Source organism: Rhodanobacter spathiphylli B39, assembly GCF_000264295.1.
GTDB lineage: Bacteria > Pseudomonadota > Gammaproteobacteria > Xanthomonadales > Rhodanobacteraceae > Rhodanobacter > Rhodanobacter spathiphylli.
Genome location: NZ_AJXT01000004.1, coordinates 1 through 113,264 on the forward strand (window position 1 = coordinate 1; position 113,264 = coordinate 113,264).

Sequence of the window (113,264 nt, forward strand, 5' to 3'; positions counted from 1 at the left end):
TTTTTCGCCACCCTGCGCAACCCCCTCCCTGCCTCCCCCTGCACGCAGGGGGAGGAGCAGAGCGCGGCTCGTCTTCCTCTCCTGCACGCAGTGGGGAAGGAGCAAAGCGCCGCTTGTCTCCCTCCCCTGCATGCAGGGGAGGGTCGGGGTGGGGTCGCTCTGCCGGTCTTTCGCAGATTCCTGCGGCAAAGCGCCTCCAGCCTTGCTAGCATCGGTGCAACCGGCAAGCGGCCGGCGAACTTTTGACGTAGAAGGAGATGCGCATGAGCGTTCCACCCGAATCCGTGATTCCGCCCCCGCCGAGCGAACCGCCGATGGCCGGTGCCCCTTCCGCCGAAGAGCGCCAGTGGGCGATGTTCGCGCACCTGTCCGCGCTGATCGGTCTGATCATTCCGTTCGGCAGCATCGTCGGGCCGCTGGTGATCTGGCTGATCAAGAAGGACACCATGCCGTTCGTCAACGACCAGGGCAAGGAAGCGCTGAACTTCAACATCACCGTGGCGATCGCCGCCATCGTGGGCTGGATCCTCTGCTTCATCCTGATCGGCTTCCTGGTGCTGGCCGTGGTGTTCGTGGCCTGGCTGGTGCTGGCAATCATCGGCACGATCAAGGCCAATGAAGGCACGGCGTACCGTTATCCGTTCACGCTGCGGCTGGTGAGTTGAGCCTGCGGCAGGCATGAGGAAAGGGCGGCGCAAGCCGCCCTTTTTTTGTGGCCGTCATTTCCAGCCGTTGATGAAGCCGGTGATGACCAGGGCGTTGGTGAAGTCGATCAGGAACGCGCCCACGATCGGCGCGACCAGGAAGGCGCGTGTCGCCGGGCCGTAACGCTCGGTCAGCGAACTCATCACCGCCATCGCGTTGGCGGTGGTGCCCAGCATGAAGCCGATGAAGCCGCTGGCCATCACCGCCGCGTCGTAGTCGCGCCCCATCAGTTGCAGCAGCGGCCAGCAGCAGAACGCCACCACGATCAGCGACTGCACGCCGAGGTTGACCAGCAGCGGCAGCGCCAGCCCGCTGAGTTCCCACAGGTGCAGGTCCATCAGCGCCATCACCAGGAACAGCGACAGGCAGGTGTTGCCGATGATGTCGATGGTCGGCATCGACAGGCCGAACCAGCCATGGCGGTCGTCGATGTTGCGGATCAGCGCGCCGACCAGCATGGCGCCGATGTAGGCCGGCAGGGTCAGCCCGAGCTGGCCCAGTCCGCCGCTGATCCAGGCGCCCAGTCCCATCGCGAGCAGCAGCCAGACGAAGTTGCGCAGTCCCGCATAGGCGGCCTCCTCGACCCGCGGCGCGCTGGCGGGAGGCTCGTCGGCCAGCGCCACGGCGACCGCGCTGGCCGTGCGGGGGGAGCCGATCGGCGTGCGCAGCTTCATCCGCTCGATCAGCATCGTCGCCACCGGCGCGCCGATCACCGAACCCAGCACGATGCCGGCCATGGCATTGGCCAGGGCCACGCTGGCCGCGCCATGGACGCCGGCCTCGGCGAACACGGGAGCAAACGCCATGCCGGTGGCCGGGCCGCCGGTGAGCGTCACCGAGCCGGTGATCACGCCGAACAGCGGCGGCAGGCCGAAGGCGGTCGCCAGGCCGATGCCGACCAGGTTCTGCATCACCGCCAGGCCGCTGGCCAGGCCCAGGAACAGCAGCAGCTGGCGACCGCCGATCCTGAGCAGGGACGTGCTGGCGTTGAAGCCGATCGCGGTGAAGAACGCGATCATCAGCGGCTGCTTGAAGGTGGTGTCGAAGCGCACCGGGGTCACCTCCCACTGGCGGCAGGCCAGCAGGGCCAGCGCCACCAGCAGGCCGCCGATCACCGGCGCCGGGATGCTTAAGCGCGCCAGCAGCGGCACGCGCTTGCGGATCGCATAGCCGACCAGCAGGAACAGGCCGCCGCAGGCCAGGCTCTGGATCGCGTCGAGGTTCAGCATGGCGTGCTGCCCGGCCGCGGCATCGTCAGCCGCCCCAGAAGGCGGGCGCGGGCGGCAGCAGGAAGCCGTCGTGCAGGCTCACCCCGTCGGCGTAGTCGTGCTGCAGCCAGAGCGGGCCATCCAGGTCGATGAACTCCGCCTCGCGGGCGATTTCCAGTGCCGGGGTGATGCCCAGCGACGAACACACCATGCAACCCACCATGATCTTGAATCCGTCGGCACGCGCGGCGCGCAGCAGTCGCCAAGCCTCGGTGAGTCCGCCGGTCTTGTCCAGCTTGATGTTGACCGCCTGGTAGCGGCCGCGCAGTCGCGGCAGGTCGGCGGTGACGTGGCAGGCTTCGTCGGCGCAGATCGGGATGCGGCTGTGGAAACCCAGCAGGGCCTCGTCGGCATCGGCGGGCAGCGGCTGTTCCAGCAGTTCCACGCCGGCGCGTTCCAGCAGCGGCTGCAGGTCGCGCAGGATCTCGATGGTCCAGCTTTCGTTGGGATCGACGATGAGGTGCGCGCGGGGTGCGGCCTGCCGCACGGCCTCGATCCGCGCGGCCGGGTCGTCGGCGTCCACCTTGATCTTGATCAGCCCGGCGTCGGCGATGCGCGCGGCCGCCTCGCCCATGCGCGCGGGCGTGTCGATGCTGAGGGTGATCGCGCTGCGCAGGGTGGCGCGTGGCGGTCGTCCCAGTTGCACCCACACCGGCACCGAGCTCAGCTGCGAATCGAGGTCCCACATCGCCGCGTCCAGCGCGTTGCGCGCCGCGCCGGGCGGCAGCCGCAGCTGCAGTTCGTCGCGGCCCATGCCGGCGGCCAGCTCGGCCCGCAGCGACTCGATCTCGTCGAGCACCGAGGCCATCGATTCGCCGTAGCGCGCATACGGCACCGATTCGCCGCGCCCGGTCCGTCCTGCCTGGTGCAGTTCCACCGTGACCACGTCGGCGGCGTACTTCACGCCGCGCGCGATGCGGAAGGGTGCCACCAGCGGGAAGCTGCGCTCGCTGATGTTCAGTTCGCGAAGCATGCGAGCAACTGGTCCACGATCGCTTCGACACCCATGGTCACCGGGTCCTGGCAGGGCAGCTGGAGCAGGTCGCTGATGCGCTTGCAGGCGTCGGCGGCTTCGCCCGCCGCCATGCCGGAGGTATTCAGCGCGACGCCCACCGGCTTCACCGCCGGATTGGTGAGGCGCGCGGCGACCAGGTTCGCCTCCAGGCACGGCTTCAGCTCGGGCAGCGGGTAGTCGGGCAGGCCGCGCATGTGGCGCCGGGTGGGTTCGTGGCACAGCACCAGGGCGTCGGGCTGCGAGCCGTGCAGCAGGCCCAGCGACACGCCCGCGTAGGAGGGATGGAACAGCGAGCCCTGGCCTTCGATGAGGTCCCAGCCGCCATCGTGGCGCGCCGGCGAGATCCACTCCGCGCCCCCGGAGATGAAGTCCGCGACCACCGCATCGATCGGCACGCCGGCGCCGGCGACGAAGATGCCGGTCTGGCCGGTGGCGCGGAAGTCCGCCAGCAGGCCGCGCTGGCGCATCGCGCGTTCCAGCGCCAGCGTGGTGTACATCTTGCCCACCGAACAGTCCGTGCCCACGGTGAGCAGGCGCCGGCCTGCCCGCGGCCGGCCGTTGCCGACCGGGATGCCGGGCGCGGGATCGCGGGCGTCGAACAGCACCCGGCCGTTGCGCTGCGCCGCGGCCACGATGTCGGGGTTCTCGCGCAGCTTGTGGTGCAGGCCGGCGACCACGTTGAGGCCGGTGTCGAGCGCCTCGATGGCGGCGGCCACGATCTCCGGCGCCATCGTGCCGCCCGCGTTCGCGGTGCCGATCAGCATGGTGTTCGCGCCGAGGTCCTTCGCCTCGGCCATGCTCATGTCGGGCAGGTCCAGCGTGGGCTTGCAGTCGGGATGGCGCAGCTGGCCCACGCACCATTCCGGGCGCCAGTAGGCCACGCCTCTGGCCGTCTTGATGGCCAGGTCATCGGCCGCGTTGCCCAGGTACAGCAGGTACGGCGGACGCCATTGCGCGGAAGGCTTCGCATCGCCTTGGGTGGACATGAAAGAGGACTCCAGGTGGCGGCGGCGCCGTCGATCAGGGGGAAGTGGAAGGAGGCGGAAGATCGGGCACGTGAACCCTGGCTGGGCAACCGCCAGCAGCTCGCGGTGTCGCAACCGGCCTTGCGGCCGGCTGCCTCAATGGGCGGTTTCGACCTTGCCCAGGCCGTTGGGATTGCGCGGGTCGCTGGCGGCGGTCTTGGTGTTGCTGGTCTTGTCCCACACCACCACGTTCATGTTGCCCCAGGTCTCGGTGTCGTTGATCTCGTAGCCCATCGCCTTGAGCCTGGCCAGCACGTCGGCGGGGATGTCGCTGCCCTTTTCGATGTCGATGCGATCGGGCAGGAACTGGTGGTGAATGCGTTTCTGCGCGGTGATCTGGCCCGCGTCCTTGCCGTCGACGAAGGCGAGGATCGCCTCGAACACCTGGGTGATGATGGTGGAGCCGCCGGGCGAGCCGATCACCGCGAGGCGATCCTTGCCGACCACGATGCTGGGCGACATCGACGACAGCATGCGCTTGCCGCCGACCGGCGCGTTGGCGCTGCCGCCGATCAGGCCGAACGCGTTGGGCTGGCCCGAGACCAGGGCGAAGTCGTCCATCTCGTTGTTGAGCAGGATGCCGGTCTTGCCCGCCACGAAGCTGGAACCCAGGGTCGTGTTCACCGTGGCGGTCATCGAGACCATGTTGCCGTCCTTATCGATGATCGAGTAGTGCGTGGTGTGCATGCCGGGGCTCTTCGCATGCACCGACGGCAGCCACGCCGACTTGGTCGCCTGCTCGGGCAGGATGCTCTGGCGCAGGCCGTCCGCGTAGTAGGGCGACAGCAGCATGTCCAGCGGCATCTTCACGAAGTCGGGATCGCCGAGGTATTCGTTGTGGTCGCGGAACGCGCGGCGCATCGCCTCCACCAGGTAATGGATGCGGTGTGCTTCATCCATGCTCTTGAGGTCGAGCGGGGCGAGGATGTTGAGCATCTCGGCGATCGCCACGCCGCCGGAGGAGGGCGGCGGCGCGGTGATCACCTTGTAGCCGGCGTACTGCAGCTCGATCGGCTGGCGTTCTTTCGCGCGATAGTTCGCCAGGTCGACGAGTGTCCAGGTGCCGCCGGCGGCGCGCACCGACTTCACCAGTTCCTTCGCCACCGCGCCCTTGTAGAAACCGTCCGCGCCGTTGGCGGCCAGCGCCTTCAGCGTGCGTGCCTGGTTCGGATCGCGGAACAGGTCCGCTTCGACCGGCGCCTTGCCGCCCGGCATGAACTTGCCCGACGAGGCGGGGTAGCGGCGCAGCACTTCGGCCTTGTAGCCGATCGAACGAACCAGTGCACCACTGGGATGGAAACCCTGCTCGGCGATCCGGATCGCCGGACTCAGCGACGCCGCCAGCGGCAGCTTGCCGTACTTGCCCGACATGTAGGCGACGCCGGCGGGGAAACCGGGGATGCCGGCAGCCAGCGGGCCGTTGAGCGAGGTGTCGCGGTTCGGCGTGCCGTCCGCCTTCAGGTAATCCTTCTCGCTGACCGCCTGCGGCGCCATCTCGCGCGCGTCGATGAAGGTGTCCTTGCCGGTGGCCGCGTCGTGGATCACGGCGAGGAAGCCGCCGCCCATGCCGGACGCTTCCGGCTGCACCACCGACAGCGTGCTGCCCACCGCAATCGCTGCATCCACCGCGTTGCCGCCGCGCGCCAGCACTTCGAAGCCGGCCTCGGTGGCCAGTGCGTTGGCGCTGGCGATGGCGGCGGTCTTCGACGCGGTGGTCGTCGATGTCGCGGCGTCCTGCGCGTGGGCCAGGGCGCCCAGCGCCGGCAGCAGCGCCAGCGCCAGCAGGGTGCGGCGCCAGCGCGACCGGCTGCGCGTCGTGGTGCGGCGGGCGATTCCGGCATCGCTGCGCAGCGTGTGTTGTTCGGTCATTCGTTCACTCTCCACGATGAGGTTCGAGCATAGTCACGGGCGGTCGCGTGCCACCAATGAAAAGACGCTTGCCTTGCATAACTGATGGTTGGGGCATGCCGGCGATGGCCGTCTGCATGGAGCGTCGGCGAAGGTCCCGGCGTGCAGCGGGACCTTCGCCGCAGCGGGCTTGCCTACCAGTGGTACTGCACCTTGCCGTACACGTAGGCACCCATGAAGCCGAACGGCGAGCTGGACGAATACGGGAAGGCACCGTTCTGGTCGTCGCTCTGCGGCACCTTCTTCGGATAGGTGTCGAGCACGTTGTCGCCGCCCACGGTGAAGGTCCAGCGGTCGCGGTTGTAGCTGACCGCCAGATCGAGCAGCCATTTGTGCGGGTAGACGATGTCATTCAGATAGCTGGTCGAGCCGTACGTCGTGATGCGGCCGTAGCGCGTCAGCGTGCCGTTGAAGGCCCAGTGGCCGAGGCTGTAGGTCTCGTTGAGGATCAGCTTGCTGCGCGGCGCGGTGTCGGCCAGCAGGCCCTTGATCGCGCTGCGGTTGAGGCGCTGGAAGATCACGCCCAGCGAGTCCAGTACCGGAGGGTTCGGCTTGACGTCGGTGACCTTGTTCTTGTGGTAGCCGTAGCTGAGCGTCGACATCAGGCTGCCGTTGTCGCCGAAGTCGCTGCGGTAGCTGGTCACCACATCGGCACCCTGGGTGCGCACCGTGCCGGCGTTGGTGAAGTAGGACAGGCCGCTGTACTGCAGGTTGGTGACGCCGTTGGCGGCCAGGTAGGCGACCACCGAAGGCGTCGACAGCGAAAGCGAGCTGGACAGCGCGATGCGGTTGGTGACGGTGATCTGGTAGGCATCGAACGACATGTTCAGCGCGTTGGTCGGGTTCCACACCACGCCGGCGGTGAAGTTGCGCGACTTCTCCGCCTTCAGCGGCTCGCTGCCCAGCAGCTTTGCCAGCGGGTTGTCCACCGGCACCAGGCCGCGCAGGTAGATGCCCGGCGGCAGACCCAGCGAGTTGCCGGCGCCGTAGGCGGCGGAGGTGGTTTCCGAATAGTGCTGCTGGCCCAGCCCCGGCGCGCGGAAGCCGGTCGAGGCGCTGCCGCGCAGGGCGAACGAGTCGGTGAAGTCGAAGCGGCCGGACAGCGCAGCCGAGGTGGTGGTGCCGAAGTCCGAATAGTCCTCGTGGCGCAGCGCGGCGGAGAAGCCGAAGCGGTCGGTGAGGTTGCCTTCCAACTGCAGGTATTCGGCAACGTCGTGACGCGCCACCGAGATGGCGTCCTGCGGGCCCCAGCCGGCAAAACCCTGGGCGCCGCCGCGCACGCCGGAGGTGCCCACGTAGTACGAGCCGAAGTCGCCGGCCTCCACGTCGTAGCTCTGCCGCAGGTACTGCGTGCCGAAGGACAGGGTCAGCGGATTGGGCAGCCAGCCGAACGCGACCTCCTTCGAGATATCGATGTCGAAGGTCTGCTGCTTGGCGGTGAGGATGCCGTCGTGGAAGCTGGTCGGGCTGCTGCCGAAGTCGTTGAGCATCGCGTAATTGGTGCTGTTGCGCGTGCTGTAGGAGACGCGGTTGCCGCCGTAGTTGCCGCTGACGTCCCAGCGCCAGCCGTTCCAGGTGCCGCGCAGGCCGGCCACCAGCGAGGTATCCGCCGAGTCGCCGTGCTCGCGCGGCAGGAAGCCGTCCGGATAGACCAGGCCGATCAGCGGGTTGTTCGGGTAGGCGGTGTTGCTGCCGTAACGATAGAAGCCGCGCGGTTCGCCCACGCGGCGGCCGTAGTGACCGAATGCGTAGAACTGCACGCCGGGCGTGATGTCGTACTGCGTGTTGAGGAACAGGTTCTTGTTCTTGAACGAGACGGTGCCGAAGTGGAACTTCACGCCGAGCTGGGCCAGGCCGGGGCGGCGGTCGACACCGGCGCGGTTGCTGGGGCTCTGGTTGCTGTCTTCGGCGGTGATGCGCAGCCAGCCGCTGTCGCCGCCCAGCGGAATGCCGAAGTTCGCCGCACCCTGCCACTGGCGACCATCGCCGGCGGAGAACTGGCCGCCGCTGACCTGCACGTCGCCGCCCTTGGCGCCCTTCTTCAGGATGATGTTGACCACGCCGGACAGCGCGTCGGAACCGTACTGGGCGGAGGCGCCGTCACGCAGCACCTCGATGTGATCGATGGCCGACAGCGGGATCGTGTTGAGGTCGATGCCCTGCGAGCCCTGGCCGATCTGGCCCAGGCTCAGCACCAGCGCGCCGGGATGCCAGCGCTTGCCGTCCACCAGCACCAGCACCTGGTCCGGCGACAGGCCGCGCAGTTCGAACGGGCGCTGGAACGCGAAGGTGTCGGAGGCGGGCGCGAACGGGAAATTCAGCGAGGGGATGGCGCGCTCGAGCGCCTGGGTCAGGTCGATCGTGCCGGTCTGCTTCAGCACGTCGGCGGAGATCACGTCGATCGGCGTCAGCGACGAGCTTTCCGTGCGGTTGCCGGCGCGGGTGCCGGTGACCACCACCGGCCCGAGGTCCTTCGCCTTGGTCGGCGTGGCCGCGGGCGCCCCGCCTTGCGGATCGGCCTCCTGTGCCGTGGCGGCGCTGGCCAGTACCAGCAGGATCGCGGCAGACAGCAAGGTCGGAACGAACCGACCGGAACGCTTGTTCATGAACATTCTCCCCGGATGTTTTGCAACAGGATGCTGTCGGCCCGGGCGGTGACACCGTCCGGTCGGCGGGCGACGACTTCGCAGCGGATCGTTGACGTACTGCATCGGGAATCGAGGCGGCCCCTTCCGCCCCGTGGGTGCTGCCGCCGGCTCGGGTGCATGCCGCGTCGGCGTGTCGCCACCGCGCGGACTGGCCCTGCATCTGATCGAGGCGTGCTCCGGTCGGACATCCACTCTCCCCCTCACGACACGGATCGAGGATAGTCACAGCCCCGCGCCGGCCTCCAATGAAAAGACCGGCACCAGGCATAACCAAAGGTTGTGGGTGTGGCTGAGGCCGGAGCGCCGCGCCGGGCGCCTCAGGCCTGGCCCAGCATCTGCTGGGCCAGCTGGCGGACGAGGCCGAGGAAGCGCTTCTGCAGCGGATTCAGCGGGCTGTCCAGCCGATAGAGCGCGTGGAGCACCACGTCCAGCTGCAGTTTCAGCGGGCGCGTCTGCACGGTTTTCCCGCCGCCCCACGATGCAGTGAACGGATCGACCAGGGCCAGGCCCTCGCCTTGCGCGACGAGCGAATACGCCAGCTGGTAGGTCTGCACCCAGACTGCGGTGCGCGGTGCCGGCACCACCTGGCTCAGGTGACCTTGCAGCATGCGGCCCAGCGCATCGTGCACCGCGATGCCGACCATCGGCTGGTCGGCCAGCGCGGTGACCGGCAGGGGCTGCGCCAGTTCCTCCGGCGACCACCAGCCGGGCGGGGCGATGACCATGATGTGCCCGCGGCACAGCGGCTCCTGGTGCAGGCCCTGGTGGCCGGCGTTCTGCAGGGTGAGCCCGATGTCCGCTTCGTGGAGCATCAGCGATTCGCACATCTCCGCCGAGTGCTGGGTGAACAGTTCGGCGGTGGTGTTGGGAAAGGACTTGCGCAGCAGGGTGGTCGCGTCGGGTACCAGCGCATGCGCCAGGGTCGGCGTGCAGGTCACCCGCAGCGGCGAGCTTTCAGGGTCGCCGATGTTCGCCGTGAGGCGCTGCAGGTCGTGCAGATCCTGGATGATCTTGTCGACGCGATGACGCAGCAGCAGTGCTTCCTGGGTCGGCTGCAGGCGTCCGCGCACCCGGCTGAACAGGGCGAAGCCCAGTTGCTGTTCGGCATGCTGCAACGCCTTGCTGGCGGCAGGCTGCGAGATGTTCAGCAGGTCCGCCGCCCCGGTCAGGCTGCCGGTGGTCAGCACCGCATGGAACACTTCGATGTGGCGCAGACGCATCGGTTGACGACCCCTTGCCGCGATGGCGACAGTGTCCGAGTGCAGCACAGGAACCGTTGTGCAGCAAGTCGCCGCGCGGGGCGAACGGCTCAGCGCACCCGCAGCGCGGAATACAGGGCCAGCTCGCGCAACAGCTCGCCGCGCGTGCCCAGCGGCGCGATCGCGGCCAGGGCCTGCTCGGTCAGTTCGGCCAGCCGGGCGCGCGAGGCGTCGAGGCCGATGATCGACGGGAAGGTGGGCTTGTCGGCGGCGGCGTCCTTGCCGGCGGTCTTGCCGATCACCGCCGACTCGCCTTCCACGTCGAGGATGTCGTCGCGCACCTGGAAGGCCAGGCCGACCGCGTGGGCGTAGCGGTCGAGCGACTGCAACATGCCGTCGTCGGCGCCGGCGGCCAGCGCGCCCAGCTGCACCGATGCGCGGATCAGCGCACCGGTCTTGCAGGCGTGCATGTGTTCCAGTTGGTCCAGGCCCAAATGCCGGCCGACCGCGGCGAGGTCGAGCGCCTGGCCGCCGGCCATGCCCTCGGCGCCGCAGGCCCGGCCCAGTGCACGCAGCATGGCGATGCCGGTGGCGGCCTCGACCTGGCGCGCGGCGTCGTCGGCGAGGATCTCGAACGCCAGCGCCTGCAGCGCGTCGCCGGCGAGGATCGCCATCGCCTCGCCGAACACGATGTGGCAGGTGGGCCGGCCGCGGCGCAGGGCGTCGTCGTCCATCGCAGGCAGGTCGTCGTGCACCAGCGAATAGGCGTGGATCAGCTCCACCGCGCAGGCTGGCGCATCCAGCGTGGCGCTGTCATGGCCCAGCGCCTGCGCGGCAGCGTAGACCAGCAGCGGACGCAGCCGCTTGCCGCCGCTCAGCACGGCGTAACGCATCGCGCGGTGGAGTTCGGCGGGGGAATGTCCGGCGGACGGCAGATGCCGATCAAGCGCCTGTTCGGCGCGCTGGATCAGGGACTGCAGGGCAGGGCCGAGCTCGGCGTGATCAGAGTTCGGGTTCAAACGGCTGGGCGCTGTCGGGGGCATCGGGATCAAGCAGCAGGCGCACGCGCAATTCGGCTTGTTCCAGCGACTGCTGGCAATGACGGAACAGACCGATGCCGCGCTCGAACGAGGCCAGCGAATCGTCCAGGCTCATGTCGCCACCTTCCATCTTCGCGACCAGTTGCTCCAGCTCGTCGAGCGAGTGTTCGAAGTCGGCGACGGGCGGGGTCTTGCTGGTTGCGGGAACGGTCTTGGCCATGGCCCGCAACGCTAACGCAGCAAGCCCCCCGAATCAATCCGGAAAGCCAATCCACCACCGAAACCCGACCCACCGAGCCAAGCCGAAGCACGAAGCCCGACTCCCGCTCGGCACGTCAGCCTCCTCTCCCGCCCGCGGGAGAGGATTGAGGCGAGGGCCGCCCCGCCCCGACTCACCGCCCCGCCCGCCAACGCGGCCACGCCCCCACCTTCCGAAACAGCTCCGCCCCCTGGCCACTGAGCCAACAATCCGCCACTGCCACCAGCTCATCGCCGGCAAGGATCAGCGGACAACACGCTCTCCGCCACGGCGGCATCCGCGCCTGCTGGAACAGGTCGCGCAATTCCCGGGTATGCGCGTCGCCCTCCGGCTTGATGCGCTCTCCGCCGCGCCGCAGCCGCACGCGCAAGGGTTCGGCGAGGCGGACGGCAGGATCGTCCAGGGTCAGTTCGCCCCCATCGGGCAGGGCCAGAGGCTCGCCATGCCAGTCAGCCTGCCACCGGTCATCGATGTCGACGGCGGCCGGCAGCGCCCACAGCCGGCCCTTCCAGATATGCAGCTCGGTATCGTCCCAGCGAATGCAGGGCAGCCGGCCGGCACGTGCCGCGCATTGACGCTCGATCTGCCGGCGTTGCGCCGCGGTGGGCGCCCTGCGACCACGCGCGTGCAGCCAGTGGTCGAGCAGCGGTTCGCGCAGCGCCGGCGCCAATGCCAGCCAGCCAGGGGCGTCCAGGCTGCCGCTGGATGCGTCGTGCAGTTCGTCGAACGCGGCCAGCCATTGCGTGCGCAATGTGTCCGCCGCCGCGCGGCTCAATGCGGCGCTGTGCAGGATCGAATCCGGCGCCTGCGGCCAGAAGCGCAGCAGCCGTGGCAGGATCTCGTGGCGCAGGCGATTGCGCGCCAGGTGGATGTCGGCATTGGACGGATCGTCGATGCAGGCCAGCCCCTGTGCCGCCACGTAGTCGTGCAGCTGCTGGCGGGACAGTTCCAGCAACGGGCGCCACAGCTGCCCACGACCGAAGCGGCGCAAGACACGCATGCCGCCCAGCCCCTCGGGCCCGGCGCCGCGCAGCAGTTTCAGCAGGACCGTTTCGACCTGGTCGTCGCGGTGATGGGCGAACAGCAGCAGCTCGCCTTCGCGCAGCCCGGCCGCCAGCGCGGCGTGGCGCGCCTCGCGTGCGGCCGCTTCCAGGCCGCTGCCGCTGCCGCGTCGCACCTGCACCGGCAAGACCTCGCAGGGGATGTCGAGCGTGGCGCAGAACGCCCGGCAATGTTCCGCCCAGAGCCGGCTGTCCCCATGCAGGCTGTGATCGACATGCAATGCCCGCAGCCCGCGTTGGCGCGCCGGCGGCAGTTGCGCCAGCGCATGCAGCAGGGCAGTGGAGTCGGGGCCGCCACTGAAGGCCACGCACAGCGGCGCGGTCGGCAGGGTTTCGAGCGCGCGGCGCAGGTGCCGGTGCAGCGTGTCGCTCACTTCCGGTTGCTCATTTTTTTGCGATGCGCTGGCGCACGTAGATGTGCTTGCCGTTGCCGATGTGGCGTTCCTCGGCGTCGAACAGGCCGATGCCCTTGATCAGTCCGCTGAGCTTGGCGTAGCCGTAGTTGCGCGAATCGAAATCGGGCGACTGCTTGTTGATGATGCTGCCGATCGCGCCCAGGCCGGCCCAGCCGGTGTCGTCCGAGGCCGCCTCGATGGCGCCGCGCAGCAGGTTCATCAGGTGGGTGTCGCCGCGCAGTTCCTTGGCCGAGCGCTGCTTCGGTGCCGCCTCGGCTTCGGCGGTCGCCGCGGTGCCGGCCAGCACTTCGGTGTAGATGAACTTGTCGCAGGCGGTGCGGAACGGTTCGGGCGTCTTGCGCTCGCCGAAGCCGTACACGGTCAGCCCCGATTCGCGGATGCGCGAGGCCAGCCGGGTGAAATCGCTGTCGCTGGACACGATGCAGAAACCGTCGAAGCGCTCGGCGTAGAGCAGGTCCATCGCATCGATGATCATCGCCGAGTCGGTGGCGTTCTTGCCGACGGTGTAGCGGAACTGCTGGATCGGCTGGATCGAGTGGCGCAGCAGCACTTCCTTCCAGCCGTTCAAATCGGGCTTGGTCCAGTCGCCGTAGATGCGCTTGACGTGGGCGGTGCCGTATTTCGCGATTTCAGCGAGCAACCCTTCGACGATGGCCGGGCGGGCATTGTCGGCGTCGATCAGTACGGCGAGCTTGTCGTGGGCCATGGCGGGAATCCGTCGAGAGGAATGCGCCGATGGTAGCGCCACGAACGCCTGCCAAGGGTGCGCGGGCTTATCCCTGGTATGCGCCGTAGCTGCGCAGGCGCTGGTAGCGCTGTTCGAGCAGGTCGGGTACGGGCATCGCCTGGAGTTCGTCGAGCTGCTTCAGCAGCACGGCCTTCAGGCGGATCGCCATCGAGCGCGGGTTGCGGTGGGCACCGCCCAGCGGTTCGCGCACGACCTTGTCGACCAGGCCCAGTTCGAACAGGCGCGGGGCGGTCATGCCCAGGGCCTCGGCGGCGTCCTTCACCTTGTCGGCGCTCTTCCACAGGATCGAGGCACAACCTTCGGGCGAGATCACCGAATAGGTCGAATACTGCAGCATGTTGGTGCGGTCGCCCACGCCGATCGCCAGCGCGCCGCCGGAGCCGCCTTCGCCGATCACGGTGCAGATGATCGGCACCTTGAGTTCGGCCATTTCCAGCAGGTTGCGGGCGATCGCCTCGCTCTGGCCGCGCTCCTCGGCACCGACGCCGGGGTAGGCTCCGGGAGTGTCGATCAGGGTCAGCAGCGGCAGGCCGAAACGCTCGGCCATCTTCATCAGGCGCAGCGCCTTGCGATAGCCTTCCGGGCGCGGCATGCCGAAATTGCGGCGTACCTTGTCCCTGGTGTTGCGGCCCTTCTGGTGGCCGATGATCACCATCGGCCGACCGTTGACGCGGCCCAGGCCGCCCACGATGGCGGCGTCCTCGGCGTACATGCGGTCGCCGGCCAGCTCGTGGAATTCCTCGCAGATCACGCCGATGTAGTCGAGCGTGTAGGGACGCGCCGGGTGGCGCGACAGCTGGGTGGTCTGCCACGAGTTGAGGTTGCGGAAGATCTCGGCGGTCTTGATCTTCAGCTTCTCGCGCAGGCGGCCGACCTCGTCCTCGATATTGAACGCCTGGCCATCGCTGGCGTGGCGAAGCTCTTCGATCTTCGCGTCCAGTTCGGCAATGGGTTGTTCGAAATCGAGGAAGTTGGGGTTCATTCGCTGCAATTCACGGTACTGAAGCGCTCCAGTATAGCGTCCCGCGGCAAAACGCGAGAACGCCGCCGTATGGCTGTGACGGGGTCGACACCCGGCCTGCCACGGGCAGCGCGATTGCGCTATCGTCCGCCCCGTCACGCCCCCGCACCCGCCACCGGATCATCTGCATGTCAAGCAAGCCCATCGACAACGCGAAACTCGACCGCATCGTGGCCGAGGCCCGGCACGCCGCCGAGCAGCGCGAGCTGGGCTATCGCGAGCGCGCCCTGAAGATGTATCCGTGGGTGTGCGGCCGCTGCGCCCGCGAGTTCACCCGCACGAACCTGTCCGAGCTGACCGTGCACCACCGCAACCACGATCACGACTTCAACCCGCCCGACGGCAGCAACTGGGAACTGCTGTGCGTGTATTGCCACGACAACGAGCACTCGCGGCACATCGACCACGTGCGCGGCGGGGTGATGGCGGTGGAGGAAGCGCCGCCGGCGACGGGCAACCCGTTTGCCGATCTGAAGGCGATGATGGAGCGGGGCGGCAAGTAATCCCGCGAAGGCCTACCGGCGTCGATAGATGCCGTCGAAGCGGACGTTGAGTCCGCCGCATTGGTGATTGTCGCTGACCACCAGAAACTTCCCGACCAGGAAGGCGCTCACCTCGCACGCATCGTCGACAAAGGTTGCGTGATGGCCGCTGAGCCGTGCCTCCCCGCCCATGGCGCCCAGGTTGGGACCGCCGGGGAACTGGTCCGGCGGTGGGTCGGCCATCGGGTAATAGGCTTCGCCGTCGGCATGCAAGATGCCGTTGTGATGGCGGATCGTGATGCGGTTGTCCCCCTGCACCCAGTCGCCCTCCCATGCCGACGGTGATGGCTGTGCCTGCACCGGCCGCAGGCGGTCGCGCGGCAGCCAGCCGGCGTGTCCATCCTGGTTGTCGGGAAACATGACGCAGGCGTAGTCGCCGCGCTCGGCGCCCGCCAGTACCTGGTCACCCGGGATCAGGTAGGCCTTTTCCCGGCAGCGATCCGCCGTGGGAGGGCAGTCGTCGGTGCCCGCGACGAAGTGGGCGCGCCCGTCGCCGACGACTTCGGCGAGTGTCGTCCGATCGGTGCTGCCGTCGCCTCCCCCGCACAGAAACGGCGCGTCGGGATGTGCCTGCTGCGCATGGACGCCGCCGAAAGCGACCAGGCCGAACAGCGCGAAAGTCCATTTGTGGGCAACGGTCATCGGTCTCTCCATGCGTGCTCGCAGACAGTGGTTACATGCGCCCCGGCGGTATCTCAATCCTGCTGCTTGACGATGCGCAGGCGGGCGGCTTGCACGCCGGGCAGGGCGCGGACGGCGCGCAGCAGGTCGGGGATGGCGTCGACGCGCCAGGCTTCGCCCAGTTCCAGGTCGGCCTGGGCGCTGCGGTTGCGGTAGCCATGCAGGGTGACGCTGGCGCGACCGCCGCGGTAGCCGGCCAGGGTGCGCTGCAACTGGGCGGCAAAGTCGGGGCCGATGCCGTTCAATTTCAGCTGCAGCAGGCGTGCATGCTTGCGACAGGCGTCTTCCAGCGACAACGCGCTGCGTGCACGCAGCTGGAAGCCGCCGCCGGAGAAGTCATCGATGCGCAGGCCGCCATCGACCACCAGCATCTGGTCGCGGGTGAGCAGCGGCGCCATCTGCTGGTACAGCTCGCCGAAGAAGCTGACCTCGATGATGCCGGTGCCGTCTTCCAGCCGCACGAAGGCGTCGCTGTCGCCGCGCTTGCGCACGGCGGTGACCATGCCGGCGACGGTCCATGGCGTGTCGGGGCCGCGGCGGAAACGGTTGTTGTCGCCGTCGTCGTTCTTGCGCGGTTTCGGCGGCTGGTAGCGATCGACGATCTCGCCCAGCGGACAGGTCGACAGCTGCGCCAGCTCTTCCTTCCACGGGTCGGTGGGGTGGCCGGAAAGGTAATGGCCCAGGGTGTCGCGCTCGCCTTGCAGCTTCTGTTCCAGCGGCCATTCGGGCACGGTCGGCAGGTCAATTTTCACTACTGGCGTGGTATTGCCCATCGCCGCGCCGAACATGTCGTTCTGGCCGGACTGCCTGTCGCGCAGGTGCTGTTCGGCGGCCTTGATCGCGTCGGGCAGTTGCAGCATCAGGCTGGCGCGATTGGCCGCCAGCGCGTCCAGCGCGCCGGCCATGATCAGCGCTTCCAGCACGCGCCGGTTGAGCCGGGTCGGATCGACGCGGCGACAGAAGTCGGCCAGGTCGGTGTATTTGCCGTGCGCGCGCTCGGCCACGATGGCCTCGCACGCGCCCTGGCCGACGCCCTTGATCGCGCCGAGGCCGTACTGGATCACCTTCGGTTCGATCGCCACGAACATGTACTCGGACGCGTTGACGTCCGGAGGCTGCACGGCGATGCCGATGGCGCGCGATTCGTCCAGGAAGGTCACCACCTTGTCGGTGTTGTCCATGTCCGAGGAGATCGTGGCGGCCATGAATTCGGCCGGGTAGTGCGCCTTCAGCCACGCAGTCTGGTACGAGACCAGCGCGTACGCGGCGGCGTGCGACTTGTTGAAGCCGTAGCCGGCGAACTTCTCCATCAGGTCGAAGATCGCGTCGGCCTTTTCGCCGGAAAGGCCGTCCTTCGCCGCGCCCTCGCGGAACTTGGCGCGCTCCTTGGCCATTTCCTCGAGTTTCTTCTTGCCCATCGCGCGACGCAGCAGGTCGGCGCCGCCGAGCGAGTAGCCGCCCACGATCTGCGCCATCTGCATCACCTGCTCCTGGTAGACCATGATGCCGTAGGTCTCTTTCAGGATCGGCTCGACGCGCGGGTCGGGATATTCCACTTCCTCGCGGCCGTGCTTGCGCGCCACGAAGCTGGGGATCAGGTCCATCGGGCCGGGGCGGTACAGCGCCACCAGCGCGATGATGTCCTCGAAGCGGTCGGGCTTCGCGTCCTTCAGCATGCGCTGCATGCCGGAGGATTCGAGCTGGAACACGGCGACGGTCTGCGCCTTCTTCAGCAGCTCGTACGACGCCGGGTCGTCCAGCGGCAGCGCCGAGATGTCGAGCAGGGCCTCGCCGGCTTTCGCGCGGCGCGCGTTGATCGCCTTGACCGCCCAGTCGATGATGGTCAGCGTGCGCAGGCCGAGGAAGTCGAACTTCACCAGGCCGACCGCCTCGACATCGTCCTTGTCGTACTGGGTCACCACGCCGCCGCCGCCGGCTTCGCAGTACAGCGGCGCGAAGTCGGTCAGCGGGGTCGGCGCGATCACCACGCCGCCAGCGTGCTTGCCCGCGTTGCGGGTGAGGTTTTCCAGGCTCAGCGCCAGGTCGATCAGGGCACGGGCGTCCTCGTCCTGCTCGTACGTTTCGCAGAACTCCTTGACGACGCGGTCGGTCTCCTTCTTCGATTTCTCGGAGCGGCCGAGCGCGTCGGAAAGTGTCAGGTCGAGCGGTCGCGGCGGCACCATCTTGGCCAGCCGGTCGACCTGGCCGTACGGCATGCTGAGCACGCGACCGGAATCGCGCAGCACGGCCTTGGCCGCCATCGAGCCGTAGGTGATGATCTGGCTGACGCGGTCGCGACCGTACTTGCGCGCCACATAGTCGATCACCTCGTCTCGGCGATCCATGCAGAAGTCGATGTCGAAGTCGGGCATCGACACGCGTTCGGGGTTGAGGAAGCGCTCGAACAGCAGGTTGAACTGCAGCGGGTCGAGATCGGTGATCTTCAGCGCCCAGGCCACCAGCGAGCCGGCGCCCGAACCGCGCCCGGGGCCGACCGGGATGCCGTTCTGTTTGCCCCAGTTGATGAAGTCCGCCACGATCAGGAAGTAGCCGGGGAAACCCATCTTGACGATGACGTCCAGCTCGCGTTCCAGCCGGGCGTGGTAGTCGTCCAGCGTGTGATCGGCTGCCAGCGGCGCGTGTTCCAGGCGCTCGCGCAGGCCTTGCCGCGACAGCTCGCGGATATGGCTGTCGAGGTCGTGGCCCTCGGGCACCGGGAAGTCGGGCAGGTAATACGTGCCGAACTTCAGTTCCAGCGTGCAGCGCTTGGCCAGTTCGACGCTGTTTTCCAGCGCCTCGGGAAGATCCGCGAACAGCGCGGCCATCTCGGCGGGCGTCTTCAGGTATTGCTGGTCGCTGTATTCGCGGGGGCGCTTGGGATCGGCCAGCACGCGGCCCTGGTTGATGCACACGCGCGCTTCGTGCGCGGCGAAGTCGTCCTGCTTGAGGAAGCGCACGTCGTTGCTGGCCAGCACCGGCAGCGCCAGTTCGCCGGCCAGGGCCAGTGCGGCGGTGTTCCAGTTTTCCTCGCCGTCGCGGCCGCAGCGGGTCAGCTCCAGGTACAGCCGGTCGGGAAACAGCCGGGCCAGGGGACGCAATCTGGCCTGTGCCGCGTCGATGCCCTGGCCGATGGCGAGGCGAGCGGTCTCGCTGTCGCGTCCGAGCAGGGCGATCAGGCCCTCGGTGGCGCCGGCGGTGAGCCACGACGCGTCGACCAGGGCGCGTCCGCCATGCTGGCCCTCCTGCCACGCGCGCGAGACCAGCCGCGACAGGTTGAGATAACCGTCGCGGTTCTGGCACAGCAGGGTGAGTCGCCACGGACGCGGGTCGTCGCTGGAGGAAATCCACAGGTCGCAACCGCCGATCGGCTTGATGCCGGCGGCGCTGCAGGCCTTGTAGAACTTCACCAGCGCGAACATGTTGCTGTCGTCGGTCAGTGCCACCGCCGGGATGCCGTCGCGCACGCAGGCGGCGACCAGCGCCTTGATGCGGATGGTCGAGTCGACCAGCGAATATTCGCTGTGCAGGTGCAGGTGGGTGTAGCTGACGGTCATGCCGGTTTACGCACTGAATTCATGCAGGCTACCCGGCGGCCGGGGCAGCGGCAAGATTGACTTCCGCGCGGTTTGCGCGAAGCGCGCTGGCGCCCCGCCCGATCGGCTCAAGGCCCGATCAACTCAAGGCCTGGCGACGGCCGCCGTCGCGGCAGGCTGTTCGAGCAGCAGGGCGTTGATCTCGCCGACCAGCGTGTCCAGCATGTCGGCACCGTAGCCGACATGGACGTGGGCGATGCTGCCGTCGCGACGCAGCATCACCATCACCGGAATGCCGCTGACGCCGTAGGGCTTGCCGATCGCGCCGTCACGGTCCCAGGTGACCAGCAGTTCGGGCAGGCTCCTGCGCAGTACGCGCGAGGTTCGCACGAAGGTGTCGCGGTCTTCGCGGTGATTGACCGCCACCACCTGCAGCGGCAGGCCGCGCCGGGTCGCCAGCAACTGCAGCTTGGCCAGCACGGGAATCTCTTCCATGCAGTAGCCGCACCAGGTGGCCCAGAAACTGATCACCACGACCTTGCCGTGCAGCGAGGAGACGGTCACCTCCTGGCCTCGCTGCGTGGTGCCCAGCGTATCCGGCGGCGTGTCGCCCGGCTGGAGCCGCGGCCTGTCGCCGGCCACGGCATGGCAGCAAAGCAGCAGGCCAAGCAGCAGGCCTGGCAGCATGATCGCGATTCGGCGCATCTCTTCCATTTCCCCCTGGGCACGCGCCAGCGTAGCAACATGCCGCGGAGCGAGGAAGTCGGGCCGCGTGGCCTGATCGGGACGGCCTTCCGGCTCAGCGGATGAAGAAGCGCTCGTCCTCGCCGGCGGTGTCCACGTAATGATCGAGAGCCTGTACCCGCAGCGGCTGCAGGTTGTAGTCGGCGTGCGACAGCGGGGGTTCGTCGATGCGCTCGGTCGTGTCGGGAAGCGGGTTCCATGCGGACGCCGCGGTCGATGGCGACGGGGTGGTCGGGTGGCTTTGCGGATGCATCATGGCGTGACTCCTGCGTTCCCTGGGAACGCGTGCGAGTTCGCTGGCGAGCGGGCCGGCAGGTCAGTACGGGCCGGTGCAACGGGCGCATCCGTGCTGTGCGGGTTTCCTTGGAGGTAATGATGCGCGCGCGCGGGGGAAAGTTGCATAGACCGATGGCCTATGCGGATCAATCTCATCGGGATGCGCGATCGTGGCTGGAACGGGAACAAGCGCCCCGGTCGGTCAGAACAGCCTTGCCTGATCCAGCAGCAGCCGCACCGGGGCGAAGCTGCGGCGGTGCTGGGCGCAGGGACCGAGCATCTGCAGCGCGGCCAGGTGCGCCGGGGTGGGATAACCCTTGTGCGCGGCGAAGCCGTAGCCGGGATGGAGGTTTTCCATGGCCACCATCAGGCGGTCGCGGCTGACCTTGGCCAGGATCGAGGCGGCGCTGATGGCCGGTTCCAGCGCATCGCCGCCGACGATCGCCCGGCCGGGGCAGGGCAGGTCCTTCGGCAGCCGGTTGCCGTCGACCAGGGCTTCGTGCGCACCCGGTGCGAGGCCGGCAACGGCGCGGCTCATGCCGGTCATGGTGGCCTGGAAGATGTTCAGGCGGTCGATCTCGTCCGGTTCGATCAGCACCACGCACCAGGCCCGCGCGCGCTCGATGATCAGGGGGTAGAGCGCCTCGCGTTTCGCCTCGCTGAGCTTCTTCGAATCGTCCAGACCGGCGATCGGGCGGGACGGGTCGAGGATCACCGCGGCGACGGCCAGCGGGCCGGCCAGCGGGCCACGTCCCGCTTCGTCCACGCCGGCCACGAACAGGCTCGCCTCCATCGGGTTCCGCGCTTCTTCTTGCGTTTGCCTCCTCCCCCCTGAGGGAGAGGATTGAGGTGGGGCGCAGGTACTCGCGGAACGCTCAGCCATGGCCGGGATTCCGTGCATCGATCAGTTCGGCGATGGCTGCCGCGGCGCGATCGCCGGCCTGATCGTCCAGTCCGCCACGCAGCGCCTGGTGCAATTGCTCGAAGGCGGCGACCACCGCGCCACGCCGTTCGCTGTCCTTGAACAGCGACAGGGTGGCGGCAGCGAGCTTCTCCGCGGTGCAGTCGTCCTGCATCAGTTCCGGCACCAGCAGGCCGCCACCGATATCGATGCCGCTGGCGCGTGCGAGGATGTTCGGCAGCGAGTAGATGTCGGTCTTCAGCATCTTCAGCGCGCGGGCGATGCGATAGCTCATCGGCGCCACGCGATAGCCCACCACCATCGGCCGCTTGGCCAGCATCGCCTCGAGCGTGGCGGTGCCCGACGCCAGCAGCACCACGTCGGCCGCCAGCATCGCCTCGTGCGCATGGCCGTCGAGCAGCAGCGGGCGGGATTCACCCTGGGGGACGCGGGCGAGCAGCGCGTCGAGCTTCGCGCGGACCCGGGCATTGGCCGCGGGAATGACCACGCGCAGGCCCGGGACGGCCGCGGCGACGCGACTGGCGGCCTCGATGAACGGCTGGCCCAGCCGGCTCAATTCGGAAAGCCGGCTGCCGGGCAGCACGGCGAGCACGGGCGCAGCTTGCGGCAACTGCAGCACGTCGCGCGCGCCCACGCGGTCGGACACCAGGGCGAAACGGTCGGCCAGCGGGTGACCGACGAAGCGCGCATCGATGCCGTGCTTCGCGTAGATCGCCGGTTCCATCGGGAACAGGCAGAGCACCCGATGGGCGCTGCGGCCGATCTTCTCGGCACGCTTTTCGCGCCACGCCCAGACCGAGGGGCTGACGTAATGCACGGTCAGCAGGGCGGCCTGTTTCAGGCGCTGTTCGACGCCGAGGTTGAAATCCGGCGCGTCGATGCCGACCACCACGTCGGGCTTCAGCTCGAGCAGGCGCGCGACCAGCGCCTTGCGCAGGCGCAGCAGCCGGGGCAGGTGGAGGATGACTTCACTGAAACCGAACAGCGACAGCTCGTGGATGTCGTACCAGGACTCGAAGCCTTCGCGCTGCATGCGCGCGCCACCGATGCCCACGAAACGCGCCTGCGGATAGCGTCGGCGCAAGGCGGCGATCAGGTCGGCGCCGAGCTGGTCGCCGGAGTCTTCGCCGGCAATGATGGCGATGGTTTGAGAGCCGGGAATGGGGAATCGGGAATCGGGAATCGGGGGCGCCGCGGATTCCGGCTGCTTCGTGGAAGTCATGGCGTCAGCACGAACGCAGGCGAAGAATGCTGGTGGCTGCTTTGGCTTGTAACCATTCCCGATTCTCCATTCCCGATTCCCGCGCAGCGCAAGTGTCAGCGCGCGAGCGCGCGCTCGCTGTGGTCGAGGAACTCCAGCATGGCGCGCACGTCGTCGCTTTCGCGGGCCTGCTCGGCCAGCTTTTCGCGGGCTTCGGGCAGCGACAGGCCGGCCATGTACAGGGTGCGGTAGGCACGCTTGATCGCGGCGATCCGCGGCGCGTCGAAACCACGGCGCTTCAGGCCTTCGCTGTTGATGCCCCGCGGCCGGCCGTGCTGCTCGTTGGCCATCATCACGAACGGCGGCACGTCGTGGCCGACCAGGCAGCCCATGCCGATGAAGGCATGCGCGCCGACCTTGCAGAACTGGTGCACGCCGGAGTAGCCGGACAGGATCGTCCAGTCGCCGATGCTGACGTGCCCGGCCAGCGCCGAGTAGTTGGAGAACACCACGTTGTTGCCGATCTGGCAGTCGTGCGCGATGTGCACGTAGGCCAGCACCCAGTTGTCGTTGCCGAGTCGGGTGATCGCGCCACCGTCACCGGTGCCGCGGTTGATGGTGGTGAATTCGCGGATCAGGTTGCGGTCGCCGATCACCAGTTCGGTGCGTTCGCCCTGCCATTTCTTGTCCTGCGGATCGCCGCCCAGCGAGGCGAACTGGTTGATCCGGTTGTCGCGGCCGATCCGGGTCGGCCCCTCGATCACCACATGCGGCCCGATCACGGTGCCTTCGCCGATCTCCACCTCGGCACCGATCACGCTGTACGCGCCGATGCTGACGTTGGCGCCGATGATGGCGGAGGGGTCGATCAATGCGGTGGGATGGATCATTTGCCCGACCTCGCGGCGCACATCAGTTCGCAACTGGCCACCTCCTTGCCATCGACCAGGGAGCGAGCCTCGAAAATGCCCATGCCGCGCATCAGCCGCTTCAGGCTGACTTCCATGCGCAACTGGTCGCCGGGAACCACCGGGGCGCTGAAGCGCGCGTTGTCGACCTTGACCAGATAGAACAGCGGGCTGACCTTGTCGCCCTTCATGTGGCGGCTGACCTGGGTCAGCAGACCGGCGGCCTGCGCCATCGCCTCGATGATCAGCACGCCGGGCATCACCGGATGGCTGGGGAAATGGCCCTGGAAGAACGGCTCGTTGATGGTCACGTTCTTGATCGCGACCACGCTGACCTCGGGCACGATCTCGATCACGCGGTCCACCAGCAGGAACGGGTAGCGGTGGGGCAGCAGTTCCCGGATCTGCTCCACATCGATCGGCAGGGTCATGAAGTCGCTGTTTTCACTCATTGTCGCTGTCCTTCTCCAGCGTCGACAGGCGACGCGCGTACTCGTCCAGATGTTTGAAGCGTGCCGCGTTCTTCCGCCACTGGCGGTTGTCCTGCAGGGGCACGCCCGATGAATATTCGCCAGGTTCGCGGATCGAATGCGTGACCAGGCTCTTGGCGGTAATGGTAACCCGGTCGGCCAGTTCCAGATGGCCGAGCACGCCGGCGTTGCCGCCGATCATGCAGTAACGGCCGATCCTCGCACTGCCGGCGACCGCCGCGCAGCCGGCCATCGCAGTGTGCGCGCCGACATGCACGTTGTGGGCGATCTGGATCTGGTTGTCCAGCCGCACGTCTTCTTCCAGCACGGTGTCGTCCAGCGCGCCGCGGTCGATCGTGGTGTTGGCGCCGATCTCGCAGTCGTCGCCGACGCGCACGCCGCCGAGCTGGGGCAGCTTGATCCAGTGGTCCCGCTCGAAGGCCAGGCCGAAGCCGTCCGAGCCGATCACCGCACCGGGGTGCACCAGCACGCGCTGGCCCAGCGTGACCCGGGTCACCAGGGTGACCCGGGCGACCAGCCGCGAATGCGCGCCGACCGTGCAGTCCTCGCCGACGATGCAGTGCGGACCGAGTACCACTCCCTCCGCGATCACCGCGCGCTCGCCGATCACGCAGCCCGGTCCGACGCTGGCGCCGGGATCGACCTGCGCGCTGTCGGCCACCACGGCACTGGGGTGGATGCCCGCTGCGGCGGCAGGCATCCGTTCGAACAGGGCGGCAAGTTTCGCGTAGGCCACGTAGGGGTCGGAGGCGACCAGCGCCGCTGTCGGGCACGTGGCGAGGTCCGCTTCGCGCAGCACCACCACGCCGGCGCGGGTGGCCGCCAGCTGGCTGCTGTACTTGCTGTTGGACAGGAAGCTGAGCTGACTGGGGCCGGCGCCCGCCAGGGTGCCGACACCGTCGATCACCCGCGCGCCATCGCCGCTTGCGACCAGGCCGAACCGCTCGGCCAGCCCAGCCACCGTGTAATGGATTGTGCTCATGCTTGCTCCGGAACCTGCCGGCCATTGTAGAGGGTGGCGGCGCGGCGTGCAGTCGAACCATCCGGCAAAAGAAAGCGCGGCAGGGCCGCGCTTTCCGGTTCGCCTGGGGATGGAATCAGAACTGGCTGCCGAAGGTGAACTGGATGCGTTCCTCGTAATGGCGATCGGCGTCCTTGGAGCGGAACGGCACGGCCAGGCTGATGATCAGCGGGCCGATCGGCGCCTGCCACTGCAGCGAGATGCCGGTCGACGCGCGCAGTTCGGAGGCATCGAAGCTCTTGTAGTCCTTGAACACGTTGCCGACGTCCATGAACCAGGACACGCGCGCGGTGTTGACGTCCTTCAGGAACGGCAGCGGCAGGAAGACCTGGGCCGTGCCCAGAACCTTGAACGCGCCGCCGATCGGCTGGGAGTAGTAGGCGCCGTTGTTGCACATGCCCTTGGCATCGGGCGTGCTGCCATCGATGCACACGCGCGGACCCAGGGTGTTGTCCTGGAAACCGCGTACGTCGCGCACGCCACCGGCGTAGTAGTTCTGCCAGAACGGAAGATCCTGGCGCATGTCGGTGATGATGTGGTTCTGGTTGACATTGTCGGCCTTGCTGGCCGCGGCCAATGCATCGTAGGCATCGTCGCTGAGGCCGTTCTTGCCGTAAGTCTTGCCGTAGCCGACCTGGCCATCCAGGTACAGCACGAAGCCCTTGCCGATCGGCCAGTAGTGGTTGAGTTCGGTGCTGAGCTTCCAGTACTGCACGGTCGAGCCGGGCAGGGCGACGTCGGTCGAGGCCGAGATCAGGCCGCCGCGGGTCGGCGCCCAGTAGCCGTTGCGGGTGTCGTGGTTCCAGCCCAGCGTGCCGGTCCAGGTGTGGATCGTCTTGTTGCCGATCTCGTTCTGGTAGTCGATCAGCACCAGCGGGCTGTAGCCCGGGTACAGGTTGACCTTGTTGCTGCTGATGCCCAGGCCCACGCGCAAGCCGTCGGTTTCGCTGATCGGGATGCCGAGGTAGGAAGAGAAGCTCTTCGCACTGGTGGCGTAGTTGGCGAAGTCGGTGTTGCCGTAGTCGGTCTTCGAGTACGAGGCGCTGTAGCCGATGCCGATGCCGCTGTCGGTGAGGTAGGGGTTGTAGTAGTTCATCCCCAGGCGCGTGTAGTACGTGCTGCGCTCGCCGCTGATCGAGAAGCTGTCACCGGTGCCGAACAGGTTGTTCTGCGACACCGAGGCATTCAGGATGATGCCCGAATACTGCGAGTAGCCGATGCCGAACTGCATGCTGCCGGCCGACTGCTCCTCCACCTTGACGGTGACGTCCACCTTGTCCTGGGTACCCGGCACGCGGGACTTGTCGATGTCGACCGTCTTGAAGTAGCCCAGCCGCTGCAGGCGGACCTTGGAACGGTCGATGGCGGCCTGCGAATACCAGGAACCCTCCAGCTGGCGCAGCTCGCGGCGCAGCACGCCGTCCTCGGTGCGCGTGTTGCCCTGGAAGATCACCCGGCGCACGTAGACGCGCTGGCCGGGCTCGATGTACATGGTCAGGTCGACCGTGCGCTTTTCCTTGTCCAGCTTGGGAATCGGCGTGACCTTGGCATAGGCGTAGCCGATATTGGCCAGCACGGCCTTGATCGCCTTGCTGCTGGCTTCGATCGCGCCGCGATTGAAGGTGTCGCCCGCCTTGGTGAAAACCAGCTGGCGCATGGTCTTTTCAGGCAGGATCAGGTCGCCCAGCAGCTTCACGTCGCTGACCTTGTAGATCTCGCCTTCCTTGATGCTGGCGTCGATGTACATCGAACGCTTGTCCGGCGCGATCGCCACCTGGGTGGAGTCGACGCCGAAGTCGGCGTAGCCGCGATCCATGTAGTAGGACTGCAGCTTCTCGAGGTCGCCGGACAATTTTTCGCGCGAGTACTGGTCGTCCTTCGAATACCAGGACATCCAGTTGCTGGTGTCCGATTCGAAACCGTCGCGGATTTCCTTGTCGCTGAAGGCGTGGTTGCCGAGGATGTTCAGTTCCTTGATCTTTGCGGCCTTGCCTTCGCGGATCTCGATCTCGACGGCGACGCGGTTGCGATCCAGCCGGGTCACGTGGGGCTCGACCGAAACGTTGTACTTGCCGCGGTTGTAATACTGCCGGATCAGCTCCTGCTGCACGTTGTCCAGCGCCAGCCGGTCGAAGGTCTCGCCCTCGGTGAGGCCGATTTCCTTCAGGCCCTTCTTGAGGTCGTCGGTCTTGATGTCCTTGTTGCCGCGCAGGGTCAGCTTGGCGATCGAGGGGCGCTCGACCACCTTGATCACCAGGATGCTGCCTTCGCGATCCATCTCGACATCGCTGAAGAACTTGGTCTGGTACAGCGCGCGGATGGCGCGTTGTACCCCGTCGTTGGTCAGCTGGTCGCCCTTGTTGATCGGCAGGTAGTTGTAGACGGTACCGGCGGAAATGCGGCTGAGGCCGTCAATGCGGATGTCCGACACCACGAAGGGGTCGAACGCGAACGCATTGGCGGAGAGGGAGGCAAGCAGGATCAGCGCGGCGATACGCTTCATCGTCGATTCCGTTGGTTATTTCGATGAAGCGGCCAGCGCGGCCGCCCCGATCAAGAGCATGGGGCAGGGACGAACCCCTTCCCGAAAAAGAAACGCGCCCTGCCGAGACAGGGTGCAACCTGAAACACCGCTGCAGCTTGCCGCGGCTGGCGCAGTCAGGCCTGACATCGTGATCCCGTTGTCGCCGTGCGTCGGCATCACGACGGCAGCATGCGATGGATGTCGTTGTAGAAAGCCAGTCCCATCAGGGTGAACAGCAGGGCGATGCCGATGTACTGGCCGATCACCATCGTCTGTTCGCTGACCGGACTGCCCTTGACCAACTCCACAAGATAATACAGCAGGTGCCCGCCATCCAGGACCGGGATCGGCAGCAGGTTGAGGATCGCCAGGCTCAGCGAAACCAGCGCCAGAAAGTTGAGGAACCAGGGCAGGCCCATGCTGGCGGACTGGTTCGCCACCGAGGCGATGCCGATGACGCCGGACAGATTGTTGGTCGAAGCCTGGCCGCTGATCATCTTGCCGATCAGGTTGAAGGTCTGCGCGGTATTGCGCCAGGTGGCGTCGAGCGAGGCGGAAAATGCCTTGAGTGGCCCGTAACGCAAGGTGACCTGTTCGGGGCCGGGGCCGTTGACGCCGATGATCCAGGTGACCGGCTGGCCTTCGATCGACTCGTGCCGCGCGTCGACCGCCAGCTCCAGCGGCTTGCCGCCCCGCTCGATCGCCAGCTTCAGGTGCGCCGATTTCGCTGCCTCGATCGGCACCAGCTTCTGGAAGGTGGCGTAGTCGTTCACCGGCTGGCCGTTGATCGAGACGATCCGGTCGCCGTCCTGCATGCCGCCCAGCGATGCCGGCTTGCCGGGCAGGACGTGGTCGGCGATGGCCGGGGACGAGGCCAGCTTCAGTCCCAGTTGATCCAGATAGCTGGCCACGCCTTCGCCGGGGGGAAGCTCATCCAGTGGCAGCACCAGTTCGCGCTGGCGACCATTGGTGCCTCGAACGGTCAGCGGCAGCGGCGAACGCCCCAGCAAGGCGTTGACCACGCCGTCCATCGCATCGGTGTAGGTGCCGACCTCTTCACCATCGACGCGGAGAATGCGGTCGCCGGGCTGGATGCCGGCCCTGGCCGCGATGCTCTGCGGCGTGGCGGTGACCAGCGGGGCGGCATCGGGCCGGCCCAGCATGAACATCAGCCAGAACGCGGCGACGGTGAAGATCAGGTTGAAGCCCGGGCCCGCGGCGATGATGGCGATGCGCTTCCACACCGACTTGCCGGTGAACTCCTGCGACTGCAACGCGGGGTCGACCTCGCCCTCGCGGGCGTCCAGCATCTTGACGTAACCGCCCAGCGGAATCGCGGCGATCTGGTATTCGGTGCCGTCGCGCCCGATGCGTTTCCAGATCGCGTTGCCGAAGCCGACCGAGAAGCGCAGCACCTTGACCCCACAGCGGCGCGCGACCCAGTAATGGCCAAACTCATGGAAGGTCACCAGCACGCCGAGCGTGACCAGCAACCAGAACACCGAGCCGAAGAAGGAAGTCATCAAGTACCGGGGCAGAAAGTCATCGGAGCAAGAATATCAGCAAGCATCGCGCAGGACGCGCCGGGCGGCCTCCCGCGCCATGCGGTCGCGTTCACAAAGCGTTCCAACATCGACCACGGCTTGCGCCGGCAGTTCCGCAAGTACCGCCTCGACCACGTCGGCGATCGACAGGAACGGCAGCGCGCCGCCGAGGAAGGCTTCCACGGCGACCTCGTTGGCCGCGTTAAGGATGGCCGGGGCGTCGCCGCCGGCACGCAAGGCCTGGAAGGCCAGCGCCAGGCAGCGGAAGGTGGTCAGGTCCGGCGGCTCGAACTGCAGTGGGGCGCAGCGGGCCAGGTCCAGCGACGGCACGCCGGATTCGATCCGCTCCGGCCAGGCCAGGGCATGGGCGATCGCGGTGCGCATGTCCGGATTGCCCAGCTGGGCCAGCACCGAGCCGTCGACATACTCCACCATCGAGTGGATCAGGCTCTGCGGGTGCACCACCACCTCGATGACCTCGGCCGGCGCGGCGAACAGGTGGTGGGCTTCGATGACTTCCAGGCCCTTGTTCATCAGGGTGGCCGAGTCGACCGAGATCTTGCGCCCCATCACCCAGTTCGGGTGCTTGCAGGCCTGGTCCGGCGTGATGCCGGCCAGTTCGGCCCGGGTGCGGCCGCGGAACGGGCCGCCCGAGGCGGTCAGGACCAGCCGGCGCACGCCGCTTCGAGCCAGCTCGGGTCGGCCGCCGGGCAGGCACTGGAAGATCGCGTTGTGTTCGGAATCGACGGGAATCAGCGCGCCCTTGCCGGTGGCGACGGCCTCCAGCAGCAGCGGGCCGGCCATCACGATGGATTCCTTGTTGGCCAGCAGCAGGCGCTTGCCCGCGCGCGCGGCGGCCAGCGTGGACTCCAGCCCTGCAGCGCCCACGATGGCGGCCACCACGGTGTCGCACAGCTGGCCGGAGGCGGCCGCGGTCAGCGCGGCATGGCCGCTCGCCACCTCGCAACGCACCCCCGCGGCGGTCAGGCGACGGGCCAGTTCCCCTTCCAGCGCCGGATCGGCGATCACCGCCAGTTCGGGCCGGTGTTTCGCGCACAAGTCGACCAGGGCTTCGACCTGGCGGTGCGCCGTCAGCACCGTGGCGCGAAAGCGCCCGGGATGACGGGCGATCACGTCGAGCGTGCTGCCGCCGATCGAGCCGGTGGCGCCCAGTACGGCAATGTCGTGCATGTCAGATGTCCAGCAGCAGCAGGCCGGCGGCGAACACCGGCAGCGCGGCGAACACGCTGTCCAGTCGGTCCATCAGGCCGCCGTGGCCGGGAAAGATGCTGCCCGAATCCTTCACCTGGGCGTGCCGCTTCATCAGGCTTTCCAGCAGGTCGCCCACGATCGATATCGCCACCGTGGCAGCGGCCAGCAGCGCCAGCGCCAGCAGCGCGCCCCCGCGCACGCCGAGCAGCCAGCCCCCTACATCGGCGACCAGCACGCCGGCCACCATCGCGCCGTACGCACCGGCCCAGGTCTTGCCGGGACTGATCTGCGGCGCCAGCTTGCGCTTGCCGAAGGTGCGGCCGCTGAAATACGCCCCGATGTCCGAGGCCCACACGATCACCAGGGCCAGCAGGGTCCACCAGTGACCGTGCGGCAGGCGGCCGTGGATGCTGGTGAGTGCGACCCAGGTGGGAAAGATCACGAAGGCGCCGGCGATCAGCTTCAAGATCAGGTTCTCGCGCGTGGGCGCGGCGCCAAACGCGAAATGGCGCAGCCACAGGCAGGCCACCACCCACCAGGCCACGCCGACGGCCAGCAGCCACGGCGTCCATGCGCTGCCCCGGGCAAGCCAGAGCAGGATGAAGACGCCGGCGGCCGCGAGCAGCAGCACGATGCGCGCCGAACGGTTCTTCAGTCCGCTCAGCTGGGCCCATTCCCACCAGGCGGCGAGGAAGGCCAGCGCGACGATCGCACCGAAGATGCCGGTGGTCGGCAGCAGGATGATCAGGATCGCCAGCGGCGCGAGCACCAGGGCGGTGAGAATGCGCTGAAGCAGCATGGGAATCCTCTAGGAAACTGGGGTGACCTGCTCGCCGGTACGGCCAAAACGGCGCTCCCGGCGGGCATAGTCTTCGATGGCCCGGCGCAGGCAAGCCTGGTCGAAATCGGGCCACAAGGTATCGGTAAAGTACAGCTCGGCGTAGGCGACCTGCCACAGCAGGAAGTTGCTGATGCGGCATTCGCCGCCGGTGCGGATGAACAGGTCCAGCGGCGGCAGTTCGGCCAGGCTCATCCACTGGCCAAGACGGGCTTCGTCGATCTCTTCGGCGCGCAATTCGCCGCGAGCCACCGCGGCGGCGGCCTGGCGGCTGGCCTGCACGATGTCCCAGCGGCCGCCGTAGCTCACCGCAATGTTCACCTGCAGCCGGTCGTTGCCGGCGGTGCGCGCCATCGCCGCCTGCATCCGCTCGCGCAGGTTCGCCTCGAAGGCGTCGAGATTGCCGATGAAGCGCAGCCGCACGCCGTGGCCGTGCAGTTCGTCCACTTCCTTGTCCAGCGCCCGCACGAACAGCCCCATCAGCGCGCCCACTTCTTCCTGCGGGCGTTGCCAGTTTTCGCTGGAGAACGCGAACAGGGTCAGCGCCTGCACGCCTTCGCGCAGGCAGGCCTCGATCACTTCGCGCACGGCCTTGCGGCCGGCGTTGTGGCCGAAGCTGCGGGGGCGATGCCGCGCCTTCGCCCAGCGCCCGTTGCCATCCATCACGATGGCGACGTGGCGCGGCACCTGGGCGACGTCCGCGCCGGGCATGATGGGGGCGATGACGCTCAGAGCGCCATCAGCTCCTCTTCCTTGGCCTTGACCACGACATCGACGTCCTTCACCGCGCGATCGGTGAGCTTCTGGATCTCGTCGTCGACGCGGCGGTCCTCGTCCTCGGTGATCAGCTTTTCCTTGAGCAGGTCCTTGACCTGCTGCAGGGCGTCGCGGCGGACGTTGCGGATCGCGATCTTGGCGTTCTCGCCCTCGTGGCCGACCAGCTTGGCCAGCTCGCGGCGGCGCTCTTCGGTCAGTGCGGGCATGTTGAGGCGGATCACGGTGCCGGCGGTGGTCGGCGTGATGCCCAGGTCCGAAGCCATCAGGGCCTTCTCGATCGGCGCCACCATGTTCTTTTCCCATGGCGTGATCAGGATCGTCCGCGCGTCCGACAGCGAGACCGAGGCGACCTGCGCCAGCGGCATGTCCGAGCCGTAGTAGGACACCTTGATGCCGTCCACCAGCGAGGTGCTGGCGCGGCCGGTGCGGATGCGGGTGAGGTCGTGCCTGAGCGAGTCGATGCTCTTGCCCATGCGGGTCTGCGCATCGTTCTTGATGTCATTGAGCATGTCGTGCTTCCCGGTGAATCGTGCAACGCGTGATTATAGCAGTGGCCGCCGTGGCGGCTTGTTGCGGCGCGGTCGGTGCCTGTGAGGAAATCGCGGTCCGATGCGGGCCTCTCAGCCGCCGTCGACCAGGGTGCCGATCGACTCGCCGCGCATGATCCGCATCAGGTTGCCGGCCACGGTCATGTCGTAGATGCGCAGCGGCATCTGCTGGTCGCGGCACAGGGCGATCGCGGCGGTGTCCATCACCGCCAGCTTGCGCTCGATCACGTCGTCGTAGCCGAGCCGGTCATAACGGGTCGCGTCGGCATGCTTCGCCGGGTCGGCGGTGTACACGCCATCGACCTTGGTCGCCTTCAGCAGCAGGTCCGCGCCGATCTCCACCGCGCGCAGGGCGGCGGCCGAATCGGTGGTGAAGAACGGATTGCCGGTGCCGGCGGCGAACAGCACGATGCGGCCCTTCTCGATGTGGCGGATGGCGCGGCGGCGGATGTAATCCTCGGCCACGTCGTGGATCTGGATCGCGCTGGTGACTCGCGCGTAGCCACCGCGCTTCTCGATCGCGTCCTGCATGGCCAGCGCATTCATCACGGTGGCCAGCATGCCCATGTGGTCGCCGGTGACCCGGTCCATGCCGGCGGCAGCGAGGCCGGCGCCGCGGAAGATGTTGCCGCCGCCGATCACGATGCCGATCTGCACGCCGGTCTTCTGTACCTCGATGATTTCATCGGCCAGCCGGCCGATCACCTTGGGATCGATGCCGTAGTCGGCATCGCCCATCAGGGCTTCACCGGAGAGCTTGAGCAGGATGCGGCGGTACTTGGGCTGGTCGCTCATGGGGGCTCCGGATTGTGTGGGGTAAACCGGCTTATTGTAGCGGCAGCTGCCCATGGTCGGGGCGTTCGCCGTGGCCATCCGCGAAATTTTCCGCGAATCGGGAAGCGGGGCCCCGGGTTCAGGTGGCAGGAAATGGAAAAGGCCGCGATTGCTCGCGGCCTTTTCGTCGTGCAACGACTTGCGGGGGGTTCAGCCCTGCATCGCCTTGGCCACTTCGGCCAGGTAGTCTTCCTGCACCTTCTCGATGCCTTCGCCAACCGCCAGGCGAGCCACCGAGATGACGTCGGCGCCTTCCTTCTTCAGCGCTTCAGCCACGGTGACGTTGGTGTCCAGCACATAGGGCTGGCCCAGCAGGGTCACTTCGGAGACGATCTTCTGCACCTTGCCGGAGATGATCTTCTCCAGGATGTCGGCCGGCTTGGCCTTTTCCTTGTCGGACATCAGGCTCAGCGCGATGTCCTTTTCCTTGGCCAGGAATTCCGCCGGGACGTCCTCGGCGCGGATGTGCGCCGGGTTCATCGCGGCGACATGCATCGCGATGCCCTTGGCCAGCTCCTCGGAGCCACCCTTGAGCGCCACCAGCACGCCGATGCGGCCGCCGTGGGTGTAGCTGCCGATCACGCCGTCATTCTTGACGACCGCCATGCGGCGCACGTCGATCTTTTCGCCGATGGTGGCGATCAGGCTCTTGGCGGCTTCCTCGACGTTGCTGGCACCCGGGAAGGGAGCAGCCTTCAGTGCGTCGATGTCGGCGGCGCCGGAGTTCAGCGCGACGTCGGCGACGGTGTCGCTGAACTTCAGGAAGCTCGCGTCCTTGCCCACGAAATCGGTTTCGCAGTTGATCTCGACCAGCACGGCCTTGCCGGCGCTCTGGGCGGCCACGATGCGACCTTCGGCAGCGATGCGGCTGGCCTTCTTGTCAGCCTTGGCCAGGCCGGACTTGCGCAGCCATTCCATCGCGGTTTCGATGTCGGCGTTGTTCTCGACCAGGGCCTTCTTGCATTCCATCATGCCGGCGCCGGACCGCTCGCGCAGCTCCTTGACCAGTTGTGCGGAAATATTGCTCATCGTCAATCCTCTAATGCTTGGATGGCGCGGTGGCGAACGGCGCCGCCGCGCGGTGATCTCGGGCAGGGCCTGACGGCGGTCGGTGACCGCCGTCGGCGCGCTTACCTGGCGTCGTTGCGCGAACCACGACCGCCGTCACGGCCACCATCACGACCGCCTTCGCGGCGCGGGGCGGACTTGCGCGGGGCGGCTTCGCGACGCGGGCGGTCGATCTTGGCGACCGGGTTGCCTTCCTCGTCCAGCTCGACGAAGTCGTTGCCGTCGCCCTGGGCGGCGGCCGGCGCGGCGGCCTTGCCTTCCAGGATCGAGTCGGCAGCGGCGCGGGCGTACAGCTGGATCGCGCGGATCGCGTCGTCGTTGCCCGGGATGGCGTAGTCGACCAGTTCCGGGTTGTAGTTGGTGTCGACCACGGCGATCACCGGGATGCCCAGCTTCTTGGCTTCCTGCACGGCGATGTCTTCGTGGCCGATGTCGATCACGAACAGCGCGTCGGGCAGGCGGTTCATGTCCTTGATGCCGCCCAGCGAAGCCTGCAGCTTGTCGCGCTCACGGCGACGGGCCAGCACTTCGTGCTTGACCAGCTTGTCGAACGAACCGTCGGTCTCGGCCGCTTCCAGCTCCTTCAGGCGCGAAACGGACTGCTTCACGGTGCGGAAGTTGGTCAGCATGCCGCCGAGCCAGCGCGAGGTGACGAACGGCATGCCGGCGCGTGCGGCTTCCTCGGCCAACGGCTCGCGGGCCGAACGCTTGGTGCCGACGAACAGGATGGTGCCGCGCTTCTGCGCCAGGCCCGACAGGAAGTTCATCGCGTCGGTGAACAGCGGCAGGGTCTTTTCGAGATTGATGATGTGGATCTTGCCGCGGGCGCCGAAGATGTACGGAGCCATCTTGGGGTTCCAGTAACGGGTCTGGTGACCGAAATGGACGCCGGCTTCCAGCATCTGACGCATGGTGACTTGTGCCATGGGGTGTCGCTCCGATTGTCGGTTCCCTCGAGAAGGAACCTGGGGGTTGGGACCTCCACGCATCCCCGGCTTCGACCGCGACTGGCCCGATCTTGATGGTGGGCAAGGCGCGGCACCCCGAAGGCGGTGCCGATGCGTGTGTGGCGTTGGTTTGGGTGTTGTACCGCGGAGGGTTACAATTCCCGTTCGCTTTGCGCTGGCCACTGCAGATATCGAGCTGTGGGGCCTGCAAAACTCCGAAATTGTAGCCGGTACGCCGGCAGTGCGGCAAGTCGCTGGATTTATTTGGCTTTTGCCGCCACATGAGTGGAACCGATGGCCATTACCCTGAAATCCCCGCAAGACCTCGAAGGCATGCGCGTCGCCGGCAAGCTGGCCGCTGAAGTGCTGGCGATGCTCAAGGACTACGTCAAACCCGGCGTCACCACCGAAGAGCTGGACCGGCGTGCCTACGAGCACATCGTCAACGTGCAGAAGGCGATCCCCGCCAATGTCGGCTACCACGGCTTCCCCAAGACCCTGTGCGCCTCGGTCAACCACGTGATCTGCCACGGCATCCCGAACGAGGGCAAGGTGCTCAAGGATGGCGACATCGTCAACCTCGACGTTACCGTGATCAAGGATGGCTGGCACGGCGATACCAGTCGCATGTACATCGCCGGCACCCCGTCGGTGCTGGCCAGGCGGCTGGTCGACACCACCTTCGAGGCGATGATGCGCGGGATCGAGGCGGTGCGCCCGGGCGCCACGCTGGGCGACGTCGGCCATGCGATCCAGCAGCATGCCGAGGCGGCCGGTTTCAGCGTCGTGAAGGAGTATTGCGGCCACGGCATCGGCAAGATCTACCACGACGAGCCGCAGGTGCTGCACTACGGCAAGCCGGGTACCGGCATCGAACTGAAGAAGGGCATGACCTTCACGATCGAGCCGATGATCAACGCCGGCAAGCCGCAGACCCGCCAGTTGCCCGATGGCTGGACCGTCGTGACCAAGGACCACTCGCTGTCGGCGCAGTGGGAGCACACCATCGCGGTAACCGACGACGGCTTCGAGATCCTCACGGCGTGGCCGGATGCGTGAAGCGGTAGCGAGTGCCGAGGAGTGAGCGGGAGTCAGGCGCGCGGCGCTGGCGCCGAATGCCATGGAGACATGGCAGACTGTTTTCTCTCACTCCTCTCCACTCGTTTCCCGCTCCCATGAATTCAGCGCTTCCCCCTTTGCCGCGCCTGCCGGTGGCGGTGCCCCGTTCGGGTGTCTCCACCGAGGCAAGGCGTGCGCTGCGGCAGTTGCTGGGTGATGTCGATCGGGCGCTGGCCACCGCGTTCCGCGACGGCGCCGATGCCAGCGTGCTGGCACGTCGTCGCGGCGAGTCGGTGGCGCGTGTCGTCGCCCACGTGTGGATGGCCTGCCTGGGCGAGGTCGCTGGCACCGCATTGTTCGCGGTCGGCGGTTTCGGCCGCGGCCTGCTGTTCCCCTGCTCCGACGTGGACTTGCTGGCCCTGGCGGAGGCACCGGAGCCGGCGCGCCTGCGGGCCCTCGAACAGTGCTTCGCCACCTTGTGGGACATCGGCCTGAAGGTCGGTCATGCCGTGCGTGATCCGGCCCAGTGCCGCGCGCTCGCGGCCCGGGACGCCAGCGTGTTCACCAGCCTGCTGGATGCGCGTCGGCTGGCGGGAGATCCGGAAATGGAGGGCGTTTTGCGCGCGATCGTCGATGATCCGGCGCTGTGGCCGCCACGCGAGTACCTGGCCGCGCGGCTGGCCGAACGCAACGCGCGCCATGCGCGTTACGACGACACCGCCTACAACCTCGAGCCGAATCTGAAGGACGGCCCCGGCGGCCTGCGCACGCTCGATTCGCTGCGCTGGATGGGGCGACGGCTGGCGCACGCCAATGATCTCGCCGACATGGTCACCGAGGGCCTGCTCGACCCGGCGGAACAGTCGGTGCTGGAGGAGTCCGAGGCGACCCTGCGCCGCTATCGCTATGCGCTGCACCTGGAGGCCGGGCGCGCCGAGGAGCGGCTGCTGTTCGACTACCAGCGGGCGCTGGCCGAACGACTGGGCTTCGAGGACGAACACGCCAAGAACCTGGGCGTCGAGCAATTCATGCAGGGCTACTACCGCGCGGCCAGCCAGGTGGAGCGGCTGGGCGTGCAGGTGGCCGAACGGTTCGAGGAAATGCTGGAGGCGCCCGGCGAGGCCTTGCCGGTGGGCGAGGCGTTCGTGCGCTACGGCACGCGGCTGGCGGCGATCGACCCGCAGCTGTTCATGCGCCGTCCGGCCGCGCTGGTGGAGATCTTCATCGCCCGGCTGGACCAGCCGGGGGTGGTCGGCTTCACCGCCGATTCCATGCGCCGCATCCATCAGGCCACCGCCGTGCATGGCGATGCTCTGGCCGACGATCGCGAGGTGCTGGCCGCCTTCCTGCGACTGCTGCGTCGCGGCGCGCCGGCGGTGGAGGCGTTGTGGCGGATGAACCGGCACGGCCTGCTGGCGGCGATCCTGCCCGCGTTCGGCAAGGTGTTCGGGCGCATGCAGTACGACCTGTTCCATGTCTACACGGTCGACGAACATACCTTGCGCGTGCTGCGCAACCTGGCGCGGTTCGCCGACCCGGCGGCGCAACGCGAGTTCGCACTGGGCTGCGAGATATGGGCCAGCCTGCCCACGCCAGAAGTGCTGCTGCTGGCGGGCCTGTTCCACGACATCGCGAAGGGGCGCGGTGGCGATCACTCGCTGCTGGGCGAGGAGGATGCGCGAGCCTTCTGCAGCCGTCTGGGGCTGCCGCCCGCCGATGTCGAGCGCGTCGCCTGGCTGGTGCGCCACCATCTGCTGATGAGCACCACGGCGCAACGTCAGGACATCACCGACCCGGACGTGGTGCACCGTTTCGCCGAGGTGGTCGACAACCGCGAGCAACTGGGGCAGCTCTACCTGCTCACCGTGGCGGACATCATCGGCACCAGTCCGCGCTTGTGGAACGGCTGGAAGGACCGCCTGTTGGCCGACCTCTACACCGGGACCCGCTATGCATTGCGCAGCGATGTCCAGTTGCCCCGCGATATCGGCCAGCGCGTGCGCGACTGTTCCGAATATGCACTGGCGCTGCTGCTGGACCAGGGGTTTGCCGAGGCCGACGTGATCCGCGTGTGGGCCGACTTCCCGCAACTCAGTTTCCTGCGCCACCGGCCGGAGCAGATCGCGTGGCAGACCGCTGCCATCCTGCAGGCCGATGGAGCGGTGCCGCTGGTGGCGGTGCATCCACTGTCGGTGCGCGGCAGCACCGAGCTGTTCGTCTGCACGCCCGACCGGGATGGCCTGTTCGCCACGGTGACTGCCGTGCTGGATCGTCTGCGCTTCTCGGTGATGGAGGCGCGCATCCTCAGTTCGTCGACCGGCATGGCACTGGACACCTTTCTACTGCTCGATGCAGACAGCCAGCAGCCGGTCAGCGCGGCCCGCGCCCAGGAATTGCAGCAACGGCTGCAGCGCGCACTGGCGCAGTCGGCGGGCGTGCAGCCGAGCAAGCGCGGCATGTCGCGCCATCAGAAGCATTTCCAGATGACCCCGCGGATCAGCTTCCACGCCGCCGGCGACCGGACCCAACTGGCGCTGGTCGGCACCGATCGGCCCGGCCTGCTGGCCGCGGTGGCCCAGGTGATGTCGAGCACCGGGGTGCGCGTGCACGACGCCCGCATCGCCACGTTCGGCGAGCGCGTCGAGGACTTCTTCCAGCTCACCGACCGGCATGACGAGCCGCTCGATGCAGGCATCCAGCAACGGTTGCTGCAGGCCCTGCTGGAACGCATGGGACCCGCATCGGCCTGAGCGGCGGGACCGCGTTATCATGCCCCTCGCTGCATGCCGCAGCGGCCATCCGTTTCCGTCATGACCTATCTGTTGATCAAGTCGCTGCACCTGCTGTTCGTGATCGCCTGGATGGCCACGGTGTTCTATCTGCCGCGGATACTGGTGAACCTGGCCGAAAGCGCCGGCGAACCCGTGGTGCAGGCGCGATTGCAGCTGATGGGACGACGCCTGTACAAATTCGGCCACAACATGTTCGGCCTCGCCTTCGTGTTCGGCCTGACCCTGTGGCAGGGTTGGCGGGTGTTTCCGCAAAGCTTGCCGAACGTCGCCTCGGGCATGCACTGGATCGACGCCAAGCTGACCCTGGTGGCGCTGCTGCTGGCGTATTTCATCTGGGCTGGCCGCATGCTCAAGAACAACGCGAAGGGCGCGGCGCTGCCGTCATCGAAGGCCCTGCGCTGGCTCAACGAACTGCCGGTGCTGCTGCTGCTGGCTGTGATCTGGCTGGTGCTCGCCAAGCCGTTCTGAGCAGGAGTGAGTGGAGAGGAGTGAGAAGTGAGAGTTGCTTCGACCCGGCTCTTCTCTCACTCCTCACTCCTCTTCACTCACTCCTCGCGCCCTGGTATTCCCGATACCACTCGGCAAATTTCGCCACGCCGTCCTCGATCGAGGTGCTCGGCGCATAGCCCACGTCGCGGCGCAGCGCCGACACGTCGGCCCAGGTGTCGGGCACGTCGCCGGGCTGCATCGGCAGCAGGCGTTTTTCCACGCTGCGCCCCAGGTTCTGTTCCAGCAGTTCGATGAAACGCAGCAGCTGCACCGGCTGGTCGTTGCCGATGTTGTAGACGCGATAGGGCGCGTTCGACGTGCCCGGATTCGGCAGCTCGGCGTCGTAGGCGGGGTCGGGCGTGGCCGGCTGATCCAGTGTGCGGATCACGCCTTCCACGATGTCGTCGATATAGGTGAAGTCGCGGCTGTGGTGGCCATGGTTGAACACGTCGATCGGCTCGCCGCGGCTGATCCGGTCGGCGAACAGGATCGGCGACATGTCCGGCCGACCCCACGGTCCATACACGGTGAAGAAGCGCAGGCCGGTGGTCGGGATGCCGTACAGATGGCTGTACGTGTGCGCCATCAGCTCGTTCGCCTTCTTGCTGGCGGCATACAGGCTGACCGGGTGGTCGACCGCATCCTCCACCGCGAACGGCAGTTTGCGGTTGGCGCCGTAGACCGAGCTGGAGGAGGCATAGACCAGGTGCTCGACGCCGCCGTGGCGACAGCCTTCGAGAATGTTGACGAAACCGGCCAGGTTGCTTTGCACGTACGCGCGCGGGTTGACGATCGAATAGCGCACGCCGGCCTGGGCGGCCAGGTTCACCACGCGCTGCGGCTTGAAGTCGGCAAACGCCTGATCCACCGCCTCGGCATCGGCCAGGTCGGCGCGCTGGTGGCTGTAGTTGGGGTGGTCGATGAAACGGGCCAGGCGCGCTTCCTTCAGTGCCGGGTCGTAGTAGCTGTTGTGGTTGTCGAAGCCGTGGACCACGTCGCCGCGTGCCAGCAGGCGCTGGGCCAGGGCGGCGCCAATGAAGCCGGCGGTGCCGGTAACCAGGATGCGCATGGAAAGTCCTCGGAAGATCGGGCTGCATTCTATCGCGCACCTCGCGCGCGCCGCCCCGAAAGCGGAGGATTGACAGCCGATTTGGGCTAAACTAGCGTTTCTCCAATCCACAAGATCAAGGTGGCCCGCGTCACGCCGGCCGAGTGTGCGACATGGCAACTACCCGCTGCTCCCGCTGACCCCGCCACGCCTTGTGCTTTTTGAAGAAGGGCGGATGCCCTTTTTTGCTTTTCAGAGAACGCTTCCCATGATCGAGATCACGCTACCCGACGGCAGCAAGCGGCCGTTCGACCATCCCGTCACCGTGCAGGACGTGGCCGCCTCGATTGGCGCCGGCCTGGCCAAGGCGACCCTGGCCGGCAAGGTCGACGGCAAGCTGGTCGATGCCAGCTTCCCGATCGAACACGACGCCAGCCTGCAGATCGTCACCGAGAAAAGCCCCGAGGCGCTGGAGATCCTGCGCCATTCGACCGCCCACCTGATGGGGCAGGCGGTGCAGCGGCTGTTCCCGGGCGCGCAGGTCACCATCGGTCCGGTGATCGACAACGGCTTCTACTACGACTTCGCCTACGAGCGCCCGTTCACCCCGGACGACCTGCCGAAGATCGAGGCGGAGATGCACAAGCTCGTCGCCGAGCAGTTGCCGGTGACCCGCAGCGTGAAGTCGCGCGACGAGGCGGTGGCGTTCTTCCGCGGCCTGGGTGAGAACTACAAGGCCGAGATCATCGAAGGCATTCCGGCCGACCAGGACCTGTCGCTGTATTCGCAGGGCGAGTTCACCGACCTCTGCCGCGGTCCGCACGTGCCGAACACCGGCAAGCTGCACTCGTTCAAGCTGATGAAGGTGGCCGGCGCGTACTGGCGTGGCGATTCCAACAACGCGATGCTCAGCCGCATCTACGGCACCGCCTGGCTCAACGACAAGGATCTGAAGGCCTACCTGTTCCAGCTGGAAGAGGCCGAGAAGCGCGACCATCGCAAGATCGGCAAGCAGCTCGACCTGTTCCACCAGCAGGAGGAAAGCCCCGGCATGGTGTTCTGGCACCCGAACGGCTGGGCGATCTGGCAGCAGGTCGAGCAGTACATGCGCGGCGTGTACAAGAAGAGCGGCTACCAGGAGGTGCGTTGCCCGATGGTGCTGGACGTGTCGCTGTGGAAGCGCTCGGGCCATTGGGACAACTACGCCGAGAACATGTTCTTCACCGAGTCGGAGAAGCACACCTTCGCGCTGAAGCCGATGAACTGCCCCGGCCACGTACAGGTGTTCAACACCGGCCTGCACAGCTACCGCGAGCTGCCGATCCGCTACGGCGAGTTTGGCGGCTGCCATCGCAACGAGCCGTCCGGCGCGCTGCACGGCATCATGCGCGTGCGCGCGTTCACCCAGGACGACGGCCACATCTTCTGCACGCCCGAGCAGGTCGAGGCGGAGGTCACCGCGTTCCATCTGCAGGCGATGAAGGTCTATGCCGACTTCGGCTTCACCGACCTGGCGATCAAGCTGGCGCTGCGCCCCGAAAAGCGCATCGGCTCGGACGAATTCTGGGATCGCACCGAGGAAATGCTGCGCAATGCGCTGCGTGCCGCCGGCGTGGCGTGGGAGGAGCTGCCGGGTGAGGGTGCGTTCTACGCGCCAAAGATCGAGTACCACCTGAAGGACTCGATCGGTCGCGCCTGGCAGGTCGGCACCATGCAGGTCGATTTCATGATGCCGGAGCGGCTGGACGCCGAATACGTCGACGAACACTCGCACAAGCGGCATCCGGTGATGCTGCACCGGGCCATCGTGGGTTCGATGGAGCGCTTCATCGGCATCCTGATCGAGCACCACGCCGGCCTGCTGCCGGCCTGGCTGGCGCCGGTGCAGGCGGTGGTGTTCAATATCACCGACGCGCAGGCCGATTATGTCCGCGAAGTCACGCAAACCCTTGTCGACAAAGGTTTCCGGGTACAATCGGATTTGCGCAACGAGAAAGTCGGCTATAAAATCCGCGAACATACGATGCAGAAAGTGCCGTACCTGCTCGTGGTCGGTGACCGCGAGAAAGAAACGGGGTCGGTTTCTGTGCGTACCCGTTCCGGTGAGGACCTGGGCAGCATGAAGCTGGCCGATTTCATCGAGCGACTGGAGACCGAAACCCGGCGCTGAGCGAAAACGCTCAGCCCTGGCGGTCAGTGACATTACTTCTTCTGGAGGATCGTGGTATCGCAACCACCGACAACAAGGGCAATCGTCGTAACCTGGAAATCCGTGTGCCGCGGGTGCGTGTCATTGGTGCCGATGCGGAACAGCTTGGCATCCTGACCCGTGACGAGGCACTGGCGCTGGCGCAGGAAGCCGGCATGGATCTGGTCGAGATCCAGCCCAACGGCGATCCGCCGGTCTGCCGCATCATGGATTACGGCAAGTTCAAGTTCGAAGCCCAGAAGAAGGCGCAAGCCGCCAAGAAGAAGCAGAAGCAGGTCGAGATCAAGGAAGTGAAGTTCCGTCCGGTCACGGACGTGGGCGACTACCAGATCAAGCTGCGCAACATGCTCCGCTTCCTGGAAGAGGGCGACAAGGTCAAGGTCACCATCCGCTTCCGCGGTCGCGAGATGTCGCACCAGGATCTGGGCCAGAACCTGGCCAAGAAGATCCAGGAAGACATCGGCGAGAACGGCCAGGTCGAGTCCTTCCCGCGTCTGGAAGGCCGCCAGATGGTCATGATGATCGGGCCCAAGAAGAAATAGGCTGCTTGCCTTTGTGGGAGTTCGCTGGCGGGCGATGCTCTTCGTGTCGCTGGGCTTACAGGCGTCGTTTCCATGAACTGCGGGCGAACTCCGCACCCTCACCTCGATCCTCTCCCGAAGGGAGAGGAGGCCATGGTCAGCACTTCGTGCTGGTATTTGGCTTTTTGAACCCGTATGATCACGGGTTCGACCCGCCTGGATGGGTCGTGCACCGATCATGGCAGGACGGAAAGCGTGGCTCTCGGGGTCACCGCCAGATCAGTCAGAAACCGGGACGTCCACATCGGAGTCGTCCCACTCAAGGAGCATTCCATGCCCAAGATCAAGACCAACCGGGCGGCTGCGAAGCGTTTTCGCAAGACCGCATCGGGCAAGATCAAGTGCGGTCACGCGTTCAAGTCGCACATCCTGACCAAGAAGTCGACCAAGCAGAAGCGTGGTCTCCGTGCACCGAACCACCTGAAGGCGTGTGATGCGCCCGGCGTGGCTCGCATGCTGCCCTACTTGTAAGGAGATAGACCATGGCTCGTGTAAAGCGTGGCGTCACCGCCCGTCGTCGCCACAAGAAAATCATCGGCCGCGCGAAGGGTTACTACAATGCCCGTCGCAAGGTCTTCCGCGTAGCCAACCAGGCCGTCATCAAGGCTGGCCAGTACGCGTACATCGGCCGCAAGCAGCGCAAGCGCCAGTTCCGTGCCCTGTGGATCGTGCGTATCAACGCCGCCGCTCGCATGTTCGGCCTGTCCTACAGCCGCCTCATCAATGGCCTCTCCAAGGCCGGCATCACGGTGGACCGCAAGGTTCTCGCCGATATCGCCGTGCACGACATCAAGGCTTTTGGTGTGATCGCCGAGAAAGCAAAGGCCAGTCTGGCTGCTTGATCGTCGGGCGCTCCTGCGCCAGCACGATATGATGTAAAGCAAGCGGGGAGGAGGCCACAGCCTCCTCCCCGTTTTCGTTTGGATAAAGGTTTTTTGCGGTTGCCTCCTCCCCACCTTGGGAGAGGACCGAGGTGAGGGTACGGGTACTTGCCCTGACTTCAACCGGAGCGTGCTCCGGTCAGGCGACAACGCAAGAGTGGCTCCTCAACCCACCCTCTCCCTGAAAGGGAAGTGGAAGCAGCGAGAAGTGCATCACTATGGACGATCTGGACAGCCGCGCTGAAAAAGCGCTGATGGATATCGACAAGGCCGACACGCTGGATGCGCTCGAGGGGCTGCGCGTGGGCCTGCTGGGCAAGAGCGGCATCGTCACCGCTGCGCTGAAGACGCTCGGTGCACTGGCGCCGGACGAGCGCAAGGCGCGTGGCGCCGAGGTGAACCGGGTCAAGGAGCAGTTGGCCGATGCGCTGGCGGTGCGCAAGCGGGTGCTGGAGCAGGCCGAGCTGGAACGTCGGCTCGCCTCCGAGAAGCTCGACATCAGCCTGCCCGGGCGCGACGGCGAGCGCGGCGGCATCCACCCGATCACCCGCGCGCTGGAGCGCATCAGCGCGATCTTCGCGCGACTGGGCTACCAGCGTGCCGACGGTCCGGAGATCGAGGACGACTGGCACAACTTCGAGGCACTGAACTTCCCGCCGCATCATCCGGCGCGCGCCATGCACGACACCTTCTACTTCGGCGACGGCCGCCTGCTGCGCACGCACACCTCGCCGGTGCAGATCCGCTCGATGGCCGGTCGCCAGCCGCCGATCCGGATCATCGCGCCGGGCAAGGTCTATCGCAGCGATTCGGATCAGACCCATTCGCCGATGTTCCACCAGATCGAGGGATTGCTGATCGATGAAACCTCCAGTTTCGCCGACCTCAAGGGCACGCTGGCCGAATTCATCCGTGCATTCTTCGAGCGCGATTTCGAGATGCGCTTCCGTCCCAGCTACTTCCCGTTCACCGAGCCGTCGGCCGAGGTGGACATCCGCTGGGACGCCGAGGATGGCTCGACGCGCTGGCTGGAGGTGCTGGGCTGCGGCATGGTCCACCCGAACGTGCTGAAGAACTGCGGCATCGACCCGGAGCGTTATACCGGATTCGCCTTCGGGCTCGGCGTGGAGCGCTTCGCGATGCTGCGCTACGGCGTTTCCGACCTGCGGGCGTTCTTCGACAACGATCTGCGGTTCCTCAGGCAGTTTGCCTGAGAAGTGAATCGGGAATAGGGAATTGGGAATGGTAAAGGCAGCGGCCTGCGATCTTCCGATTCCCCATTCCCTACTCCCCACTCCCGGACTTCAAACATGAAATTCTCCGAAAACTGGCTGCGCGAACTGGTGGATGTGCAGGCTGACCGAGCCGAACTGGCCCATGCATTGACCATGGCCGGTCTGGAAGTGGAAGAGCTCACGCCGCTGGGCGACGACCTGGCAGGCGTGGTAGTGGCTGAGATCGTCGCCGCGGAAAAGCATCCCGAGGCGGATCGCCTGCAGGTCTGCAAGGTGGAGGCGGGGCAGGGCGAGCCGCTGCAGATCGTCTGCGGCGCGCCGAATGCGCGCGTGGGCATCAAGGTGCCGCTGGCGATGGTCGGTGCGAAGCTGCCCGGCGACATTTCCATCAAGGCGGCGAAACTGCGTGGCGTCGAATCGTCCGGCATGCTGTGCTCGGCGAAGGAGCTGGGCATCGATGCCGATGCGTCGGGCTTGCTGGAGCTGCCGCTGGACGCACCGATTGGCCAGCCATTGGCGGATTACCTGGGACTGCCTGACGCCAGCTTCGAGCTGAAGCTCACCCCGAACCGTCCGGACTGCCTCGGCCTGGTCGGTCTGGCCCATGACGTGGCCGCTCTTTTCGGGAGCGCCGTGAAGGTGCCGGCTCAGGTCAGCGTGCCGGTCACCAGCGAAGCGCGCCGTGGCATCCGCCTGGAGGCCGGCAAGGATGCGCCGCGCTACCTCGGTCGCATCATCGAAGGCATCGACCCGGCCGCGCGCACGCCGCTGTGGCTGGCCGAGCGCCTGCGCCGTGCCGGCCTGCGTCCGATCAGCGCGGTGGTCGACGTCACCAACTACGTGATGCTGGAGCTGGGCCAGCCGATGCACGCGTTCGACAATGAGGCACTCGAAGGCGACATCGTGGTGCGCCACGCCCGCGCAGGCGAGACGCTGAAAATCCTCGATGGCAGCGAGGCGAAGCTCGATCCGGGTTTCGTGCTGATCGCCGACGAGGCGAAGGGTCTGGCGGTGGCTGGCGTGATGGGCGGCCACGATTCGCGGGTCACCGACACCACGGTCGACATTTTCCTGGAATCCGCGCACTTCGCGCCGGCCGCCATCATGGGCCGCGCGCGCAAGCTGGGTCTGCACACCGATGCCTCGCACCGCTTCGAGCGCGGCGTCGACCCGGAGTTGCCGCGGCGTGCGCTGGAACGTGCCAGCGAACTGCTGCTGGCGATCGCCGGCGGCAAGGCCGGGCCGGTGCTGGTGGCGGAGAACTTGGCCGACCTGCCGACGCCGGCGGCGGTGACCTTGCGCCGTGCGCGCCTGCAACGCGTGCTGGGTGTCGCGGTGGCCGATGCCGAGGTCGCGCGCATCTTCATCGCCCTGGGCATGCAGGTGGTGACGGTGGCCGAAGGCTGGCAGGTCACCGCTCCGAGCAGCCGCTTCGACATCGAGCGCGAGGAGGATCTGGTCGAGGAAGTCGCCCGGATCTTCGGCTACGACAACATCCCCACGGCCACGCCGGCTGGCGCGCTGACCCTGGCGGTTGAGCCGGAGGCAAGGATCAACGAGCTGGCCTTGCGCGAGCAACTGGCCGCTCGCGGCTATCACGAAGCGGTCAACCTGTCCTTCGTGGCGGCCGAGCTGCTGGCAAGCTGGAGTTTCAGCCAGAACCTGGTGCCGCTGGCCAACCCGCTGTCCGCCGACCTTGCGGTGATGCGGCCATCGCTGCTGCCCGGGTTGATCGAGGCCTTGCGCCACAATCGCGCACGCCAACAGGAGCGGGTGCGCCTGTTCGAGGTGGCGCGGGTGTTTGCCGCCGGCGATCCTCCGCTCGAAACTCCCAGCCTGGCCATCGTGGCCTGCGGCAACGCGCGTGCCGAGCAATGGGGCGAGCCTTCGCGGGCGCTGGATTTCCATGACCTCAAGGGCGACCTCGACGCCCTGATCGCCTGGGGTGGCGAGCCGCAGCGCTGGTCGGTGCATGCCGACGGCCTGCCGGACTGGCTGCATCCCGGACGCGCTGCCCGGGTGGCCCGCGATGGCGAGACGGTGGGGTATCTCGGCGCGTTGCACCCGCAATTGGCCAGGACGCTGGACCTGGGTGCTGACGTGCACGTGCTGGAACTGGCGCTGGAGCCCGTGCTGCAACGCCGCGTGCCGCAGGCGCGAGCGGTGCCACGCTTCCCGCTGGTGCGTCGCGACATCGCGATCGACGTGCCGGAAACGGCGCCCTGGTCACAGATCGGGCAGGTGGTTCGCAGCACGCTGGGCGAGCGGCTGAAGGAACTGCGGCTGTTTGACCGTTACAGCGGCAAGGGGGTCGAAGCAGGCCGAAAAAGTCTCGCTATGGGCTTGATTTTGCAGGACGCTTCACGCACCCTTACTGACGACGACGCGGACCGTTGCGTACGAGAAGCGATAGCTGCGTTGGAGCAAACATGCAAGGCGAAGTTGCGAGGATGAGATGGCGCTGACCAAGGCGGAAATGGCCGAGCGGCTATTCCTCGATGTGGGCCTCAACAAGCGTGAGGCTAAGGAATTCGTGGACGCCTATTTCGAGGTCGTTCGCGGAGCGCTGGAAAACGGCGAGCAGGTGAAGTTGTCCGGTTTCGGCAATTTCGACCTGCGCCTGAAGAACCAGCGACCAGGGCGCAATCCCAAGACCGGCGAGGAGATTCCGATCTCCGCCCGCCGCGTGGTGACGTTCCGACCGGGACAGAAACTCAAGGTAAGAGTCGAGGGCTATGCTGGATCAAGGGAATAACACCGAACTGCCTGCCATCCCGGCCAAGCGCTATTTCACCATCGGTGAGGTCGGCGAGTTGTGCGGTGTGAAGCCCCACGTCCTGCGTTACTGGGAGCAGGAGTTTCCGGCCCTCAACCCGGTCAAGCGTCGCGGCAATCGTCGCTACTACCAGCGCCACGACGTGCTGATGATCCGCCAGATCCGCTCGCTGTTGTATGACGAGGGTTTCACCATCACCGGCGCGCGCGCGCGGCTGGAGGGCCCGCAGGCCCGGATGGAAGCAAGCATGTCGCACCAGATCGTGCGTCAGGTGCGGATGGAGTTGGAAGAAGTTCTGACCCTGCTGCGTCGCTGAAGGCTTCCGAACATGCCGTGCAAGCTGCTAGACTTGCCAGCTTGCCGTTTCGTCGGGGCGTAGCGCAGCCTGGTAGCGCATCTGCCTGGGGGGCAGAGGGTCGTCGGTTCGAATCCGGCCGCCCCGACCAATTGGCAAGAAATTAAAAAAGCGCCCTTGGGCGCTTTTTTGTTGGGAACGGGGAACGGGGAACGGGGAACGGGGAACGGCAGAGCATCGCCGCTTCGCATCTGTTCCCCATTCCCTGTTCCCCGTTCCCCGCCTCACTCAATACAGCACCCGGCTGCGCAAGGTGCCCGGAATCGCGGCCAATTGCGACTTCAGCTGGTTGGCCTGTGCCTCGTCGGCGCTGACGTCGATCACCACGTAGCCCACTTCGCTGTCGGTCTGCAGGAACTGGGCGTCGATGTTGATGTTGCCGGCCGAGAACAGCTCGTTGATCCGCGACAGCGTGCCCGGCACGTTGCGGTGGATGTGCAGCAGGCGGCGGCTGTGCGGATGTTCGGGCAGGGTGACTTCGGGGAAGTTCACCGCCGACAGGGTCGAGCCGTTGTCGCTGTAGCGGACCAGCTTGCTGGCCACCTCGATGCCGATGTTGTCCTGCGCCTCCAGCGTGCTGCCACCGATGTGCGGGGTCAGGATCACGTTGTCCATGCCCAGCAGCGGCGACACGAACGGGTCATCGTTGCCCTTCGGTTCGACCGGGAACACGTCTACCGCGGCGCCGGCCAGGTGGCCGTCGCGCAGCGTCGCGGCCAGCGCGTCGATATCCACCACGCTGCCCCGCGAGGCGTTGATCAGCATTGCGCCCGCGCGCATCCTCGCCAGCTGTTCCTGGCGGATCATCAGCTGCGTGGCCGGGGTTTCCGGCACGTGCAGGGTGACCACGTCGGAACGCTCGAGCAGGTCGTCCAGGCTGGCTACGGCACGGGCGTTGCCCAGCGATAGCTTGGTCTCGATGTCGTGGAAGATCACCCGCATGCCCAGGCTTTCGGCCAGCACGCCGACCTGGGTACCGATGTGGCCGTAGCCGACGATGCCCAGCACCTTGTCGCGTGTTTCGTAGCTGCCGCTGGCCGACTTGGACCAGCCGCCACGATGGCACTGCGCATTCTTCTGCGGAATGCCGCGCAGCAGCATGATGGCCTCGGCAATCACCAGCTCGGCCACGCTGCGGGTATTGGAGTAGGGCGCATTGAACACCGGCACGCCGGCCCTGCGTGCGGCGCCCAGGTCCACCTGGTTGGTGCCGATGCAGAAGCAGCCCACGGCGATCAGCCGCTTGGCGTGGCCAAGCATCTCGTCGGTCAGCTGGGTGCGTGAGCGGATGCCGACGATGTGCGCGTCGCTGATGCGTTGTCTCAGCTCGGCTTCCGGCAGCGACTTCGCATGCAGTTCGACCTGGCTGTAGCCCGCCCGATGAAACACGTCGACCGCACTGGCGCTGACCCCTTCCAGCAGCAATACCTTGATGTCCTGGCGGGGGTAGGAAGTCTGCATGGTTCGTTCCCTGGGAGTGAGAGGCGGGTCAGGCCAGAGTAGGCGAGGATTTGCGGCACCGCAACACTGGACTCGCCAGCGTGCGGCTGGCAGTCTTTGCGGACACTTGGAGCCGAAGCATGTCCGATCCCCGTCTTGCCGACCTGTCATGTCGTCTGCCCGAGCTGCGCCTGCTCACGGCCGCAGGCGACCTCGAACATTACGGACGCGACTGGACCCGCCGCTGGATTCCCGCCCCCCTGGCGATCGCGTTGCCGGCCACGGTGGACGAGGTGCAGGTGATCGTGCGCTGGGCGAACGAGCATGCCGTGGCGATCGTGCCTTCGGGCGGGCGCACCGGTCTTTCCGGTGGCGCGGTGGCGGCGAACGGGGAGCTGGTGCTGAGCCTGGAACGGATGAACCGGGTGCTGGATTTCAACGCGGTCGATCGCACGCTGACCGTGCAGGGGGGCATGATCCTGCAGCAGGTGCAGGAGACGGCGCGGGGGCACGGCCTGTTGTATCCGGTCGATTTCGCCGCCCGCGGATCGTGTTCGATCGGCGGCAACATCGCCACCAATGCCGGAGGCATCCGGGTGATCCGGCATGGCAACACCCGCGAGTGGGTCGCCGGGTTGAAGGTGGTGACCGGCGGCGGCGACCTGCTCGAACTCAACCGCGGCCTGGTCAAGAATTCCAGCGGCTACGATTTTCGCCAGCTTTTGATCGGTTCGGAAGGCACCCTGGGCATCGTGGTGGAGGCGACGCTGAAGCTGACCGATCCGCCGCTGCCGTCACAGGTGATGCTGCTGGCGCTGCCGGACATGGATGCGCTGATGGAAGTGTTCGCCCTGTTCCGCGCGCAGCTGTCCCTCCAGGCGTTCGAGTTCTTCACCGACCAGGCGTTGCAGCACGTGCTGGCGCACGGGGCGCAGCGGGCGATCGATGGCGAGCACCCGTATTACGTGGTCACCGAGTTTGATGCCGTCGACGAACAGCAACGGGAAGCCGCGCTGGGCGTGTTCGGGCAGGCGCTGGAGCGGGGCTGGGTCAGCGATGGCGTGATCGCCCAGAGTGAGGCCCAGGCGGCTGCGTTGTGGCGCCTGCGCGAAGGGATTACCGAAAGCCTGGCGCCGCGACGGCCGTACAAGAACGACGTGTCGGTGCGCATCAGCGCGGTGCCGGGTTTCCTGTGCGAGATGCAGGCCTTGCTGGCGAACGAATACCCCGGCATCGAGGTGATCTGGTTCGGCCACATCGGCGACGGCAACCTGCACATCAACGTGCTGCGGCCACACGACCTGGACGAGCCGGCCTTTCTTGCCCGCTGCGAGAAAGTCACCCGGCTGCTGGCGAACACCCTGCATTGCCACGGCGGCAGCATCTCGGCCGAACACGGCATCGGCCTGGTCAAGCGGGCCTATCTCGAAAGCACCCGCAGTGCGGCGGAAATCGCCCTGATGCGGGGCGTGCGCAAGGTGTTCGACCCACGGGGCATCCTCAACCCCGGCAAGCTGTTCACCGAGAGCTCGTGAGTTTTCAGGCTCCCGCAGGCACCGGTTCAAGGCTCAAACTGCGCCCATGCTAATCTCGACGGCTGTTCGTTGATCACGAGGAGCCCTCATGCCGTCGCCGCTGCTGCGTTCGCTGTATCCCGAAATCGAGCCGTTCGACAGCGGCATGCTGCGGGTGTCGCCGCTGCACACCTTGTACTACGAGCAGAGCGGCAACCCGAACGGCAAGCCGGTGGTGTTCCTGCATGGCGGCCCGGGCGGCGGCACGAATCCGAAATGCCGGCGCTTCTTCGATCCGGCGATCTACCGCATCGTGCTGTTCGACCAGCGCGGCTGCGGCAAGTCGACGCCGCATGCCGAGCTCACCGACAACACCACCTGGGACCTGGTCGCCGACATCGAACGCGTGCGCGAGCACCTGGGCATCGATCGCTGGCAGGTGTTCGGCGGATCGTGGGGTTCGACCCTGGCGCTGGCCTATGCGCAGACGCATCCGGACAAGGTCACCGAGCTGGTGCTGCGCGGCATCTTCATGCTGCGCCGCGCCGAGCTGGAATGGTTCTACCAGAGGGGCTGCGACGCGCTGTACCCGGACGCGTGGGAAACCTATCTCGCCGCGATACCCGAAGTCGAACGCGGCGACCTGATGAGCGCCTACCATCGTCGCCTGACCAGCGAGGACGCGAAGATCCGTACGGACGCGGCGCGTGCGTGGTCGGTATGGGAGGGCGCCACCAGCTTCCTGTGGCAGGACAAGTCGCACATCGAATCCAGTGCCGAGGACGAATTCGCGCTGGCGTTCGCCCGCATCGAATGCCACTACTTCGTCAATGGCGGCTTCTTCGAGCACGACGACCAGCTGCTGCGCAACGTCGACCGCATCCGCAACATCCCGGCGGTGATCGTGCAGGGGCGCTACGACGTGGTCTGTCCGCTGCGCAGCGCCTGGGACCTGCACCGTGCCTGGCCGGAGGCCGAGCTGCACATCGTGCAGGACGCCGGCCATTCCGCGTTCGAGCCGGGCATCCTGCACGAACTGGTGGAAGCGACCGACCGCTTTGGAAGGTGAGCGCCATCGGCGCTCCTCACCTTTTCCTCTCCCCACCGGGGAGGGGGCAGGTGAGGGTCGGGCTGGCGAAAAGGTGATCGAAGTTTTCTTGGCAACCCAAAGCCGACGGGCGGTGCCCGCCCCACCGGAGGGGCGGGTCAGTCGTTCGCCGGCAGCTGCTTGGTGCCGAAGATCTTGTCGCCGGCGTCGCCGAGGCCGGGCAGGATGTAGCCGTTCTCGTTGAGGCGCTGATCGATCGAGGCGGTGTAGATCTCGATGTCGGGATGGGCGGCGGTGATGCGATCCAGGCCTTCCGGCGCGGCGACCAGGAACAGTCCCTTGATGCGCCTGCAGCCAGCGGCTTTCAGCATGTCGACGGTGGCGACCAGGGTGCCGGCGGTGGCCAGCATCGGGTCGACGATCAGTGCGATGCGCTCGTCCATGCGGCCGGTGAGCTTCTCGTAATAGGTGACCGGCTTCAGTGTCTGTTCGTCGCGTTGCAGGCCGACCACGCTGACCTTGGCCGCGGGGATCAGGTCGAGCACGCCCGGCAGCATGCCCAGGCCCGCGCGCAGGATCGGCACGATGGTGATCTTCCGGCCCTTGATCCGGTGAACCTTGATCGGCCCGGCCCAGCCCTCGATCTCTTCCTCGACGGTTTCCAGGTCCTTGGTGGCCTCGTAGGTCAGCAGGGCGGCGACTTCGGAGGCCAGTTCGCGGAATTCCTTGGTACTGATGCCGGCACGGCGCATCAGGCCCAGCTTGTGCTGGATCAGCGGGTGGCGGACTTCGACGATCTTCATGGGCAGAGGCTTCACTGGCGGGCGCGTGGCGCAACAACCAGTGAGCTTAGCGAAGCGCCGCTGCCCACGCACGCGTACTGCGCGGGCAGCGGCCAGGCAGGCGTCAGTGCGTGGAAGGTGCGGCGTCGCCCTTCAGGCAACTGCTCATGAAGGTCTTGCGCTCGGCACCCTTGAGCGCCTTGGTCTTGGCGTCGGCGTTGCAGGTCTTCATCTTTTCCTGCTGGGCTGCCTTGGCCGACGGCGTGGCCGCCGTGCTGTGGCCCTTGAGGCACGAACTCATGAAGGCCTTGCGTTCGTCTCCCTTCTTGCCGGTGGCCTGCTTGTTGCAGTCCGCCATGCGCTGCTGTTGCGCGGTGCGTGGCTTGGCCGGCGCGGCGGTGCCCGCTTGCGGCGTGGCGGCGAAGGTGGCGCCGGCGAAGGCGAAGGCAGCACTGATTGCGAGCAGACGTAGTGACATCGACATCGTTGAGTCCTCCCTGGGTAACCGGCTGCTGCCGGCCCGGGCAGTCTAGGCAGGAGATACCTTCCGCGTCTGCAGGCAAGATCTTGCGTGCATGAAGTATTCAGCTGAAGCGCCATGTCGTGCCTGGCCGGCGCCAGCGTGGGCCGATGGCTGCGCCCGTCCACAAAAGACGAGGCCGCGCCGGACAAGCCGGCGCGGCCTCGAAGTTCCATGGAAAGTGCGCTCAGGCGGCTTCGGCCTTGGCCTTGCGCGGTCCTTCCAGCAGTGCCTTGCGCACGTGGGACACGATCAGGTCGATCTCCGCGCTGGTCACCTTGAAATGCGGGGTGAAGCGCAGCGAGTTGGTGCCGCCGTGGATCACGCCGACGCCGTGCTCGCGCATGTACTCCTCGGTCGAGTCGGCGCCGTAGCACTTGTACTCGGGCGCCAGCTCGCAGGAGAACAGCAGGCCGGTGCCCTGCACCTTGGTGATCAGGCCGCCCAGTTCGTTCTTCAGCGCATTGAGCTTGTCCACGAATTCCTTGCCGCGCTCGCGGATGTTGCTGCGCACCTCGTCGCTGAGCTCGCCCAGGGTGGCCAGCGCCACGTCCAGCGCGCGGGGGTTGGCGGTCATGGTGTTGCCGTAGATGCCCTTGCGGTACAGCCCGGCGGTGTGTTCGGTGACGGCCAGCACCGACAGCGGATACTGCCCGGCGTTGAGCGCCTTGGAGAAGGTCTCCATGTCCGGCGGCGGCAGGCCCTCGAAGCCGGGGTAGTCGACGAAGGACAGCACGCCATGGGCGCGCAGGCCGGCCTGGATCGAGTCGATCAGCAACAGGCTGCCATGGGCGGAGGTGAGTTCGCGTGCCGCCTTGTAGAACTCGGCGGTCACCGCGCGACCGGGGTCGCCTTCGCCCATCACCGGCTCCAGGAACATCGCCTCGATGAACCAGCCATGCTTGTCGGCATCGGCGAAGGCTGCTTCAAGCTGGGCCACATCGTATGGCGCCACCGTGATCACGCTGTCCTCGTGGCGGTAGCTGGCCAGGTTCTGCTGGTAGGCCTTGCGGCTGGAATCGGAGTACAGCGCCGGCTTTTCGGTGCGGCCGTGGAAGGCGCCCTTCACCGCCAGGCGCTTGATCGTGCGGCCGGCATAACGACCGCCTTCGTCGGTCATCGCCTTGGCGTTGACGTCCGCGATGCGGCAGGCCAGGGTGACCGACTCGGAACCGGAGTTGAGGCACATGTAGCTCGTGTACGGGCTGCCGCCGCGGCTGCGACCGAGTTCCCTGTCCAGCGCCCTGGTGAACTGCAGCTGCGCCACGCTGGGCGACATCACGTTGGCCATCACCTGCGGGCGGCCCAGCGCAGCGAGAATCGCCGCGTCGTTGTGGCCGAAACCGAGCATGCCGTAGCCGCCGTTGTCGTGCACCACGGCACCCTTCAGGGTGACGATCCACGGGCCACGCGCCGCGGCCGGCAGGTAGGGGTTGATCGCGTCATCGGGATAGAAATTGACGAAGCCCGCCTGCGCCTGGGCCAGCTGTTCGGCTTCGTCGAGCTTGAGGAAGTCCGCCAGCTCGGCACGCAGTTCATGATGGCGGGCGACCGCTTCGGCAATCGCCTGGACCAGCAGCGGATCGTTCGCCGCCATGCGTTCGATGCTGGCGTCGTCCAGGCCGGTGGTACGCGGCTTGCCGCCGAAATCGCGCAGTTCGCGCAGCTGGTTGATCACACCCATGATGAATCCTCCGTAGCTCCGCCGGGCGGCACGCATGGCCGGATGGCGGATTGGTGAATGCGTGGCGAAAAACGCGAGCGTCTGCGTTTTTCCAATGACTTCAGTCGTTTGAGATCGCCGCACGGGGGCTTTCAGGGCGGCCTTATCCCTCACAGGATACCTTGGCCGCTCAGCCACCGTAACCCCCGGGGCCAGGTGACGGCTGTCATCCCGGATGGCTGACGAGGGCGACTGCCGCCAGCCGGCGGCGGCGCGCAGCATGCATGGCACTGGAGGATTTCCCATGCCGCATGCCGAAAAACCGATCGCCCGCCTCGCCGGCGCCGTCAAACGTTATGGCTCGCTCACCGCGCTGGACGGTGCCGAGCTGCAGGTTCATCCGGGCGAGCTGCTGGCCCTGCTTGGCCCCAATGGCGCCGGCAAGACCACCGCCATCGCCTTGCTGCTGGGCCTGGTCCGCGCCGACGCCGGCAGCGTGCAACTGTTCGGCGAGGACCCGCAGTCGATCGAGCCACGCCGCCGCATCGGCGTGATGCTGCAGCATGCCGAGCTGCCGCCGACGCTGCGCGTGGGCGAGTTGCTGCGACTCACCGCCAGCTACTACCCGAACCCCCGCTCGCTGCAGGAATCGGCTGCGCTGGCAGGCATCGGCGACCTGCTCCGGCGTCCTTACGCGAAACTTTCCGGCGGCCAGCAGCGGCGCGTGCAGTTTGCGCTGGCGTTGTGTGGCCGGCCCGAGCTGCTGTTCCTGGACGAGCCCACCGTGGGCATGGACATCGATGCGCGACAGAAGCTGTGGGCGGCGATCCGCCAGCTGATCGATGAAGGCTGCGCGGTGCTGCTGACCACGCACTACCTGGAGGAAGCCGAGGCGCTGGCCGACCGGGTCTGCGTGATGTCGCACGGCAAGGTCATCCACGAGGGCACGGTGGAAACGCTGCGTGCCCGGGTCGCGCAGAAGCGCATCCGCTGCCGTACCACGCTGCCGGCCGAGCTGATCCGCGACTGGCCCGGGATCGGCGAGGTCCGCCAGGAAAACGGCCGCACCTACATCGTCACTGCCGAAGCGGAGCCGGTGGTGCGGCGCCTGCTGGAAGCCGATCCGCAGCTCGGCGAGCTGGAAGTGCAGCGCGCCGGCCTGGCCGAGGCGTTCACCGAACTGACCCGCGATGCCGACGAGGCATCGACCAATCCGCAGCGCGAGGCCGCCTGAAATGGACATCGTGATGACTGAAGCACCTGTTTCGTTCCCCGCCACCATGCCGCGCCGCCGCGTGCTTGGCGCGTATCTGGAGGAGGCGCGCAGCGAATGTCTGCGCTACATGCGCAGCCCGAGTTTCATGCTGCCGATCATGCTGTTCCCGGCGATGTTCTACCTGCTGTTCGGGGTGTTGATGGCCAAGTCCAACGGCGCCGATGCGGCGCGCTATCTGCTGGCCAGCTATGGCGTGTTCGGCGTGATGAGCCCGGGGCTGTTCGGCTTCGGCGTATCGCTGGCACTGGAACGCGACAGCGGCCTGCTGACCTTCAAGCGCGCGCTGCCGATGCCGCCCGGCGCCTACCTGATCGGCAAGATGATCATGGCGATGGCCGCTGCCGCCGGGGTAGTCGTGTTGCTGCTGGCGATGGCTCTCACCCTGGGCCACGTGACGCTGGCCGCGTCGCAGGCCGCCGCGTTGCTCCTGGTCGGGGTGCTGGGCGTGCTGCCGTTCTGCGCTCTCGGCATGTTCGTGGGCACGCTGTTCAAGGGGCAGGGCGCGCCGGGCGTGCTGCAACTGGTCTACCTGCCGATGTCGTTCATGTCCGGCCTTTGGTTCCCGCTGCCGATGCTGCCGAAGTTCCTGCAGCAGATCGCGCCGATCTGGCCGAGCTATCACCTGGACATGCTGGCGCTGGCCGCCGTGGGCATGAACACGCAGCCTCTGCTGGGCCACGTGCTGGTTTTGCTGGCGTTCGCCGCGGGCTTCCTTCTGCTGGCGGCGCGGCGCCTGCGTCGGCACGGTTGAAGTAGCATGCAGGGCAGCCCGCATTTTCAGCGAAGCACCACGCCATGATCCCCGCCTTCATCGCCCGATGGTTCGTTCCGGCCCCGGATTCCGCCGTGGCCGAGGACTTGCGACGCGGCAAGTCGCCGTGGGCCGACAGCGTGCACCTGCTGTGGTCGCTGTGGATCTTCATCACGCCGATGTTCGATCACGGCCTGCGCGGCTACACGCAGACCTGGCTGCTGTTCACGCTGGTCTCGTATCCGGTGTTCCTGCTGTTGTTTGCCAAGCTGCAGCTGGCTTCGCGGCGGACCGCCCATTTCTATGCCTGGGGCATGGCGGTGCTGTGCTTCGCCCTGTTGCGCTGGTATCCCAGCGGCCTGAGCTATTTCGTCTACGCCTGCGTCATGCTCAGTCATTGCGACCGGAGGCAGTTCCGGAACTATGTCCTTCAGGTGCTGGCGATCAACGCGATCTACGTGGCACTGGCCTGGTGGATCGGCTACCCGTCCGTCTTGATGGTGATCATGCCGGTCACCGTGTTCGTGATCTGCATCATCGTCACCGTCGAGCAGCTCCACAAGGAAAAGGATGCCGCGCTCAGTCTTTCGCATGACGAAGTGCGCCGGCTTGCCGCGACCGCGGAGCGCGAGCGGATCGGCCGCGACCTGCACGACCTGCTGGGCCACACGCTGTCGCTGATCACGCTGAAGCTGGAGTTGTCGCGCAAGCTGTTCGACCGCGACGTCGAGGCGGCCAGGCGCGAAGTGGAGGAGGCCGAGAAGGTCGCCCGGCACGCGCTGGCCGAAGTGCGCAGCGCCGTCACCGGCATCCGCGCCACCGACCTGGCGGCGGAACTCGCGTCGGCGCGGCTGCTGCTGGAATCGTCGCGTGTGCACCTGGAATACAACGCCCCGTCGATCGACATGCCGGCCGAGATCGAGCGCGGGCTCTCGCTGGTGCTGCGCGAGGCGGTGACCAATATTGCCCGCCATGCGGCGGCCACCTGCGTCCAGGTCGAGCTGCGACGCGAACACGCGGCCGTCTGCCTGCAGGTCAACGACAACGGTCGCGGTGGCATCGCCACCGATGGCAACGGCATCAGCGGCATGCGCGAGCGCGTGCGCGCCCTGGGTGGAACCCTGGAGGTGCAATCGCCGCTCGGCGGCGGCACCCGGTTGCGGGTGGTGGTGCCGGTGCCCGTGCTGCGTCTGGTCGAGCCGTCGCGCGCGGCACCGGCAGCGCCGCCAGCGCAGACCGGCTCCGGTTATCCTGCGGCCTGACCGGCCATCGCGCCGGCTTTCCCTTTCGATAGACGGGCAAAACCATGATTCGTGTGTTGCTGGCCGAAGACCAGGCGATGGTGCGCGGGGCGCTGTCGGCCCTGCTCAAGCTGGAACCGGATATCGACGTGCTCGGCTCGGCGGCGGACGGCGAGGCGGCGTGGCGTGACATCCAGAAGCACAAGCCCGATGTGCTGGTCACCGACATCGAGATGCCCGGGCTGACCGGGCTGGAGCTGGCCCAGCGCATCCAGCGGCAGGAGTTGCCGATCAAGGTGGTGATCGTCACCACCTTCGCCCGCCCCGGCTTCCTGCGCCGCGCGCTGGACGCTGGCGTGTCCGGCTATCTGCTGAAGGATGCGCCAGCGGAGAACCTCGCCGATGCGCTGCGCACCGTGCATCGCGGTGGTCGCGCCATCGATCCCCAACTGGCGCTGGAAGCGTGGTCGGAAGCCGATCCGCTGAACGACCGCGAGCGCCAGGTATTGCGCCTGGCCGGCGAAGGTCAATCGGCCGGCGACATCGCCGCGCAATTGAATCTGTCGCATGGCACCGTGCGCAATTATCTTTCCGAGGCGATCGGCAAACTCGGCGTGGCCAATCGCATCGAGGCTTATCGACTGGCACGGCAAAAAGGCTGGTTGTAGGAATTATTCGGGTATTCGACAAAATCGCTTGCACTCCGAAAATGATCCGCGTATTGTTCGCGTCCTTCGCCGCCGTGGCGATAATCCGATGAAGAAACTTTCCATGTCATTCAGTCTCGTTCCCGCAAACAAGCCAGGCATGTCGCGCGACCATCGCGACGCGGGCCTGTTTGCGCGCGATGAAAGGCACGACCTGGCAACCGCTTTCCGATAATCGACTGATCCCTTCGCGGAGATCGGTCACCCCGATCTCCCGAGGCAACGCGAACGCCCTCGGGTCGCCATGCCCGGGGGCGTTTTGTTTTGGCGTTCGCCGGGGATGCGCATGCATCGAACCACCTTGCAGGAATTCGCTACGCCCTGAAGCATCCGGCTCGTGCAGCCGAGGCAGGGGCACGGCTGCAGACCGGCGCATGTGCGCTGCGTCCCGATGCTTCGGCGCGGGCTGTGTGCGGATCGGATTCCACACGAACAGGGTCGTCAAGGCCCGCACGAATGTCCGGTTGGCGACAGCCGGGCATGTGGAACGTCAGCCACAAGGGCTTTCAGCGGCGCGGGTTCCCAAGACCCGCCCGGTGCGCGCGGCTTTGCCGGCAGCGTATGCCGGGGCCTGCGGGGAGATGTTCCGCGATGACGTTGGCTCAGTGGTAGAGCGGCAGCGAACGCTGCAGGTCGCCGGTTCGAATCCGGCACGTCAGCCACTGGATAGCTCAGATGGGTAGAGCATCGGTCTCATAAACCGAGTGTCGCGGGTTCGGCTCCCGCTCCAAAACCATGACCTGTCACGTCATGACACCAGGAACGAAAGTTCCGACCAGGAAACGCCTCGTGTGGAACGCGGCACGCCCGTCAGGGATGAGGGCGGACCGAGTGACGCAGCGAGGATTGAGCCGGGCCGGCCCCCTGCAGGCGGACGGTCGGTCGTCGAACGACATCGCGGCAATGCATCGCCGTGATCAGCTGATGACCGACTCTCTTCCGAAGCGTGCGGGCTTCGCTGGATCCATCGTCGGGAGGCGTTTCCGCCTTTTTAAATAAAGCTTTCGGTTATTGAAGATAATCGCGCGTTTATCCCGGAAGGGAGGGGTGATTGCACCCCGAAGTAAATCACGGTCCGCATCGATCCGGCGGCCCTGATTCATTCAGTACGGATCGAAACCGGGAATATCGACAAGGAGTATCGCCATGTTCTGGCTCAAGCAAATCGTGATCGGCGACGGCGAGCGCGGTCTGCTGTATCGCAACCGTCGTTTCGAGCGCGTGCTGTCGCCGGGCGTGCATCGCCTGTTCGACCCGCGCAAGCGCATCGCCGTGACGGTGCACAACCTCACCCGCCCGGAATACGCCGGCAGCGATGCCGAGGTGTTGACGGCGCAGATGGACGGCCCGCTGGCCGAGTGCTTGCTGGTGGCCGACATCGGCACCGACCAGGTCGGCCTGGTGCTGAAGAGCGGCAAGCTGGAAGACGTGCTGGCGCCGGGTACGCGCAAGCTGTACTGGAAGGGCATCGTGCCGGTCGAAGTGCAGGCAGTCTCGCTGGTGGAAACGCTGGAGATCGATGCGCACGTGGCGAGTCGTCTGCGTCAGCTTGGCGTGCTCGGCAAGGTGGCGGTGACGGTGGACGTGCCGGCGGAATCGACGGGCCTGCTGTTCGTCGACAACAAGCTGGTGCGCACGCTGGCGCCGGGTGCCTGGGCGTTCTGGAATTTCCGGAAGAACGTGGCGGCGGAGGTGATCGAGCTGCGCGTGCAGTCGCTGGAAGTGTCGGGCCAGGAACTGCTGACCCGCGACAAGGTGAGCCTGCGGGTGAACCTGGCCGCCAGCCTGCGCGTGACCGATCCGGTCGCCGCGCGCACGAAGGTGGCCAAGTATGGCGACTACCTCTATCGCGAGCTGCAGTACGGCCTGCGCAAGGCGGTCTCCGGCAAGACGCTGGACGAGCTGCTGGGCGACAAGGCCTCGCTGGATGCGGACATCTTCGCCTACGTGCGCGGCCGTGTCGTCGAGCTGGGCATCGAGGTGCTCGGCGTGGGCGTCAAGGACGTGATCCTGCCGGGCGAGATGAAGGACATCCTCAACAGTGTGGTGCAGGCGGAGAAGGCGGCCCAGGCCAACGTGATCCGCCGGCGCGAGGAGGCGAACGCCACCCGTTCTCTGCTCAACACCGCGCGGCTGATCGAGGAAAGTCCGGTGCTGATGCGTCTGAAGGAGCTGGAGGCCTTGGAAAAGGTCACCGAGAAGATCGACAAGCTGACCGTGTTCGGCGGCCTGGACGGCGTGCTGAACCAGTTGGTCAGCCTCAGGCAGTAACCTCGTGGCGCGCGCACGGATGCGCTCGCCACGATCCATTCAAGGAAAGATGTGATGAGCAACCAACAATACGAACTGCTGCACGCCGAAGGCAGCGCTACGCCGATCAAGGGCTGGGTGCACGGCGTGCCGCTGGAAGACTCCGCGAAGCAGCAACTGCGCAACATCGCCACGCTGCCGTTCGTCGGCCCGTGGGTCGCGGTGATGCCGGACGTGCATCTGGGCAAGGGCGCCACGGTGGGTTCGGTGGTGCCGACCCGGGGCGCGATCATCCCGGCCGCGGTCGGCGTGGACATCGGCTGCGGCATGGCCGCGGTGCGGACCACGCTGCGCGCCAGCGACCTGCCGGACAACCTGGCCCAGCTGCGCTCCAGCATCGAGCGCGGCGTGCCGGTCGGCAACGGCCGTGGCGGCGAGCATGGCAAGCCGTCGGACGGCATCCACGCGATGCTGGTCGAATCCCGGCTGGCCGAGCGGCTGGGGGCGATCAAGGCGAAGCACCGCAAGATCCGCACCGACAAGGTCGACCGGCAGCTCGGCACGCTCGGCGGCGGCAACCACTTCATCGAGGTCTGCCTCGACGAATCGGGCGCGGTGTGGGTGATGCTGCACTCCGGTTCGCGCGGCACCGGCAACCTGATCGGCAGCTACTTCATCGAGCGGGCGCGCGAGGAGCTGGCGCAGCGCGTGCTGGGCTTCGACCTGCCGGACAAGGACCTCGCGTTCTTCCTGGAAGGCGAGCCGCTGTTCGACGACTACGTCGAAGCGGTGTCCTGGGCGCAGGATTACGCCCGGGCCAACCGCGAGGCGATGATGGCGCGGGTGCTGGCCGAGATGCGCCACCGGCTGCCCAAGTTCCAGCTGGAACAGATGGCGGTGAACTGCCACCACAACTACGTGCAGAAGGAGACGCACGGTGGCGAGGAACTGCTGGTGACCCGCAAGGGCGCGGTGAGCGCCCGCGCCGGCGAGCTCGGCATCATCCCGGGCAGCATGGGCACGTGCAGCTACATCGTGCGTGGCAAGGGCAGTCCGGACAGTTTCCACAGCTGCAGCCACGGCGCGGGCCGGGTGATGAGCCGTACCGCGGCGCGCCAGCAGATCACCCTGGCCCAGCATCGGGAAGCCACCGCCCACGTCGAATGCCGCAAGGACGCGGCGGTGATCGACGAGTCGCCGGCGGCGTACAAGTCGATCGACGCGGTGATGGCCGCGCAGACCGATCTGGTCGAGGTGGTGCACACGCTGCGCCAGGTGCTGTGCGTGAAGGGATGAGCGCTGCCCCGCGAGGGGCGGCGTTTTTTGCAGACGTGCCCCGGCGCGCCTGCTGCGGGATAATGCTCCGTTTCCCGATGCCGGCCACACCCGCCTTGAAGAAGTCCGATTTCGATTTTGACCTGCCGCCCGAGCTGATCGCCCAGGCCCCGCTGCCCGAACGCTCGGCCAGCCGGATGCTGCTGCTCGACGTGGCGGCGCAGTCGCGGGAAGACCGCATGTTCCGCGAACTGCCGGACTTCCTGCGGCCGGGCGACCTGCTGGTGTTCAACGACACCCGCGTGCTGCCGGCGCGGCTGTACGGGCGCAAGGACACCGGCGGCGCGGTGGAGATCCTGATCGAGCGGGTCACCGGTGCGCACGAGGCCACCGTGCAGCTCGGCGTCAGCAAGAAACCGAAAGAGGGCGGCCGGATCGAGCTGGCCGACGGCAGCCATGCGGTGGTGCTGGGCCGCGACGAGGGCTTCTTCCGGCTGCGTTTCGAGGCACCGGAACCGCTGGAAAAATTGCTGCTGAAACTGGGCGAGATGCCGCTGCCGCCGTACATCGAGCGGCACGCCGACGCCAGTGACATGGAGCGCTACCAGACCGTGTTCGCCCGCGAGCCCGGCGCGGTGGCCGCGCCGACCGCGGGCCTGCACTTCGACGAGGCGACCCTGGCCCGGCTGCGCGAGCGCGGCGTCGAGTTCGGTTACGTCACCCTGCACGTGGGCGCGGGCACGTTCCAGCCGGTCCGTGCGGATGACCTGAAAGACCATCACATGCATACCGAGTGGCTCAACGTCGGGGCGCACCTGATCGGCCAGATCCGCCGCACTCGCGCGAACGGCGGGCGGGTGATCGCGGTGGGTACCACCGTGGTGCGCGCGCTGGAAAGCGCCAGCAAGGACGGCGAACTGCATCCGTTCGCAGGCGAGACGCAGATCTTCATCTTCCCCGGCTACCGCTTCAGCAGCATCGACGGCCTGCTCACCAACTTCCACCTGCCGCAGTCGACCCTGCTGATGCTGGTGTCGGCGCTGGCCGGGCGCGAGTACATGCTCGACGCGTACCGCCACGCGGTGGAGCAGCGGTACCGGTTCTTCTCGTATGGCGATTCGATGCTGATCCTGCCGAAGGGCGTCTAAACCCGCGATAATGGCCGGATGACTTCCCTCCAGTTCAACGTTCACGCCACCGACGGCGCCGCCCGCCGCGGCCGCCTGACTTTCGCCCGCGGCACCATCGAGACCCCGGCCTTCATGCCGGTGGGCACCTATGGTTCGGTCAAGGCGATGACCCCGCGCGACGTCACCGAGACCGGCGCCGAGATCATCCTGGGCAACACGTTCCACCTGTTCCTGCGGCCGGGGCTGGAGATCGTCGGGAAGTTCGGTGGGCTGCACCGCTTCATCGGCTGGGACAAGCCGATCCTCACCGACTCCGGCGGCTTCCAGGTGTTTTCGCTGGCGCACAAGCGCAAGATCACCGAGGAGGGCGTGACGTTCGCCTCGCCGGTGGACGGTTCGAAGGTGTTCCTGTCGCCGGAAGTGTCGATGCAGATCCAGAAGACGCTGGATTCTGACATCGCGATGATCTTCGACGAGTGCACGCCGTATCCGGCCACCGAGAAGGTGGCGTCCGACTCGATGGAGCTCTCGCTGCGCTGGGCCGCGCGTTCGCGCCGCGCGTTCGACGACCTGAAGAACCCCAACTCGCTGTTCGGTATCGTGCAGGGCAGCGTCTACGAGAACCTGCGCCGGCGTTCGGCCGCGGGCCTGATCGACATCGGCTTCGACGGCTACGCGGTCGGCGGCCTGGCGGTGGGCGAGCCGGAGGCCGAACGCAACCACGCGCTGGACTTCACCGTGCCGCTCTTGCCGGTGGACAAGCCGCGCTACCTGATGGGCGTGGGCCGTCCCGAGGACATCGTCGAGGCAGTGCGCCGCGGCATCGACATGTTCGATTGCGTGATGCCCACGCGCAACGCCCGCAACGGCTTCCTGTTCACCGCCGAGGGCACGCTGCGCATCCGCAACGCCAAGTACGCCACCGATACGGCGGTGATCGAGGAAGGCTGCGACTGCTACAGCTGCAGCAATGGCTTCAGCCGCGCCTACCTGCGCCATCTTGACCGCTGCAACGAGATCCTCGGCAGCCAGCTGGCCACCATGCACAACCTGCGCTATTACCAGCGGCTGATGGCCGGGCTGCGCGAGGCGATCGCCGGCCAGGCCCTGGAAGCGTTCGTGGCGGAGTTCTACGCCCGTCGCCGGGTAGCCGGGACGGGGTCAGGGTCAATTTCCGCAGGCGAAAAGTGACCCTGACCCCCTGAAGGACCCTCGCGGCCGCTGCCGTGCACGCTCCGGGGGTGCATGGCATAATCGGGAATCTTTTCCCAGGCGTTCTGTCGAAAACCTCGACAACGCCCAGACTTGCGAGACAGACCCATGAGTTTTCCGATCTCCCCCGTGCTGGCCCAGGCCGCGGCTCCGCAGCCCGCCGGCGGCGGCATGTCCATGATCATCATGATGGTGGTGCTGTTCGGCCTGATGTATTTCATGATGATCCGTCCGCAGGCGAAGCGGCAGAAGGAGCATCGTGCGCTGATCGCGGGCCTGGCCAAGGGCGACGAGGTGGTCACCAACGGCGGCATCGCCGGACGGGTGGACGAAGTGGGCGAGACCTTCATCACCGTCGAGATCGCCAGCAACGTCAAGGTGAAAGTGCAGAAGGGCGCGGTGCAGCAGGTGTTGCCCAAGGGCTCGCTGAAATCCGTCTGAAGAAGTACCGGACGCCGCCAGGGGGCCTGGGCGGCGACTTGCGACGTGGCCATTCCCGATTGTTGCTACCGCCGCGGCCTGGTGCCGCGGCTTTGATGGATGCAAGGCATGAGTGATTTTCCTCGCTGGAAGTACGCGCTGGTCGCGCTGGTGATGTTGTTCGGCGTGATCTACGCGCTGCCGAACGCCTTCCCGCCGGTGCCGGCGGTACAGGTCACCGCGAACCGAGATGCGCCGCCGATCAACACCGCCTTCCAGCAGAAGGTGGAAGCCGGGCTGAGGGCGAAGAAGGTCGCCGTGAACGAGGTCTTCGTGGAAGGCGACCACCTGCTGGTGACGTTCGCCAACTCCGACGTGCAGAAGACCGGCTCCGACGAGATCAAGGCGCTGGTGGGCGATGGCTACACGGTCGCGTTCAAGCTGCAGTCCAACGTGCCGCACTGGCTGGGCGTGATCGGTGCCCGCTCGATGCCGCTGGGCCTGGACTTGCAGGGTGGCGTGCACTTCCTGATGCAGGTCGACCAGAAGGACGTGATCGAGAAGCAGGAAAACAGCTACGCCGATGACGTGCGCAGCCTGTTGCGCCAGAAGAACATCCGCTACGAGTCGGTCACCCGCAGCGCGGTCGATGGCCAGGGCATCTCGGTGATCCTGCGCTCGGCCGAGGACCGCAAGACCGCGTCCGACGCGATTGCCAACGAATACACCGACCTCAACGTGTCCGACGGCGCCAGCACCGGCGACCGCTTCATGCTGAAGGTGACGGTCAAGCCGGAAAAGCTGCGCGAACTGGCCCGCGGTGCGATCACCCAGAACCTGGGCACACTGCGCAACCGCATCAACGCGCTGGGCGTGTCCGAGCCGCTGATCCAGCAGCAGGGCGACAGCCGCATCGTGGTCGAGCTGGCCGGCGTGCAGGACCCGACCGAAGCGAAGAAACTGATCGGCGCGGTGGCCACCCTGCAGTACCGCCCCGGCATCGGCCAGCCTGGCGATGCGCGTGCGGTGGAAGCAGCGCGCACCGGCAACATCCCGCCGGATGCCAACCTGTATTACATGCGTGGCGACAACCGCCCGGTGCTGGTCAGCAAGCAGATCATCGTGACCGGCAACCAGCTGATCGACGCCTCTTCCGGCATCGACCAGAACAGCGGCACGCCGAAGGTCGACGTGACCCTGAACGCCGCGGGCGCCCGCAAGATGGGCGACTTCACCAACGCCAATGTCGGCAAGCCGATGGCGGTGGTGTACGTGGAGCAGGTCTACGAGACCAAGGTCGTCGACGGCAAGGAAGTGCGCGTGCCCAAGATCACCGAGACGGTGATCAACGACGCGACCATCCAGGGCGCCTTCAGCAAGCAGTTCCAGACCAGCGGCCTGGGCAGTCCGAAAGAGGCATCCGACCTGGCCCTGCTGCTCAAGGGCGGCGCGCTGGCCGCACCGATGGACATCGTCGAGGAAGGCGTGATCGGCGCCAGCCTCGGCCAGGACAACATCGACAAGGGCTTCAAGGCGGTGCTGCTGGGCCTGGCGCTGGTGCTGCTGGCCGCGGCGATCTACTACAAGCTGTTCGGCCTGGTGGCGGACATCGCGCTGTTCTTCAACCTGGTGATCCTGGTGGCGGTGATGTCGCTGATCGGCGTCACCCTGACCATGCCCGGCGTGGCCGGCATCGTGCTGACCCTGGGCATGGCGATCGATGCGAACGTGCTGATCTGCGAACGCGTGCGTGAGGAACTGCGCAACGGCTCCAGTCCGCACGCCTCGATCCGCGCCGGTTACGAGAAGGCCTGGTCGACCATTCTGGATGCGAACGTCACCCACCTGATCGCGGCGCTGGCACTGACCACGATGGGTACCGGTGCGATCAAGGGCTTCGGCGTGACCCTGCTGATCGGCATCCTGACTTCGCTGTTCACCTCGGTGACGTTGACGCACGCGTTCACCGCGGCGATCCACGGTCATCGCAAGCTCAAGACGCTGTCGGTCTAAGGAATCCCCATGGAAATTTTCAATCACGACAGCGATATCCACTTCCTGGGGATGCGCAAGTACACCGTGGCCATCGCCATCTTCCTGATGGTGGCCTCGATTGGCCTGATCGCGTTCAAGGGCCTCAACTACGGCCTGGACTTCACCGGCGGCGTGTCGATGGTCGTCGACTACGGACAGTCGGTGGAAATCGCCGACGTGCGTGGCGCGCTGGAGAAGGGCGGCATCCACAACGCGATGGTGCAGAGCCTCGGCGGTACCCGTGAGGTGTCGATCCGTCTGCAGCCCAAGGACGATCCCGGCGCCGTCGATGCTGCCGGCAAGTTCAACCTCGACAAGATCGCCGCCGACGTGCTCAAGGTACTGCACGTGAGCCGCCCGGACGCGAAGCTGAAGAGCCGCGACTACGTCAGCGCCCAGGTCGGCCAGGAACTGCGCAGCGACGGCACGGTGGCCGCCGTGTTCGTGATCCTCGGCATCATGGCCTACCTGTGGATCCGCTTCGAGCGTCGCTTCGCGATTGCCGCGGTGGCCACCGAAGTCCATGACACCCTGGTCACCCTGGGCATCCTGGCGCTGGTCCAGCGCGAGTTCGACATGACCGTGCTGGCCTCGGTGCTGGCGGTGATCGGCTACTCGATCAACGACAAGGTGGTGGTGTTCGACCGCATCCGCGAACTGTTCCGCCTGGCGCGCAAGGCCGAGCCGGAGGAGATCCTCAACCGCTCGATCAACAACACGCTGTCGCGCACCATCATCACCTCGCTGTTCACCGGCATCACCATGGGCGCGCTGTACTTCTTCGGCGGCACCGCGGTGCACGGCTTCGCCGTCACCATGCTGATCGGCATCGTGGTCGGAACGCTGTCCTCGATCTTCGTCGCCAGCCCGATCCTGCTGTGGCTGGGCGTGTCGAAGAAGGACCTGATGCCGGTGACCAAGGAAAACCCCGAGCTGGCGCGGCGTCCCTGAAGCAACCATCGCTCGCGTTGCGAGCGATTCCAAATGATCTTCCCCTGCATGCAGGGGAAGATGCCCGCAGGGCAGCCGAACGAAAACGGCCCGGTGCAATCCGGGCCGTTTTTTTTGCATGAGACGCGCCTCACCTTACCCCCGTAACCCGTCCTCCAGCTCCGCCAGCCGCTCCGGCGTGCCCACATCGGTCCACGCGCCCCGATGATGCGTACCGTCGATCTGCCCCCGCGCCATCGCCTTCACCAGCAGCGGCCGCAGCCTGAATCGTGGCGGCTTCGCATCGGCGCCTGCTGCGGCGCCGACCGCCCCGGCCCAGTCGTCCAGCAACTCGCGGCGGAACACGCCGATGCCGCTGTAGGTCAGCCGGGGTTCGCCGTCGCCGTGCACTTGTCCCGTCGCATCCAGCCGGAAGTCGCCGCCGGGATGATGGGCGGGATTGTCGGTCAACAGCAGATGCGCAAGGCCGCGAGGTTCGGCGGGCAGCCGGTCGAAGTCGGCGTCGCACCACACGTCGCCGCTCACCACCAGGAACGGCTCGCTGCCCAGCAGTGGCAGCGCATTCAGCATGCCGCCACCGGTTTCCAGCGGTATCGGCCCTTCGTAGGCGTAGCGGATGCGCAGGCCCCAGCGCGAGCCGTCGCCCAGGGCCTCGGGAAACTGTTCGGCCAGATGCGAGGTGTTGATCACCACGTAGTTCACGCCGGCGGCGGCGAGCTTCTCCAGATGCCACGCGATCAGCGGCTTGCCGCCGACGCGGAGCAGCGGCTTGGGCGTGTGGTCGGTCAACGGGCGCATGCGTTCGCCGAGGCCGGCGGCAAAGATCAGCGCGTGCCTCATGCCGCTGTCGCCTGGCGCAGGTCGCGTGCGCCGACCTGGCGTTGCAGGAAGGCCACGAAGTCGGCCAGCTCGGGGTAACGCGCCGCCACCTCGATCACGTAGTCGTAGACGCGGGGCAGGTCGTCGAGATAGCCGGACTTGCCGTCGCGGTAGTACAGCCGGCAGAAGATGCCCAGCACCTTGACGTGCCGCTGCAGGCCGATCAGGTCGAACCAGCGCAAAAAGCGTTCGCGACTGACCGCCGGTTCGATCAGGCCGGCGCCGAGCAGGCGCAGGCGATGGCCTTCGGCCCAGGCCTCGACCCGCGCGCGGTCCCACGCGATGTAGCAGTCGCGCAGCAGCGAGGCGAGGTCGTAGGTGATCGGCCCGTGCAGTGCGCCCTGGAAGTCGATGATGCCCGGGTTGTCATGCGCGGTGATCAGCAGGTTGCGGCTGTGGTAGTCGCGATGCACGAAGCACCGCGGCTGCTCCAGCGCGCTTTTCAGCAGCACGGTGAAGGCCGATTCCAGCACGTCCCATTCCTCGCATTCGGGCGTGCAGCCGAGGTGCCGGCGCAGGAACCACTCCGGCATGATCTCCAGTTCGCGTTGCAGGAAGGCGTGGTCGTACGCAGGCAGGCCGTTCGTGTCCGCCTCGCGCTGCATGCGCAGCAAAGCTTCCAGCGCGTCGCCGTAGAGCGCGTCCACCGTGCCCTCGTTCAACGCGGGCAGGTAGAGCCGCGAGCCGAGATCCTCGATCAGCAGCAGGCCCTGTTCGAGGTCGTGCGCCCGCACCTGTGGCACGTGCAGCCCGGCGGCGGACAGGCGGGCGCCGATTTCCAGCCACGGGCGCGGGTCCTCCTGCGCCGGTGGCGAATCCATCACGATCCAGCTCTGGCCGGCATGCCGGGTGCGCCAGTAGCTGCGGAAGCTGGCGTCGGCCGAGGCGGGTTCGAGGGTCAGCGAGGCATCGTCGAGGACGCTTCGGGTCCAGGCGAGACGGGTGGTGGCGCGGTCGGCGATCAGGGTCATGGCAACGCTGGGCTACGGGAGAATTCCAGCTTAGCGATCCGCTGCCGTCGTGACGAGACGGCAGGGCTTTATTGACCGCGATGGCTCTAATCAGTACCATTTCAGTCCTGATTCAAACCCGTTCCGAGCGCCCCATGCTCCGCGTCAGCCGACTGACCGATTACGCCACCGTGGTGATGACCTGCATCGCTGCGCACCCGACCGAGGTGCTGAGCGCGGTGCAGATCGCCGACGAGACGCGGCTGGAGCTGCCCACCGTGAGCAAGTTGCTGAAGGCGCTGGGCCACGCCGCGCTGGTCGAGTCGTTCCGCGGCGTCAACGGCGGCTACCGGCTGGCGCGTGCCGCCGCCGACATTTCGCTGGTCGAGATCGTCGAGGCGATCGAGGGCCCGATCGGCATGACCGAATGCAGCATGGCCGAAGGCCAGTGCGACCGCGAGGCGCAATGTGGCGTGCGCGGCAGCTGGCAACTGGTCAACAACGTGCTGGACAACGCGCTGCGCGCGGTCAGTCTGGCCGACATGCTGAAGCCGCAACCGCCGCGGCCGTCGCGACGGATCGCCGCCGTGGCCATCAGCGACATCGCGATGCCGGCCAAATCCCGCCGGGTCACCACCGAATGAACGAGATCATGAACGAGCAGAGCAGCACCGCCACCGCGTTGCGCGACAACGCCGCCGTTGCCGAGGCACTGGGCCGCAGCTACAGCGCCGGCTTCGTCACCCAGATCGAGATGACCGGCCTGCCGCCCGGCCTGGACGAGGACACCGTGCGCGCGATCTCGGCGGTCAAGGGCGAACCGGAGTGGATGACGAACTGGCGGCTGGACGCGTTTCGCCATTGGCAGACCATGCCCAAGCCCGACTGGGCCAAGCTCAACATCGATCCGATCGACTACCAGGCGATCAGCTACTACGCCGCGCCGAAGAAGCAGCCCAAGTCGCTGGACGAAGTCGACCCGGCCCTGCTGGAAACCTACGAGAAGCTGGGCATTCCGCTGCACGAGCGCGCCGCGCTGGCCGGCGTGGCGGTGGATGCGGTGTTCGACTCGGTCTCGGTCGGCACCACCTTCCGCAAGCAGCTGGCCGACGCCGGCGTGCTGTTCTGCTCGATGAGCGAGGCGATCCGCGAGTATCCCGGGATCGTGCAGAAATACCTGGGCAGCGTGGTGCCCACCGGCGACAACTTCTTCGCGGCGCTGAACTCGGCGGTGTTCTCCGACGGCAGCTTCGTGTTCATTCCGAAAGGCGTGCGCTGCCCGATGGAATTGAGCACGTATTTCCGCATCAACGCGCAGAACACCGGCCAGTTCGAGCGCACCCTGATCGTGGCCGAGGAGGGCGCCCACGTGTCCTACCTCGAAGGCTGCACCGCACCCAAGCGCGACGAGAACCAGCTGCACGCGGCGGTGGTCGAGCTGGTGGCGCTGGAGAAGGCGCAGATCAAGTATTCCACCGTGCAGAACTGGTACCCCGGCGACGAGAACGGCGTGGGCGGCATCTACAACTTCGTGACCAAGCGCGGCGACTGCCGCGGCGACGATTCGAAGATCAGCTGGACCCAGGTCGAAACCGGTTCGGCGATCACCTGGAAATACCCGTCCGTGGTGCTGCGCGGTGATCGTTCGGTGGGCGAGTTCTACTCCGTCGCGCTGACCCATCACTTCCAGCAGGCCGACACCGGCACCAAGATGATCCACCTCGGCAAGCACACCAAGTCGAAGATCGTCTCCAAGGGCATCAGCGCCGGCAGGAGTTCCAACAGCTACCGCGGCCTGGTGAAGATGGAGAAGGGCGCCGAAGGCGCGCGCAACTACACCCAGTGCGACAGCCTGCTGATCGGCAAGCAGTGCGGCGCCCACACCTTCCCGTACATGGAAGTGAAGAATCCCAGCGCCATCGTCGAGCACGAAGCGACCACCTCGAAGATTTCCGACGAGCAGATGTTCTACTGCCGCAGCCGCGGCATCGCCGAGGAAGACGCCGTGTCGATGATCGTCGACGGCTTCTGCAAGCAGGTCTTCCGCGAGCTGCCGATGGAGTTCGCGGTGGAGGCGAAGAAGCTGCTTGAGGTGTCGCTGGAAGGTGCGGTGGGTTAGAGCAGGGAATCGGGAGTAGGGAATAGTAAAAGCCCCGTCCCCGCTCCCTTCCAGACTGCCGCGTCGCCTGCCTTTCTCTATTCCCCATTCCCCATTCCCGGCTCAAGATCATGCTGAAAATCGAAAACCTGCACGCCCGCGTCGAGGGCAAGGAAATCCTCAAGGGGCTCAGCCTCACCGTGAACGCGGGCGAGGTGCACGCGATCATGGGGCCGAACGGCGCGGGCAAGTCCACCCTGGGCAATGTGCTGTCCGGGCGTGACGGCTACGAGGTGACGGCGGGCACGGTGAGCTACAACGGCATCGACCTGCTGGCGCTGGAACCGGAGGCGCGGGCGGCGGCCGGCGTGTTCCTGGCGTTCCAGTACCCGGTGGAGATTCCCGGCGTCAACAACACCTATTTCCTGCGCGCGGCACTCAATGCGCAGCGCAAGCAGCGCGGCGAGAAGGAGCTCGATTCGATGGCCTTCCTCAAGCTGGTGCGCGAGAAGCTGAAGGTGATGCAGATCTCCGACGAGCTGCTGCACCGTGCCGTCAACGAAGGTTTTTCCGGCGGCGAGAAGAAGCGCAACGAGATCTTCCAGATGGCGGTGCTGGAGCCGCAGCTGGCGATCCTCGACGAGACCGACTCGGGCCTGGACATCGACGCGCTGAAGCAGGTGGCGCAGGGCGTCAACACGCTACGCTCACCCGGTCGCGCGTTCCTGATGATCACCCACTACCAGCGCCTGCTCGACTACGTGGTGCCGGATTTCGTGCACGTGCTGGCCGACGGCCGCATCGTCGAGAGCGGCGACAAGTCGCTGGCGCTGCGGCTGGAAGAACAGGGCTATGCCGGCGTGAGGCACGGAGCGGTGGCATGACCCAGCCGGCCACCTTGCCCCTGGTCGAGTCCCTGCTCGACGCGCCGCTGCCGGCCAGCGGCATTGCCTGGCTGGATGCCGCGCGGCAGGAAAGTCGCGACGCGTTCGCCAGCACCGGCCTGCCGGATACCCGGGTCGAGGCGTGGAAGTACACCGCCTTGCGCGGCCTGGCCCAGCGCCGCTTCGCCCACGGCGACGCGACCGCGTCCGGCCGCGCCGTCGATCCTTCGCTGCTGGCCCTGCCCGGCGTCGAGGGCGCGCGACTGGTCTTCGTCAACGGCGTGTTCCGCGCCGACCTGTCGACGCTGGACGCGCTGCCCGACGGACTCACCCTGCAGCCGCTGTCGCGCGTGTTGAAGGACGACGCCGAGCCGTTGCGCTTCGGCTGGTCGCGATCCGCTACCCGTGCCGAGGCGCACGGTGCCGCCGATGCCTTCGCGCGGATCAACGCGGCCAGCGCCGCCGACGGTATGGTGCTGCGCGTGGCCGCCCGCGCCACGATCGCGGCGCCGGTGCAGCTGGTCTTCATCGGTGCGGACGGCGAGGGGGAACTGGCCTGGCATGCGCGCAACCTGATCGAGCTGGGCGAGGGCGCGTCGCTCACCCTGATCGAGCAGCACCTCGGCGACGGCGGTCAGGCGCAACTGGCCACCTTCGTCAGCGACATCCACGTGGGCGCGGGCGCGAAGCTGCATCACGTCACGCTGCAGAACGCGGCGTCGGCGGCGAACCTGATCCGGCACAGCCACCTGCGCCTGCAGGCGCGCAGCGAAGCGACCCTGCACGTGGTCGAGCTGGGCGGCGCCCTGGTGCGCCACGACCTGCAGGTCGAACTGCTGGGCGACGGGGCGAAGCTGCACACGCGCGGCGTATTCATGCCGCACGGGCGCCAGCACATCGATACCCAGCTGGCGATCCGCCACCAGGCGCTGAACACCGCCTCCAGCTCGAACTGGCGCGGCGTGGCCAACGATCGTGCCCGTGGCGTGTTCCGCGGCGCCATCGTGGTGGCGCCTGGCGCCGACGGCAGCGACGCCAGCCTCAGCAACAAGAACCTGCTGCTGTCGGCGGGTGCCGAGATCGACACCAAGCCCGAACTGGAGATCTACGCCGACGAAGTGCAGGCCGCCCACGGCGCCACGGTCGGCCAGCTCGACGAGCGTTCGCTGTTCTATTTGCGCTCGCGCGGCATCCCGCTGGCCGAGGCGCGCGCGCTGCTGACCGCCGCGTTCTGCCGTGCCATGCTGGATGACCTGCCGAACCCCGACCTGCGCGAACACCTGTCGGGCCTGCTGATCGCGCAGTTGCCTGCCTGATGACTTTCTCCTCCACCTGCTCGCAGGGGGAGGCCGGGAGGGGGTAAGGCTTTTGACTTTCAGATCAAGAGCGAACCCCACCCCAGCCCTCCCCTGCGAGCAGGGGAGGGAGCCAACCGGATTCTCCGAATGAACGCACCAGCCACCACCCCCACCGTCTTCGACATCCAGCGCATCCGCGCGGACTTCCCGCTGCTGTCGCGCACGGTGCATGGCAAGCCGCTGGTGTATTTCGACAACGCGAACACCAGCCAGAAGCCCTTGCCGGTGATCGAGGCGATGAACGAGCACTACCGCGAGCACAACGCCAACGTGTCGCGCGCGGTGCACCAGCTGGGCGAGGAAGCCACCGCGGCGTACGAGGGCGCACGCGACAAGCTGGCGCGCTTCATCAACGCGCCGTCCCGCAACGAACTGGTTCTCACCTCAGGCACCACCCAGGCCACCAACCTGGTCGCCTACAGCTATGCCCTGCCGCGGCTGCAGCCGGGCGACGCGATCCTCACCACGGTGATGGAGCACCACGCCAATATCGTGCCGTGGCAGCTGGTCGCCCAGCGCAGCGGCGCCACGGTGAAGGCGGCGCCGATCGACCAGCGCGGCGAGCTGATCCTCGAGCAGTACGTCGCGATGCTGACGCCGGAAGTGAAGCTGGCCTGTGTGTCCCAGGTTTCCAACGTGCTGGGCACGGTCAACCCGGTGCGCGAGATCGCCCGCGAATGCAGGAAGCGGGGCATCGCGCTGCTGGTGGACGGTTCGCAGGCGGTGCCGCACCGGCCGGTCGACGTGCAGGCGCTGGGTTGCGACTTCTACGCGCTGACCGGGCACAAGATGCTCGGTCCCACCGGCACCGGCGCGCTGTGGGCCAGGCGCGAGCATCTCGATGCGATGCCGCCGTTCTTCGGTGGCGGCGAGATGATCCGCGAGGTGCGTTTCGACGGCACCAGCTTCGCCGAGGCGCCGCACAAGTTCGAGGCGGGCACGCCGAACATCGCCGGCTTCGTGGGCCTGTCCGCCGCGATCGACTACTACCAGTCGGTGGGCTTCGAAGCGATCCATGCGTGGGAGCAGCAGTTGCTGGCCTACGCCACCGAACGCCTGCGCGAGATTCCCGGCCTGCGCATCATCGGCGAGGCGGCCGAGAAGGAACCGGTGATCTCGTTCCTGATCGATGGCACCCAGGCGACCGACCTGGCCACCCTGCTGGACCTGCAGGGCGTGGCGGTGCGCTCCGGCCACCACTGCGCGCATCCGCTGATGCAGTTCTTCGGCGTGCCGTCCACCTTGCGTGCCTCGCTGGCGTTCTACAACACGCGCGAGGAGGTCGATGCCTTCATCGTGGCCCTGCTCAAGGTGCGCAAGCTGCTGATGTGACGCCAGTCCGCAAGCATGGCTCTTCGGGGCCGCTCAGGGCATCATGGTCGGCAGTTTTCCCTGCGTAGTCCATCCATGCTTGCCTTCCTGCCTTCCGTGCTGCGCATCCCGCTGGCGATGCTGCTGCTCCTGCTGAATATCCTGTTGCACGTGCTGCCGCTGTTCGCCCTTGCGCTGCTCAAGGTGGTCATTCCGCTTGGCTTCGTGCGGCGCCCGCTCTCGCGCGCGCTGGTGCTGATTGCGGAAAGCTGGATCGGCGTCAACAACGTTCTGTTCGGCGTGTTCACCCGCATCCGCTGGCAGGTCGAGGGGCTGGAAGGCCTGCACCACGACCGGAGCTACCTGGTGCTGAGCAACCACCAGAGCTGGGTCGACATTCCGGTGCTGCAGAAGGTGTTCAACCGCCGCATTCCGTTCATGCGCTTCTTCCTGAAGCAGGAACTGATCTGGGTGCCGTTGCTGGGGCAGGCATGGTGGGCGCTGGATTTCCCCTTCATGAAGCGCTATTCGCGGCAGACCCTGCTGCGGCATCCCGAACTGCAGGGCAAGGATCGCGAGGCCACCCGCAAGGCCTGCGAGAAATTCCGCCACATGCCGGTGTCGGTGATGAACTTTGCCGAGGGCACGCGCTTCACGCCGGCCAAGCACGACGCGCAGTCGTCCCCGTACCGCTACCTGCTGCGGCCCAAGGCCGGCGGCGTGGCCTTCGTGCTCGACGCGATGGGCGAGGCGCTGCACGCGATCGTCGACGTCACCATCGTCTACCCGGAAGGCCCGTGCACGATGATGGACCTGATCGCCGGACGCGTGCACGACATCCGCGTGCACGTGCGCGAGCGCACGATCGCTGCCGGCCTGATCGGCAGCTACGACGAGGACGCGGCCTTCCGTGGCCGGGTCAAGGCATGGATGAACGGCTTGTGGCGCGACAAGGACGCCCAGGCTGCACGCATGCAACCGCCCACCGCGGGCGTGGGCAGAGGGGACTGACATGCGCATCCTGATCGTGGGCGCCGGCGCCACCGGCGGCTATTTCGGCGGACGCCTGCTGCAGCACGGACGCGACGTGACCTTCCTGGTTCGCGAAGCCCGCGCCCGGCAACTGGCGCAGTACGGCCTGGTGATCCGCAGCGCCACCGGTGACGCCGAGCTGGCGGCACCGCCCACGCTGACGGCGGGCGAGCTGCGCGATCCGTTCGACCTGATCGTGCTCGGCTGCAAGGCGTACGGGCTGGAGCAGGCGATGACCGACATCGCCCCGGCGGTCGGGCCGCAGACGGCGATCCTGCCGCTGCTCAACGGCATGCGCCAACTGGACCTGCTGGACGCGAAATTCGGCGCCGGACACGTGCTGGGCGGCCAGTGCGTGATCTCCGCCACGCTCGACGCGCACGGCGCGGTGCAGCACCTCAACACGCTGCATGGACTCACCTTCGGCGAGCGCGACGGCAGCGCCTCGCCGCGGATGCAGGCCATCACCGCGGCCCTTGCCGATGCGGGATTCGACTCGCGCCCCAGCAGCAACGTGGTGCAGGAGATGTGGGACAAGTGGATCTTTCTCGCCACGCTGGCCGGCATTACCTGCCTGCTGCGCGGTGCGGTCGGCGAGATCGTCGCCGCTCCCGGCGGCCGCGCGGCGACGCTGGCCCTGCTGGACGAATGCCGCGCGGTGGCGGAGCGGGCAGGGCATGCGCCCGGCGAGCGCGTGCTGGAACGGGCCCGCGGCATCCTCACCGATCCGGCATCGACACTGGCCGCCTCGATGCTGCGCGACCTGCAGCACGGCCATCCGATCGAGGCCGACCACGTGATCGGCGACATGCTGGCACGCGCCGAGCGCGCCGGCGGCGAGGCTTCGTTGCTGGCCGTCGTCTACGCGCATCTGAAGGTCTACGAAGCGGGGCGCAAGCCGGGCGCGTCCGGCTGAGCGGCAGGCTGCTCCAGATCATGGTGGAAACGCCGGGCCACGCACTATGATTCGTGCATGACCGAACAGACGTCTCCCGTTTTCCGCCTGGCATCGAGTGCCGATGTCGACACCATCGTGGCCCTGGTCGAATCGGCCTATCGCGGCGAGTCCGGCCTGCGCGGCTGGACCACCGAATCGCACCTGCTCGACGGCCGGCGCACCGATGCAGCCGACGTCGCTGCGTTGATCGGACGCCCCGACAGCCGCATCCTGCTCGCCGAATGCGATGGCCGGACCAAGGCCAGCTGCCACATCGAGCGCCAGGGCGACGCCGGCTATTTCGGCATGTTCGCGGTCGACCCGAGCGGACAGGGCAGCGGCCTGGGCAAGCAGGTGCTGGCCGAGGCCGAGCGGATCGCGCGCGAGGAGTGGCGCTGCCGTGCGATGCGCATGACGGTGATCGTGCAGCGCGAGGAGCTGATCGCCTGGTACGGCCGTCGCGGTTACCGCCGCACCGGCGAATACCAGCCGTTCCCCTATGGCGACGAGCGCTTCGGCATTCCCCGTCGCGACGACTTGCGCTTCGAAGTGCTGCGCAAGGACTTCGACGAGGTGGCGGCATGAATGGCTGGGTGAAAGTCGGCACCCGCAGCGACTTCCTGCCGGGCGAATACAAGGTGGTATGGGACGGCGACACGCCGATCGCGGTGTACAACATCGACGGCGCACTGTACGCGGTCGAGGACACCTGCACCCACGACGGTGGCGACCTGGCTGGCGGCGAAGTGTTCGGCTTCGAAGTGGAATGTCCGCGCCACGGTGCCCGCTTCGACCTGCGCACCGGCGCGGTGACCAAACCACCGGCGTACGAGCCGATCGCCAGCTTCCCCGTGCGCGAGGAAGACGGCGCGATCTGGACCCGCGACGACCGCTGATCCGCTGGCCTTCGCTGCCCCCCGCGTGGCGACTGCCCGGGGCATGCGATCACGGCCCGGCATCTTCTTCCGCGCCACCGGACAAGCTGGTCCAAGCCTTTCGCAAGCCAGTTGTTGCATAGTCACGCAGGTTCGGACGCGACATCGCGCTTCGGCCTTCACGTCGCGACATGCAGGGAGATCCGGTGCACATCATCCTGGTGGAAGACGATCCCCAACTGGGCGCGGCGATCCAGCGCGCCCTGGAGCGCCTGGCCTACACGGTCAGCTGGCTGCGCAACGGTCGCGAGGCCCTGATTGCGCTGCGCGACGAAACGGCGGACCTGGTGCTGCTCGATCTCGGGTTGCCCGGCATGGACGGCCTGGACGTGCTGGTGGAGACGCGCCGTGCGCACGTGAGCACGCCGATGATCGTGATGACGGCCCGCGACGGCCTGCAGGCCCGCGTGCACGGGCTGGATGCGGGGGCGGACGACTATCTGATCAAGCCGTTCCATCTGGACGAGCTGTGCGCGAGGATCCGCTCATTGAGCCGGCGCGCGCAGGGGCTGGCGGTCAACCGCATCGAGATCGGAGCGCTGGCGCTCGACCTGGGCACGTCGCAGGTGACATTTCGGGGTGAGCTTGTCGAGCTGACTCGCCGCGAATTTGCCCTGCTGCAGATCCTGATGGAGCGCGCCGGCAAGCTGGTGCGCCGCGAAAGCCTGGTCAACTCGCTGTATGGCCTGGACAACGTGGTGGGCGACAACGCGCTGGAGGTGCTGGTGCATACGTTGCGCAAGAAGCTCAGCTACGACACCGTCCGCACGGTGCGCGGATTCGGCTACATGATCCCGCGGGAGGTCGAATGATCCGGTCGAGCCTGCGTGGCCGGCTGCGCTGGCTGATCATCCTGGTGATGGTCGCCGTACTGTTGCCGCTGGCGGTGCTCAGCTTCCAGCGCACCATGCAGGAGGTCAACGAACTTTCCGACGGCCGGCTGGCGCAATCGGCCCGCACGCTGCAGGTTCTCATCGGGGAGGAGGGCGCCGAAGCGCTTGACGGTGGCGATCAGGACGACAAGCTGATGCCGATCGAGGTGCCCGAGGCGCCGACCGTGCAGCGACACCGGTATTCGTTCGAATCCGAAGTCGGCTTTCAGGTGTTCGACACTTCCGGCAGATCGATCATGGCTACCGCGAATCTCGCCGCGTTGCCTCCTCCCGGCGCCGGGGACGCAAATTTCCGGGACATCGATGCCGGCGGCTATCGCTGGCGCCTGTTCACCCTCCGGGACGAAACGCATGGCGTGGTGATCCGCACCGGCGAACGCTACGACAGCCGTCACGACATCCTGCGTGCGTTGTGGTTCGACCATGCCCTCTCCCTGCTGATCGGCCTGCCGCTGCTGGGGTTGCTGGTGGGCTGGGCGGTCAAGCGCGGGCTGCGACCGCTGGAGTCGTTGACCGACGCGCTGGGCTCGCGTGCGCTGGGCAGCCGCGAGCCGATCGTGCTGGAACAGGCGCCGCTGGAATTGCAGCCCGTGCTCGACGCATTGAACGGACAGTTGCAGCGCCTCGCCGATGCACTGGAACGCGAGCACCGCTTCAGCGCCGATGTCGCGCACGAGCTGCGCACGCCGCTGGCCTCGATCATGCTGAACATCGAGAGCGCCACGGCCACCGGTGATCCCGACGAGGCCGCCACCAGCCTGGCCGGCGCAAGACACAACGTGGCCGCGCTGGCCAGGCGCGTCGAACAGTTGCTGGTGCTGGCCCGGCTGGAGTCCGGCGCGGCGCTGGAACAGCGCCGGTCGATCGACCTTGTCGGCGTCGCCATCGACGTGATCGAGGAGCTGACGCCGGTGATTGCCGAGTGCGGCGCGGAACTGGGTTTCATCCATGACAGCCAGGCGGCGTGGGTGCTCGGCCACGAGGCGGCGCTTGGGGCACTGCTGCGCAATCTCATCGAGAACGCCATGCGCCATGTGCCGGTCGGCGGCCAGGTACAGCTGTCGCTGTCGCAGGACGCCCGGTTCACCACCATCGAGGTGGCCGACGACGGGCCGGGCATCCCTCTGGAACGGCGTGCCGCCGTATTCGCCCGTTTCCATCGCGAAGCCACCGGCCGCGGCGAGGGCTACGGCCTGGGATTGTCGATCGTGCAACGGGCGGCCGAGCTGCATGGCGCCAGCATCGACCTGCTCGATTCGCCGTTCGGCCGCGGACTGCGGGTGAAGGTGAGCATCCCGCGCAGCAGCTGACCCGCTGGACGAGCTCGTCCAGCGGATGTTCCCCGTTCCCGCGGCGAGCAGGCCCGCCGGATCGAAGCGCGGCGTGATCGACGATGATCCTGCCGGGTGCCGCGTTGGGCCCTGTCAGGCCCTGGCCGGGAGGGCCAGGCATGGTCGGAGCCTGTTCGGCGAAGCTGTCTGTTTCCGCACGACGTGACACGGTGGTCGCGGCGCCCACTTCCTGCCGGCGTGTGCCCGGCGTGTGCCGGTTAACCCGATACTCACGAGCCGATAAGCGTGCTGAAAGCGACGCGCTTCATGCTGCTGCCATGACCGTTCCCGATACCGTCCGTTCCCTCGTTGCCACGCCGCTGCCGGCTGCCGACTCCACCAAACCACCCGTGTCATGGGATGCGCGGGGACGGGCGTGGGCGGCCTCGATCCTGCGCCGCAGGTTTCGTCGGGTCGGCCGCGCCTTGTGCGCGCCCGGCGGCTTGCCGCCAACCGGCATCCACCGGGTGCTGGTGTGCCGGCCAAACCATCGGCTTGGCAACAGCGTGCTGATCAGTCCGCTGATCGCGGAAATCGAGGCGCTCTATCCCGGTGCTGAAATCGACATCCTGGGCAGCTACGCCAGCGAATGCCTGTATGCCCACCGATTCAGCGTCCGCACGGTGTTCGCGCTGCCGGCCAAGATCGCCCGTCATCCGTGGTTGTCGGCAGGCGTGCTGCGTGCACTGCGACGATGCCGGTACGATCTCGCGATCGATGCCTGCAACGGATCGCAGTCCGGCCGCATCGCGCTGGCTCTGGCGCAGGCCCGCTACAAGCTGGGATTTCCCGACCCGACCTTGAATCCCGCATCGGCGTGGCATGCGCTGAGCTGGCCCGATCACCTGGCGCATCGCGGCGTGTTCCTGCTGCGGCAGGCCTGTGCCCGGGCGCCGCGGCCGGACTATCCGCCACTCAATCTCGACCTGGCGCCCGATGAAAAGCGTGCGGCGGCCCGGGTCATGGCCAGGCTGTGCGATGGCTCGCGCGCACGCGGCGGGGCAACGGTGGCGATCTTCCCCAACGCGACCGGCGCCAAGTGCTATGGCGAGGACTGGTGGCAAAGTTTCGTGGATACCTTCGAGTCGCTGTGCCCAAAGATCAGGCTGGTGGATCTGCTGGCAGCGCACGGGCGCTCGCAACTGGGTTCGCGGCTGACGCCGTTCTATTCGCAGAACCTGCGCCGGCTGGCCGCGATGACGGCCTGCATGGATGGCGTCATCAGCGCCGACTGCGGCGTCATGCACCTGGCTGCCGCCAGTGGAACACCCACGCTGGGCCTGTTCTCGGTCACCGACCCGGCCAAGTACGCACCCTACGGTGGCGCCAGTGCTGCGCTGGACACGCGCGGGATGGATGCGGTGGCCGCCGCAACGGCGGCCGCGCAGTGGTGCAGCCGTCTGTTGCCGCGACAGGGTTCGGAGTCACTTCCCGCCTGCGGAAAGTGACGCCCACCCTTCGCGTATCCGGCGATCAGTGCTGCCCGACCACCAGGACGCCGAAGCTGTCCGGCACCATCGCGTGCCGGCCATTCGGCTGCAGCGTGCTGCCGAAGCGCGCGGCGGACAGGTAGAGCCGGTGCAGCTTCGGGTCCAGCGCCAGCGTGCGTGCGCTGGTCCGGGTGGGGATGGTCGCCGCGACGCTGAAGTGATCCGCATCGTCTTCGTGCACGGCGGTGATCGTGCCGCTTTCGCCGTTGGCGCTGTAGATCATCGACTGCGCGGCGTCGAACACCACGGCATCCGGGCCGTCGCCGATCGGCACGATCGCGACCAGGTGACCGTCGAGCGCATCGGTGATGGCCATCTTCCGGTTGTCGCACACCGAGAACAGGCGATGGCGGCTGACGTCGATGGCCAGGCCGCTGGGTGATTCGCACGGCGACAGCTGCCACACATGCAGCAACTTGCTGCTGGCGGTATCGATCTGCACCAGTTCGGACCGGTCCTCGATGTTCGCGTAGACGTGGCCTGCGCCATCGGAAACGGCGAACTCGGGTTTGCCGGGCAAGCCGATCGTGGCGACTACGGCGCCCTTCGCCGGATCGATCACGCTGGCCGTGCGGCTCCTGCCGTTGAAGGTCAGCACATGGTGCGAGGGTGGGTCGTAGACGATGGCGTCGGGGTTCTCGCCGGTGCCGCTGATGGTCGCCAGCGTCCTGAAACTGCCCAGGTCGAATTCGGTCACCGACGCGTCCCTGCCATTGCTGGTGAAGCCGCGCTGCAAATCGTCGGCGATCGCGATGCCATGCACGCCGGCTGTACCGGCAATCGTGCCGATCTGCTTCTGTTGGTCGACATCGATCACCAGCACGCGATCGCCGCGGCTGACGAACAGGTGCCGGTGCGGCGCGTCGAAACTGAGGTAGTCCCAACCGCCCGGGCCACCCAGCGACAGGGTCGACAGCAGCCGCGGCGCAGCTGACGGCGAGGCGGCGTGGCCGGCCGCCGGAATGGCCAACAGCAAGGCGGGCAGGAGGGAGTGAAGCAGCTTTTGCATGGCGGTCACCTTGGGTGGGGAGCGGGAATCAGCCGGCGGGCGCGGGCGCGGTGGAAGCTGGAGGCATCGCCTTGCCGCGGCGATGCAGCAGCGCGTACAGCACCGGCATCACCAGCAGCACCAGCGGCAGTTGCAGCAGCATGCCGGCGATGATCGCCACCGCCAGCGGCTGCTGCATCTGCGAACCCTGGCCGAGCGCCAGCGCCAGCGGCAACAGGGTCAGGATCGCGGCGAGGGTCGACATCAGGATCGGCCGGGTGCGGTGCGTGCCGGCGTCGTGCAGGGCGTCGTGCAGGGCGAGCTCGCGCTGCGCATCGTCCAGCTCCGAGAAGTAGAAGATCGCCACCTCGGTGACGATGCCGACGATCATCGTCATGCCCATCATCGAGGAGATGTTCAGCTCGATGCCGGTCAGCCACAGCCCGACGAAAATGCCGGGCAGGGCCAGCAACGGCATCGCCATGATCGCCAGCGCCACGCGAAAACTCTCGTACAGGAACAGCAGCAGGGTGAACACCAGCGCGATAGCGGCCAGCATCACGATGGTCAAACCGCGGAAGGCCTGCTGCTGTTGCTGGTAGACACCGCCGAGCTGATAGAACATGCCCTTCGGCAGCAGGCCCGGTTGCGCCAGCACATGCTTCACGTCGCCGATCACCGCGCCGAGGCTGCGCCCGCTGATGCGTCCGGTCACCGCCACCATGCGCTTGAGGTTGTCGCGGGTGATTTCCGGCTGGCCCTGCACCTGCTTCAGCGCGGCCACTTGCGACAGCGGAAACAGATGGCCATCCGCGGCGCGGATCGGCAGCGCCGCCACCTGTTCGAGCCGCTGGTGCGCACCGTCCGGCAGGCGTACCCGCACGCCGACCACCTTGCCGTCCACCGGCAGTTGCGCGGCGACGGTGCCGTCGATCGCGGCGGCGACCTGGTCGGTGACCGCGGCGGGATCGAGCCCCTGCAGCGCGGCCCTGGCCGGATCGACCTGCACGGTCAGCGCGTCACCCGCCGGGTTGATGCCATCGAGCACGCCGACCACGCCGGTGATCCTGCCGATGGCCGCAGCCACCTTCGTGGCGGTGGCATTCAGCTGTTCCGGGTCGTCGCCGTACAGCTGCACCTCGATCGGTTGCGGCACTGCCACCAGGTCGCCGATCAGGTCCTCCATCAATTGCGCCAGGTCGATGTCGAGCCCTGGCACCTGCGCTTCCACCGCCGTGCGCACCTGGGTCATCACCTCTTCGGTCGAGGGTCGCGAACCACTCTTCAGGCGCACGAAGAAATCGCCCTGGTTCGCCTCGGTGAGGCCGCCGCCCAGTTGCAGGCCGGTGCGCCGCGAGTAGGTGTCGACGTGGGGATTGGCGCGGATGATCGCCTCGACCTGGTTGAGCAGGCGATTGGTTTCCTGCAGCGAGGTGCCGGGTCTGGACAGGTAGTCGAGGATGAAGCCGCCTTCGTCCATCTTCGGCATGAAGCCGGTGTTCACCCGGGTAAAGGCGAAGACGCCCACCAGCAACAACGGCAACACCAGCAGCAGTGTGAGCACGGGTCGCCTGAGCCAGCGATCCAGTAGATGGTGGTAGCCGTCCATCATCCGCGTGGTGAAACGAGACGGCGGATGTTCGGCCAGGTGACGGCGGTCGAGGAAGCGTTCGGCCAGCAGCGGCACGGCCACCCACGTCAGCAACCAGGAAATGATCAGCGCGCTGGCCATGGTCAGCGACAGCGCCTTGAAGAACGCACCGGTGACGCCGGTGAGGAAGGCCAGCGGCAGGAAGATCACCACGGTAGCTGCACTGGAACCGGTCAGCGGGCGGGTGAACTCCCACGCCGCCCCGGCGATGCGCTCATGCACGTGGCCTTCGCCCTGGTGGAGCCGCCGCATGATGTGTTCGAGCATCACGATCACGTCATCGATGATCAGCCCGACCGCCGCGGCCATGCCGCCCAGGGTCATCATGTTGAAGCTCATGCCGAGCACGCGCAGCAGCAGTACGGTGATCGCCAGCACCGCCGGCACCACGATCAGGGCGATCAGGATCATCCGCGTGTTGCGCAGGAACACGAACAGCACCAGCGCGGCCAGCACGATGCCGATCAGGATCGCGTCGCGCACGCTGCTGGCCGCACCGGTGACCAGGCGGGTCTGGTCGTACCAGTTGGCGACCTTCACGCCCGCCGGCATCTGCGGGGCGAACTCGGCCAGGCGCTGCTTCACGTCGCCGGCAATCTGCACGCTGTTGCCGGCTGGCTGCTGGTAGACCTGCAGCAGCACGGCGTCCTGTCCGTCGGCATTGACCCGGACCCACTGCGGCACGTGGCTCAGGCTGAGGCGCGCCACGTCGCCCAGCCGCACCATGCCGCCCGGACCCGCGCGCAGCACGATGTGGCGCAAGCTGTCGAGGCTCTTCGGCTGGTTGTCGGCCAGCAGCAGGTAGAGCTTGTAGTGATCGGAAACCCGCCCCATCGCCTGGATCGTGGCGGCGTGACTCACTGCGGCCGACACCTCGGCCAGGCTCAGGTCCAGCGCGCGCAGCTTGCCCGGATCGACGTCCACATGGAACTCGGCCACCTCGCCGCCCTGCACGTCGACGTGGGCGACGCCGGCGATGCCGCTGAGCAACGGCCGCAACTGGTATTCGGCCAGGTCGTGCAGTGCCGCGGGCGACTGCGTGTGCGAGCGCAGGCTGTAAGCCAGGACGGGAAAGGTGGTCGGGTCCATGCGCCGGGTCGACATCTGGGTGCCGGCCGGCAGTTGCGGCAACACCTGGCTCGCGGCGCCGTTGACCTCCTGCAGCGCAGCGGCCATGTCCGCGCCCCAGTCGAAGCTGATCGCGATGTCCGCGCTGCCGCGGCTGGTGGTGGAGCGCACGTCGCGCACGCCGCGCACCCGCCGCACGGCTTCCTCCACCGGCGTGGTCACCTCGATCGCCATCTGGTCGGCCGGGCGGTCGCCCGCGTCGAGGGTCAGCTGCACCCGCGGGAACGCCACGTTGGGGAACAGCGCCACCGGCATCAGGAAGGCGCTGGCGATGCCGCCGAGTGCCAGCGTCAGGGCGAGGAACAGCAGTGAGCGCCGGTGCTGCTGCATCCATGCGGTGAGACTCACTTGGCCGACTCCCGCACCGCATCGCCGTCGTTGAGTTCGTACACGCCGAGCACGACGACCTTCGCCCTTGCGTCGAGCGGGCCGTCCACGCCGACCGGATCGCCTTGTGCACTGCGCAGTTTCACGTCGACCCGCTTGGCATGGCCTTGCTCGACCTGGAACAGGTAATCGCCGTGGTCGTCATGCAGCACGGCGGCGCGCGGCACCGACCAGGCGGTGAAATCCTCGGTGCGGATCTGTGCATCCAGCGGCGCGCCGGCAACCAGGCTGGCGCTGGCGGTGGCCGGCAACTCGACCTGGGCGTCCAGCAGACGAGTCTGCGGATCGATCGCCTGGCCGACCATGCGCAGCGTGCCGATGAAAGTTTCCCGCGCGCCGTATACCGGCTGCAGCTGCACCGGCATGCCCGGCTGCAGCCGCGCGGCATCGTCCGGCTGCACGCCGAGCACGGCCAGCAGCGCGTGCGTGGGAGTGAAGCCGAGCAGGGGCGCGTTCGCGGCCACCCGTTCGCCCAGTCCTACCTGCAGACCGGTGACCACGCCATCGGCCGGTGCGTCGACGGTTTCACTGGCTGCTCCACCAGCCAGCGCGCGCTGTGCATCGAGCGCCGACTGCGCATCGGCCAGTGCCTTGCGCGCCGTCGCCAGTTGCGATTGCGTGGCCAGTCGCTGGGCGGCCAATTGTTCGGTGCGCCTGAGCTCCCCGCTAGCCAGGGCCAACGCGGTCTGCGCTTGCTGAAAGGCGCTGCGCGCCGCCGGGTCCGGGGCGATCGTCAGCAGTGGCTGGCCGCGCTTCACGGTCTGTCCCGCCGACACCTGCAGCGCGGTGACCTGGCCGCCGTGGGCGAGGCTGATCGAGCGGGCATGCCGGGGGTCGCCGGCCGCGCTGCCCCAGGCTTCGATGCTGTCGTGGAAGGTCTGCCGGGTCGGCGTGGCCGTGGTCACCAGGACTTCGCCAGCGGCGGCGGTGGCTTCGTCTTCGTCCGGCGTGGTCTTGCCGCAGCCGGACAACAGGCCAGAAAGAATGGCCATGCCAAGAACGGAAATGATGACGGAACGATTCATGGCGGAGATGCTTGTGTGGAGGCGGGTGGAGTGGCAGCCAGATCGGTGTTGCCCAGCAGCGCTTCCAGCGCGATCGACTGTCTGGCGCGCTCCAGTTGCGCGCTCAGCAGGTCGAGGTCGGCGCCGAGCGCGCTGCCGCGTATCGCCAGGTAGGTGGGCCAGTCCAGCGTGCCGGCCTGCCAGGCCTGTTCGGCGGACGCGCGTGCCTGATCCAGCCGCCGTGCGTGCGCGGCGAGGGTGACGAGCTGAGCGTCGAGCGTGGCGAGGTCGCTGCTGATCCGCTGCATGTCGCTGCGCGTGCCCAGCACCCGTGCTGTGTAGTCGTCATGCAGTTGCTGGCGGGTGGCGCGCTCGATCGCGATGTTGCCGCGGTTGCGGTCGAACAGCGGCAGGGTGATGCCGATGCCGAGGCCGTTGGTGTACACCGCACTGGTGTCCCGCGCGGTGTTGAAGCCGATGTTCAATGCGGGAAACTGGGCCAGGATTGCGCTGCGCACCCTGGCCTGCTGCGACTGGTAACCGGCCTGCAGGGCCAGCAGGTCCGGCCGTCGCCGAGGCAGGTCGTCGAACGCCGCCCGCACCTGTTCCGGGGTGGGCTGGCCGAGCCAGGGCGCGCCGACCAGGTCGAGCTTCGCCGTCGGTGCCAGCCCCAGCAGCAGGTGCAGGTCGGCCTGTGCCTGATGCAGTGCGATCGTCGTGTCGGCCAGCCGCTGGTGCACGTCGGCCTCGGCATTGAGCCCGGCGCTGGCACTGTCGTAGGTGAGGTTGCCCGCATCCAGCGCGCTGCGGATATGGCCAGTGACCGTGGCGAGGGCGGTTTGCTCCTGCTCCAGTCGTGCCCGCTGCGCGCGCATGCTCAACACCTGATCGAACAGCAGTCGCGCCTGCGCCACGGTCTGCCACTCGGCCCACAGCAGGTCGAGGTTGACCTGGCTGGCCTGGCTACTTGCCGCGGCCTTGCGCGAGGAGCGCGTCAACAGAGCGGTGATGTCCTCGCTCAGCCCCAAGCTGTAGGCCGTGCTCAGGCCGGCGCCGGACTGGCGTGGAAAGTCCGCCGACAGCGCCAGCTGCGGATCGGGCAGCAGGCCGGCGGCGAAGGCCTGCGCCCGCGCGACGCCCAGCTCGTCGCGCTTGACTCGCAGTTGCGGATTGTTGATCACGGCCAGCATCGCCACCTCGGCGACGTCGAGGCCATCGGCGGCGTCAAAGCGATGCGTCGACAGCGCCGGCAGCGGCATGTTCGAGGTCGGCGCCGCCAGCCGTGCCACGTCGGCCGCACCGGCACCGCTGTCCAGCGGCAGGTCGGCATAGGTGGCGCAGCCGGACAGGCCCAGCGCCGTGGCGAGCATCAGGCCGACCCATCGCTCAACCCGGCGCGCGCGATCGTTGCGCACGCGCGCGGGATCTGCGGTGGCGCGGTGTCTGTCTCGCATCACTTGAAATGGTGGATGAAGCCGACCTGGAAGCCGCCTGGCAGCCAGCCGACGATCAGCGGCGACTTCCGGTGCGAGGCCCACAGGCCCACGCCGGTGCCGACCGCCGCACCCACCAGGACATCGCTCTGCCAGTGGCCGCGGGTCTTCACCCTGGCGATGGCGTCATAGACCGGCAGCAAGGCCAGCGCGTAAACCGCCGGGTGATCCTGGCCGTAATTCACCATGAACGGCGTGACCGCTGCCGAGACTGCCGCCACCTCGCCACTCGGAAAACTCTGTGCGTGGCTGCCGGCAAAGAAGCGGTCGGGGTTGCTGGTCTGCGAGGGACGTTCGCGCTGGAACGCCAGCTTCAGTCCCTCGGTGCCGAGGCTGGTGACCGCCAGCGCATCCACCGAGCGCCAGAAGGTGTCGCCCAGCTTGTCCTGATCGCCAAACACCAGTGCGCCGCCAACCACCGTGGTGATCGTGCCGTACATCAGCACGTTCTGGTTCGAGCGCTTCCAGATGCCGCTATTGTCGTAGTGGACGCGATGATCGATGCCCAGCGGTCCGCCGGAAGCGAAAGCGCCGCCGGGGGCGAGGAGGGCAAGGCACAACAGGAGCGATGACAGGATGCGCATGTCTTTTTCCTCGCCAGGCCGACACAGCTGGCTTGCACCTGCCAAAGCTACGCAGGCCGGCTTTCGGTTTGCTTAGAGACCGGTTTCGCGCGTGTCACGGCTGGAAAGGCGCTGGAAAGGCGGGCTGCCTAAGCTGCGCATCCATTGCTGCTGATGCGAGTTCGCGATGCGCGTGCCTGGCTGGACCATCCTGTGTGATTTCGACGGCACCATTTCCGTCGAGGACGTGATCGACTCGCTGCTCGATCGCTTCGGCCGGCCCGGCTGGGAAGTGCTGGAGCAGGACTGGCGCGCCGGCCGCATCGGATCGCGCGAATGCATGGCCGGCCAGGTCGACCTGCTCCAGATGACCCGCGCCGAACTGGATGCACACCTGGCCGGGATCTGGATCGATCACGCGTTCCCGGGCTTTGTGGCGAAGGCGCGCGAGCTTGGCGTGCCGATCCGCGTGGTCAGCGATGGACTCGACCATGCGATCCAGCAGATTCTCGCGCGCTACGGCCTGGACCATCTGCCAGTGGCGGCGAACCACCTGGCGCCGGCGCGACCGCCGAAGCAGTGGCAACTGACCTCGCCATTCCAGGCCGAGGGTTGTCGCAGCGGCACCTGCAAATGCGCCTGCGTGGCGCAGGCACGCGAAGGCGGCGCGAAGACCTTGCTGATCGGTGACGGTGCCTCCGACTTCTGCGCGGCCGATCGCGTGGACTTCGTGTTCGCCAAGCATCGACTGATCGAACATTGCCGCGCCGCCGGCATTCCCTACGTGCCGATCACCGGCTTCGAGGACGCCCTCGACCTGTTGCCCCGGCTGCTCGACGGCAGCCTGGCCAGCCATGCGGTTCCCGCGCTGGCCACCACTTCCCACTGACCCCGGATTCCCCCATGAATGCTTTCGACAAGAACACCTCGGTGGTGATCGACGACGCGCAGCTGCTCGCCGACGAGGCGAAGTACAGCTCGTTCGGCGACACCGTCCATTACGTCGACCCGCCGAAGATCTTCCGTACCTGCGAAGGCAGCTACATGGTCGACAGCGCCGGCACGCCGTTCCTCGACCTGCAGATGTGGTACTCGGCGGTCAATTTCGGCTATGGCAACAAGCGCCTCAACAACGTGCTGAAGAACCAGATCGACCTGCTGCCCCAGGTGGCCAGCCAGTACCTGCACCAGAGCCGCATCGAGCTGGCGAAGACGGTGGCGCTGGATGCGAAGCGCAAGTTCGGCCTGGACGGCCGCGTGCACTTCAACGTCGGCGGCGCGCAGGCGATCGAGGATTCGCTGAAGATCGTGCGCAACGCGCGCAACGGCAAGAGCCTGATGTTCGCGTTCGAGGGCGGCTACCACGGCCGCACCCTGGGCGCCTCGTCGATCACGTCGAGCTACCGCTACCGCCGCCGCTTCGGCCACTTCGGCGAGCGTGCGATGTTCCTGCCGTTCCCGTACCCGTTCCGTCGTCCCAAGGGCATGACCGCAGAGGAATACTCGGACAGCTGCGTCAACCAGTTCGCCCGCCTGTTCGAAACCGAATACAACGGCGTGTGGGACCCCAAGACCAACCAGTGCGAATACGCCGCGTTCTACGTCGAGCCGATCCAGGGCACCGGCGGCTACGTGATCCCGCCGCCGGGCTTCTTCAAGGGCCTGAAGAAAGTGCTCGACCAGTACGGCATCCTGATGGTCTCCGACGAGATCCAGATGGGCTTCTGGCGCACCGGCAAGCTGTGGTCGATCGAGAACTTCGGCGTGACGCCGGACATCGTGGTGTTCGGCAAGGCGCTCACCAACGGCCTCAATCCGCTGTCCGGCCTGTGGGCGCGCGAGGAACTGATCAACCCCACCGTGTTCCCGCCCGGCTCGACCCACAGTACCTTCAACTCCAACCCGCTCGGCACCTCGCTCGGCCTCGAAGTCATCAAGATGGGTTACGAGCTGGACTACGAGACGAGCGTGCCGAAGAAGGGCGCGCACTTCCTCGACGGTCTGCGCGAGTTGCAGAAGAAGCACAAGGAAATCGGCGACGTCGACGGCCTGGGGTTGGCGCTGCGCGCCGAGATCTGCACCGACGACGGCTTCACCCCGAACAAGGCGCTGCTCGACAGGATGGTCGACATCGGTCTGGCTGGCGATCTCACGCACAACGGCAAGAAGATCGGCCTGGTGCTCGACGTGGGCGGCTGGTACAAGAACGTGATCACCTTCGCACCGTCGCTGGACATCACCCACGAGGAGATTGATCTGGCGATGAGCCTGCTGGATCAGCTGCTGACGAAGGCCAAGAAGGGCTGATTTGCGCGGTGTGGATTGAAGGCCCGGCGGGCGACTGCCGGGCCTTCTCATGCCCGCGACTTTCTCCCTCTCCCCGCCATGCCTGCGAGATGCTTTTCAACAGCCGAAGGCTGGTCAGGCAGGCATCGCACTTCATCCATCATGTCTGCGGCAGAGTCTCCAGCCAGAGCAAGGGCTTTCGTCTGCCTGCGGTAGCCGAGTTACTTTCTCTTTGCGTGCTCAAAGAGAAAGTAACCAAAGAGAAAAAGCACCCCGCTTGGCGCTTGCCGGGCATCGTGCCCGGCAAGTCCGTGAGCCGGGGCCGGGCTTTTCGAGCGGGCATCCTGCCCGCGCGAAAAGGCGAGTCCGTCCATGGACTCGCCCGCTGCGCGGCCTGTCGACCCCGACTCACCGCCGCGCAAGGGACCCCGGGTAGAGCAGCGCGCCATCCTGGCGCGCACTCGGTGCGCAACCGCTTCGCGGTTGCGAGAGCAGGGCGCGGCGGCAAGGGGAACGTCTTCTATCGGCCAGAAGCGGCCGTTGAAAAAAGTGCACTCTGACCCGGGTTTTCGACCCGGGTTTTCGCATGCAAAAGTTGAATCTGCCGGGTGATCTTCTGCACGAACATCAACCCTTAGTGCGCTGCCCCAGCGCTCTTAAAAGGTTCTGTGCCTCGGGAAACCCCACATGGATGTACAAATCAATCCACCAGCGAAGAGCGCCAGCGTAGACGTCGTTGTCGGACGACCGCTTTCCGTCCAGGCAGATCCACACACTGGACTGATTTTTGTCCTCGTTGTGCTCGACTTCAATGCTTAGATTTTTCATCTCGCCGCGCTTCACTGAGACATGCTTTCCTGCGGTCGCGAGTTGTCGACAAATGGCGACGTCCAAGCTTGCCTCCCGAACAGCAGACGCGAAGTCAGAGAACTGGTCACCCTTACATCTAACGGCAGCTCGAAGATCATCTAAGCGCTCAGGAGGGCACCGCACCCATATCCAATCTGTAAGATGCCAAGCCGACGCCGCGGCGTTTTGCGACATGAACATCCGCACCAACGGATCGACGTCCTTAGCAGCGTGAATTTGCTGGCATTCCCACAACAGCTTGGAGAGAGGACCGATCGGATCCTTGCCGACAAGCGTCTTACTGAAATCTATCTCTTCGTCAGGAACAATGACCATGTCTGTGGACTCCATGAAGAAGATGCCGCGAACGTAACCGCGACTGCTGTCAATCGCAAGGAGCGGTCTATGTCTTCCGCGCCAACTTGACGACGTCAAACTTTCTTAAGTTTCCGCGCGGCCCGATATCGGCCAGAAGCCGCCGTTCAACTTCTACCTGTCTGGCAACTACGGCTGCAATTGCTGCGGCCTTCATTGACCTGATATCCAGCATGTACTCCGAAAACCGGGTCAGAGTGCACTTTCGAACGTTCGCCTCAGATCGCAAGCGGCCGATCAGCGACCGGTTCTGCAACTCTTGCCCTTGTGAAGGAACATGAAAGGCCACGCGCAGTGCTTTAGCTTTGCTCCCGTTTTTTTTGAAAGTGCGGGCCAGGATGGCCCGCTGCTCTACCGGGGTCCCTTGCGCGGCGGTGAGTCGGGGACGACAGGCCGCGCAGCGGGCGAGTCCATGGATGGACTCGCCTTTTCGCGCGGGCAGGAGCCCGCTCGAAAAGCCCGGCCCCGGCTCACGGACTTGCCGCCCATGGATGGGCGGCAAGCGCCAAGCGGGGTGGCCTTTCTCTTTGGTTATCTTTCTCTTTGGCCACGCAAAGAGAAAGTAACTCGGCTGCCGAAGGCAGACGAAAGCTCTTGCTCTATAGAGCCGGTGCGCCGAACAAGAGCATCGCGCGCGAGCGTGCTCCTAGGCATTCGTCGTCTTGCGCGACGGCTGAAGTGCGATTCCTGCCTGACCAGCCTTCGGCTGTTGAAAAGCGTCTCGCAGGAATGACGAGCGAGAGGCGGGCTTGTTTGAGGCGACGCCGCTCAGGGCGCCCGCTTCAACGCCAGCACCGCGTTCAACCCGCCGAACGCGAACGAGTTGGAGATCGCGGCACGCACCGGCATCTCGCGCGCCACGTTCGGCACGTAGTCAAGGTCGCAGGCGGGGTCGACCTGGTCCAGGTTGGCGGTGGGTGGCACCACGCCGTCGCGCAGCGCGCCGATCACGGCGACCAGTTCGAGTGCGCCGGAGGCGCCCAGGGCGTGGCCGTGCATCGACTTGGTGGAGGACACCGCGAGGCGGTCGGCGTGCGCGCCGAAGGCGAGGCGGATGGCCTTCGTCTCGGTGACGTCGTTGGCCTGGGTGCCGGTGCCGTGGGCGTTGATGTAGTCGACGTCCTGCGGGGCGAGACCGGCATCGGCCAGCGCCTGGCGCATGGCTGCGGAGGAGCCTTCCGCGCTGGGCATCACGATGTCGGTGGCGTCGGCGCTCATGCCGCTGCCGGCCAGTTCGGCGAGGATGGTGGCGCCGCGGGCGCGGGCGTGTTCCAGCGACTCCAGCACGAAGATGCCGGCGCCTTCGCCGAGCACCAGGCCGCGGCGGTTCGCGCTGAACGGGCGGCAGGTGTCGTCGGCCAGCACGCGCATCGCTTCCCATGCGCGCATCGCGCCGTAGGTGAGGCAGGCTTCGGTGCCGCCGGTGACGGCCGCGTCGACCATGCCGTAACGGATCATCTGCGCGGCCTGGATGATCGCGTGGTTGGCCGACGCGCAGGCGCTGGCCACGGCGAAGGTGGGGCCACGCAAGCCATGGGCGATGCTGATCTGGCTGGCCGAGGCGTTGGTCATCAGCCGGACGATCGTCAGCGGATGCGTGCGCTGGGCGTTCTCCGCATACAGCCGGCGGCTCTGCTCGTCCTGGGTGGTCTCGCCGCCGACGCCGGTTCCGACCACCACCGCGGTGCGCAGGCCGAGCGCGGACTGGCCGAAATCGATGCCGGATTGCCCGATCGCCTCGCTTGCCGCGTGCAACGCGAATTCCGATGTACGGTCGAGCAGCGGCACGGTGCGTTCGTCGATGTTCGCGGCGGGGTCGAAGTCTGCCGGCACCTGGGCGGCGATCTTCAGCTTCAGCCGGTCGGCATCCGGATGACGCAACGGGCCGATCCCGCTGCGACCCTCGCGCAGACCTTGCCACAAGGCTTCGGCACCGATGCCAAGCGCGCTGATCGCGCCCATGCCGGTGATCACCACCCGTTGCAACGATGGCGTGGACATCAGGCGTCGCCTTCGCTGCCGGCGGCCTTGTCGTCGAACGCCTTCTGCACCGCGTCGACCAGGCTTTGCGCGGTATCGGTGCCGAAGTTGGCGCCTTGCTGGTCGGGGAAGTTGATGTTGAATTGTTCCTCGATGTCGAAGATCAGCTCGATCGCCTCCAGCGAGGCGATGCCCAGGTCCTTCAGGGTCGACTCGGGCTTCACGTTGGCCACGTCGGTCTTGGCCTGCTTGGCGATGATCTCGAACACTTGCTGCTGGATCGTTGCGGTCATGGGATGTCCTCGGGTGGCAGGCACGATGGAAGGCTCGCGCAAGGTGCCCCGTGCAAACTGCGCCGGCACAGTCTAGGTACCCTCGCTTACGCATGCCTTTCATCGCACAACTGGAGCCGGACGCGTTGCTGGCGGCGTTCATGCGGGAGCCGCCGGCCGGCTTCGCGGTGGATCATTCGCCGCAGGGCATGGCGGCGTTCGTGGCGCCGTTCGACCTGCTGACCACGGCCGACGACACGCTGCGCCGCCGCATGGAAGCGTTGCCGCTGTACCGCCACTGGCGCCGGCTGCTGCGCTGGCGCACCCGCTTTGCCGGCACCACCGTGACCGAATATGCGCCGCTGCCGCCGGCGGTTTCCCCCGCCGCGCTGGCGCATGGGCTGAAGGCGGCGTACGGGCGTGAATGCCGGCTGCTGATCGTGAAGGACATCGCGCAGGACTCGCCGTTGCTGGATGCCGCCGGCAATGCGCATGCGCGTGCGTTCGCCAGCGCCTGCGAGGCCGAGGGCTTCGTGCTGCTGGAAGGCCAGGCGCTGGCCTGGGTGCCGATCGACTTCGCCTCGAACGACGAGTATCTGGCCCGGTTGTCGGCTGGCCGGCGCAAGAACATCAGGCGCAAGTTGCGCTCGCTGGCGGATCTCGACATCGAGGCGGTGCCGACCGGGGACGGGCGCTTCGATGACGAGGCCACCCTGACGGCTTTCCACGCGCTGTTCGACAACGTGTACGCGCAGAGCGAAACCCATTTCGACCGGCTCACGGCACCGTTCTTCCGCGCGCTGCTGCAGGACGCCGACAGCGGCGGCGTGGTCTTCGTCTACCGTCACGCCGGGCAGGTGATCGGCTGGAATCTCTGTTACGCATACGGCGGCAAGCTGATCGACAAGTACATCGGCTTCGCCTACCCCGAGGCGCGCGAGCACAACCTGTACTTCGTCAGCTGGATGCACAACCTCGACTACGCGCGCCGACGCGGACTCACGCATTACGTGGCCGGCTGGACCGACCCCGAGGTGAAGTCCTTCCTGGGCGCCAGGATGACCTTCACCCGCCACGCGGTGTACGCGCGCAATCCGCTGTTGCGCGGCTTGCTGCGTCGCCTCGGCAATCATTTCGAAGGCGATCGTCCATGGCAGTTGCTGAAGGATGCCGCCGATGACTGAGATCGCCAACCGCCCGGTGGTGCTCGACATCGACGCATCGGTGGGCCCGCTGCGCGACCGCCTGGTGCTGCCGCTGGCGCGCTGGCAGGAGTCGCTTCGCTTCGCCAGTTCGCTTTCGACCATGCGGCGGTTTGCGATGGTGCTGGACGAGTTGCTGCCGGCCGATCACGGCACCGTGTTCCTGGGCAGCGGCGACTTCCATCACCTGAGCTGGCCGCTGATCGCGCGGTTGCCGCAGGAAAAGCCCTTTCAGGTCGTCGTGCTGGACAATCACCCGGACAACATGCGCTTCCCGTTCGGCGTGCATTGCGGTTCGTGGGTGCGCAAGGTGGCTCTGCTGCCGCAGGTGGATCACGTGCATGTGCTCGGCATCACCTCGACCGACATCGGCGCGGCGCACGCGTGGGAAAACTGCCTGGCGCCGCTGCGTGGCGGCAAGCTGAGCTACTGGAGCATCGGCGTGGACACGGCCTGGTCGCGCCGACTCGGCCTGGCGCGGGCCTTCCGCAACTTCGATACCCCCGCCGCGATGGTCGATGCCTTCGTCGAGCTGCAACGCTCGCGGACCATGCCCAGCTACCTTTCGATTGACAAGGACGTGTTTGCTCCCGAGGTGGCGCATACCAACTGGGACCAGGGCCAGCTGCTGACCGATCATGCACTGGAGCTGATCGGCAGCCTGCGGCGCGGCCTTGTCGGCAGCGACATCAATGGCGAGGTTTCTCACTATCGCTACCGCAGCTGGTGGAAACGCCGGCTGTCGGCGATGGATGCGCAACCGGCGATCGACCCCGCGCAACTCGTCGGCTGGCAGGCGCAGCAGCACGCGCTGAACCTGCGGCTGCTGGACGCCATCTCGGCCGTATCCGCCTGAGTTCAGGCCAGCACTGCTTCCAGCGTGCGGCAGATCGTTTCGAAGTCCTCGTCATCCAGCCATGGACTGTTGCTGACGGTGAGGCTGCGTGCGGCGAAATCGCGGGCGTGCGGCACGTCCTGCGCGGCAACCATCTCTTCGAGATAGGCGTAGTCGGGCAGGGCATGGATGAACAGGCGGCTGACGCCGTAACCGGATGACCACAGCTGCGCCAGCGCCGCGTCGCGGTGTTGCCGATCGGGCAGCAGCAGCAGCAGGAACGGCCAGGTTCCCTGCGCATCGGGCGGGTCGCCCAGCACCCGCACGCCCGGGATGCGGCGCAGGCGCGGCAGGCGACGCTGCGCCTGTGCGGACAACTGGTCGAGGAACGCCGGCAGGCGGACGGCGGCGTGCGCGCCCACGTCCTGGCGCCAGCGGCCGACCCGATGCAGCGGAATCGTCAGCGGGAAATCATCACCGACCGCGGCGACCGGATCACCGCGGCGCAACGCGCGCCGCAACGGACGGCCGTACGCCAGCCGCAGTCCGGCCGGGCGGTACAACGCGGCGTAGCCCAGCAATTCGATGCAACGCCGCCATTCCGTGCCGATGCGGTTCGGCACGATGCGTGCGGCGGTGCGCGCCAGTCGCTCGCGCAGTTCCGGTTCCCGCGCCAGCAGCAGGCCGCCTTCGTAAATTGACAGCCCCTTGCCGGCGGCCAGGCTGAAGAATCCGATGTCGCCGGTCATGCCGACGCTGCCGCCATCGCGTCGTGCGCCCAGCGCCTGGGCGGCATCCTCGATCACCCGGGCGCCGACGTTGCGGGCAACGGCAAGCGCATCGCCGACATCGGCGACGCGGCCGGCAAGATGGGTGGGGATGATCGCCAGCGTGCGTTCGTCGCAGGCCGCGCGCAGGGCGATCGGGTCCATGTCGTGGTGACCGGGGCGCAGATCGCACAGCTGCAGTTCGAGCCCGGCGGCGTGCACCGCGATGGCGACCAGGGGACAGGTGAAGGCGGGTACGACCACGCGCCGGCGCGTCGGTTGCAACGCACTCAGCGTGGTCAGCGCGATCAGCAGGCAGGCGGTGCCGGAACACTCCAGCTGCAGTGGTGGCGTGCCCAGTTGCGCGGCGATATCGGCGGCCAGCGTCGGCGCGCCGGGTCGCAGGTCGCCCGGCCGCAGCGGCAGTCCGGCGGTGGGCGGCAGTTCGTGGCGGCGACGAGGCGGCATGGGCGCAGCGCTCAGACCCGTGCCGGCGCAGGCTCGTCGTCGGGCGGCTGCTCGCGGCTTTCGGCCAGGCCCAGGCAGACGATGCCGGCGATGATGGCGATGGCGCCGAGCACGCGCGCGACCGTGAGGTGTTCGTCGAACAGCCAGATCGACAGCAGCATCACCGACACCACTTCCAGGTGCGAGGCGGCAAACGCGGGCCCGATCGGCGCGTGCTTGAGCAAGGCCATCCAGGTGAAGAACGCGCCGACGTAACCGACCACCGCGCCGTAGATCCACGGCTGGCCGAACACGCGCAACAGCCACGCGACGCTGGCCTGCACCGGCAACGCCTGGCTGCCGGCGACCTTGAAGCTGATCTGCGCCAGCGTGTCGAAGGCCATCAGCAGCAGGAAGCCGAACAGGTAGAAGCGCCTCATCCGCCGAGCCCCACGATCGCCACGCCCAGCGTCACCAGGGCGATGCCGATGACGCGCAGGCGGGTCAGTTTCTCGCCGAACAGCAGGCGACCGGCAAGCATGATCGCCACGATGTTGATCGAGCCCAGCAGCACGCCTTCGGACAGCGGGATCAGCGACAGGAAGGCGATCCACACCAGGAACTCGACGGCGTAGCAGCCGATGCCGAGCCACAGCCACGGCCGCGCCGCCATGTGCTTCCAGCGGGCGAGGCCATCGCCGGCGTCGCTGTCGCCGGCAGCGGCCTTGAAGGCGAGCTGGCCAGTCGTGTCCAGCACGATGTTGAGCAGCCAGAGGCCGACGACCAGGGTGGAAAGGGAGCCGGTCACGGGCCGGCTCAGGCGGCGATGCGCCCGGCATTGCCGGCGGTCACGACGCGGTCGAAGAAGGCGGCCGAATGTTCGATCAGGGTGCGCCGTTCCCTGTCGATGGTGATCATGTGGTAGCTGTCTTCGAGCAACAACAGCTCGGTGGGCGCGTTGACGCCGCGCACCACCAGTTCGGCGTTGCGCACGCTGGCCACGTCGTCATCGCTGGCATGCGCCACCAGGCACGGCGCATTCACCTGTGGCAGTCGGCGCCGCACATCGGCGGCCAGTCCATACATTTCGGCCAGCGAATACCAGGGGTTGCCGGGCAGGCCGGCGGCGGCGCTGTCGCCGCTGAGCATCGCCGTGCTGACCTGGGCACGCAGCCGCTCGTCGCGGATGCCGTAGGGTGGCTGCTCCATGAAGCTGCGGTGGCGGCCAATGCCCAGCCTTTTAAGCAGCGGCAGCAGGAACGACAGCCGCGCCATGTGCGGAATGCTCCAGCCGTCGTAACGGAAGGTGGCGCCGTAGACGCCGACGCCGGAAACCTGTGCGGGCCGATCCGCGGCCAGCTTCAGCGCCAGCAGCGCGCCCATCGACAGCCCGCCGACGAACAGGTGGTCGACCTTGCCGAGCAGGTCGTCGGCCGCCGTTTCCACGCTGGCGTACCAGTCGCGCCAGCCGGTGGCGAGCAGGTCGTCGGCGTTGCCGCAGTGCCCGGCCAGCTGCATGCCGTGCACCGTGAAGCCGGCCTTGTGCAGTCCCTTGCCGAGCAGCCGCATTTCCATCGGCGTGCCAGTGAGGCCGTGGATCAGCAACACGCCGCTGCGGCCACCTTCGAAGAAGAACTCGGTTTGCTGGATCACGCGGTTGTCCTGCGGTGTGTGCGGCGAGTGGAGGCGTGTCCGCCGTGCGTGCCGGAGGGCAGCGTGGCAGAACGCGGTTTCCTCAGTCTTTCGATGGCGCCCCGGTGGTGGCCGGGGCGGTGCCGAAGCGCACGATCACCCGCTGGCCGATGCGCAGCGTCTGCGGCTTGTCGAAGGCGAGCACGCACTCCACGGTGCGTGCACTGGCACGGATCTGCGGATCGTTCTCGAGCTGGGCCGGGCCGTAGACCTCGCCGATGCGCAGCACGTGGGCGCGCCACGGGGCCTGCCGATCCGCGCTGTCGGCCACGATTTCGGCCGGCATGCCGGGCCGGATCGCGCCGATGAAACTTTCGTTGAGTTCCGCGCGGACGATCCGCGGCTTGTGCGGCAACAGCACGAACAGCGGCGGCGAGGCGGGCGACATGCCGGCACCGGGCTGCGCCGATACGCGGATCACCTCGGCATCGAACGGGGCGAACAGGCTGCGCTGCTTCACCTCGTAGCGGGCCTGCTCCAGCTTCTGGCTGGCGATGTCGATGGCGGCATGGTTGGCCTGCCGGTCGGCGTCGAGCAGGGCGGCGGCCTCGCGCGCATCGTCCGCGCTCTGCCCGTCGCCGGCACCGGCGGCGACGGCCTGGGCGAGGCGTTGCGCCCGTTGTCTTGCCGCGGCCAGCTTGATGCGGAGCAGGGTCGCCTGCGCCTGCGCCTGTTCCAGTTCTGCCTGGGCGGCCGCCACGGCGAGCCGGGCCGACTCGCTGTCCAGCGTGGCCAGCAACTGTCCCTGCCTGACCTGTTCGCCCTCGCGCACCGCCACGCTGGCGAGGATGCCTTCGCGTGGCATGCCCAGATTCAGCAGGCCGCCTTCGATGTCGACGCGGCCGCGGGCGACCGCCGCATAGGCGGGCGTGGCCTGGCTGGTGGCCGCCGGCGGTGCATCGGCGGCGGAGCAGCCGGCGAGCAGGGCGGCGATGGCGAACGCGGGGCCGCGGCAGCGCGTTCGCCAGGGCCACGGCCGTGATGAGGAAGGAGCGGGCGGCTTCATGATGGAGTTCCCCGGGAATCGGAAAGTGGCGCCTGGTTGCGCCGGTCGCTGAGGATGCGGCCGTCTTCCATCGCCAGCACGCGATCGGCGTGGACGACCAGGCGCGGGTCGTGGCTGACGCACAGCACCGTGGTGCCGTGGGAGTGCGCGATGCGGTGCAGCAGGTCGATGATGATCTGGCCGTTGGCGGCATCGAGCGCGCTGGTCGGCTCGTCGGCGAACAGCAGCTCCGGTTGCTTGGCCAGCGCGCGGGCGATCGCCACGCGCTGCTTCTCGCCACCGGACAGCTCGGACGGGCGCAGCCGCATGCGCTGCCCCAGGCCGACTTCCTCCAGCGATTGCCGGGCGCGCCGACGTGCCTCGTCGCGGGTGAGGCCCATGTGGTTCAGCGGCAGCTCGACCTGCTCGAACGCGGAGAGCGCGGGGAACAGGTTGAAGCCCTGGAAGACGAAGCCGGTGTGTTGCAGGCGGAAGCGTTCCAGCGCGCGCAGGTCGAGCTGGCCCAGTTCGCTGCCCAGCGCGCGGACCTGCCCGCCATCGACTTGCTGCAGCCCGCTGAGGACCGCCAGCAAGGTGCTCTTGCCGCAGCCCGAGGGGCCCGAGATCAGGGTCAGTTCGGCCGCCTCGATGGCCAGGCTGAGTCGATCGAGCACCTGGGTGCGCTGGTGGCCGGAGACGAAGGCCTTGCTGACCTCGACGGCCTGCAGGGCGGGCCGTCGCGCCGGTTCGATGAGGTTGCCGGAATGCATCGTGTTCATCTCAGCAAGGTGGCCGGATCGGCGCGCCTCAGGCTGCGCATCGCGGCCAGTCCGGACACGGCGGCCAGACCCATCACCAGGATGATGCAGGCCAGCGCCGAGGGCGCGTTCAACACCACCGGGACATCCTGGCTGCGCGCCAGCAGCAGCAGCACGATGCCCAGCACGCTGGCGCCGAGCAAGCCGAGTGCGCCGACCCAGAACGCCTGTTCCAGCACCACCTTGCGCAAGGCGCCCACGCCGACGCCGAGCGCATTGAGGGTGGCGTATTCGCGGATCGAGCCGTTGACGGCGGCGACCAGGGTCTGGCTGGTGATCGCGGCGCCGACCAGGAACACGATGCCGGCCAGGAACATCACGCCGGCGCCGGCGCCGGTATCGAACAGCCAGTAACGCACGGACCGTTGCGCAAAGTCGCTGGCACTCCAGGTCGTGTACGGGCCGAACGACGTGGCGCCGCGCAGGCGCGCGGCCACGGTGGCGGCCCGGGCCGGGTCACGCAGGCTGGCGACCAGGTAGGTCGGGCCGTTGTCGGTGACGTCGTTGTCGAGTCGTCGGGCGGTGTCCAGCGAGCACAGCACGTTGACGCCGCCCAGCGCGCGCAGGCCGGTGCCGATCCCGACCACGCGCACGCGCCGGCCGTTGATGGTCGCGCTCTGGCCGATGCCGATGCCCAGCTGATCCAGCGCCGAGCGATCAACGATGATGGCGTCGGGTTCGACCAGCCGGGCGCGCAGGGTAGGCGACAGGACCTTGGAGAACATCAGCCCGTCGGCCGCCGGATCGATGCCGGAGACAAACACCGATGCACCACCGGTCTCGCGTGGCCCGCGCCAGTCGCCATCGACCCACAGATACGGTTCGACCCGCAGCACCTGCGGGTCCATCAACAGGCGCGACTGGAGGTCGGCGTCGATCGAACGCCCCAGGCCGACGCTCTGGGTGCCCGGGTAACCCACCCAGACGTCGGCCGACGAACCGGTGACGTAGAGACTGGTGCTGCCGAAGATGCCCAGCACCAGGGCGATCTGCAGCAGTTGCAGCAAGCCCGCGAAGCCGACCGCCAGCATCGCCGGCAGGAAGCGCCGCCATTCGTAGACCAGGGTCTTGCGGGCCAGGGCGACCATCAGTGGCGCGCTCCGGATCCGGCATTGGCCTGGCCGGTTGCAACGGTCTCATCCGGGTCGCCGGCAGCTGGCAAGGGTGCACCGCCGAGTGCCTTGAACAGGGTGACGTAGGCAAGGTCGTGTCCGGCTCGTGCCTCGCTCAGGTCGAGTGCGGCCTGGTCGACGGCGAGCTGGCTCCCGTTGCGATCGAGCGGGCTGGCCAGTTGCAGGCTCGCCCGTTTGCCGGTGGCCTGATCGACCCGTTGCAGCGCCTGCCAGGCCTGCAGGCTGTGCTGCTCGCGCTGGCGTTGCTGTTGCATGCTGCCGAGTGCGGTTTCCACCTCGGCCATGCCTTGCAGCACCGCTTGCCGGTAGGCCAGCACGCGGGCTTTCAACTGGTGATCCCTGGCGTGCTCGGCGGCCAGGCGAATGCCCCAGTCGAACAGCGGGATGCTGACCTCCGGTCCATACGAGTCGATCGCGTTCGGCGTGCTGCTTTTCCGGTGGTTGTTGTCGATGTCGGTGGACCAGTTGATCGAGCCGCCGAGGCCGATGCGGGGAAACCGGTCGGCGTGGGCCGTTGCCAGCTCGCCGGCGGCGGTCAGCACGTCGGCTTCGGCACGGGCGATCTCCGGCCGGCTGCGCAGCAGTTCGGCCGGCGTGGCGTCGAGGTTCCACGGGCCCAGTTCGGGTATCGGGCCGATTTTCAGCCAGGCAGGATCGGGATGGTTCTGGCCGAGCAGCACCGCCAGCTGCCATGCGCTGGCATTGATCGCCTCGCGCGGCGCGACGAGTGCCGACTCGGCCTGGTCGAGGGCCGCCTGTGCGCGGTCTGTCGCGTCGGGCGGGGCAAGCTGGAGCTGCTGTCGCGTTCGCACCAGTTGCAGGGCGTGCCGGCGCGACTGGCTGATCCGCAGCAACAGTTGCTCCTGCTGCTGGGCGGTACGCAGGCTGATCCACTGCCGCACGACTTCGGCCACCAGGCTCACGCGGGCGCCGCGCAGGTCCGCGACGCCGGCGTCGAGCTGCCCCTGCGCTTCGCGGCGGGTTCCTTCGGCGCGGCCGAACAGGCCGAGTTCCCAGCTGGCGTCGAAGCCGACCAGGAAATAGGAGGCGCTGGCGTCGGGATCGATCACGTCGTTGGTGCTGGCACGCAACGCGGGCAGGTAGCGTGCGCCCGAACGCGCGTGCATCACGCGCACGGCACGCAGGCGTTCGACGGCCTGCGCCAGGTCGAGGTTGGAGGCCAGCGCACGCTCGACCAGGGTGTCGAGCGCGGGATCGTTGAAGTTGCGCCACCAGCCATGCAGGTCGGTGGGCTGCGCCGCGTTGCCGGCGAGCCGATGCTGAAATTGCGCGGGTATCGGCGGCCTCAGCTTCGGCAACGGCGCCGCGCAACCGGCGAGCAGGGTGAGCACGGCGGCGCACGACCAGAGATGCCAGCGCGGGTTCCATGCTGCCTTGTGGAATCGAAATGGCACGGCGCGCTGACTCTTTGGGAGGGTTGCGTGGAATACCTGATTGTGGCCGGGGAATCTTTCTTCCCCCTTTGCAACGACGGCGGGCGAGGGGGCTTATGCGGAATCGTCGTGGCGATCCTGGTCGCCCGACGATGGCGGGCGTGGCGCGTCGAGTGGCGGGAAGCACACCTCCACGCGCAAGCCGTGCGGCGCGATCAGGCTGCAGGTCAGGCGAGCCTGGTGTCGTTCGGCGATGCGCTGGACGATCGCCAGCCCCAGTCCGCTGCCTTCCTCGTTGTTCCCGGCGGCACGGAAGAAGCGTTCGCTCAGGCGCGGCAGCAGTTCGGCCGGCACGCCGGGGCCGTTGTCCTCGACGCTGAGGCAGCAGCTGCCATCGGCGTGTCCGCCCAGCTTGACCGTGACCACGCTGCCGCGGCCGGCATAACGCATCGCATTGTCGATCAGGTTGTCCAGCAGGTCGCCGAGGCTGGCCGCATCGCCGATGATCGGCCACGTTCCCGGGGCGCCTTCGTAACCGAGATCCACGCCCGCGCGGATCGCCTCGTGCACGCGCTGGGCCACGGTATCGGGAACCAGTCGGGCCAGGTCGAGCAGGCGGCTTTCTCCGGTATCCAGCGAGGGCGCCTGGGCCCGGGTCAGCGCCAACAGCTGTGCCGAGGTGCGCGCAGCGCGGCGGGTCAATTGCTGGATGTGTTGCAGGGCCTCGTTCACCGCTTCGGGGCGGGATTCCGCCAGCGCGTGTTCGACGTGCAGGCTGAGCCCGGTCAACGGCGTGCGCAACTGGTGTGCGGCATCGGCGATGAAGCGGTCATGCAACGCCAGCATGTTGCGCAGGCGTCCGAACAGGGCATCGATGGTTCGGGTCAGCGGCTGGATCTCGGCAGGCACGTCGGCGGCATCGATCGGGCTCAGTTCATGACTGCGCGCGGCCAGCCGCGCGGTCAGCGGCTCCAGCACGCGCAGGCCGCGACCCACGCCGAACCAGACCACCGAGAGCACGCAGACGATCAACAGCGTCTGCATCACCGTGGCCATCAGCAGGATGTCGCGCGCCTGCTCGTGCCGGTCGTGCAGGGTTTCGGCAAAGCTGACGACCAGGCTGTCGCCAGGCTCCCGGGTCGCCTCGATCTGCATGGCGGCCGCGCGCAGCGGACGCTTCGCCAGTCGGGTGTCGTAAAGGATCGGCCGCGCATCGATCGGCGGCATCTGCGTCGGCTGCGGCAGCGTTCCATTGCCGGCCAGCAGGCCGTGCAGGCGGCTGCGCACGCTGAAGTAGCTGCGGCCATCCGGATCGTATTCCAGCAGGAACCGCGCCTGCGGCGACAACTCGTCGCCCGGTTGCAGGTTGCCGACCATCATCGCCAGGCTCTGCGTGTCCTCGCGCAGATCCTGGTCATGGACGCGGTTGGAGTAGGTAAGGGCGACGCCGTAGCTCAACAGTGCATCCAGCACCAGCAGGACGCCCATCGGAACGAGCAGCAGCAACAGCAGGCGTCGCCGCAGGCTGGGGCGCGGGGAGCGCGTGGGAGGTGATGTCATGAGGAGGTGATCCGGGCCTCGTTTACTTCTTCCAGCAGGTAACCCAGCCCCCGGATGGTGCGCACGCTGGTGCCGCTGTCACGCAGTTTGCGGCGCAGGCGATGGATGGCGATGTCCAGGCCGTTGTCGGTCAGTTCCTGGTCCCAGTTGCACAACGCGGCCACCAGCTGCGCCCGGCTGGTCACCCGGTCGGCGCGCAACGCAAGCGCCTCCAGCAGACCGAATTCGCGGGCGGTCAGGTCCAGCGGAGTCTGTTCGATCCAGGCGCGATGGCCGGGCAGGTCCACGCGCAACCGGCCCAGCTGCAGTTCCGGCTTGCCCTGGCTGCTGGCGCGGCGCAGCAGTGCGCGCACCCGCGCTTCGAACTCGGCCAGTTCGAAGGGCTTCACCAGGTAATCGTCGGCGCCGAGGTCGAGCACGCGGATGCGCTCGGCCAGGCCATCGCGTGCGGTGACCACCAGCACCGGCATGCTGGTGCCGCGGTCGCGCAACCGCCTGAGCACCTCGCTGCCGTCCAGCGCGGGCAGGCCCAAGTCCAGCACCAGCAGGTCGTACTCGTAGTCGCGCAGGGCTGCGTCGGCCAGGTTGCCGCGCGCAGCGTGGTCTACCGCGTGGCCGCCATGATGCAGGGACGCACAGATGCCTTCCGCGATGGAGGAGTCGTCTTCGGCCAGGAGAATCCGCATGGGTGACTCCAGAGTGGGCGGCGGGCAGCGGCGTGTTGCGCCTCCCGTAGTTGCGATTGATTCTTGTTTACTAAATAATGTCGACCATCCGGAAGCCCGCAACACGGGCCTCCACGCCCTTCCAGACCTTGCCCGCTCGCCGCAGTTCCCGGCCGAGAGGCAAGCGCGAAACACGGATAACCATGGGTCAGCTACAGGCAAACGCCGAATCGATGCGTCCGCAGCGCCGCGCGTTCTGGATGCGGCAGCTGCACCAGTGGCACTGGATCAGTTCGGCGCTGTGCCTGGTCGGCCTGCTGCTGTTCGCGCTGACCGGGATCACGCTGAACCATGCGCGGCAGATCGAGGCCACGCCGCGGGTGACCCATCGCAACCTCGTGTTGCCCACGGAGTTGCGTGTTGCGGTCGACGGTGATGACGCGCGCAAGGCCGCGCTGCCGACGGCGGTGGCGGCGTGGCTCGATGATCAGTTGCAGGCGCACGCGGCCGGCCGCGTGGCCGAGTGGTCGGTGGACGAGGTCTACCTGTCGCTGCCGCGCCCCGGTGGCGACGGCTGGCTCAGCATCGACCGCGCCAGCGGCGCCGTCGAATACGAACTGACCCGGCGCGGCGCGATCGCCTACCTCAACGACCTGCACAAGGGACGCAACGCGGGCGCGGCGTGGAGCTGGTTTCTCGACGTGTTCGCGCTGGCCTGCCTGGTGTTCGCGATCACCGGCCTGTTCCTGCTGAAACTCCACGCCGCGCGGCGCACCTCCACCTGGCCGCTGGTGAGCCTGGGTCTGGTGCTGCCGGTGGTGCTGGCGCTGATCTTCATCCATTGAACGGAATTCCCGCGATGCGTCGTCTGCTGCTTTCCTGTTTCGCCCTGGCCCTGGCCACGCCGCTGGTCGCGGCCGAGCTGAACCTCACCGTGCAGATTCCCGAGCAGAAGGTGGCCGAATACCACCGGCCGTATACCGCGATCTGGATCGAGCGCGCCGACCGCAGCGTGGCTGCCCAGCTGGCCGTGTGGTACGCGCAGAAGGACAGCAAGGAGGGTGCCGGCAACAAGTGGTTGCCCGACCTGCGCCAGTGGTGGCGCCGCGGAGGTCGCGAGCTGGCGTTGCCGGTGGATGGCGTCTCCGGCGCCACCCGGCCTGCCGGGCAGCACCAGTTGAACTTCGTCGACGGACAGGCGCCGCTGGGCACGCTGGCTGCGGGTGATTACGTGCTGGTGGTGGAGGCCGCCCGCGAAGTCGGCGGGCGCGAAGTGGTGCGTGTGCCGTTCACCTGGCCGGGTGCCACCACGCAGCACCTGACCGCGCGGGGCAGCAGCGAACTCGGCGCGGTCAGCCTCGACATCAACCCGTGAATCCCGTTCCCGAATTGTCCGGAGTGAACATGCACAAGCGCACCCTGAAATGGATCGTCCTGGCCGCGGCGATCGCCGCGCCGCTGGCCGTGCAGGCGCACAAGATGTGGCTGCTGCCGTCGGCCACCAATGTCGCCGGCGCCGATCCGTGGGTCACCGTGGATGCGGCGATCTCGAACGACCTGTTCCATCCCGACCACCACGCGGCGTCGCTGGAGCAGCTGGTGATCACCGCGCCGGACGGCCAGACGGCCAAACCGGCAAATGAGGCCGTCGGCAAATATCGCAGCGTGTTCGACCTGCAACTGAACCAGCAGGGCACGTACAAGCTGGCACTGGTCAGCAGCGGCCTGTCTGCCAGCTACGAGCTGGATGGCCAGAAAAGGCGCTGGCGGGGCAAGGCCGACGAACTGCGCTCGGCCATCCCAAGGGCGGCGAAGAACGTGCAGGTGACGGCCTCCAGCAACCGGGTGGAAACCTTCATCAGCAACGGCAAGCCGAACGACACCGCACTGAAACCCACCGGGCAGGGCCTGGAGCTGGTGCCGGTTACCCGCGTCACCGACCTGGTCGCCGGCGAGCCGGCCACGTTCCAGTTGCTGCTGGACGGCAGGCCGGCCGGCGACCTCAAGGTCAGCGCGATCGCCGGTGCCACCCGCTACCGCAACGCACAGGACGCGATCACCGCGCAGACCGGCAGCGACGGCAAGTTCCGGCTGACCTGGCCGCATGCGGGGATGTACTGGATCAACGCCACGACGCAGGACGACAACAGCGGCAGCAAGTTCGCCAGCAAGCGCCGCCTGTCGTATACGGCGACGCTCGAAGTGCTGCCCGAGTAGACATGATGTCGTTGCCGCGTCTGGCCGTCTGTCTGATTCTGCTGGCTGTTTCCGCTCCGTTGGCGGCGACGCAGCTGCAGCGTATGGACGGGCAGACCATGGGCACCACCTGGTCGGTGCAACTGGTGCTGCCGTCCGCCCAATCGACGGAACAGGTGCGGCGGGGCATCCAGGCCGAACTGGATCGCGTGGACGGCCAGATGAGCACGTACCGGCCGCAGTCGGAGCTGTCGCGCTTCAACCGCGCGCCGGCCGGCAGCTGGCAGGCCTTGCCGCCGGAGTTCTTCGAGGTCCTGCAGCATGCGTTGCAGCTGGCCAAGGACAGCGATGGCGCGTACGACCCGACCGTGGGGCCGCTGGTGAACCTGTGGGGTTTCGGCCCCGACCAGCGGCCGCGGCAACCGCCGACGGTTGCGGCGATCGAGCAGGCGAAGGCGCGAGTCGGCTGGTGGAAGCTGAGGCTCGACCCGGTCGGTCATCGGGCATGGCAGCCGGGCGGGGTCTGCGTGGATCTTTCTGCGGTGGCCAAGGGTTACGGCGTGGACCAGGTTGGCCGCTACCTGCAGCGGATCGGTGCGACGACGTGGCTGGTCGAGGTCGGTGGCGAACTGAAGGCACGCGGCCGCAAGCCGGATGGCATGCCATGGCGGGTCGGCATCGAGCGGCCCGATGCGGCGGCCGGCGCGGTGAGCGCCGCCGACGAACTGGTACGCACGATCGAACTGGACGACCGCGCGGTCGCCACCTCGGGCGACTATCGCCACGTGTTCGAGGACAACGGACGGTTCTATTCGCACCACATCGATCCGCGCAGCGGCTGGCCGGTGCCGCACGAGGTGGCGTCGGTCAGTGTGCTGGCGAACGAATGCATGCAGGCCGATCCGCTGGGCACCATGCTCAGCGTGCTCGGCGCCGAGCACGGCATGGCCTACGCCCGCGAACATGGCCTGGCCGTGCTGATGATCGTGCGCACCGCGCAGGGTTTCGAGCAGCGCATGTCGCCGGCGTTCGCGGCGGAGTTGCGCCGATGAAACCGGGCGACGCGATCACCGCACGGCGCACGCTGCTCGGCAACGCGATCCTGCTGGGCGGCTTCGGCCTGCTTGCCGCGCTGCTGCTGTTGCTGCATGTGGATGGCCTGCACTGGCGCGATCCGGGTGGCGAGCGCTGGCTCGATGCCGCGCTGGTGCTGCTGGCATGGCTGGGCCTGCTCGGCTGGCTGCGTCATCGGCCGGCGGTGGCACCGCGCAAGCCCGCGAAGATGCTGGACATGGCGGCTGGCCAGGCCACCACCGCGGCCGAGCGCGCCGCCGTCATCCCGCAGCTGGTGGCGGACACCACGGTGCGGGTGATCTACGCCAGCCAGACCGGCTTCGCCGAACAACTGGCGCGGCAGACCCTGCAAAGCCTGCAGGCAGCCGGCATGGCGGCGCGACTGGACGGCATCGACGGCGTCACCGTCGAGGATCTGCATCGCGCCAGCCGCGTGCTGTTCGTGGCCAGCACCACCGGCGACGGCGAACCGCCCGACATGGCGCTGGCTTTCAGCCGCCAGGTCATGTCGCAAGCGCAGACGCTGGCTGGCCTGCGCTACGGCCTGCTGGCGCTGGGTGACAGTGACTACGAGGAGTTCTGCGGCTTCGGTCGGCAGCTGCAGCGCTGGTTGCAGGCCAGCGGCGCACAGGCCTTGTTCGATCCGGTCGAAGTGGACAGCGAGGACGAGGCCAGCCTGCGCCACTGGCAGCATCACTTGTCGTGGCTGTCCGGCGTCAATGATCTGCCCGACTGGCAGGCGCCGAAGTACCAGCGCTGGCAACTGGTCGAGCGCCGCCTGATGAATCCCGGCAGCGTGGGCGATCCCTGTTTCCACCTGGCATTGCAGCCGCTGCAGGGCAGTGCCAGCTGGCAGGCTGGTGACCTGGTCGAGATCGGCCCCTGCCATCCGGCCGAACGGGTGGCGGCATGGCTGTCGGCACGGTCGCTGGATGGCCGCGTGCCGGTGTCGTACCGCAGGCAGCGGCAGCCGCTGGCCGGACTGCTGGCGCGTTGCCGCCTGCCCGAAGCGGACGAAGTCGACGGGCTGGATGAAGAGGCGGTGGCGGCCTTGCTGCAGTGGCTGCCGCATCGCGAGTATTCGATCGCCTCGCTGCCGGACGATGGCGCGATCCACCTGCTGGTGCGCCAGATGCGCGGCCGCGGCGGTTACCTCGGGCTCGGTTCGGGCTGGCTGACCGGGCATGCGCCGATCGGGGCCGAGATCGCCCTGCGCGTGCGCGGCAACAGCAACTTCCATCCACCGCGGGATGGGCGGCCGATGATCCTGATCGGCAACGGCACCGGGCTGGCGGCATTGCGCGCCTTGCTGAAGGCGCGCATCGCTGGCGGGCACCGGCGCAACTGGCTGCTGTTCGGCGAACGGCAGCGGGCGCACGACTTCCTCTACCGCGAAGAGATCGAACGCTGGCTCGCGCAGGGCTGGATCGAGCGCGCGGATTTCGCCTGGTCGCGCGACCAGGCCGAGCGCATCCACGTGCAGCAGCGACTGCGCGAGGCGGCCGATGACTTGCTGGCATGGGTCGACGCGGGTGCGGCGATCTACGTCTGCGGCAGCCTCGACGGTCTCGCGCCCGGTGTCGACGCGGTACTGAACGAGGTGCTGGGCGTGGCGCGGGTCGACCAGTTGCGCCAGCACGGACGTTATCGGCGCGACGTCTACTGAAGCCTCCGCTGCCCGCGGCAGGAACTTTCGCTTGCCGCGCATGACCTATGGCCTATGCCCCGTTTCCCTGACGGGCGCAATCTGTGGGGATTGTCCAGGGGAGTGGCAAACATGCGGCGAATTGCACGCAAGTGGGGGTATTTGTGTGCCGTGACCTTGTCGGTCGCGGCATGTCCGGTCATGGCGCAGACGCCTGCGTCTGCCAGCACGACGGCCAGCGCGCCGGCCGGTCAGGTGATGGCTCCGGCCAGTGCCGGCGCAGTTGCCGCCGACATTCCGTTCGTCTCGGCGGATGCGGCGAACTTCCAGGTGCCCAGCGCGCCCGACGCGTGGGGTGGCCCGCGTGGCGATCACCCGGCCACGCTGTCCGACCAGGTGGTGGGCTACACCATCCAGGCCACGCTGGACCCGGCCAGGCACACGGTCGACGCGAAGCAGACGATGACCTGGCGCAACCGCAGCAACCAGCCGGTCAGCAAGATCTACTTGCACCTCTACCTCAACGCGTTCGAAGGCCCGGGCAGCACGTTCTTCACCGAGCGGCGCCTGTTCTCCGGCAGCGGCCACTCGCGCGGCAACGCCGACCTGAAGAAGGGCGAGTGGGGCTATATCGAGTTGAACAAGGTGCAGCAGGGCGGTCAGAACGTGAGCTGGCGTTTCGTGCAGCCCGACGGCGGCCCGAAGACCGACAGGACGGTGGTCGAGCTCGACCTGCCGCAGGCGGTGCCGGCCCAGGGCACGCTGAGCCTGGACATCGACTTCCACGACCAGCTGCCGCGCGTGGTCGAGCGCACCGGCTGGTTCGGTGACTTCCATCTGGTCGGCCAGTGGTTCCCGAAGATCGCGGTGCTGGAATTGCCCGGCGAGCGCGGTGCCACGGCGCCGCGCTGGAACGCGCACGAGTTCCATTTCCACAGCGAGTTCTATGCCGACTACGGCAACTACGACGTCCAGCTGACCGTGCCGAAGGGCTACACCGTGGGCGCGGTGGGTGAGCAGCAGGGCACGCCGGTCGAGAGCGGCGGCAAGGTCACCCACCACTTCGTGCAGACCGATGTGGAGGACTTCGCCTGGGTCGCTGCGCCTGGCTACAAGGTGCAGCGCACCAGCTGGACCGGGCCGGGCAGCCCCAAGGTCGACGTGCAGGTGATCTATCCGCCCGAGTACGAGGCGAGCGCGCAACCGGTGCTGAA

General features: G+C 67.2%; 102 protein-coding genes and 3 tRNA genes (1 of these 105 running past the window's edge). 51 read left to right on the plus strand and 54 right to left on the minus strand.

Going from position 1 to position 113,264, the window contains the following annotated elements; translation table 11 throughout:
* The first annotated feature begins 263 nt into the window (after nt 1-263).
* Nucleotides 264-665: a DUF4870 domain-containing protein gene (locus UU7_RS00710; protein ID WP_007804411.1), complete on the plus strand. Its 402-nt coding sequence runs from the start codon at nt 264-266 to the stop codon at nt 663-665.
* Nucleotides 666-719: 54 nt separating this feature from the next.
* Here the strand turns inward: UU7_RS00710 and gltS are convergent, their stop codons facing one another.
* From gltS to UU7_RS00765, 11 genes are all read right to left on the minus strand, one after another.
* A complete protein-coding gene (gene gltS / locus UU7_RS00715) occupies nt 720-1,934 on the minus strand; it encodes a sodium/glutamate symporter (RefSeq protein ID WP_007804414.1) in 1,215 nt (404 codons plus the stop codon).
* A gap of 25 nt (nt 1,935-1,959) precedes the next feature.
* Nucleotides 1,960-2,946 carry an N-acetyl-D-Glu racemase DgcA gene (dgcA, locus tag UU7_RS00720; protein WP_007804416.1) on the minus strand — a complete coding sequence of 329 codons (987 nt, stop codon included), beginning with the start codon at nt 2,944-2,946 and terminating at the stop codon, nt 1,960-1,962.
* Nucleotides 2,931-3,974, minus strand: a complete 1,044-nt coding sequence (gene dgcN, locus UU7_RS00725; protein ID WP_007804418.1) for an N-acetyltransferase DgcN — start codon at nt 3,972-3,974, stop codon at nt 2,931-2,933. Before dgcN ends, dgcA begins: the two co-directional genes overlap by 16 nt.
* Nucleotides 3,975-4,109: 135 nt before the next feature.
* Nucleotides 4,110-5,882 carry a gamma-glutamyltransferase gene (gene ggt / locus UU7_RS00730; protein WP_007804419.1) on the minus strand — a complete coding sequence of 591 codons (1,773 nt, stop codon included), beginning with the start codon at nt 5,880-5,882 and terminating at the stop codon, nt 4,110-4,112.
* Between the two features lie 173 nt (nt 5,883-6,055).
* The gene (locus UU7_RS00735) at nt 6,056-8,527 is read right to left on the minus strand and encodes a TonB-dependent receptor plug domain-containing protein (protein WP_007804421.1); all 2,472 of its coding nucleotides are present in this window, start codon (nt 8,525-8,527) and stop codon (nt 6,056-6,058) included.
* Nucleotides 8,528-8,886: 359 nt separating this feature from the next.
* Nucleotides 8,887-9,789 (minus strand): LysR family transcriptional regulator, encoded by a 903-nt coding sequence (locus UU7_RS00740; RefSeq protein ID WP_007804424.1) that lies wholly within the window; start codon nt 9,787-9,789, stop codon nt 8,887-8,889.
* A gap of 89 nt (nt 9,790-9,878) precedes the next feature.
* Complete coding sequence (gene ispA, locus UU7_RS00745; RefSeq protein ID WP_007804426.1) at nt 9,879-10,787, minus strand: (2E,6E)-farnesyl diphosphate synthase; 909 nt, start codon at nt 10,785-10,787, stop codon at nt 9,879-9,881.
* Nucleotides 10,771-11,028 carry an exodeoxyribonuclease VII small subunit gene (locus UU7_RS00750; protein ID WP_007804428.1) on the minus strand — a complete coding sequence of 86 codons (258 nt, stop codon included), beginning with the start codon at nt 11,026-11,028 and terminating at the stop codon, nt 10,771-10,773. Before UU7_RS00750 ends, ispA begins: the two co-directional genes overlap by 17 nt.
* A 172-nt stretch (nt 11,029-11,200) precedes the next feature.
* On the minus strand, nt 11,201-12,502 hold the full coding sequence (gene tilS, locus UU7_RS00755) for a tRNA lysidine(34) synthetase TilS (RefSeq protein ID WP_007804431.1): 1,302 nt from the start codon (nt 12,500-12,502) through the stop codon (nt 11,201-11,203).
* Nucleotides 12,503-12,512: 10 nt separating this feature from the next.
* Nucleotides 12,513-13,250: an NYN domain-containing protein gene (locus UU7_RS00760; RefSeq protein WP_007804433.1), complete on the minus strand. Its 738-nt coding sequence runs from the start codon at nt 13,248-13,250 to the stop codon at nt 12,513-12,515.
* 67 nt (nt 13,251-13,317) lie between these two features.
* Nucleotides 13,318-14,274, minus strand: a complete 957-nt coding sequence (locus UU7_RS00765; RefSeq protein ID WP_007804435.1) for an acetyl-CoA carboxylase carboxyltransferase subunit alpha — start codon at nt 14,272-14,274, stop codon at nt 13,318-13,320.
* A gap of 167 nt (nt 14,275-14,441) precedes the next feature.
* On the opposite strand from UU7_RS00765, the gene UU7_RS00770 reads away from it, so the two are divergent.
* Nucleotides 14,442-14,816 (plus strand): YajD family HNH nuclease, encoded by a 375-nt coding sequence (locus tag UU7_RS00770; RefSeq protein ID WP_007804437.1) that lies wholly within the window; start codon nt 14,442-14,444, stop codon nt 14,814-14,816.
* A gap of 12 nt (nt 14,817-14,828) precedes the next feature.
* Here the strand turns inward: UU7_RS00770 and UU7_RS00775 are convergent, their stop codons facing one another.
* From UU7_RS00775 to rpsB, 18 genes are all read right to left on the minus strand, one after another.
* Nucleotides 14,829-15,497: a hypothetical protein gene (locus UU7_RS00775; protein WP_007804439.1), complete on the minus strand. Its 669-nt coding sequence runs from the start codon at nt 15,495-15,497 to the stop codon at nt 14,829-14,831.
* A gap of 53 nt (nt 15,498-15,550) precedes the next feature.
* Nucleotides 15,551-19,090, minus strand: coding sequence for a DNA polymerase III subunit alpha (dnaE, locus tag UU7_RS00780; RefSeq protein ID WP_007804441.1), 3,540 nt, complete (start codon nt 19,088-19,090; stop codon nt 15,551-15,553).
* Between the two features lie 123 nt (nt 19,091-19,213).
* Nucleotides 19,214-19,774 (minus strand): TlpA disulfide reductase family protein, encoded by a 561-nt coding sequence (locus tag UU7_RS00785; RefSeq protein WP_007804443.1) that lies wholly within the window; start codon nt 19,772-19,774, stop codon nt 19,214-19,216.
* Nucleotides 19,775-19,868: 94 nt separating this feature from the next.
* On the minus strand, nt 19,869-20,069 hold the full coding sequence (locus tag UU7_RS00790) for a hypothetical protein (RefSeq protein WP_007804445.1): 201 nt from the start codon (nt 20,067-20,069) through the stop codon (nt 19,869-19,871).
* A 222-nt stretch (nt 20,070-20,291) separates the two neighbouring features.
* The gene (gene rnhB / locus UU7_RS00795; RefSeq protein ID WP_007804447.1) at nt 20,292-20,882 is read right to left on the minus strand and encodes a ribonuclease HII; all 591 of its coding nucleotides are present in this window, start codon (nt 20,880-20,882) and stop codon (nt 20,292-20,294) included.
* Between the two features lie 82 nt (nt 20,883-20,964).
* Nucleotides 20,965-22,233, minus strand: coding sequence for a lipid-A-disaccharide synthase (gene lpxB, locus UU7_RS00800; protein ID WP_007804449.1), 1,269 nt, complete (start codon nt 22,231-22,233; stop codon nt 20,965-20,967).
* 95 nt (nt 22,234-22,328) lie between these two features.
* Nucleotides 22,329-23,102, minus strand: a complete 774-nt coding sequence (lpxA, locus tag UU7_RS00805) for an acyl-ACP--UDP-N-acetylglucosamine O-acyltransferase (RefSeq protein WP_007804451.1) — start codon at nt 23,100-23,102, stop codon at nt 22,329-22,331.
* Nucleotides 23,099-23,572, minus strand: a complete 474-nt coding sequence (gene fabZ / locus UU7_RS00810) for a 3-hydroxyacyl-ACP dehydratase FabZ (RefSeq protein ID WP_007804453.1) — start codon at nt 23,570-23,572, stop codon at nt 23,099-23,101. Before fabZ ends, lpxA begins: the two co-directional genes overlap by 4 nt.
* Nucleotides 23,565-24,593, minus strand: coding sequence for a UDP-3-O-(3-hydroxymyristoyl)glucosamine N-acyltransferase (gene lpxD, locus UU7_RS00815; protein WP_007804454.1), 1,029 nt, complete (start codon nt 24,591-24,593; stop codon nt 23,565-23,567). The genes fabZ and lpxD overlap by 8 nt, the downstream gene beginning before the upstream one ends.
* Nucleotides 24,594-24,708: 115 nt before the next feature.
* Entirely contained in the window at nt 24,709-27,135 is a 2,427-nt protein-coding gene (bamA, locus tag UU7_RS00820; protein WP_007804456.1) for an outer membrane protein assembly factor BamA, read from the minus strand.
* 197 nt (nt 27,136-27,332) lie between these two features.
* Nucleotides 27,333-28,679, minus strand: a complete 1,347-nt coding sequence (gene rseP, locus UU7_RS00825) for an RIP metalloprotease RseP (RefSeq protein WP_007804458.1) — start codon at nt 28,677-28,679, stop codon at nt 27,333-27,335.
* A 36-nt stretch (nt 28,680-28,715) separates the two neighbouring features.
* Nucleotides 28,716-29,891, minus strand: coding sequence for a 1-deoxy-D-xylulose-5-phosphate reductoisomerase (locus UU7_RS00830; RefSeq protein ID WP_007804460.1), 1,176 nt, complete (start codon nt 29,889-29,891; stop codon nt 28,716-28,718).
* A 1-nt stretch (nt 29,892) separates the two neighbouring features.
* Nucleotides 29,893-30,711, minus strand: coding sequence for a phosphatidate cytidylyltransferase (locus tag UU7_RS00835; RefSeq protein WP_007804462.1), 819 nt, complete (start codon nt 30,709-30,711; stop codon nt 29,893-29,895).
* Between the two features lie 9 nt (nt 30,712-30,720).
* Nucleotides 30,721-31,461 (minus strand): polyprenyl diphosphate synthase, encoded by a 741-nt coding sequence (gene uppS / locus UU7_RS00840; RefSeq protein ID WP_007804464.1) that lies wholly within the window; start codon nt 31,459-31,461, stop codon nt 30,721-30,723.
* 17 nt (nt 31,462-31,478) lie between these two features.
* Entirely contained in the window at nt 31,479-32,036 is a 558-nt protein-coding gene (gene frr / locus UU7_RS00845) for a ribosome recycling factor (protein WP_007804466.1), read from the minus strand.
* Nucleotides 32,037-32,147: 111 nt separating this feature from the next.
* Nucleotides 32,148-32,870, minus strand: a complete 723-nt coding sequence (gene pyrH, locus UU7_RS00850; RefSeq protein WP_007804467.1) for a UMP kinase — start codon at nt 32,868-32,870, stop codon at nt 32,148-32,150.
* 189 nt (nt 32,871-33,059) lie between these two features.
* On the minus strand, nt 33,060-33,938 hold the full coding sequence (tsf, locus tag UU7_RS00855) for a translation elongation factor Ts (protein ID WP_007804469.1): 879 nt from the start codon (nt 33,936-33,938) through the stop codon (nt 33,060-33,062).
* A gap of 101 nt (nt 33,939-34,039) precedes the next feature.
* Nucleotides 34,040-34,903 (minus strand): 30S ribosomal protein S2, encoded by an 864-nt coding sequence (rpsB, locus tag UU7_RS00860; RefSeq protein ID WP_007804471.1) that lies wholly within the window; start codon nt 34,901-34,903, stop codon nt 34,040-34,042.
* Nucleotides 34,904-35,218: 315 nt separating this feature from the next.
* On the opposite strand from rpsB, the gene map reads away from it, so the two are divergent.
* From map to UU7_RS00875, 3 genes are all read left to right on the plus strand, one after another.
* The gene (map, locus tag UU7_RS00865; protein WP_007804473.1) at nt 35,219-35,983 is read left to right on the plus strand and encodes a type I methionyl aminopeptidase; all 765 of its coding nucleotides are present in this window, start codon (nt 35,219-35,221) and stop codon (nt 35,981-35,983) included.
* A gap of 116 nt (nt 35,984-36,099) precedes the next feature.
* Nucleotides 36,100-38,733, plus strand: a complete 2,634-nt coding sequence (glnD, locus tag UU7_RS00870; RefSeq protein ID WP_040672644.1) for a [protein-PII] uridylyltransferase — start codon at nt 36,100-36,102, stop codon at nt 38,731-38,733.
* A 60-nt stretch (nt 38,734-38,793) separates the two neighbouring features.
* Nucleotides 38,794-39,243, plus strand: a complete 450-nt coding sequence (locus UU7_RS00875) for a CopD family protein (protein ID WP_007804477.1) — start codon at nt 38,794-38,796, stop codon at nt 39,241-39,243.
* 73 nt (nt 39,244-39,316) lie between these two features.
* On the opposite strand, the gene UU7_RS00880 is transcribed toward UU7_RS00875, so the two are convergent.
* Nucleotides 39,317-40,333 (minus strand): NAD-dependent epimerase, encoded by a 1,017-nt coding sequence (locus tag UU7_RS00880; protein ID WP_007804479.1) that lies wholly within the window; start codon nt 40,331-40,333, stop codon nt 39,317-39,319.
* Nucleotides 40,334-40,580: 247 nt separating this feature from the next.
* Here UU7_RS00880 and thrS point away from each other — a divergent pair, with 247 nt between their 5' ends.
* From thrS to UU7_RS00925, 9 genes are all read left to right on the plus strand, one after another.
* A complete protein-coding gene (gene thrS / locus UU7_RS00885) occupies nt 40,581-42,482 on the plus strand; it encodes a threonine--tRNA ligase (protein WP_007804482.1) in 1,902 nt (633 codons plus the stop codon).
* A 41-nt stretch (nt 42,483-42,523) separates the two neighbouring features.
* Nucleotides 42,524-43,063: a translation initiation factor IF-3 gene (gene infC, locus UU7_RS00890; protein ID WP_082542670.1), complete on the plus strand. Its 540-nt coding sequence runs from the start codon at nt 42,524-42,526 to the stop codon at nt 43,061-43,063.
* 312 nt (nt 43,064-43,375) lie between these two features.
* Entirely contained in the window at nt 43,376-43,573 is a 198-nt protein-coding gene (rpmI, locus tag UU7_RS00895) for a 50S ribosomal protein L35 (RefSeq protein WP_007512063.1), read from the plus strand.
* Nucleotides 43,574-43,584: 11 nt separating this feature from the next.
* On the plus strand, nt 43,585-43,944 hold the full coding sequence (gene rplT / locus UU7_RS00900; protein WP_007804486.1) for a 50S ribosomal protein L20: 360 nt from the start codon (nt 43,585-43,587) through the stop codon (nt 43,942-43,944).
* A gap of 257 nt (nt 43,945-44,201) precedes the next feature.
* Nucleotides 44,202-45,197, plus strand: a complete 996-nt coding sequence (pheS, locus tag UU7_RS00905; RefSeq protein WP_007804488.1) for a phenylalanine--tRNA ligase subunit alpha — start codon at nt 44,202-44,204, stop codon at nt 45,195-45,197.
* A gap of 96 nt (nt 45,198-45,293) precedes the next feature.
* Nucleotides 45,294-47,672 carry a phenylalanine--tRNA ligase subunit beta gene (pheT, locus tag UU7_RS00910; RefSeq protein WP_007804490.1) on the plus strand — a complete coding sequence of 793 codons (2,379 nt, stop codon included), beginning with the start codon at nt 45,294-45,296 and terminating at the stop codon, nt 47,670-47,672.
* Between the two features lies 1 nt (nt 47,673).
* Nucleotides 47,674-47,973, plus strand: a complete 300-nt coding sequence (gene ihfA, locus UU7_RS00915; RefSeq protein WP_007804491.1) for an integration host factor subunit alpha — start codon at nt 47,674-47,676, stop codon at nt 47,971-47,973.
* Entirely contained in the window at nt 47,954-48,310 is a 357-nt protein-coding gene (locus UU7_RS00920) for a MerR family transcriptional regulator (protein WP_007804493.1), read from the plus strand. The genes ihfA and UU7_RS00920 overlap by 20 nt, the downstream gene beginning before the upstream one ends.
* Nucleotides 48,311-48,363: 53 nt before the next feature.
* Nucleotides 48,364-48,440: transfer RNA gene (locus tag UU7_RS00925), tRNA-Pro, on the plus strand.
* A gap of 137 nt (nt 48,441-48,577) precedes the next feature.
* Here the strand turns inward: UU7_RS00925 and serA are convergent.
* Nucleotides 48,578-49,810, minus strand: a complete 1,233-nt coding sequence (gene serA / locus UU7_RS00930) for a phosphoglycerate dehydrogenase (protein WP_007804496.1) — start codon at nt 49,808-49,810, stop codon at nt 48,578-48,580.
* 119 nt (nt 49,811-49,929) lie between these two features.
* Here serA and UU7_RS00935 point away from each other — a divergent pair, with 119 nt between their 5' ends.
* Together UU7_RS00935 and pip are read left to right on the plus strand one after the other, a co-directional pair.
* Complete coding sequence (locus UU7_RS00935; RefSeq protein ID WP_007804499.1) at nt 49,930-51,324, plus strand: FAD-binding oxidoreductase; 1,395 nt, start codon at nt 49,930-49,932, stop codon at nt 51,322-51,324.
* Nucleotides 51,325-51,412: 88 nt separating this feature from the next.
* A complete protein-coding gene (gene pip, locus UU7_RS00940; RefSeq protein WP_007804501.1) occupies nt 51,413-52,372 on the plus strand; it encodes a prolyl aminopeptidase in 960 nt (319 codons plus the stop codon).
* A gap of 137 nt (nt 52,373-52,509) precedes the next feature.
* On the opposite strand, the gene upp is transcribed toward pip, so the two are convergent.
* The 3 genes from upp to UU7_RS00955 form a co-directional block, all read right to left on the minus strand.
* Nucleotides 52,510-53,154: a uracil phosphoribosyltransferase gene (gene upp, locus UU7_RS00945; protein WP_007804504.1), complete on the minus strand. Its 645-nt coding sequence runs from the start codon at nt 53,152-53,154 to the stop codon at nt 52,510-52,512.
* 103 nt (nt 53,155-53,257) lie between these two features.
* Nucleotides 53,258-53,617 (minus strand): PsiF family protein, encoded by a 360-nt coding sequence (locus tag UU7_RS00950; protein ID WP_007804506.1) that lies wholly within the window; start codon nt 53,615-53,617, stop codon nt 53,258-53,260.
* A gap of 223 nt (nt 53,618-53,840) precedes the next feature.
* Entirely contained in the window at nt 53,841-55,337 is a 1,497-nt protein-coding gene (locus UU7_RS00955) for an aminotransferase class III-fold pyridoxal phosphate-dependent enzyme (protein WP_007804508.1), read from the minus strand.
* A gap of 283 nt (nt 55,338-55,620) precedes the next feature.
* On the opposite strand from UU7_RS00955, the gene UU7_RS00960 reads away from it, so the two are divergent.
* The 13 genes from UU7_RS00960 (at nt 55,621) to secF (ending at nt 68,563) form a co-directional block, all read left to right on the plus strand.
* Entirely contained in the window at nt 55,621-56,550 is a 930-nt protein-coding gene (locus UU7_RS00960) for an ABC transporter ATP-binding protein (RefSeq protein WP_007804511.1), read from the plus strand.
* Between the two features lies 1 nt (nt 56,551).
* On the plus strand, nt 56,552-57,343 hold the full coding sequence (locus UU7_RS00965) for an ABC transporter permease (protein WP_007804513.1): 792 nt from the start codon (nt 56,552-56,554) through the stop codon (nt 57,341-57,343).
* A gap of 44 nt (nt 57,344-57,387) precedes the next feature.
* The gene (locus UU7_RS00970; protein ID WP_007804514.1) at nt 57,388-58,605 is read left to right on the plus strand and encodes a sensor histidine kinase; all 1,218 of its coding nucleotides are present in this window, start codon (nt 57,388-57,390) and stop codon (nt 58,603-58,605) included.
* A gap of 44 nt (nt 58,606-58,649) precedes the next feature.
* Nucleotides 58,650-59,252: a response regulator transcription factor gene (locus tag UU7_RS00975; RefSeq protein WP_007804516.1), complete on the plus strand. Its 603-nt coding sequence runs from the start codon at nt 58,650-58,652 to the stop codon at nt 59,250-59,252.
* 631 nt (nt 59,253-59,883) lie between these two features.
* A tRNA-OTHER gene (locus UU7_RS00980) sits at nt 59,884-59,953 on the plus strand.
* A tRNA-Met gene (locus tag UU7_RS00985) sits at nt 59,954-60,023 on the plus strand.
* 414 nt (nt 60,024-60,437) lie between these two features.
* Complete coding sequence (locus UU7_RS00990) at nt 60,438-61,562, plus strand: slipin family protein (RefSeq protein WP_007804518.1); 1,125 nt, start codon at nt 60,438-60,440, stop codon at nt 61,560-61,562.
* A 54-nt stretch (nt 61,563-61,616) separates the two neighbouring features.
* The gene (locus tag UU7_RS00995; protein WP_007804520.1) at nt 61,617-62,837 is read left to right on the plus strand and encodes an RtcB family protein; all 1,221 of its coding nucleotides are present in this window, start codon (nt 61,617-61,619) and stop codon (nt 62,835-62,837) included.
* A 95-nt stretch (nt 62,838-62,932) separates the two neighbouring features.
* On the plus strand, nt 62,933-63,964 hold the full coding sequence (gene queA, locus UU7_RS01000; protein ID WP_040672649.1) for a tRNA preQ1(34) S-adenosylmethionine ribosyltransferase-isomerase QueA: 1,032 nt from the start codon (nt 62,933-62,935) through the stop codon (nt 63,962-63,964).
* Between the two features lie 18 nt (nt 63,965-63,982).
* On the plus strand, nt 63,983-65,137 hold the full coding sequence (gene tgt / locus UU7_RS01005; RefSeq protein WP_007804524.1) for a tRNA guanosine(34) transglycosylase Tgt: 1,155 nt from the start codon (nt 63,983-63,985) through the stop codon (nt 65,135-65,137).
* A 129-nt stretch (nt 65,138-65,266) separates the two neighbouring features.
* On the plus strand, nt 65,267-65,599 hold the full coding sequence (gene yajC / locus UU7_RS01010; RefSeq protein ID WP_007804525.1) for a preprotein translocase subunit YajC: 333 nt from the start codon (nt 65,267-65,269) through the stop codon (nt 65,597-65,599).
* Nucleotides 65,600-65,707: 108 nt separating this feature from the next.
* A complete protein-coding gene (gene secD, locus UU7_RS01015) occupies nt 65,708-67,591 on the plus strand; it encodes a protein translocase subunit SecD (protein WP_007804527.1) in 1,884 nt (627 codons plus the stop codon).
* A 9-nt stretch (nt 67,592-67,600) separates the two neighbouring features.
* Nucleotides 67,601-68,563: a protein translocase subunit SecF gene (gene secF / locus UU7_RS01020; protein ID WP_007804529.1), complete on the plus strand. Its 963-nt coding sequence runs from the start codon at nt 67,601-67,603 to the stop codon at nt 68,561-68,563.
* A 135-nt stretch (nt 68,564-68,698) separates the two neighbouring features.
* On the opposite strand, the gene murU is transcribed toward secF, so the two are convergent.
* Together murU and UU7_RS01030 are read right to left on the minus strand one after the other, a co-directional pair.
* Nucleotides 68,699-69,403 (minus strand): N-acetylmuramate alpha-1-phosphate uridylyltransferase MurU, encoded by a 705-nt coding sequence (gene murU / locus UU7_RS01025; RefSeq protein WP_007804530.1) that lies wholly within the window; start codon nt 69,401-69,403, stop codon nt 68,699-68,701.
* Nucleotides 69,400-70,413, minus strand: a complete 1,014-nt coding sequence (locus UU7_RS01030; protein WP_007804533.1) for an aminoglycoside phosphotransferase family protein — start codon at nt 70,411-70,413, stop codon at nt 69,400-69,402. Before UU7_RS01030 ends, murU begins: the two co-directional genes overlap by 4 nt.
* Before the next feature lie 134 nt (nt 70,414-70,547).
* Here UU7_RS01030 and UU7_RS01035 point away from each other — a divergent pair, with 134 nt between their 5' ends.
* The 12 genes from UU7_RS01035 to UU7_RS01090 all read left to right on the plus strand — a co-directional run bounded on the left by UU7_RS01035 (nt 70,548) and on the right by UU7_RS01090 (nt 82,619).
* Complete coding sequence (locus UU7_RS01035) at nt 70,548-71,036, plus strand: SUF system Fe-S cluster assembly regulator (protein WP_007804535.1); 489 nt, start codon at nt 70,548-70,550, stop codon at nt 71,034-71,036.
* An 8-nt stretch (nt 71,037-71,044) separates the two neighbouring features.
* The gene (gene sufB, locus UU7_RS01040) at nt 71,045-72,511 is read left to right on the plus strand and encodes a Fe-S cluster assembly protein SufB (protein ID WP_007804537.1); all 1,467 of its coding nucleotides are present in this window, start codon (nt 71,045-71,047) and stop codon (nt 72,509-72,511) included.
* 110 nt (nt 72,512-72,621) lie between these two features.
* A complete protein-coding gene (gene sufC / locus UU7_RS01045) occupies nt 72,622-73,374 on the plus strand; it encodes a Fe-S cluster assembly ATPase SufC (RefSeq protein WP_007804539.1) in 753 nt (250 codons plus the stop codon).
* A complete protein-coding gene (sufD, locus tag UU7_RS01050) occupies nt 73,371-74,690 on the plus strand; it encodes a Fe-S cluster assembly protein SufD (RefSeq protein WP_007804541.1) in 1,320 nt (439 codons plus the stop codon). The genes sufC and sufD overlap by 4 nt, the downstream gene beginning before the upstream one ends.
* Before the next feature lie 129 nt (nt 74,691-74,819).
* A complete protein-coding gene (locus UU7_RS01055) occupies nt 74,820-76,064 on the plus strand; it encodes an aminotransferase class V-fold PLP-dependent enzyme (protein ID WP_007804542.1) in 1,245 nt (414 codons plus the stop codon).
* Between the two features lie 75 nt (nt 76,065-76,139).
* A complete protein-coding gene (locus tag UU7_RS01060) occupies nt 76,140-77,054 on the plus strand; it encodes an acyltransferase (RefSeq protein WP_007804544.1) in 915 nt (304 codons plus the stop codon).
* Between the two features lies 1 nt (nt 77,055).
* Complete coding sequence (panE, locus tag UU7_RS01065) at nt 77,056-77,991, plus strand: 2-dehydropantoate 2-reductase (protein WP_007804546.1); 936 nt, start codon at nt 77,056-77,058, stop codon at nt 77,989-77,991.
* Nucleotides 77,992-78,048: 57 nt separating this feature from the next.
* Nucleotides 78,049-78,597 (plus strand): GNAT family N-acetyltransferase, encoded by a 549-nt coding sequence (locus UU7_RS01070; protein ID WP_007804548.1) that lies wholly within the window; start codon nt 78,049-78,051, stop codon nt 78,595-78,597.
* Nucleotides 78,594-78,908: a non-heme iron oxygenase ferredoxin subunit gene (locus UU7_RS01075; protein ID WP_007804550.1), complete on the plus strand. Its 315-nt coding sequence runs from the start codon at nt 78,594-78,596 to the stop codon at nt 78,906-78,908. Before UU7_RS01070 ends, UU7_RS01075 begins: the two co-directional genes overlap by 4 nt.
* Before the next feature lie 185 nt (nt 78,909-79,093).
* Nucleotides 79,094-79,759 (plus strand): response regulator, encoded by a 666-nt coding sequence (locus UU7_RS01080; protein WP_007804552.1) that lies wholly within the window; start codon nt 79,094-79,096, stop codon nt 79,757-79,759.
* Nucleotides 79,756-81,150: a sensor histidine kinase gene (locus UU7_RS01085; protein WP_007804554.1), complete on the plus strand. Its 1,395-nt coding sequence runs from the start codon at nt 79,756-79,758 to the stop codon at nt 81,148-81,150. Before UU7_RS01080 ends, UU7_RS01085 begins: the two co-directional genes overlap by 4 nt.
* Nucleotides 81,151-81,449: 299 nt before the next feature.
* Nucleotides 81,450-82,619 (plus strand): glycosyltransferase family 9 protein, encoded by a 1,170-nt coding sequence (locus UU7_RS01090; RefSeq protein ID WP_083845901.1) that lies wholly within the window; start codon nt 81,450-81,452, stop codon nt 82,617-82,619.
* Between the two features lie 25 nt (nt 82,620-82,644).
* On the opposite strand, the gene UU7_RS01095 is transcribed toward UU7_RS01090, so the two are convergent.
* From UU7_RS01095 to UU7_RS01115, 5 genes are read right to left on the minus strand one after another with little or no spacing between them, the layout of a single operon-like run.
* Complete coding sequence (locus UU7_RS01095; protein WP_007804557.1) at nt 82,645-83,670, minus strand: YncE family protein; 1,026 nt, start codon at nt 83,668-83,670, stop codon at nt 82,645-82,647.
* 28 nt (nt 83,671-83,698) lie between these two features.
* Entirely contained in the window at nt 83,699-86,776 is a 3,078-nt protein-coding gene (locus UU7_RS01100) for an efflux RND transporter permease subunit (RefSeq protein WP_050981397.1), read from the minus strand.
* Nucleotides 86,773-87,840: an efflux RND transporter periplasmic adaptor subunit gene (locus UU7_RS01105; protein WP_007804560.1), complete on the minus strand. Its 1,068-nt coding sequence runs from the start codon at nt 87,838-87,840 to the stop codon at nt 86,773-86,775. The genes UU7_RS01100 and UU7_RS01105 overlap by 4 nt, the downstream gene beginning before the upstream one ends.
* Nucleotides 87,837-89,273: a TolC family protein gene (locus UU7_RS01110; protein ID WP_007804562.1), complete on the minus strand. Its 1,437-nt coding sequence runs from the start codon at nt 89,271-89,273 to the stop codon at nt 87,837-87,839. Before UU7_RS01110 ends, UU7_RS01105 begins: the two co-directional genes overlap by 4 nt.
* Nucleotides 89,273-89,896 (minus strand): phosphatase PAP2 family protein, encoded by a 624-nt coding sequence (locus UU7_RS01115; protein WP_007804564.1) that lies wholly within the window; start codon nt 89,894-89,896, stop codon nt 89,273-89,275. The genes UU7_RS01110 and UU7_RS01115 overlap by 1 nt, the downstream gene beginning before the upstream one ends.
* Before the next feature lie 166 nt (nt 89,897-90,062).
* On the opposite strand from UU7_RS01115, the gene UU7_RS01120 reads away from it, so the two are divergent.
* Together UU7_RS01120 and UU7_RS01125 are read left to right on the plus strand one after the other, a co-directional pair.
* Entirely contained in the window at nt 90,063-90,764 is a 702-nt protein-coding gene (locus UU7_RS01120) for an MtnX-like HAD-IB family phosphatase (protein ID WP_007804566.1), read from the plus strand.
* Nucleotides 90,765-90,778: 14 nt separating this feature from the next.
* A complete protein-coding gene (locus tag UU7_RS01125) occupies nt 90,779-92,182 on the plus strand; it encodes an aspartate aminotransferase family protein (protein WP_007804568.1) in 1,404 nt (467 codons plus the stop codon).
* 606 nt (nt 92,183-92,788) lie between these two features.
* On the opposite strand, the gene UU7_RS01130 is transcribed toward UU7_RS01125, so the two are convergent.
* The 3 genes from UU7_RS01130 to UU7_RS01140 all read right to left on the minus strand — a co-directional run bounded on the left by UU7_RS01130 (nt 92,789) and on the right by UU7_RS01140 (nt 95,658).
* Nucleotides 92,789-93,346 carry a hypothetical protein gene (locus UU7_RS01130; RefSeq protein WP_157581792.1) on the minus strand — a complete coding sequence of 186 codons (558 nt, stop codon included), beginning with the start codon at nt 93,344-93,346 and terminating at the stop codon, nt 92,789-92,791.
* 807 nt (nt 93,347-94,153) lie between these two features.
* Entirely contained in the window at nt 94,154-95,386 is a 1,233-nt protein-coding gene (locus UU7_RS01135; protein WP_007804571.1) for a beta-ketoacyl-[acyl-carrier-protein] synthase family protein, read from the minus strand.
* Complete coding sequence (locus UU7_RS01140) at nt 95,386-95,658, minus strand: acyl carrier protein (RefSeq protein WP_007804574.1); 273 nt, start codon at nt 95,656-95,658, stop codon at nt 95,386-95,388. Before UU7_RS01140 ends, UU7_RS01135 begins: the two co-directional genes overlap by 1 nt.
* A 92-nt stretch (nt 95,659-95,750) precedes the next feature.
* Between UU7_RS01140 and UU7_RS01145 the strand changes: the two genes are divergently transcribed.
* Nucleotides 95,751-96,821, plus strand: coding sequence for a GNAT family N-acetyltransferase (locus UU7_RS01145; protein ID WP_007804576.1), 1,071 nt, complete (start codon nt 95,751-95,753; stop codon nt 96,819-96,821).
* Nucleotides 96,814-97,695, plus strand: a complete 882-nt coding sequence (locus UU7_RS01150) for an arginase family protein (protein ID WP_007804578.1) — start codon at nt 96,814-96,816, stop codon at nt 97,693-97,695. The genes UU7_RS01145 and UU7_RS01150 overlap by 8 nt, the downstream gene beginning before the upstream one ends.
* Nucleotides 97,696-97,697: 2 nt before the next feature.
* Here UU7_RS01150 and UU7_RS01155 read toward each other — a convergent pair whose 3' ends face one another.
* The 10 genes from UU7_RS01155 to UU7_RS01200 all read right to left on the minus strand — a co-directional run bounded on the left by UU7_RS01155 (nt 97,698) and on the right by UU7_RS01200 (nt 107,156).
* The gene (locus tag UU7_RS01155) at nt 97,698-98,909 is read right to left on the minus strand and encodes a DegT/DnrJ/EryC1/StrS family aminotransferase (RefSeq protein ID WP_007804581.1); all 1,212 of its coding nucleotides are present in this window, start codon (nt 98,907-98,909) and stop codon (nt 97,698-97,700) included.
* A gap of 11 nt (nt 98,910-98,920) precedes the next feature.
* Nucleotides 98,921-99,328, minus strand: coding sequence for a DMT family transporter (locus UU7_RS01160; protein ID WP_007804583.1), 408 nt, complete (start codon nt 99,326-99,328; stop codon nt 98,921-98,923).
* The gene (locus UU7_RS01165) at nt 99,325-99,696 is read right to left on the minus strand and encodes a DMT family transporter (protein ID WP_007804585.1); all 372 of its coding nucleotides are present in this window, start codon (nt 99,694-99,696) and stop codon (nt 99,325-99,327) included. The genes UU7_RS01160 and UU7_RS01165 overlap by 4 nt, the downstream gene beginning before the upstream one ends.
* A gap of 8 nt (nt 99,697-99,704) precedes the next feature.
* A complete protein-coding gene (locus tag UU7_RS01170; RefSeq protein WP_007804586.1) occupies nt 99,705-100,541 on the minus strand; it encodes an alpha/beta hydrolase in 837 nt (278 codons plus the stop codon).
* Between the two features lie 82 nt (nt 100,542-100,623).
* Entirely contained in the window at nt 100,624-101,586 is a 963-nt protein-coding gene (locus tag UU7_RS01175; protein WP_007804588.1) for an efflux RND transporter periplasmic adaptor subunit, read from the minus strand.
* Entirely contained in the window at nt 101,583-102,344 is a 762-nt protein-coding gene (locus UU7_RS01180; protein ID WP_007804590.1) for an ABC transporter ATP-binding protein, read from the minus strand. The genes UU7_RS01175 and UU7_RS01180 overlap by 4 nt, the downstream gene beginning before the upstream one ends.
* Nucleotides 102,341-103,471, minus strand: coding sequence for an ABC transporter permease (locus UU7_RS01185; RefSeq protein ID WP_007804591.1), 1,131 nt, complete (start codon nt 103,469-103,471; stop codon nt 102,341-102,343). The genes UU7_RS01180 and UU7_RS01185 overlap by 4 nt, the downstream gene beginning before the upstream one ends.
* Nucleotides 103,471-104,931 carry a TolC family protein gene (locus tag UU7_RS01190; RefSeq protein WP_050981398.1) on the minus strand — a complete coding sequence of 487 codons (1,461 nt, stop codon included), beginning with the start codon at nt 104,929-104,931 and terminating at the stop codon, nt 103,471-103,473. The genes UU7_RS01185 and UU7_RS01190 overlap by 1 nt, the downstream gene beginning before the upstream one ends.
* A gap of 93 nt (nt 104,932-105,024) precedes the next feature.
* Nucleotides 105,025-106,470 (minus strand): sensor histidine kinase, encoded by a 1,446-nt coding sequence (locus UU7_RS01195; protein WP_007804595.1) that lies wholly within the window; start codon nt 106,468-106,470, stop codon nt 105,025-105,027.
* Nucleotides 106,467-107,156 carry a response regulator gene (locus UU7_RS01200; protein WP_007804597.1) on the minus strand — a complete coding sequence of 230 codons (690 nt, stop codon included), beginning with the start codon at nt 107,154-107,156 and terminating at the stop codon, nt 106,467-106,469. The genes UU7_RS01195 and UU7_RS01200 overlap by 4 nt, the downstream gene beginning before the upstream one ends.
* A gap of 182 nt (nt 107,157-107,338) precedes the next feature.
* On the opposite strand from UU7_RS01200, the gene UU7_RS01205 reads away from it, so the two are divergent.
* The 6 genes from UU7_RS01205 to UU7_RS01230 all read left to right on the plus strand — a co-directional run.
* Nucleotides 107,339-107,980: a PepSY-associated TM helix domain-containing protein gene (locus tag UU7_RS01205; RefSeq protein ID WP_007804599.1), complete on the plus strand. Its 642-nt coding sequence runs from the start codon at nt 107,339-107,341 to the stop codon at nt 107,978-107,980.
* A 14-nt stretch (nt 107,981-107,994) separates the two neighbouring features.
* Entirely contained in the window at nt 107,995-108,510 is a 516-nt protein-coding gene (locus UU7_RS01210; protein ID WP_007804600.1) for a DUF2271 domain-containing protein, read from the plus strand.
* Between the two features lie 29 nt (nt 108,511-108,539).
* The gene (locus UU7_RS01215) at nt 108,540-109,352 is read left to right on the plus strand and encodes a DUF4198 domain-containing protein (RefSeq protein ID WP_007804602.1); all 813 of its coding nucleotides are present in this window, start codon (nt 108,540-108,542) and stop codon (nt 109,350-109,352) included.
* An 83-nt stretch (nt 109,353-109,435) separates the two neighbouring features.
* Nucleotides 109,436-110,383, plus strand: a complete 948-nt coding sequence (locus UU7_RS01220; protein ID WP_425480499.1) for an FAD:protein FMN transferase — start codon at nt 109,436-109,438, stop codon at nt 110,381-110,383.
* Nucleotides 110,380-112,071, plus strand: coding sequence for a flavodoxin domain-containing protein (locus UU7_RS01225; protein WP_007804606.1), 1,692 nt, complete (start codon nt 110,380-110,382; stop codon nt 112,069-112,071). Before UU7_RS01220 ends, UU7_RS01225 begins: the two co-directional genes overlap by 4 nt.
* 180 nt (nt 112,072-112,251) lie before the next feature.
* Nucleotides 112,252-113,264, plus strand: the 5' end (the start) of a protein-coding gene (locus UU7_RS01230) for a M1 family metallopeptidase (protein WP_007804608.1). Its footprint extends 1,168 nt past the window's final position; 1,013 of the gene's 2,181 nt are visible here — the first part of the coding sequence; the start codon lies at nt 112,252-112,254; its stop codon lies off the right edge, out of view.

What these genes read in the sequence shown, in the direction of transcription:
- UU7_RS01095 (WP_007804557.1), bottom strand. Translation starts at nt 83,670, where the DNA reads ATGCAAAAGCTGCTTCACTCCCTCCTGCCCGCCTTGCTGTTGGCCATT.
- thrS (WP_007804482.1), top strand. Translation starts at nt 40,581, where the DNA reads ATGATCGAGATCACGCTACCCGACGGCAGCAAGCGGCCGTTCGACCAT.
- UU7_RS00790 (WP_007804445.1), bottom strand. Translation starts at nt 20,069, where the DNA reads ATGATGCATCCGCAAAGCCACCCGACCACCCCGTCGCCATCGACCGCG.
- UU7_RS01070 (WP_007804548.1), top strand. Translation starts at nt 78,049, where the DNA reads ATGACCGAACAGACGTCTCCCGTTTTCCGCCTGGCATCGAGTGCCGAT.
- lpxA (WP_007804451.1), bottom strand. Translation starts at nt 23,102, where the DNA reads ATGATCCATCCCACCGCATTGATCGACCCCTCCGCCATCATCGGCGCC.
- fabZ (WP_007804453.1), bottom strand. Translation starts at nt 23,572, where the DNA reads ATGAGTGAAAACAGCGACTTCATGACCCTGCCGATCGATGTGGAGCAG.
- UU7_RS01215 (WP_007804602.1), top strand. Translation starts at nt 108,540, where the DNA reads ATGCACAAGCGCACCCTGAAATGGATCGTCCTGGCCGCGGCGATCGCC.
- UU7_RS01220 (WP_425480499.1), top strand. Translation starts at nt 109,436, where the DNA reads ATGGACGGGCAGACCATGGGCACCACCTGGTCGGTGCAACTGGTGCTG.
- lpxD (WP_007804454.1), bottom strand. Translation starts at nt 24,593, where the DNA reads ATGAGCACAATCCATTACACGGTGGCTGGGCTGGCCGAGCGGTTCGGC.
- pheS (WP_007804488.1), top strand. Translation starts at nt 44,202, where the DNA reads ATGGACGATCTGGACAGCCGCGCTGAAAAAGCGCTGATGGATATCGAC.
- UU7_RS00990 (WP_007804518.1), top strand. Translation starts at nt 60,438, where the DNA reads ATGTTCTGGCTCAAGCAAATCGTGATCGGCGACGGCGAGCGCGGTCTG.
- UU7_RS00760 (WP_007804433.1), bottom strand. Translation starts at nt 13,250, where the DNA reads ATGGCCCACGACAAGCTCGCCGTACTGATCGACGCCGACAATGCCCGC.
- sufD (WP_007804541.1), top strand. Translation starts at nt 73,371, where the DNA reads ATGACCCAGCCGGCCACCTTGCCCCTGGTCGAGTCCCTGCTCGACGCG.
- rpsB (WP_007804471.1), bottom strand. Translation starts at nt 34,903, where the DNA reads ATGGCACAAGTCACCATGCGTCAGATGCTGGAAGCCGGCGTCCATTTC.
- map (WP_007804473.1), top strand. Translation starts at nt 35,219, where the DNA reads ATGGCCATTACCCTGAAATCCCCGCAAGACCTCGAAGGCATGCGCGTC.
- UU7_RS01035 (WP_007804535.1), top strand. Translation starts at nt 70,548, where the DNA reads ATGCTCCGCGTCAGCCGACTGACCGATTACGCCACCGTGGTGATGACC.
- rplT (WP_007804486.1), top strand. Translation starts at nt 43,585, where the DNA reads ATGGCTCGTGTAAAGCGTGGCGTCACCGCCCGTCGTCGCCACAAGAAA.
- frr (WP_007804466.1), bottom strand. Translation starts at nt 32,036, where the DNA reads ATGCTCAATGACATCAAGAACGATGCGCAGACCCGCATGGGCAAGAGC.
- pyrH (WP_007804467.1), bottom strand. Translation starts at nt 32,870, where the DNA reads ATGAGCGACCAGCCCAAGTACCGCCGCATCCTGCTCAAGCTCTCCGGT.
- UU7_RS00785 (WP_007804443.1), bottom strand. Translation starts at nt 19,774, where the DNA reads ATGCGCCGAATCGCGATCATGCTGCCAGGCCTGCTGCTTGGCCTGCTG.
- UU7_RS01205 (WP_007804599.1), top strand. Translation starts at nt 107,339, where the DNA reads ATGGGTCAGCTACAGGCAAACGCCGAATCGATGCGTCCGCAGCGCCGC.
- UU7_RS00875 (WP_007804477.1), top strand. Translation starts at nt 38,794, where the DNA reads ATGACCTATCTGTTGATCAAGTCGCTGCACCTGCTGTTCGTGATCGCC.
- panE (WP_007804546.1), top strand. Translation starts at nt 77,056, where the DNA reads ATGCGCATCCTGATCGTGGGCGCCGGCGCCACCGGCGGCTATTTCGGC.
- UU7_RS01060 (WP_007804544.1), top strand. Translation starts at nt 76,140, where the DNA reads ATGCTTGCCTTCCTGCCTTCCGTGCTGCGCATCCCGCTGGCGATGCTG.
- tsf (WP_007804469.1), bottom strand. Translation starts at nt 33,938, where the DNA reads ATGAGCAATATTTCCGCACAACTGGTCAAGGAGCTGCGCGAGCGGTCC.
- UU7_RS01150 (WP_007804578.1), top strand. Translation starts at nt 96,814, where the DNA reads ATGACTGAGATCGCCAACCGCCCGGTGGTGCTCGACATCGACGCATCG.
- UU7_RS01155 (WP_007804581.1), bottom strand. Translation starts at nt 98,909, where the DNA reads ATGCCGCCTCGTCGCCGCCACGAACTGCCGCCCACCGCCGGACTGCCG.
- UU7_RS00880 (WP_007804479.1), bottom strand. Translation starts at nt 40,333, where the DNA reads ATGCGCATCCTGGTTACCGGCACCGCCGGCTTCATTGGCGCCGCCCTG.
- pip (WP_007804501.1), top strand. Translation starts at nt 51,413, where the DNA reads ATGCCGTCGCCGCTGCTGCGTTCGCTGTATCCCGAAATCGAGCCGTTC.
- UU7_RS00975 (WP_007804516.1), top strand. Translation starts at nt 58,650, where the DNA reads ATGATTCGTGTGTTGCTGGCCGAAGACCAGGCGATGGTGCGCGGGGCG.
- dgcA (WP_007804416.1), bottom strand. Translation starts at nt 2,946, where the DNA reads ATGCTTCGCGAACTGAACATCAGCGAGCGCAGCTTCCCGCTGGTGGCA.
- murU (WP_007804530.1), bottom strand. Translation starts at nt 69,403, where the DNA reads ATGAGGCACGCGCTGATCTTTGCCGCCGGCCTCGGCGAACGCATGCGC.
- yajC (WP_007804525.1), top strand. Translation starts at nt 65,267, where the DNA reads ATGAGTTTTCCGATCTCCCCCGTGCTGGCCCAGGCCGCGGCTCCGCAG.
- UU7_RS01180 (WP_007804590.1), bottom strand. Translation starts at nt 102,344, where the DNA reads ATGAACACGATGCATTCCGGCAACCTCATCGAACCGGCGCGACGGCCC.
- upp (WP_007804504.1), bottom strand. Translation starts at nt 53,154, where the DNA reads ATGAAGATCGTCGAAGTCCGCCACCCGCTGATCCAGCACAAGCTGGGC.
- UU7_RS01030 (WP_007804533.1), bottom strand. Translation starts at nt 70,413, where the DNA reads ATGACCCTGATCGCCGACCGCGCCACCACCCGTCTCGCCTGGACCCGA.
- UU7_RS01075 (WP_007804550.1), top strand. Translation starts at nt 78,594, where the DNA reads ATGAATGGCTGGGTGAAAGTCGGCACCCGCAGCGACTTCCTGCCGGGC.
- UU7_RS00710 (WP_007804411.1), top strand. Translation starts at nt 264, where the DNA reads ATGAGCGTTCCACCCGAATCCGTGATTCCGCCCCCGCCGAGCGAACCG.
- UU7_RS00970 (WP_007804514.1), top strand. Translation starts at nt 57,388, where the DNA reads ATGATCCCCGCCTTCATCGCCCGATGGTTCGTTCCGGCCCCGGATTCC.
- uppS (WP_007804464.1), bottom strand. Translation starts at nt 31,461, where the DNA reads ATGCCCGGCGCGGACGTCGCCCAGGTGCCGCGCCACGTCGCCATCGTG.
- UU7_RS01085 (WP_007804554.1), top strand. Translation starts at nt 79,756, where the DNA reads ATGATCCGGTCGAGCCTGCGTGGCCGGCTGCGCTGGCTGATCATCCTG.
- UU7_RS01125 (WP_007804568.1), top strand. Translation starts at nt 90,779, where the DNA reads ATGAATGCTTTCGACAAGAACACCTCGGTGGTGATCGACGACGCGCAG.
- UU7_RS00955 (WP_007804508.1), bottom strand. Translation starts at nt 55,337, where the DNA reads ATGGGTGTGATCAACCAGCTGCGCGAACTGCGCGATTTCGGCGGCAAG.
- UU7_RS01210 (WP_007804600.1), top strand. Translation starts at nt 107,995, where the DNA reads ATGCGTCGTCTGCTGCTTTCCTGTTTCGCCCTGGCCCTGGCCACGCCG.
- UU7_RS00830 (WP_007804460.1), bottom strand. Translation starts at nt 29,891, where the DNA reads ATGCACGACATTGCCGTACTGGGCGCCACCGGCTCGATCGGCGGCAGC.
- UU7_RS01115 (WP_007804564.1), bottom strand. Translation starts at nt 89,896, where the DNA reads ATGCGCATCCTGTCATCGCTCCTGTTGTGCCTTGCCCTCCTCGCCCCC.
- UU7_RS01160 (WP_007804583.1), bottom strand. Translation starts at nt 99,328, where the DNA reads ATGAGGCGCTTCTACCTGTTCGGCTTCCTGCTGCTGATGGCCTTCGAC.
- UU7_RS01120 (WP_007804566.1), top strand. Translation starts at nt 90,063, where the DNA reads ATGCGCGTGCCTGGCTGGACCATCCTGTGTGATTTCGACGGCACCATT.
- dgcN (WP_007804418.1), bottom strand. Translation starts at nt 3,974, where the DNA reads ATGTCCACCCAAGGCGATGCGAAGCCTTCCGCGCAATGGCGTCCGCCG.
- UU7_RS01225 (WP_007804606.1), top strand. Translation starts at nt 110,380, where the DNA reads ATGAAACCGGGCGACGCGATCACCGCACGGCGCACGCTGCTCGGCAAC.
- UU7_RS00765 (WP_007804435.1), bottom strand. Translation starts at nt 14,274, where the DNA reads ATGAACCCCAACTTCCTCGATTTCGAACAACCCATTGCCGAACTGGAC.
- UU7_RS00770 (WP_007804437.1), top strand. Translation starts at nt 14,442, where the DNA reads ATGTCAAGCAAGCCCATCGACAACGCGAAACTCGACCGCATCGTGGCC.
- glnD (WP_040672644.1), top strand. Translation starts at nt 36,100, where the DNA reads ATGAATTCAGCGCTTCCCCCTTTGCCGCGCCTGCCGGTGGCGGTGCCC.
- secF (WP_007804529.1), top strand. Translation starts at nt 67,601, where the DNA reads ATGGAAATTTTCAATCACGACAGCGATATCCACTTCCTGGGGATGCGC.
- pheT (WP_007804490.1), top strand. Translation starts at nt 45,294, where the DNA reads ATGAAATTCTCCGAAAACTGGCTGCGCGAACTGGTGGATGTGCAGGCT.
- UU7_RS00920 (WP_007804493.1), top strand. Translation starts at nt 47,954, where the DNA reads ATGCTGGATCAAGGGAATAACACCGAACTGCCTGCCATCCCGGCCAAG.
- UU7_RS01145 (WP_007804576.1), top strand. Translation starts at nt 95,751, where the DNA reads ATGCCTTTCATCGCACAACTGGAGCCGGACGCGTTGCTGGCGGCGTTC.
- serA (WP_007804496.1), bottom strand. Translation starts at nt 49,810, where the DNA reads ATGCAGACTTCCTACCCCCGCCAGGACATCAAGGTATTGCTGCTGGAA.
- UU7_RS01130 (WP_157581792.1), bottom strand. Translation starts at nt 93,346, where the DNA reads ATGGTCATTGTTCCTGACGAAGAGATAGATTTCAGTAAGACGCTTGTC.
- secD (WP_007804527.1), top strand. Translation starts at nt 65,708, where the DNA reads ATGAGTGATTTTCCTCGCTGGAAGTACGCGCTGGTCGCGCTGGTGATG.
- UU7_RS00935 (WP_007804499.1), top strand. Translation starts at nt 49,930, where the DNA reads ATGTCCGATCCCCGTCTTGCCGACCTGTCATGTCGTCTGCCCGAGCTG.
- dnaE (WP_007804441.1), bottom strand. Translation starts at nt 19,090, where the DNA reads ATGACCGTCAGCTACACCCACCTGCACCTGCACAGCGAATATTCGCTG.
- UU7_RS01090 (WP_083845901.1), top strand. Translation starts at nt 81,450, where the DNA reads ATGACCGTTCCCGATACCGTCCGTTCCCTCGTTGCCACGCCGCTGCCG.
- sufB (WP_007804537.1), top strand. Translation starts at nt 71,045, where the DNA reads ATGAACGAGCAGAGCAGCACCGCCACCGCGTTGCGCGACAACGCCGCC.
- UU7_RS01055 (WP_007804542.1), top strand. Translation starts at nt 74,820, where the DNA reads ATGAACGCACCAGCCACCACCCCCACCGTCTTCGACATCCAGCGCATC.
- UU7_RS00750 (WP_007804428.1), bottom strand. Translation starts at nt 11,028, where the DNA reads ATGGCCAAGACCGTTCCCGCAACCAGCAAGACCCCGCCCGTCGCCGAC.
- UU7_RS01200 (WP_007804597.1), bottom strand. Translation starts at nt 107,156, where the DNA reads ATGCGGATTCTCCTGGCCGAAGACGACTCCTCCATCGCGGAAGGCATC.
- UU7_RS00965 (WP_007804513.1), top strand. Translation starts at nt 56,552, where the DNA reads ATGGACATCGTGATGACTGAAGCACCTGTTTCGTTCCCCGCCACCATG.
- gltS (WP_007804414.1), bottom strand. Translation starts at nt 1,934, where the DNA reads ATGCTGAACCTCGACGCGATCCAGAGCCTGGCCTGCGGCGGCCTGTTC.
- UU7_RS01135 (WP_007804571.1), bottom strand. Translation starts at nt 95,386, where the DNA reads ATGTCCACGCCATCGTTGCAACGGGTGGTGATCACCGGCATGGGCGCG.
- tgt (WP_007804524.1), top strand. Translation starts at nt 63,983, where the DNA reads ATGACTTCCCTCCAGTTCAACGTTCACGCCACCGACGGCGCCGCCCGC.
- ihfA (WP_007804491.1), top strand. Translation starts at nt 47,674, where the DNA reads ATGGCGCTGACCAAGGCGGAAATGGCCGAGCGGCTATTCCTCGATGTG.
- UU7_RS01140 (WP_007804574.1), bottom strand. Translation starts at nt 95,658, where the DNA reads ATGACCGCAACGATCCAGCAGCAAGTGTTCGAGATCATCGCCAAGCAG.
- lpxB (WP_007804449.1), bottom strand. Translation starts at nt 22,233, where the DNA reads ATGACTTCCACGAAGCAGCCGGAATCCGCGGCGCCCCCGATTCCCGAT.
- UU7_RS01105 (WP_007804560.1), bottom strand. Translation starts at nt 87,840, where the DNA reads ATGAATCGTTCCGTCATCATTTCCGTTCTTGGCATGGCCATTCTTTCT.
- bamA (WP_007804456.1), bottom strand. Translation starts at nt 27,135, where the DNA reads ATGAAGCGTATCGCCGCGCTGATCCTGCTTGCCTCCCTCTCCGCCAAT.
- rpmI (WP_007512063.1), top strand. Translation starts at nt 43,376, where the DNA reads ATGCCCAAGATCAAGACCAACCGGGCGGCTGCGAAGCGTTTTCGCAAG.
- UU7_RS01185 (WP_007804591.1), bottom strand. Translation starts at nt 103,471, where the DNA reads ATGGTCGCCCTGGCCCGCAAGACCCTGGTCTACGAATGGCGGCGCTTC.
- ggt (WP_007804419.1), bottom strand. Translation starts at nt 5,882, where the DNA reads ATGACCGAACAACACACGCTGCGCAGCGATGCCGGAATCGCCCGCCGC.
- UU7_RS00740 (WP_007804424.1), bottom strand. Translation starts at nt 9,789, where the DNA reads ATGCGTCTGCGCCACATCGAAGTGTTCCATGCGGTGCTGACCACCGGC.
- sufC (WP_007804539.1), top strand. Translation starts at nt 72,622, where the DNA reads ATGCTGAAAATCGAAAACCTGCACGCCCGCGTCGAGGGCAAGGAAATC.
- rnhB (WP_007804447.1), bottom strand. Translation starts at nt 20,882, where the DNA reads ATGGAGGCGAGCCTGTTCGTGGCCGGCGTGGACGAAGCGGGACGTGGC.
- UU7_RS00835 (WP_007804462.1), bottom strand. Translation starts at nt 30,711, where the DNA reads ATGCTGCTTCAGCGCATTCTCACCGCCCTGGTGCTCGCGCCGCTGGCG.
- UU7_RS01110 (WP_007804562.1), bottom strand. Translation starts at nt 89,273, where the DNA reads ATGCGAGACAGACACCGCGCCACCGCAGATCCCGCGCGCGTGCGCAAC.
- UU7_RS00735 (WP_007804421.1), bottom strand. Translation starts at nt 8,527, where the DNA reads ATGAACAAGCGTTCCGGTCGGTTCGTTCCGACCTTGCTGTCTGCCGCG.
- UU7_RS00950 (WP_007804506.1), bottom strand. Translation starts at nt 53,617, where the DNA reads ATGTCGATGTCACTACGTCTGCTCGCAATCAGTGCTGCCTTCGCCTTC.
- UU7_RS00775 (WP_007804439.1), bottom strand. Translation starts at nt 15,497, where the DNA reads ATGACCGTTGCCCACAAATGGACTTTCGCGCTGTTCGGCCTGGTCGCT.
- UU7_RS01175 (WP_007804588.1), bottom strand. Translation starts at nt 101,586, where the DNA reads ATGAAGCCGCCCGCTCCTTCCTCATCACGGCCGTGGCCCTGGCGAACG.
- UU7_RS00960 (WP_007804511.1), top strand. Translation starts at nt 55,621, where the DNA reads ATGCCGCATGCCGAAAAACCGATCGCCCGCCTCGCCGGCGCCGTCAAA.
- UU7_RS00995 (WP_007804520.1), top strand. Translation starts at nt 61,617, where the DNA reads ATGAGCAACCAACAATACGAACTGCTGCACGCCGAAGGCAGCGCTACG.
- rseP (WP_007804458.1), bottom strand. Translation starts at nt 28,679, where the DNA reads ATGACTTCCTTCTTCGGCTCGGTGTTCTGGTTGCTGGTCACGCTCGGC.
- UU7_RS01195 (WP_007804595.1), bottom strand. Translation starts at nt 106,470, where the DNA reads ATGACATCACCTCCCACGCGCTCCCCGCGCCCCAGCCTGCGGCGACGC.